Genomic DNA, 115343 nt, shown 5'->3' on the forward strand with positions numbered 1-115343 from the left:
TGACCATTTCCGGCGTTCCTTTCATGGGTCCGATCGGCGGCGCTCGCGTTGGTTATATCAACGGCGAATACGTACTGAACCCGAATATCGACGAAATGCCAGAATCCAAGCTCGATCTGGTTGTTGCCGGTACTGCTGATGCTGTTCTGATGGTTGAATCGGAAGCTCAGGAACTTTCTGAAGAAGTTATGCTCGGCGCCGTTGTTTTCGGTCAGAAGGGCTTCCAGCCAGTTATCGACGCGATCATCAAGCTTGCTGAAGTTGCTGCGAAGGAACCACGCGATTTCCAGCCGGAAGATCTGTCCGACGTCGAAGCCAAGATGCTCGCAGTTGTCGAAAACGATCTGCGCGACGCGTACAAAATCACCGAAAAGCAGGCTCGTTACGTTGCTGTTGACGCAGCGAAAGCCAAAGCGAAGGCTCACTTCTTCCCAGAGGGTGTTGAAGAGCCAGAATTCTCGGCTGAGAAGTTTGCGACCGTTTTCAAGCACCTGCAGGCGAAGATTGTTCGTTGGAACATTCTCGACACAGGCAACCGCATCGATGGTCGCGATCTGTCGACTGTTCGTGCAATCGTTTCAGAAGTCGGCCTTCTGCCACGTACCCACGGCTCGGCGCTGTTTACCCGCGGTGAAACGCAGGCAATCGTTGTTGCCACGCTCGGCACCGGCGAAGACGAACAGATGATCGATTCTCTGACCGGTACGTACAAAGAATCCTTCATGCTACATTACAACTTCCCGCCATACTCGGTTGGTGAAACCGGCCGTATGGGTTCGCCGGGTCGTCGTGAAGTTGGCCACGGCAAGCTTGCATGGCGTGCGATCCACCCAATGCTGCCAGCAGCTGAACAGTTCCCTTACACGATCCGTACCGTTTCCGAGATCACGGAATCCAACGGTTCTTCGTCGATGGCAACTGTTTGCGGCACGTCGCTGGCGCTGATGGATGCAGGCGTTCCAATCACCCGCCCGGTGGCTGGTATTGCTATGGGTCTGATCAAGGAAGGCGAGCGTTTCGCGGTTCTTTCCGACATCCTGGGTGATGAAGATCACCTTGGCGATATGGACTTCAAGGTAGCTGGTACTGAAAACGGTATCACTGCGCTTCAAATGGACATCAAGATCGACGGTATCACCGAAGAGATCATGAAGGTCGCTCTGGAACAGGCTAAGGGCGGTCGCGTTCACATCCTCGGCGAAATGAGCAAGGCTCTTTCGACGTCGCGTGAAGAACTCGGCGAATTCGCTCCACGCATCGAGGTCATGAACATTCCTACCGACAAGATCCGTGATGTTATCGGTTCGGGTGGTAAGGTTATTCGTGAAATCGTCGAAAAGACTGGCGCGAAGATCAACATCGAAGACGATGGTACGGTCAAGATCGCTTCGTCGAACGGCAAGGAAATCGAAGCCGCCAAGAAGTGGATTCATTCGATTGTTGCTGAGCCAGAAGTTGGCGAAATCTACGAAGGTACGGTTGTTAAGACCGCTGACTTCGGCGCGTTCGTAAACTTCTTCGGCCCACGTGACGGTCTGGTTCACATCTCGCAGCTCGCTTCCGATCGCGTTGCCAAGACCACTGACGTGGTTAAGGAAGGCCAGAAAGTCTGGGTCAAGCTCATGGGCTTTGACGAACGTGGCAAGGTTCGCCTGTCGATGAAGGTTGTCGATCAGGAAACCGGCAAGGAAGTTGTTGCAGAAAAGAAGGCAGAAGCTGACGCTGAATAACGCTTGATCCCAAAAAGTTACAGACTTTTTGGATAAGATCATGCGGTAAGCGAAACGCTGTCTCTATCAAACTATAAAAGCGCGCTTAAAAGGCGCGCTTTTTTGTTGCACGTGAATCAATTCAAGACCATGGATGAGCCATGATGACACCGGCACAAAAAACACTCTTTCTTCCCTTCGATCAGGGGATTCTGGACCTTCCCGAGGAAGGGCAAACCTATCTTGGCTGCGGTATCGCTGCAGACCGTCTGCTTGAGGACGAATGGAAGCGGGCTTTGACCTGCCTGCAACCTTGGCGACCTGATTGGCTGGCGCTGAAAAAGGAAGGCTTTCAGGTTGAGCCAAGGCTTGCCGCAGACACGCGTTATTCCGGTGGGCTGCTCCTGCTCGGAAAACACCGCGGACGCAACGAAGCGTGGTTTTCGGAGCTTCTGGCGCGTGTTGAGCCGGGCGGCTGGATCGTCGTCTCCGGCGACAAAAAGCTCGGCGTCGATAGTTTCCGCAAATGGGTCGGCAATATCGCAGAAATCAGTGACAGGCTTTCCAACAACCACGCAGTCTCATTCTGGCTTCAACGCCCTGCTGATCTCAGCGACAATTTCATTGCGGCCCTGCGTCCGCCGGAAAGTGTGATCGATGATGTATTCCGCACCGAACCCGGCATGTTCTCGCATGGCGCGATCGATAAGGGATCGGCACTGCTGGTCCCACATATGGAGAAGATCGTTTTCGGTAACGTTGCCGATCTTGGCGCAGGTTGGGGCTATCTCGCGGCACAGAGCCTCAAATATGCCGACCGCATCAAGAGTATTGATCTTTTTGAGGCTGATTACGAGGCGCTGGAAGCCGCACGCGGTAATCTGGAATGTCTTGGCGCATCCGTGCCGCTCTCGTTCAATTGGTTTGATGTGACGAGCGAAAAAATGGCGGGTATTTATGATACCGTGATCATGAACCCGCCCTTCCATGAAGGTCGTGCAACCGACATGTCGCTTGGGCAGACATTTATCGCTGCAGCTGCTTCGCGACTCAAGATCGGTGGTCGTCTATTGATGGTCGCAAACCGTCAGTTGCCCTACGAGGTGACGCTCAAGAGCCTGTTCAAGAATGTGACCGTTCTTGAAGATGCCAAGGGCTTCAAAATATTCGATGCTAAGAAATGAAATGAAAAAAGGCCGCCGATGAGGCGGCCTTTTCTTTAATTGTTTGGCTTATTCACCGCGTTCAGCGTCTGAGCTTTTCAGCTCTTCCAGCGTTGGCATCGAAACGATGTTGTAGCCGGAATCGACATAATGGATTTCACCGGTGACACCGCTCGAAAGATCAGACAGCAAATAGAGTGCCGATTTACCGACATCGTCAATATCGACGGTGCGGCGCAGCGGCGAATTGCGGCGCTGATAGCTGAAGATTGCGCGTGCATCACCAATACCAGCACCGGCCAGCGTGCGAACCGGACCAGCCGAGATCGCGTTTACGCGAATCCCTTGCGGACCGTAATCGGCAGCCAGATAACGAACCATTGCTTCGAGGGCTGCCTTGGCAACACCCATGACATTGTAGTTCGGGATCGTGCGGGTGGAACCGCCATAGGTCAGCGTCAGGATCGAGCCACCGTCCTTCATGAGCTTTTCTGCGCGCTGCGCCATTTCCGTGAAGGAGTAGGCGGAAATCACCATTGTACGGCTGAAATTTTCGCGCGTGGTGACGTCTGCATAGCGGCCCTTCAGTTCGGTCTTATCGGAGAAGCCGATGGCGTGAACGATGAAGTCGAGCTTTCCCCACTTCTTCTCGATTTCAGCGAAAACGGTATCGACCGATGTGATATCTTCAACATCGCAAGGCAGGACGAAATCCGAACCAACCTGTTCGGCCAGCGGCTTCACGCGCTTGCCGAGTGCATCACCCTGATAGGTGAATGCGAGTTCTGCGCCCTGTGCCGCGAGTTGCTTTGAAATTCCCCAAGCCAGCGAGTGGTTATTCGCGACCCCCATAATGAGGCCGCGTTTTCCTTGCATCAGACCTTCCATATTGTCCCTCTCCGTCAGCTCTGATAGCGCTGGAAGACCAGCGTTGCATTCGTGCCACCAAATCCAAACGAGTTGGAGAGCACGGTATTGAGCTGAGCATTATCGATGCGTTTGCGAACGATAGGCATGTCCGCGAATGCAGGATCCAGTTCTTCGATATGAGCGCTTTCGCAGATGAAATTGTTCTGCATCATCAAAAGCGAGTAGATGGCTTCCTGCACGCCTGTGGCACCCAGCGAGTGACCGGTCAGCGATTTGGTAGCCGCAATTGGCGGACAGGCATCGCCTGAGCCGAAAATCTGGCGAATCGCATCGATTTCCGGTGCATCACCTGCGGGCGTCGAGGTCGCATGTGGATTGATATAGTCGATCTTGCCTTTGACGGTCGAGAGCGCCATCTTCATGCAGCGCACGGCACCTTCGCCCGATGGGGCAACCATGTCGTAGCCGTCAGAAGTTGCGCCGTAACCGACGATCTCGCCATAAATCTTGGCACCACGCGCAAGCGCAGTTTCCAGATCTTCCAGCACGAGAACGCCAGCACCGCCGGCGATAACGAAGCCATCGCGGTTCTTGTCATAAGCGCGCGAAGCTTTGTCAGGCGTGTCGTTATATTTGGACGACATCGCACCCATGGCATCAAACAGCACTGAAAGGGTCCAGTCGAGGTCCTCACAGCCGCCCGCGAAAACGCGGTCCTGCTTACCATACTGGATCATTTCATAGGCATTGCCGATACAATGATTCGACGTCGCACAAGCAGACGAAATCGAATAATTCACGCCCTTGATCTTGAAGAAGGTTGCAAGCGTTGCCGATGCTGTCGAGCTCATGGCTTTCGGCACGGCAAACGGTCCAACGCGCTTCGGACCCTTTTCACGGGTGATGTCGGCACTATCGACAATCGTGCGTGTAGAAGGACCGCCCGAACCCATGATGATACCGGTACGATCATTGGAGACTTCGTCTTCCGAAAGTCCCGCATCGGCAATCGCCTGATCCATGGCGATATGATTCCATGCCGTGCCACGACCATGAAAACGCATGGCGCGGCGGTCGACGAGAGCCTCGACATCGATCTTGGGGGTGCCGTGAACCTGGCAACGGAAACCGAGTTCGGCATATTCCTCAGCGCGTGAGATGCCGGACTTGGCATCGCGCAGCGAGGCCGTGACCTCTTCGGTGTTATTTCCAATTGAGGATACAATCCCCATACCCGTTACGACCACACGCCGCATCGCGTTCTCCTTTACACCTGTTCCGTGAGATCAACCGGTGAAGGCTGACCGTTGTACCCGGTTACATAGGTGCGATCTTCGCATGTTTTGAGCGCGGCTGCATGAAAACTCGATATTTTTTGCAGTCGCGCCCGTGAATTGTAGATGATCAGGCGCTTTGGGCGTCGCCATCTTTTGACAAGCCGACTCGTAGGTCGCTGGCTTTGTAGATTGTTTCGCCATCGGCTTTCAGCCAGCCGTCAGCCGTTCCCAGCACCAGACGGCCACGCATGACGCGCTTGAAATCGATGCCATATTGCAGAAGCTTGGTGTGAGGGCGAACCATGCCCTTGAACTTCACTTCACCGGTGGACAGCGCCATGCCGCGGCCCGGCTCACCGAGCCAACCGAGGAAGAAGCCTGTCAGCTGCCACATGCCATCGAGGCCAAGGCAGCCCGGCATGATTGGATTGCCCTGAAAATGGCATGGGAAATACCAGTCGTCGGGGCTTACATCGTATTCGGCACGGATAAAGCCCTTGTCGAACTCCCCACCGGTTTCGGAAATTTCGGTGATGCGATGCACCATCAGCATTGGTGGCAGGGGGAGCTGTGCATTGCCGGGACCGAACAACTCGCCGCGTGCGCAGCTGAGGAGCTCTTCATACCCGTAGCTCGATTTCTGTTCTGCCATTACGCCTCCCTTGAGGATCATTCTGATGTGGTCATTCCTGTTGTCAGGACCGACCGGGTTGTCGTCGTTTCCGGAACATCCCTAACACAGTCTGTTTCCGGCAGTAAAATATTGCAGAGGGTTTTCCCAAAAAAGCAGGGAATTACCATGCCTATTGATACTTAATTCGCAACGGCATATATCAATGTCAGTAGGCAATGGGCAACAGCCCGTTCAATGTTTGACGAAATTGCTACAAGCTTGTGACGGATCCAAGGGTGAATATGCAGAATTATCATGCCCACCACTCGATGGTTTCAATGGAAGAACGACTTCGCGGCGCTGGTTTGCGCCCGACGCGTCAGCGTGTTTCGCTCGCCAACCTGATCTATGCTCAGGGCGATCGCCACCTGTCCGCTGAAGACCTTCATGAAGAAGCGGTGCTCGCCGATGTACCGGTTTCGCTTGCGACCGTCTACAACACGCTGCATCAGTTTACCGAAGCCGGTATGCTGCGCATTATCGCGGTTGAGGGGTCGAAAACCTATTTCGATACCAATATTTCCGATCACCAGCATTTCTTCCTCGAAGGGGAGAATGTGGTTTTCGATATTCCGCATGGTGAGCGCGGCCAGCCAACGGTTTCCAATATGCCTGAAGCACCTGAAGGTATGGAAATCGTCAATGTGGATATTATCGTCCGGCTGCGCCGTAAGACGCGCTAAGCGTTCCGATATCGGTTTTGAGAAAGCGGTCTTCTGGACCGCTTTTTTGTTGCGTATCGTGGTCTAAAGTGATTCATCCGCCCCATCACCTTTCACAGGCGCATTTAACGCTGACCTGCCAACCAAGCATAAATGCGTCGAAAACGATTTGACTGGAGACATCTATGCGTAAGTTGATCATTGCGGCCACCGCATTCGCGCTATTCTCAACCGGGAGTGCTTTCGCTGAGAAGATTCGCATTGGAGTGACACCCGGTCCGCACGCGCAGATCATGGAAAAGGTCAAGGAAGTCGCAGCCGCCAAGGGCGTCGAGATCGATATTCAGGAATTTTCTGATTATGTGATTCCCAACATGGCTTTGGCTGATGGTTCGCTTGAGGCAAATTCGTTCCAGCATCAGCCTTATCTCGATAATCAGGTAGCAGATCGCGGCTTTCCGATTGAAACGGTAGCGCCGACGGTCAACTTCCCGATGGGCATGTATTCCAAGAAACTGAAGAATGTTTCCGAACTGGCAGACGGTTCCACCATTGCTATTCCAAACGATCCGACCAATGGTGGCCGTGCACTTCTGGTGCTCGCCGATAATGGACTCATCAAGCTTGATGCTGCCAAGGGCCTGAAGGTTACGTCCATTGATGTAACGGAAAATCCGAAGAACTTGAAGTTTGTGGAACTGGATGCCGCACAGTTGCCTCGCTCGCTTGAAGATGTGGACGCTGCTGTCATCAACACCAACTACGCTTTGGAAGCTGGCCTGAACCCGGCAGGTGACGCACTTATCCGCGAAGGTGAAAAAGCACCTTACGTGAATGTGCTGGTCGTCCGTACGGCTGACAAGGATGCCGAATGGGTAAAGACGCTGATCAGCACCTATCATAGCCCGGAAGTGAAGCAGTTTATCGCTGAAACCTTCAAGGGCTCGGTAATCCCGGCCTGGTAATAGTTGGGTTAATCTGAAATGCCGGAGCGGGGCGAGTGATCGCCCCGCTTTTTTAATCTTTCAATTGCATCTCGATATTGGCAAAGGGAAAACCGTTATCGTCTTCAGCACGACGGCTGATTTCCTGAAAGCCGAGTTGCTTATAGAAGCGGTATGCTCTTTCATTATTGACATAAACTTCGAGCGAAAGTTCGCCCTTCATCGCCAAAGCGTAGGCAATCAACGTACGCCCTATGCCATGGCCTTGAGCGGCTGGATTGACGAACAAGCCGCCGATGAAACTGCCCAGTAGGCCGATAAAGCCGACAGGCTTGTTATCTATGATAGCAACCCAAGTCTCAGCCTTTTCGAGATAGACGTCTTCGATCAGCTTTTGTTGATCGCGAAGCAGGTCTGATCCCAGAAATGCATGAGCTTCAAGAGAAGCGCGATACCAGATTGACGATAAGGTTTCTTTGTCCGCAGCCTCATAGGCACGGATCGTAACCGACATATTTTTCATGATTATTCCAGAGTTTTGATATGCACAAATATCCCACCGCAACGGCGGGGTTCAAATCCGTTAAAACGGCAGCGATGAACTTCTGCGCATAAAACTCCTTCTTAATTTGTTTGAGAGAAGTACCGTCACTGGCACTTACTCGTCAAGCGTCGACGTTTGCTTTCGTGGATCAGTCGAAAACTTCGTCGGGGTAAACGCCCCAGAGATCGGATTGTTTGATCCAGCCGCGAGTGCCCTGCATGTCCATTCGACACCACTGGCCATTGCATTGGCGAACTGTGCCGATCACATTGGGTTCGATTTCTGCCGCAAGCCCCGAGGTTTCGGTTGGGTCGCGATGCATGGTGATCATCGAACCTTCATTATTCTTGAGCCATGGTGCGGTGATTGCTGTGCGCTTGCCCGACAGAAGTGACTGATAAACCCAGCCTTCGGTGCCATCAGCATCGCGAATGCGGCGCCAGTTGTCGTATTCCTGAATGATTTCGACAGGCAGACCCGACTTCATAAAGAGCCAGGACACGGCATAGTCACGGCCCGGCCCCACGCGCAAGTTGACGCGCGCAGGCTTGAGACTGACAAAGCGTGGCACGGGCAGGCCACTTGCGCCCAGTGTCGTGCCTGACGTCGCTTGAGCCATTGCGGCATGTTGGTGCGATGCGCCAAGCGGTCCAATGACCAGCAGCATTACGATGCTGCCAAGCACTGCCATAAAAAAGCGTTGCGAAAGTACTCGGTACAATTCTGACCTCTCGCCGTCCTGTCATGTCGAGCAGTTTCAGGGCAAGGGGGAGGGACCGACTGAAACTCTGAAAACGAATAACTACACGGGTTTCCCGCTTGTGATCGAAAAACAGGTACAAGAGTTTTGGCTTTTGCATGCCTGTGAGGAATGCTGAGACTGCTCTGTTGCCATTTTACGATTCTGTTTTTCTTTGTCTTTGCCGCGCCGCCTTGCTAGAGATGTGCAGCCGAAGCAATATCCCATATTGCACCTTCTTGGTTAAGGAGGTCTCAACGCGGGATATTGGTTAAAGGATTTTCAGGAATTGTGAACCGCGTTTTGCGCCTGAAAATGCTTGAAAGCGACTTTTAGAGCTTTGCTCAAAAAATGGGGTGGAGATGTCGAACAAAAAGAAGCCACTGGTGGTTCTTACCCGAAAACTGCCGGACCCGGTTGAAACCCGAATGCGGGAATTGTTCGACGCACGTTTAAATATAGACGACCATCGCATGTCACAGCCTGAAATCATCGCTGCGATGAAAGAGGCTGATGTTCTCGTACCCTGCATCACTGATGTGATCGATGCGGCTGCGATTGAGCAGGCGGGACCAAATCTCAAACTGATCGCTAATTTCGGCAATGGCGTTGATAATATTGACGTGGCTGCAGCTGCAAAACGAGGCATTACCGTCACCAACACACCCAACGTGCTGACTGAAGACACTGCCGATATGACTTTAGCGCTGCTACTGATGGTGCCTCGGAGGCTCGTTGAGGGCGCGAATGTACTGAACGAGCGCGATGGAGAATGGCCGGGCTGGTCGCCGACATGGATGCTGGGACGCCGCATCTGGGGCAAACGCCTCGGTATCGTCGGCATGGGCCGCATTGGTACTGCCGTCGCACGGCGCGCTAAGGCTTTTGGCCTCTCGATCCATTATCACAACCGCAAGCGTGTCAGCGCGCAGGTCGAGGAAGAGCTGGAGGCGACCTATTGGGACAGTCTCGACCAGATGCTAGCTCGCATGGACATCATTTCGGTCAATTGCCCATCGACACCGGCAACATTTCACCTGCTTTCAGCCCGCAGAATAGCGCTCATGCAGCCGACAGCCTATCTGGTCAATACGGCGCGTGGTCAGATTATCGATGAGAATGCGCTGGTCGAGCTGATCGAACAGGGCAAGATTGCGGGCGCGGGGCTCGATGTGTTCGAGCATGAACCGGCCGTCAATCCGCAGCTTCTTTCGCTTGCTGAAAAAGGCAAGGTCGTTTTGCTGCCGCATATGGGGTCGGCCACGATCGAAGGCCGTGTGGATATGGGCGACAAGGTGATTATCAATATCCGGGCTTTCGTCGATGGGCATCGCCCACCGGATCGTGTCCTGCCTAATCGTGTTTGAAGCTATTTGCTGGCCGTAACCGAACCGTCAAGACTATCGCCGGCAATGAATTTCAGCACTGTATGTGCGTAGAGCCGGGGATTTTCGGCCGGGACGCCGTGACCGGAGTCGGGCAGGATAACCAGCCGTGCACCGGGAATATGATCCGCAATAAACTCGGTATGCTCTCGCGTGACCGCTGTATCGTGATCACCGATTACAATGGCGGTTCGCACCGTTATCTTCGACAGGTCTTCAGCTGTATAGTTCGGCTCATTCGCCCATAAGGCATGGATTTCCTTGTCGATGCTTTCATAGTGGCGCAGTTCGGGAAGCGGCTTGCCTTCAGCGCGCGCCAGCATGTAGCCGGTCGAACCTTCTGGCGTGACATTGGCAGCTTGCGCAAACAGGCTTTTAAGCCGCTCGGGATAACGCATGGCAATATCAATGCCGATAATGCCACCATCGCTCCAGCCGACAAGATCGACCTTGCCGATGGTGAGATAATCCAGCAGTGCTACATAATCGTCGGCCATAAGCTCATAGGTGAGTGGATCGGTCGTGCGCGTTGAGCGTCCTTGACCACGGCTATCTGCGACAATCACCGTGTGATCACGTGCAAGAATTGGCAGCTGCGCGTCCCAGACATGCTGGTCTGATAAGCCGCCATGGATGAGAAGAATTGGCGGCCCTTTACCCACGACGCGGTAATACATCTCAATGCCATTGACGCTGGCAAAGCTGGCTGGCGAAGCGGTAATGGTCATGCGAGCAATTCTTTCAAAGGAGACGGCGGAAGGGAAAAAGGCGCCGAGGCCGAAAATCAGCCCCGCGATCCATATTGTTCCTTTGCCCGTCATCGTCGCACGCTTATGGCCTTCTGATCAGAGTTGGCAGGTCATAGAGATAGGCGATACGCTTGATTGCATCGTTCAGTGGCTCCATGGTCACTGTCATAGTGTGGCCGCTGGCATGGATGAGCATGTCAGGCGATGCGCAGATCGCGACATGACCTTTCCAGAACACCAGATCACCGCGCTTGAGATTGGAATAGTTAGCATCCGGTTCGATGATCTCGCCGAGGGTGTTCTGCTGCATATCCGAATCGCGCAAGACTTTGCGGCCCGAAACCCACATGGAAAGCTGAACGATACCGGAGCAATCAATACCAAAGCCCGATGTTCCGCCCCATAGATAGGGCGTGTGCAGCAGGGTCTCAGCAACGGCTACATAGTCAGGCGCATGCTGATCAAGGGACGCAAGGTGGCCTGCAATCAGGGCTTCGCCATTCTCAAGCAGTGCATATTGTGTGCCGCGTGTCTCAGCGGAACCGACAATACGAACGCGCGAGCCAAGCGAAAGAGCCTTGGTATGCGGGAAACGAAGATCAGAACCGGGGTAGATGAAAGTGCGCGGCACGATGACCATATGCGTCGCATCCGCGCCTGGTTTTTCCAGCGAGGCTGAGGATACGTAGCCTGTATAGCCGTCGCGCTCGGCCTGCGCCCAGCTCCAGCCATCCTGCTCTTCGAACACGCGTACCATATCGCCGAAAATGATCTGGGTTTGTGGGCCGCTGTCCGGTCGTGGTTCAGAACGAAGATCGACGACGGACGCAGAGACCTGCATCAAAGTGCCAGCAGTAAAACGGCTCGCTTCAACCTTCCCGCTCAACCGTTCATCAGCGAGATCGGGACGATAGGCGTTTAAGCGACGGTCGAGCATGCTCACAGTGGTAACTCCCTGGCCTTAGCGATCACCAGATCGCCCAATCTTTCGACATAAAGTGCGCCAGTAACTGTTCTCTTTACTAGCACATTTCGACGATCTTTTTCATCACGATGCCGGGATACAAGATTGAGCGTTCCCATCGTATCGAGAGCACGTGTAATCACCGGCTTGGTGACATTCAGTTTGGCTGCGAGCCCTCGCACGGTATGCGGCGGGGGCTCCAGATAAATGGTCAAAAGAATAGCCACCTGACGCGTGGTCAGATCGGGCATCTCGTCCCGCACCTGCTCCAGCGACAAGGTTCGCAGCAATGTTAGTGCCTGCAAAGGTTTCAGTTCAACGGGCATAAATCACAAGCCGCTTTCAATACGCGCATCTTGTCCCAAAACCGCTTCACGCTTTTCGCGATGCGTTCAATATCGTTTCGGACCCGTATCATTCAATGCTGTTTTTGCTTTGCAGGCAAGCGATTTCCTTTGGCGATCGTTGGGCCAGTCATCGGGCCGATTTCTGGGCAGGATATTTCTCTTTGAGAAGCTGGTAGAGGGAGCGGATTGCCTGTGCTTCACCACCAATCGGAGAGGCAGGTTTTTCCACCGGCACCCAGCCGTAGATGTCGAAATGTGCCCAACTTTTCGCCTTCTCGACAAAGCGGCTCAGGAACAATGCAGCCGTCACAGAGCCTGCAAAGCCATCGGTGGTGACATTATTGATGTCTGCTACGCGCGACGAAAGCTTCTGCGCATATGGCTGCCAGAGTGGCATACGCCAGAGTGGATCTGCTGTTTTAGCAGCCCTCTCTGCAATGCTTGCTGCAAGGGTGTCGTCATGCGTATAGAAAGGCGGTAAATCCGGACCGAGCGCTACGCGCGCGGCACCTGTGAGCGTTGCCATATCGATAATGAGTTCAGGTTCTTCTTCATCGGCCAGTGCCAGTGCGTCTGCCAGAACCAGTCGACCTTCGGCATCGGTATTGCCGATTTCAACCGTCAATCCCTTGCGGCTTTGCAGAACATCACTTGGGCGGAATGCATTACCCGCGATTGCGTTCTCGACAGCCGGTATCAGGACACGCAATCGAACAGGGAGCTTCGCGTCCATGATGATGGAGGCAAGGCCCAGCACATTGGCGGCACCGCCCATATCTTTCTTCATAAGCAACATGCCGCTTGCAGGTTTGATATCGAGGCCACCGGTATCAAAACACACGCCTTTGCCGACGAGCGTGATCTTTGGATCGCTGTCTTTGCCCCATTTGAGATCAATCAGGCGCGGTGCGATGCTGCCGGCACGACCTACTGCATGGATCATGGGCAAATTATGTTTCAGGAGAGCATCGCCTTCCACTGTGCTAATCGTTGCACCATTTTTGGAAGCAAGATCGCGTGCCGCTTGTTCCAGAGCATCAGGCCCCATGTCATTGGTCGGCGTGTTGATGAGATCACGGGCAAGCGTTACAGCATCGGCGATACGCTGTGTTTCAGCGGCATCCACGCCTTCGGGAACTGCCAGACGGATCGTCTTGCCATTGCCCTTGCGGTAGCGCGTGAAACTATAGCCGCCCATGAGAAATGCGAGTGCTGTCAGTTCGGCATGATCAGGATTGCCTTCAATATGCCAATCACCCTCTGGCAGACTGCGGGCAAGCTTACCAGCTAGAAGCTGCGATTGACCGCCCTGTTCGTCATCGCCTGTACCAAACAGAGCGCCAGCGATTGATCCGTCCTTGCCCGGTAGCACAAGAACGCGTCCGGCTTCGCCGTTGAAATCATTCGCCCCGGCCCAGGACTGAGCATCAGGTGTCAGAGCCGCCTGATCGACCTTGTTCTTTCCGATGAACCAGATGGGGCGGCTGTCTGCTGATTTTGCGGTAACGATCTTAACGGTCATGACATTCCTCGGCGGTGAAAACTTTTAGAGCGCCATGCGCCCTGTTGGGCCCACAAAGTACGATGCGCTAGATACGTTAATAAGCAAATAGCCATCCGGCGGGAACCGGGTGGCTATTCAATTCTGTATGAAGGCCAAACAACTTGGAGCACATCCCGAAAAGTGGGAACCGGTTTTCGGAATAAGATGTGCTCAAAAAAATAGAGCATTTCCAATGATTCAACTTAATCCAGAACTACTCTAGTTTCGTTCGACGAACTGAACCTGTGCGGCTGCGTTGTAATCGAAAGCAGAAGCGGGTTTTCCGGCGAAGAGCGCCATGCCACTGATGACAGCAATAATGGCAAGCGCACCGATGAGCGTGCATTCGATCATCGCTGCACCCGATCTGTTCTTGAAAAAGCGCGTCATCAAAGCCGGCATGTTACTTACCCTGAGCTGAAGTCTCGTTGGGGTTCCTTTTAATGCCCGCCAATTGTGATGAGTTTAAGAAACAAGGAAAATAAAGCGTTAATATTGCTTCAGGGAGGCTTAAGCGTGACTTCGATCCGGTTTGGGTTAACGGATGGCAAATGCAGTTGCTGGGGCTTATATGAGTCTGGCTGAACTATTTGCTGGGAAGAGTATCAATGCCGGAATTGCCAGAGGTCGAGACGGTTCGCCGTGGGTTGCAGCCCTTCATGGAAGGCGCAAATGTCGAGCGGGTGGAGCAAAACAGACCCGATCTGAGGTTTCCTTTTCCCGATCAATTCATAGAGCGCATATCAGGCCATCGTATCGAGGCGCTGGGACGCCGTGCGAAATATCTGACCATGCATCTGGATGACGGGCTGTCTATTATCAGCCATCTTGGCATGTCCGGTTCGTTTCGCATTGAAGCGGATGATGCAGAGGGCATGTCCGGCGGTTTTCACCATGAGCGATCCAAAATCGCCAAACATGACCATGTCGTCTTTCATATGTTGCGCCAGGATGGCTCAAAAGCGCGCATCATCTATAATGACCCCAGGCGCTTTGGTTTCATGCTCTTTGCTGAAAAAGGCGCGCTTGATGATCATCCTTTGCTCAAAGGGCTTGGCATTGAGCCGACAGGCAACCGGCTTTCCGGCGAATTACTGGGCGCACTCTTTGAAGGTCGCAAGACGCCATTAAAGGCGGCACTGCTCGATCAGCGACTGATCGCAGGGCTTGGCAATATATATGTTTGCGAGGCTTTGTGGCGTTCGCGGCTTTCGCCCATGCGTGCCGCAGGTTCTCTTGCGAAAGACAAGAAGACGCTTGATCGCCTTGCCGAGGATATCCGCACCGTAATTGCAGAAGCCATCGCCGCTGGTGGATCGAGTTTGAAAGACTATATTCAGGCCGATGGCGCCCTTGGTTATTTTCAGCACTCATTCTCGGTCTATGGGCGCGAGGCGCAACCTTGTCGTGCTCCGGGCTGCACAGGCATGATTGAGCGCGCAGTGCAGGCGGGTCGATCGACCTTTTTCTGCGCATCATGTCAAAGTTGATATTTGGCTGATCTTGCCAAACGGAAACCGGCAGTACACCTTGTCCAGCAAATTCTGATCTGATGAAGGAGGAGAACTATTCCATGGCCTATGAAACGATCGTTGTTGAGACGCGCGGTGGGGTTGGTCTTGTTCGTCTTAATAGACCGCAGGCGCTCAATGCGCTCAACAGTACAGTTCTTAAAGAGCTGACCGAAGCCCTGGCTGCTTTCGACACCGATGGCAAAATCGGAGCGATCGTGCTCACCGGTTCGGAAAAAGCTTTTGCGGCCGGCGCCGATATCAAGGAAATGCAGCCGATCAACTTCGTTGACGCCTATTTGCAGGACATGTTTGCCGATTGGCGCAAAGTGGATCGTGTGCGCAAGCCGATCATTGCAGCCGTGTCGGGCTATGCACTGGGCGGCGGTTGCGAGCTCGCTATGATGTGCGATTTCATTATTGCAGCCACTAATGCCAAATTCGGACAGCCGGAAATCACGCTTGGCGTTATGCCGGGCATGGGCGGCTCACAGCGCCTTGCGCGCTATGTCGGTAAATCCAAAGCCATGGATATGTGTCTGACCGGTCGCATGATGGATGCGGAAGAAGCCGAGCGTTGTGGTCTTGTCTCGCGCCTTGTGGCCCCTGAAGAACTGATCGAAGAAGCATTGAAAGCTGCCGAGCGCATTGCCTCCTTCTCGCAGCCTTCAGTGCAGATGGTGAAGGAATCGGTCAACCGTTCCTATGAGACCACACTTGATGAAGGACTGCGTTTTGAGCGCCGGCTGTTTCATTCGCTTTTTGCCACTGAGGACCAGAAAGAAGGCATGTCCGCTTTCATCGATAAGCGCACGCCATCCTTCAAGAATCGCTGATAGTCTGATCATAAGAGGCAATCAGACCGCGGCAGTTTAGCCGGGTGGGCTTTATTTGAGGCTCGAATTTAAGCCGGAAGGCCGCGTATCCGGCCTTTTGGCTTAGTTGCTCGTCAGAATCCTCGTTGACGCGGGAGCAAAGCTGATCTATAAGCCCGCCACGGATCGGCGGCCCTAGGCACTATGGCTGCCCTAGAGGTTTTGTGCCCGACGGTTATATCCAGTGGGCTGCTGACAGAAAAAGAGAGGCATTTATGGCCAATACTCCTTCGGCCAAGAAGGCAGTGCGCAAGATCACTGCCCGCACCGAAATCAACAAGTCGCGTCGCTCGCGCGTTCGTACCTTCCTCCGCAAGGTTGAAGATGCGCTCTTGAGTGGCGACAAGGAAGCAGCATCGGTTGCTTTCAAGGCTGCTGAGCCTGAACTGATGCGCGCTGCTTCAAAGGGCGTCGTTCACAAGAATACCGCTGCTCGTAAGGTTTCGCGCCTTGCTGCACGCGTTAAGGCATTGAACGCCTAATATAACCTAAAATTAAAACTAGGTTTTAGAAACCCGGCTCATTGTTAGCCGGGTTTTCTTTTTTGGAACTTTTTTAAAGAACAGCACCCATTAAACTAGGGGCATGTTTTTTAGAGATATTTTATATTATTTCAATAATTTCCAAGCTCTCGGAAAAATGAATGACTGAAATTCCTCTTTATTTTCAAAAACTTGCAAATCTTTATCCACAGTTATCCACAGGGCTCGCGAGGGACTCGGAAGACCGTCTGAGTCAAGCCATTTTTTTAAAATTTATTTTGTCGGAGAACATATCGTGGCCACCTAAAAAATCGGTTCGGGAAACGCATTGAATCCAAAGGTGTTATTTCTTTGACGCCCGATTCTCTGGCCCGCGACATCGACCATGCAAGTCTTAATTGAAGAAAAAACTGCAGATCTTAGGCTTGCTCTTTGCCGCGAGGCTTCGCTAAAGTCAGGACATCAGAGGGGTGGGCCCACGGCCCGGAGTTAGCATCACATTGAGTCTTCAATTGACGTGGGCAGTCTTGTCCGCGGGTGCTGAGTTCTGGTCTTTAAGGCCCTGTTCCTATTAAGTTTGTCTCTCATGGCTATTGCTTACCATTCATTAACCGGAATGCTGTTTTAGGCGCATCTTCGTTAATTGAATGGTTGTCGCAAGACCCGTTCCGGGCAATCAGCCTTGAGTAAGAATTGTATGAGTCGTAACGCGTAGCCGGAAAGGAGCATCCGGGCACCGATCCACGACAGCTGTTTGAAGCGTGGACTGTTTGAGTTTGTGTTTGGCCCTCTGAGTTAAGGGCCAGTGTGAAGTGAGTACCCGCGAGGCGACTGGATCATAAGGTCCGGCGGACCTAATGCAGGAAATAACGACAAGCGCCGCAAAAATGGCGCGTAAGAATGTGAAGGCAGGCGAGACGATGGCAATGATGACTGGTAAGTCGACGGCAACGATGGGTGATGATGCGCATGCGAACCGTATCCATGGATCTTCTGCTACTGGAAAAGAAAACAGCCTCATGGTGAGCGCTGGTAATGTCGTCGGTGATGACGTTTTCGAACGTCTGACAGCAAAGCTGAAAGCCCGCGTCGGCAGCGAGATCTATTCAAGCTGGTTTGGCCGTCTGAAGCTCGACGATCTGTCCAAAAGCGTGGTTCGCCTGTCGGTTCCGACAGCTTTCCTTCGCTCATGGATTAACAATCATTATTCTGAACTGCTGACCGAACTATGGCAGGAAGAACACCCGCAGATTCTCAAAGTTGAAGTGGTTGTGCGCGGAGTGAGCCGTGTCGTTCGCACTGCAGCACCTGCTGAAACCAACGAAGCCATTGACGCCAAGTCACCTTCCGCCATGCGTGAAAAGGTCGTTTTCCCAGTTGGTCAGCCAAGCGCTGAAAAGCGTGGCTCGGCTGTCGTGGCAGAATCGGCTTCCGGTTCGGTTCTCGGCTCCCCGCTCGATCCGCGTTACACGTTTGATTCTTTCATCGATGGTGCATCCAACCGCGTGGCTCTTGCTGCTGCCCGCACCATTGCAGAAGCAGGCTCAAGTGCCGTGCGCTTCAACCCGCTTTTCATCCATGCATCTGTCGGTCTTGGTAAGACTCACCTTTTGCAGGCGATTGCGGCGGCTGCCCTGCAGCGTCAGGAAAAGGCCCGCGTCGTTTACCTGACTGCCGAATATTTCATGTGGCGTTTTGCGACTGCGATTCGCGACAACAATGCGCTTTCTTTCAAGGAACAGCTGCGTGACATCGACCTGCTCGTCATCGACGACATGCAGTTTCTGCAGGGCAAGTCGATCCAGCATGAGTTCTGTCATCTTCTCAACACGCTGCTCGATAGCGCCAAGCAAGTTGTTGTTGCAGCAGACCGCCCGCCATCGGAGCTGGAATCACTTGATGTCCGCGTTCGCTCGCGCCTTCAGGGTGGCGTTGCTCTTGAAGTTGCAGCACCTGATTACGAAATGCGTGTTGAAATGCTGCGTCGTCGCCTCACGACCGCACAGCTTGAAGATTCAAGCCTCAACATTGACGATGAAATTCTCGCGCATGTTGCTCGCACCGTCACCGGGTCGGGTCGCGAGCTGGAAGGCGCTTTCAACCAGCTTCTGTTCCGCCAGTCATTCGAGCCAAACCTGTCCATTGACCGTGTCGATGAACTCCTCGGCCATCTGACCCGCGTTGGCGAACCTAAGCGTATTCGCATTGAAGAAATTCAGCGTATCGTGGCACGCCATTACAATGTGTCGAAGCAGGATCTGCTTTCGAATCGCCGCACACGCACCATTGTGAAGCCGCGTCAGGTTGCCATGTATCTGGCCAAGATGCTGACTCCGCGTTCGCTGCCAGAAATCGGTCGTCGTTTTGGTGGGCGCGATCACACCACTGTGCTTCATGCTGTGCGTAAGATCGAAGATCTGGTCGGTGCCGATGGCAAGCTGGCGCAGGAACTCGAGCTGCTGAAGCGCCTCATCAACGATCAGGCTGCTTGATCTGTAGAAATTCGTTAAAAAGCCTGCGCCGTGTCGTTTTGCGATGCGGCGTGGGCTTGCTTTTCGGCTCAAAAATCTGCCACTTTAGCAAACCTTCTGGCGCTAAGGCGCCTTATTGATGGGGGCATCTGCCCGTTACGCGGTTGCCCTGTCCTAGAGAGCGAGTGCGTTTCAATATGCGTGTTACCCTAGAGCGATCAAACCTTCTCAAGTCACTCAACCACGTCCACCGTGTCGTGGAGCGTCGCAACACGATTCCGATTCTGTCCAATGTGCTTTTGCAAGCCGAAGGCGCAAGCCTCGCGCTCAAGGCAACGGACCTTGATCTTGAAGTGAACGAAGCAACCGCTGCCATGGTCGAACAGGCCGGAGCAACAACGGTTCCAGCGCATCTTCTCTACGATATCGTGCGCAAGCTGCCTGATGGCGCAGAAGTCATGCTGTCGACCAACCCCGATGGCGGCTCGATGTCCGTCATTTCGGGCAAGTCATCGTTCCGCCTGCAGTGCCTGCCACAGTCTGATTTCCCGGAACTGACAGCCGGTTCGTTCTCGCATTCCTTCCGCATCGATGCGCAGGCTTTAAAGCGCCTCATCGACCGCACACAGTTTGCGATCTCGACGGAAGAAACCCGCTATTATCTCAACGGTATCTATTTCCATGCCATTGAAAGCGACGGTGCACTGAAGCTGCGCGCAGTTGCAACCGATGGTCATCGTCTTGCTCGCGCTGAGCTGGAAGCACCGTCGGGCACGGAAGGAATGCCAGGCATCATCATTCCGCGCAAAACTGTTGCTGAACTGCAGAAGCTCGTTGATGTGCCGGACACTGTTGTGTCGGTTGAACTGTCAGATGCGAAGATTCGCTTTACAGTCGGTTCCGTCGTTCTAACTTCCAAGTTGATCGACGGCACATTCCCGGATTATCAGCGCGTGATTCCTTCGGGCAATGACAAGAAGCTTACCATCAGCCGTCAGGATTTTGCGGCTTCTGTTGATCGCGTTTCCACCATTTCGAGCGAACGTGGCCGTGCGGTTAAGCTTTCTATTGCCGATGGCCAGCTGACACTGACGGTCAACAATCCCGATTCGGGTAGTGCTACTGACGAACTGGCTGCCGATTACGATGCTGATCCGATCGATATCGGCTTCAACTCAAAGTACCTGCTCGACATCACAAGCCAGCTTTCCGGTTCAGAAGCAGTTTTCATGCTGGCCGATGCCGGTTCGCCGACACTCGTGCGCGATACGGGTGACGAAGATGTGCTTTATGTCCTGATGCCGATGCGTGTTTAGGACCTTAAAGAAAACAGATCGTGAGCATCTCTGAACCAAATCTAAGCCGTCCGGATCGAGTCTCGGTCCGGCGGCTTAAACTTTCTGATTTCCGTAATTATTCGGAACTCACGTTGCCGCTTGGCTCCGGCCATGTTGTGCTGACTGGCGAAAACGGTTCAGGCAAAACCAATCTCATTGAGGCTTTGTCCTTCCTGTCTCCGGGCAGGGGATTGCGGCGCGCATCCTATGATGATGTCGCGCGAACGAATGGGCCCGAAATTAAGCATGATGGCTTTGCCATCCACGCATCACTCGATTGTATGATTTATGGCGATGTCGAAATCGGCACAGGTACTGCAGGTGGCGGCGAAGGTGGCCGCAAGGTCCGTATCAATGGTATTGCCGCATCGGGCGATGAACTCCTTGATTATGCGCGCGTTCTCTGGGTTGTTCCGTCGATGGACGGGCTGTTTACCGGCGGCGCATCGGATCGGCGACGGTTTCTCGATCGCATGGTGCTGGCAATCGATACCAGTCACGGCAAGCGCGTGCTTGATTATGAAAAGGCGATGCGTTCTCGCAATCGTCTGTTGAGCGACGGAAACAGCGATAATCAGTGGCTGGAAGCGATTGAAAGCCAAATGGCCGAACTTGGCATCGCGATCGCTGCTGCGCGCGCTGAAGCAATGCGTATGATTGCTGCGATGATTGAGCGGCTTCCCAGTGACGGTCCATTTCCCAAAGCGGATTGCTTTCTCGAAGGATCGCTTGAACAACGGATTAGTTTGGAAGCAGCCCTTGATCTTGAAGAGGATTTTCGGCGCACATTGCGCGACGGGCGTGCTCGGGATCGCGCTGCCGGACGCACTTTGGATGGCCCGCATCGTACTGATCTCATTGTTCAGCATCGGCCCAAATCCATGCCTGCAGCACTTTGCTCAACCGGCGAGCAGAAGGCGTTGCTGATCGGCCTTATTCTGGCGCATGCAAGGTTGACGGGCGAGCTTTCGGGCATGGCGCCGATTCTGCTGCTTGATGAAATTGCGGCTCACCTCGATATCGGGCGCCGTGCCGCTCTGTTCGGAATTCTGGATGATCTTGGTGGGCAGGCCTTCATGACTGGCACCGACCGGTCGCTGTTTGAAGCGCTAGAAGGTGACGCGCAGTTTTTCAACGTGGCGGCGGGCGAACTGACAAGAATCTAAAAATAATCGCTGACAGGTCATTTGAGCGGGCCTATGTTCAAGCATCATGAATGCATCATCAAAGCCCTTTTCATCCGAAGAACTGGAGCGCTATGCGCGCCATATTGTGCTGCCGGAAATCGGTGGCCCAGGTCAGCAAATGCTGAAGGCCGCTCGCGTCCTTGTTGTGGGCGCAGGCGGACTTGGCGCGCCTGTGCTGCAATATCTGGCCGCTGCCGGTATAGGCACGCTCGGTCTTGTTGATGACGATACGGTTTCATTGTCGAACCTGCAAAGGCAGGTGATCCACGATACGGAAAGTGTCGGCCAGGCAAAGGTGGAGAGCGCCAAGTCTTCGATTGCTCGCATTAATCCGCATGTGAAGGTTGAAGGCTATTCGTTGCGGTTAAATACCGAGAACGCACAAGCTCTCATCAGCGATTACGACGTTGTTGTCGATGGCTCTGACAATTTTGCTACCCGTTATGCGCTGGCTGACGCTGCAGCCTTGGCTGGGCGCCCTCTGGTGACGGGCGCTATGGGTCGCTTTGATGGAACAGTCACGGTGCTTATGCCTTATGCCAGTGGTGCTGACGGCAATCCCAATCCATCTTATCGCGATCTGTTTCCAGACATGCCGTCACCGGGCTCAGTGCCGACTTGTGCAGAAGCTGGCGTTTTAGGCGTTTTACCGGGGGTGATTGGCAGTTTGCAGGCCATGGAAGTGATCAAGCTGGTGACCGGTATTGGTGAGCCTCTTGTTGGTCGGCTTCTGCTCTACAATGCATTGAATGTGCGGTTCGAAATCATTCGCTATAAGGCACGTAAACCCAAATGACGGCTCTCCGCATTTGCCTCATCGGTTCGGATTTTGATCGCTGGAAAGATCTTCTCCGGCTCATTCAGGAGAGTTTTGCCTATATGGATGGCATTATTGATCCACCATCTTCCGCACGCCATCTGACGGCAGATAATCTGCAGGAGAAGGCGAAAGACGAAACGGGATTTGCAGCTTTCATTGGTGAAGAACTGGCAGGCTGTGTGTTCATCAAGGAAAAAGATGATCACTTCTATCTTGGCAAGCTCGCAGTCGCCCGTGGCTTTGAAGGTCAGGGGACTGGGCGCAACCTCGTGGAAAAGGTTGAGCAGCATGCAGTAACGTGTGGCAAACCCGTGATGGAGCTGCAGACCCGCATTGAGCTTACGCGCAACCATGCGGTCTTTGAGAAATTAGGCTATCGCAAGGTAGCGGAGACGGCTCATACTGGCTTTACGCGCACGACATCGATCACCATGCGCAAGGAGATCACACGTGGCACTGACATTAACGCATGAAGAGCAGTCGATAGCGTCCGGTGCTGAGGGCGAAGGTGCCGCGATGGCTATGCGTATAGTGGCTGATACAGCACGACTGATGGGCGCACCGCGTCTTATCCCAATTGCTTCAGCTCATATTGATGGTGCGCTCTATCATGGGGACAGCGGTACGCTGTTTGCCGAAAGGCTGGTTGATGGTGGTGCGAAAACCAAAGTGCGCGCAACGCTGAATGTTGGTTCCATCGATCTCACCGGTTGCTCGCACAATCTCCTGCCGCAGCATGAGGCGGAAATGGCCAAGCGCATGATGCGCGCCTATATCAAGCTTGGTTGCGAGCCGACTTGGACTTGTGCGCCTTATCAGGCGGGTCATCGCCCGGAAAAAGGAACCGATGTTGCCTGGGGCGAATCGAATGCCGTTGTTTTTTGTAATTCCGTGCTGGGCGCACGGACCAACCGTTATGGCGATTTCCTCGATATAGCTTGTGCTATCGCTGGTCGTGCGCCGGATTACGGGCTGCATCGAACTGAGAATCGTCGCGCGACGGTCGTTCTCGATATTTCGGCAATCAATCCTGCGTTTCTTGGTTCTGAGGTCGCATGGCCGATTCTAGGCAACCTGTTTGGGCGCAGTGTGGGCACAAATATTGGCGTGGTGGCAGGAGCCCGTGTGCACCCGGATGAAGATGCACTGAAAGCTTTTGGTGCTGCCGCAGCCTCGGTGGGTTCAGTCGGGCTTTTCCATGTTGCCGGTGTAACGCCGGAAGCACCCGATCTTGAAACCGCCCTGCAGCATCAGAGGCCTGAAGGCATCATCCATGTGACGCAGGAAATGATTGAGGCCACGCGCAAACGTTTGTCGACGGTCGACCATGTGGATGCGATTGATGCGGTCGCTATTGGCAGTCCGCATTTGTCGATTGCTGAGTTCGACCGTCTTGAAAGTGCCATTGCTGCCCGCAAGCTGGCCGTGCCGCTTTATGCCTGCACCGGACGACATGCTCTTGTGGAACTGGAAAAGAATGGGCGCAGACAACTGCTTGAAAAAGCAGGCGTTGTGATTGTCGCTGATACTTGCGTTGTTGTCACACCTATTTTGCCAGCTAAGGATAATGCCGTTCTGATGACCAATTCGGGTAAATTTGCCCATTATGCGCCGGGAAATACGGGCTATGGCGTGCTGTATGGGTCGCTTGAGGAATGCGTTGAGAGTGCTGTCGCTGGCCGCCCGATTTTTGCGAGGCAGGCAGCGTGAGTGAAATCACTTTCACATCGTCCGTCCTCGTCGCCGGAAAGGCTGCTCAAGCTCAGGCTTTGGTCCTCTCAGCCCCTATCAGTTTCTGGGGCGGTGTTGATCCCAAAACCGGCCGTATCGCCGATGTTCGTCATCCTGAACATGGTCAGAGCATTTCGGGTTATGTTTTATGCCTGCCGGGCACCATCGGGTCGTCTTCTGCGGCAGCCGTGTTGCTGGAACTGGTTCATGCTGGCCTGGCCCCGGCGGCGATTGTTCTGCACGAACCAGATGCCATTCTGCTTCTTGGTCTCATCGTTGCGCGCGAGATGGGACATGACGTGCCGATTGCCGTCGAGTATGATCGGGAGGCCCAAAAGAAACTCGCCGGCCATCACGTGATGGTCGGCGAGGACGGAAAGATTTCAATTAGGACTTAACTTAATATTGCGTGGTGCGATCCACCACATTTTCCAAAGTTCCGTCACGCTCGAAAGCTTCAATCTGACGGATGATCTGGGGAACAATGGCAGATGCTGACGAGCTTGCAGCCGAATGCGGGGTGATCGTCACTTTCGGATGTGTCCAGAGCGGGCTATCAACTGGCAGCGGTTCCTGATTGAAAACGTCAAGCGTTACAGCCGAAAGCAGACCGCGATCCAGGGCTGCCAGAATATCCGCTTCGTTCTGCAAGCCGCCACGACCTGCGTTGATCAGCACAGGCGCGCCCAGTGGGCCGTCGCTTTTCAATTGCGCAAACATGGTCATCGACAGAATGCCTTTGGTGTCAGGTGTCAAAGGCAGAAGACAGACGAAAATATCGGCCGTTTTGAGAAAGCGTACGAAGCCTTCCTTGCCGTTGAAGCTCTGAACGCCCTCGATTTCCTGGGGGCGACGGCTCCAGCCGGTGACATTGAAGCCGAGCGTCTTGAGCTTGGCTGCTGCATCGCGACCGAGAACCCCCAGCCCCATGATACCGACAGTCACTTCATGGGCCGCTGGCTGGCGCGGGTCTTCATGCCAGACCCGGTTCTTCTGCTGTTTGCGGTAATTTGCGCCAAGACGATGGTGATCAAGCACCTGCCAGACCACATATTCGGTCATGCGCATGGTGAGATCATCTGAGATAACACGCACGAGCGGCACGTCTGGAATGTGCGGATCGTGAAAGACATGATCAACGCCAGCACCGAGCGAGAAAATCACTTTGAGATTTGGAAGATTGGCCAGCGAGCCGGGCTTCTGCTTCCAGACGAGCGCATACTCGACGCTTGGATCGGTTTCGCCACGTTCAGTCACGACATTGCGCTCAGGCGCGTGTGCCTTAAAGCTGTCGACCCAAATAGCCGGATCCCAGTTGGTCAAAGACAGAAAGATTTTTTTGTCCGCTGTCGTCATTGTCTTATTCCTCCCTCGGTAGCCTCCATGTGGAAGGCCGCCGCCATCAACGCCTTGGTATAGTCGGTTTTTGGATTGGCAAAGACTTCCTTTGACGTTCCATATTCGACTGCCTTGCCATTGCGCATCACCAGCACATCATTGGCCAGCGCCCGCACCACTTTCAAGTCGTGGCTTATGAAAAGATAAGCCAGGTCATGCTTTTTCTGCAATGCGCGTAAAAGATCGACCACCTGAGCCTGAACACTCATGTCGAGCGCTGAGGTCGGCTCGTCCAGCATGACGAATTTCGGGTTGAGAACCATCGCCCGCGCAATCGCGACACGCTGGCGCTGACCGCCCGAGAACTCGTGCGGATAGCGGAAGCGGCTGTCGGGATCGAGGTTCACTTCCTTGAGTGCCGCCACCACACGTTCATCACGTGCGTCGGCCGACAGCTTCGGCTCATGCACCAGAAGCCCTTCGGCGATGATATCGGCAATGGTCATGCGTGGGCTCAGCGAGCCGAACGGGTCCTGAAACACAATCTGCATTTCGCGACGCAACGGGCGCATGTCCTTAAAGCTGTATTTCGCAATATCGCGTCCCTCAAAGCGGATTTCCCCCTGCGACGAAATCATGCGTGAAAGAGCGAGACCAAGTGTTGTCTTGCCGGACCCTGATTCTCCGACAACGCCGAGCGTCTGACCGGCACGCAATTCGATATTGATGCCGTCCACTGCCTTCACATGATCAACGGTCTTGCGCAGGAACCCTTTCTTAATCGGGAACCAGACGCGGACGTCCTTGCCTTCCATCACCTTCTTTGCGCTGAGATCAGCCAGCGGAGGCTCGCCCTTTGGTTCTGCCGCGAGAAGATGTTTTGTATATTCATGCTGCGGATTGTCGAAGATTTCCCTGGTCGGACCGGTTTCGACGATCTTCCCTTTGCTCATCACACAAACCCGATCGGCGATTTTGCGCACGATACCAAGATCATGGGTGATGAAGAGCATCGACATGCCCTGAGCGCTTTTAAGCTCTGCGAGAAGTTGTAATATCTGCGCCTGCACCGTCACATCGAGCGCGGTTGTAGGTTCATCGGCTATCAGCAGCTTTGGCTTATTGGCAAGTGCCATGGCGATCATCACGCGTTGACGCTGACCGCCTGAAAGTTGGTGCGGGAAGGCGCTCAGGCGCTTTTCCGGTTCACGAATGCCAACCTCGTGCAAAAGCTCCAGCGTTCGTGCACGTGCGGCCTGATCACCCATGCCCTGATGCATTTTCAGGATTTCGCTGATCTGCCGTTCCACTGAATGCAGCGGATTGAGCGAGGTCATAGGCTCCTGAAAAATCATGGTGACATCATTGCCGCGCACGCGGCGCAATTCAGGCTCTGATGCCGTCATCAAATCCTTGCCGTTGAAAAGAATTTCACCGGATGGATGACTTGCTGCCGGATAAGGCAGGAGCTTGAGAATAGACAGCGCAGAAACTGACTTGCCCGAACCGGATTCACCGACAAGTGCCACGGTTTCACCCTCTGCAATATCGAAGGAAACGTGGTCGACGGAAATTCGCTCCTCGCCGTTCTGACGGAAGGCCACCGAAAGATCACGGACGGAAAGTAGTATCTTTTTATTCATTGATCCGCTCGTTGGCCCACTCATTGAAATGCCTTTCGTGGATCGAATGCATCGCGTGTTGCTTCGCCAATAAAGATCAAAAGCGACAGCATCAATGAGATCACCACAAAGCCGGTAATACCAAGCCACGGCGCCTGAAGGTTGTTCTTGCCCTGCGCGAGCAACTCTCCAAGCGAAGCAGAGCCCGGAGGCAATCCGAACCCAAGGAAGTCAAGCGAAGTGAGTGTGGTGATGGAGCCATTGAGAATGAACGGTAAGAAGGTCAGTGTTGCAACCATGGCATTGGGCAAAAGGTGTCGCCACATGATTGTGCCGTTCTTCACACCAAGGGCGCGCGCCGCATTCACATATTCGAAGTTTCTGGCGCGCAGGAATTCCGCACGCACCACGCCAACGAAAGCGACCCATGAAAACAGCAACATGATGCCGAGCAACACCCAGAACCCCGGCGGTAAGATCGCAGCTATAATTAGCAGCAAATAAAGTACCGGAATCGATGACCAGATTTCAATGACGCGCTGGAAGATGAGATCAACCCAGCCGCCGAAATAACCCTGCACTGCACCTGCCGTCACACCAATGATTGCCGAGAAGAACGTCAGGATCAGGCCGAACATCACCGAAATGCGGAAGCCGTAAAGCGCACGCGCAAAGACATCACGTGCCTGATCATCAGTGCCGAGCCAGTTGAAATTGCCGACAATGCAATTGGGATCACTCACCCCTTGCGGATAACGCTGGCAGCGTTGCTCCTCGGTATAAAGCCAGAAAGGCTTTGAGGGAGCTGCTTCCGGAATATCGTTATTGACGGTGTTGTAGGAATAGCGGACCGGCGGCCAGATGGCCCAGCCATTCTGGTTGATTTCGTCCTGAATGACGGGATCACGATAATCGGTCACGGCATAAAAGCCGCCAAATTTCTCTTCCGGATAGTCGACAAAAACCGGCGCCAGCAATTCGCCCTTATAGGAAACGAGAATGGGGCGGTCATTGGCGATAAACTCGGAGCAGAGCGCTGCAACAAGCAGAAACAGGAAAATCCACAGTGACCAGTAACCGCGTTTATTGGCTTTGAAATTCTGCCAACGGCGGCGGGTGAGCGGCGAAAGGAATGGGCGCTTCACAGGTTTTGTGGCCGGGGTGAGAATGGTATCTGTCATCACACATCCCTCCGGTCAAAGTCGATGCGCGGATCAATCCATGTGTACATGAGATCGGATAGGAGTCCGACGAGAAGCCCGATCAGCGAGAAAATGAACAGATTGGCGAATACGACTGGATAATCGCGATTGATAATTGATTGATAGCCAAGCAGGCCCAACCCATCGAGTGAGAAGATGGTTTCAATCAGCAGCGAGCCAGTAAAGAAGGCCGAGATGAAAGCGCCCGGAAAACCGGCAATCACGATCAGCATTGCATTGCGGAAAACATGGCCGTAAAGCACCTGATTTTCGGTCAGGCCCTTGGCACGTGCAGTCGTGACATATTGCTTGCGGATTTCTTCCAGAAATGAATTCTTGGTCAGAAGCGTGGTGGTGGCGAAGGCCGAGAGCACCAAAGCAGTCACAGGCAGCACCATATGCCAAAGGTAATCGCCGATTTTGCCCCAGAATGACATTTGCGCGAAATCAGGTGAGGTCAGGCCGCGTAGCGGGAACCAGTCAAAGAACGAGCCGCCCGCAAAAAGCACGATCAGCAGGATCGCAAAGAGGAAGCTCGGAATTGCATAGCCGACGATGATGATAGCACTGGTCCAGGTATCGAAACGCGTTCCTTCCTTGATCGCCTTACGAATGCCAAGCGGGATCGAAATCAGATAGGACAGGAATGTGAGCCACAGACCGAGCGAAATCGACACTGGCATCTTTTCCTTGATGAGGTCGATCACGCTGATATCGCGGAAATAGCTATGCCCGAAATCGAAGCGCATATAGTTCCAGAGCATCAGACCGAAGCGTTCAAGCGGTGGTTTGTCGAAACCGAATTGCTTTTCAAGATCAGCGATGAATTGCGGGTCGAGGCCCTGCGCACCGCGATATTTGGAGTTGACGGAGCCGCTATCCATGCCACTCTGGCCGAAGTCGCCGCCACCGCCGGAAAGGCGGTCTAACGCATCGCCACCCTGACCGGAAAGCTGAGCAATGACGCGTTCAACTGGCCCACCGGGGGCAAACTGAACGACGGCAAAAGATATGGCCATAATGCCCAAGATGGTCGGGATCATCAGGAGAAGGCGGCGTAGAATATAAGCGCCCATCAGCCTTCAATGCTCCGGATGTTCATTTTGTTCTTATGGCTTGCCAACAATTTTTGCCTTCTTGTTTATTATGAGCATGATCCCGAAAACCGGTTTCCACTTTTCGGGCTCATGCTTTAATCCACCAAAGCGTCTCGACTGGAAAGCCGTAATCAGGCTTTGGCTCCTTGAAACCAAAACGATCCCAATAAGCTACCAGGTGATTCGCCACCGTCCAATTTGGAATCCACTCAAGCCTGATACACAAGTACCGATCAAGCACCCTGATCGTTGCGACCAGTTCGTCCCGCGTGGATGCTTTGCCCACATCCTCGATCAATGCGTCGATAATGGGGTCAGATGTGCCGGGAAGATTATAACTTCCGGGTGTTTTGGCTGATTCTGATCCGAACATGCCAGCCAGTGATTCTTTGGTGGGCGTTGCGCCAAACTGCATCGCAATGCCGACGAGATCGAAGTCGAAATCCTGCATGCGGGCCTGGTATTGGCTCGGATCCACCAATCGTACACTGGCATCGATGCCAATGGCGCGCATTTTCTGGACAAGAGGATTGTAGACCCGATTGAGAGATTCGGAATTGCTTAGAATTTCGAGCGTGAATTTTTCACCGTTTTTGCCGTGAAACTGGCCTTTGTTTCGCTCAAAGCCTGCAGCTTCCATCAACTCGATAGCGCGGGAAAACTGCTTGCGGTCGCGGCCTGTACCATCTGAAACAGGCATGACAGGGACTTCGCCAAAGGCCGCTTCGGGAATTTTGCCCCGAAATCGTTCAAGTACCTTCAGTTCATCAGCAGTCGGCATGCCCACGGCCTGAAAGTCGGAACCGTTGAAGTTAGATTGCGACCGTTGGTAGGTATCATAGAACAGGTTTGCATTGGTCCACTCGAAATCGAAGCACAGATTGATCGCTTCACGAACACGTGGGTCGCTGAAACGCTCGCGGCGCTGGTTGATCGCCCACGCCTGCATGAGTGGGCGCTTTTCCCTTGGAAATGTGCGCTTGATGATCTTATTCTGCTGAATGGCAGGGAAATCGTAAGCTGTGGCCCAGTTCTTTGCTACGTTTTCAGATCGAAAATCGATATTGCCTTTCTTGAAGGCTTCGAATTCTGGCTGTCTATCACGGTAGAACTCAATGCGGATGCGGCCAAAGTTGCTGGAGCCGCGCTGCACAGGTAAATCCTTGGCCCAATAATCATCAACCCGGTCATATTCAATCGCTTGCCCGGCAGAGACTTTGCCGACGCGATAAGCACCTGATCCAAGGATCGGTTCCAGGCCTGTCGCATCGAAATTTCGCTCCTTGAACCAGTCTTTGGAGAGAATTGGCAGTGTAACTGCGTCGAGAATGGCATTGGGGCCACTTTCAGCCGAAAAATGCATCTGCACTTCGCGTTCACTGATTTCTTTTACAGCTTCGAGCGCTGCAAGAATCTGCCTTAATTGCGGATGTCCCTTTTCCTTAAGCGTCTCGTAAGTGAACACAACATCCTTCGCTTCAATTGGCGAACCATCGTGAAAACGAGCTTCTTTGCGCAGCTTGAAGAGGCAGGTCTGATGGTCTTTGGATAGTGTTACATTTTCAGCGATCAGGCCATAAACAGCGTCGGGCTCATCAAGTGCTGACACCATCAATGTGTCGAAGGTCAGCTCCATGCGCGGCGGCGCATCACCCTTGAACGTCAGCGTGTTTAGCGTATTGAAAGTCTCCGTGTTCTGGTTCCACACCCATGTGGATGGCGCCAGCGTAAAGGTGCCACCCTTTGGCGCATCGGGGTTCACATAGTCGAAATGGGCGAAATCGGGCGGATACTTCAGTTCGCCGAAGGCAGATAGACCATGCAAGGGCTTGTCTGTGGGGAGCTTTGCAACAGCAATTTCCGGAAAGCAGGCTGCGAGAGCGGCACTGCCTGAAAGTCCAAGGAAATGGCGGCGATTGAGATGAAAGCCCGACATTGGAAAGGCGTCCTTAAAGCATTTTCAGCAAAAGTGCGAAGCGGTTTTGCGTAGGATAATGCGTAAAAACAAATAGATAGAACGGTTTCAACTATTCAATCTTAATTGAGGCCACTCTAGTCGGAACTGTTTTTAAGCTTGGCTTCTTTCGTCGGGTCGATCCACCACGAGAATGGGTCAATCCCAAGATAGTCGGGTTGCTGTTCCGGCATGCCGAATTTGTTCCAATAGGCGACGTTGATGTGGTCTGAATACCATTGTGGAATGACGTAATAGTTCCACAGCAATGCGCGGTCGAGCGCGTGGCTCGCCGCCACCAGCTCATCACGATCCTTGGCATAGATGATGCGGTCGATCAGCTTGTCGATGGCCGGGTTCTTGATACCCGCATAATTGCGGCTGCCTTTGAAGTCGGCGGCTTTCGAGCCCCACATATCGCGCTGCTCGTTGCCGGGAGAGGCAGTCTGTGCCGTGATCGAAGTGATTACGTCATAATCGAAATCATTGACGCGGGCCTGGTATTGAGCTGTATCGACAATGCGCACAGTCGCATTGATACCGATCTTGCGTAGGCTTGCGGCAAACGGGTTATAGATGCGCTCGTCGGTTGGATCTTTACCAAGAAATTCGATCGTGAACTGCTGACCATTGGCATCAACGAGCTTGTTACCTTGCAGTTTCCAGCCTGCCTCACCAAAAAGCTGAAGCGCTTTGCGCAGATTATCGCGCGTTGCCTGTGGAGTATCGTAGACTGGCAGCTTGAATTCTTCAGTCAGCGCTTCGGGCGGAAGCGAATCCTTCACAGTTTCAAGAATTGCTTTTTCTTCTGGCGTCGGTGCACCGCTCAGCTGTAGTTCGTTGCCCGCGAAATAGCTGTTGATGCGCGTGTACTGATTGAAGAACAGCAGGCGGTTCATGGTTTCAAAGTCGAACGCATAGGTCAGTGCCTGACGCACTTGCGGGTCTTTGAATTTCTCCTTGCGTGTATTCAGGAAATAGCCCTGCATTCGGCCAACAGCATTGAACGGAAAGGATTTCTTGACGACATCGCCACGCTGCACGGCTGGGAAGTTATACTGCTCCGCCCAGCGCTGAGCGCGATTCTCATTACGATAATCGTACTGGCCACCTTTTTTGAAGGCCTCCCACGTCGCATCTTCATTGAAGTAATATTCGTAGCGCACTTCATCAAAGTTGTTGCGCCCAACATTGACGCCAAGGTCCTTGCCCCAGTAATCGGCAACACGTCCCCACACGATGGAGCGGCCCGGCACCATGCTCTTGATCTTGTAGGCGGCCGATCCGAGTGGAATTTCCAGCGTCGGACGGCTGATGTCACGCTGCTTGCCTTGCGCATCCTTGCCTTCCCACCAATGCTTGGGCAGGATTGCGAGCTGCCCCACGATCTGTGGCAGTTCGCGGTTGCCTGACTGCGAGAAGGTGAACTTCACCTCATGGTCGCTGGTCTTTTCGGCTTTCTCCACGTCGCCATAATATTTGTTGTAGAGCGGCGACTGCTTCTTGAGAATATCAAACGACCAGATCACGTCATCGACGGTAATCGGTTCTCCATCATGCCATTTGGCATTGGGATTGAGCTTGAATTTCACCCATGAAAAATCATCAGGATACTGCAAAGCTTCAGCGATCAACGGATATTGCGTTGAGCCCTGATCAAGCGCATCGGTCATCAATGTATCGTAGAGCATCCCGCCGCCGAAATCGGCGAGGCCTGCGGCGGCAACACCCTGAACCACGAATGGATTGAGGCTGTCGAACGTGCCGACTGCAACCTGATTGAGGACGCCCCCTTTGGGTGCATCAGGGTTCACATAATCATAATGCTTGAAGTCAGCCGGATATTTGGGCTCGCCGATAAGGCTTGAAGCATATCGCCATTCTGGCGCGGCATCCGTTGCGTAACTAAACGATACCGTGCTCGCCAGCATGGTGACCGCGAACGCTCCCGCCCAAAAACCTCTCATCCAGCATCTCCGTTTCTGCTTCGGATATTGTCGAATTGATTTTTATGGGTTTTTGCGGAGGAAGAAAGGCACAAGTTGAAAAAACATGCCGGCAATAAAAAAGCCGGGTCGAAACCCGGCTTTTTCTTGAAATTTAATCAGCTTAGTTCGCTGGGGCAGGCTGTGCCGGAGCAGGTGCCTGTTCGGCAGGCTTCTGTTCTCCAGCTGGAGCTTCCGCAGGTTTTTCTGCTTCGCCTGCAGGGGCTGCACCTTCTGGCTTGGCTTCCGTGCCTTCAGCAGGAGTCGCGTCAGCGGTTGGAAGCGGCGCTGGGTTGTCAGATAATGTGCGCAGATAAGCGATCAGATCGGCGCGTTCATTGTCTTTCTTGTCCCCAGCAAAGCCCATAGCCGTGCCTTTGATGAAGCCCTTTGGCGAAGTGAGGAACTTGTTGAGATGTTCATAATCCCACTTGTTCCCGCCTGCGCCGAATTCCTTCATTGCAGCCGAATAGCCAAAGCCTTCAACAGAGGCAGCCGGACGGTCCAGAACATCCCAAAGATGTGGTCCGACCTTGTTGGCGCCACCCTTTTCGCCTGTATGGCATGCTGCGCAACGCTTGAAGACGGTTTCGCCGCGTGCCGGATCAGCGGATTGCATCAGTGTAGCAATCGACACTTCTTCCTTGGCTGGTGCAGCTTCCCCACCAGTCGAAGCCTCTGCCGCTTCGATTATGAAACCTGGCTTCTCAGGGGCTGGCGCATGAAACAGCGTGTCGGACAGAATGCCCGTCGTCATAACAACGAAAACCGTTGCCAGAAAAGCCATGATAAACTTATTAGTCCGGGTTGAATTCATCGCCGGTCAGCGCTCCCTCTACTCAACGCCCTCCAAAGCCGGCATGCAAAACCTGTGTTAAAAGGCTGGCAAGTCTCTCCCCGGCGTCGGGCGGAAACTAGGTCTTTTACAGGGGTGATGCAACACCTATAAGGGGTTCCAGACCCGTGACTTTTTGACACTTTTGCTGCATTTGCCGTGCAGATAAAGATTGCCAGAAGGCTTCGACAGACCTTTTACGGCCAAATTAAACACCAAGAGGCGATCATGCTTCAGACTTTGAAAACACTGACACTTATACCGGCGCGGATGGCTTCAACACGCCTGCCGAACAAGCCGCTGGCCGATATTTGCGGCAAGCCGATGATCGTGCATGTGGCAGATCGTGCGGTGGCGGCATCGCTTGGACGCACCGTGGTCGCGACCGACAGTGAAGAGATTTTTGCAGCTGTTCGGGCGCATGGTCATGAGGTCATTATGACGCGCGGCGATCATGAATCGGGTTCTGATCGCATTTATGAGGCTCTTCAGAAAGTTGATCCGCAGGGTGAAGTCGAGGCGATCATCAATGTGCAGGGCGATCTGCCGACGATCGATCCGGAAACCATCCGTCGTGCGCTCCGCCCTTTGGAAGATGGGCCTGCAGATATTGCGACACTTGGCGTCGAAATCACACTGGACGAAGAAAAGATCAATCCGAATGTGGTGAAGATTGTCGGTTCACCACAGCCCGGCGGTGAGCGTCTGCGTGCGCTTTATTTTACCCGCGCGACAGCTCCTTATGGCGACGGCCCGCTCTACCATCATATTGGGCTTTATGCTTATCGCCGTGCAGCACTTGAGCGCTTTGTGAAGATTGGACCGTCGCCGCTTGAAAAGCGCGAAAAGCTCGAACAGCTGCGTGCACTTGAAGATGGAATGCGCATTGACGCAGAGATCGTCAAAACAGTTCCGCTGGGCGTTGATACGCAGGCTGATCTTGACCGGGCACGTGAAATTATCGCAAAGGGTTTATAACCAAGAAAGCCCTCAGTTCTTCGAGGGCATTTGAGAAAGTACGAACACGATGAAGACCAACCGGATTTCCTTTCAGGGTGAAGCGGGCGCCAATTCCGACACGGCTTGCCGCAACATGTTTCCCGATATGGAGCCTTTACCGTGTCCGACTTTTGAAGATGCGTTTAACGCTGTAGAAAGCGGTGCTGCTGATCTTGCGATGATTCCGATCGAGAACACGCTTGCGGGTCGCGTTGCAGATATTCACTACCTGCTGCCGCTTGCCGATATGCACATTGTTGGCGAATATTTCTTGCCGATCCATTTCCAGCTCATGGTTCTTCCCGGTGTGAAGCGCGATGAGATCAAGACGGTTCACAGCCATATCCATGCGCTTGGTCAGTGCCGCAACATCATTCGGAGTAATGGCTGGAAGCCGGTGATTGCAGGCGATACCGCAGGCGCTGCTCGCCTTGTGGCTGATTTGCAGGATCGTTCGATGGCAGCTCTTGCACCTAGTCTCGCGGCTGAACTTTATGGTCTTGATATCATAGAGGAAAATGTTGAGGACGCGGAAGACAACGTGACCCGCTTCGTTGTTCTCTCGAAGACAAAGAAATGGGAACCGCGCCCGGAAAAAGACGAACGTATCATCACCACGTTTGTCTTCCGTGTGCGTAACGTGCCCGCCGCGCTATATAAGGCAATGGGTGGCTTTGCGACCAACGGCGTGAACATGACCAAGCTTGAAAGTTATCAGCTGGGCGGCCGGTTTATCGCGACACAATTCTACGCGGATATCGAAGGTCATCCGGAAGACCGCAATGTGCAGCTCGCTTTGGAAGAACTTGAATTCTTCTCCAAAGAAGTGCGCGTACTTGGTGTCTATAAGGGGAGCGACATTCGCGGTACGCAGCTGCTGGCAGCTGAATAATTCCAGCATCTCCCGCAAAACGGGGAACCGCTTTTTCGGAGGGAAAATGCGCAAACAAAGAACTAAAGCGGTTGAGCCGCTCTAGTTCTCGGCCCAGGCTCTGATCAGATGGGTTGCGATAGCTCCGGTTGCCGGGATACGCAGCCCATTTTCATGTGTGCCAGCAAGCATCTCACGCACTTCAGCTTTTTCGAACCAGCGGCCATCTTCGAGCTCCGCGCGGTCGATTGCGAAATCGTCTGACAGCACTTCGGCATGGCAACCGATCATCAGTGAATAAGGAAATGGCCATGGTTGGCTGGCATGATAGCCAACGCGCCCGATCGCCAACCCCATTTCCTCAAAACTTTCGCGGCGAACGGCGGCTTCAATCGTCTCGCCATGCTCGATAAAACCTGCAAGGCAAGAATAGGACCCGGCAGCGAAGTGCGCGCTGCGTGCCAGAATGCATTTTTCACCGCGAATGGGCAGCATGATCGCGACCGGATCGGTTCGTGGAAAATGTTCGGCTCCACAATTTGGGCAGACGCGTTTTGCACCACCGGCGCGCATTTCGCTTTTTGTGCCGCAACGTCCGCAAAATCGGTGATTGCTATGCCATGCAGTTAGGGCTGCAGCCTGTGCCAGCGCACCGATGATATCGGCGGGCACAAGACCTTCCATATAAATGCTGCGATAATCCTGCGCCTTATAGGGAGCCTCAAGCTGGTCGGGATCAAGTGGAGCCGTGAGTGCAACCATCGGTGCACCGTCCTGTAAACCCAGCAGCACCGGTTCATGCAGATCGGGCAAAAAAGCTTGAGCTTCTTTCAGTGTAAATAGCGCGCGAGGAGCGCTGTCTTTTGTGTAATCGAGAAGCAGTCGGCTTCCGCCCAGAATCATTATCCGCGTTTCGGGCAGTTCCAGTGCGGTGAAAGCCGAATCATCCTGTCGCTTTTCGGAAAGACGGTCGATGCGGTTGCCAGCGAAGCCGACGAGACGGCTCGGTTCAATTTCCGGCAGGTCGTAAAGGCGGAAAGCCATGATGATCTCGGGGGAATGTTTCAGGGAGGAATTAGAGGGCAGTTCGGATTTTTTCGATCAGCGTGTGCGCATCTGTGTCGCCATAGGTTTCGCGGGTGCCATAACCCCAGACAGGGCCGGGCCAACCAGCATCGCCTTCATTGCGCGCAATCACATGCATATGGAGCTGACGAACAATGTTGCCCAAAGCGCCGGTGTTGATCTTGTGGCAGTCAGTTGCCTTCTTGAGCGCTTGTGAAACAATGGCGGCTTCAAAAGTCAGCATGGTCTGATCCAGCGGCGTCATATCGTGAATTTCAGCCAGTTTTGCGCGGCGCGGCACGAGGATCAGCCATGGCCAGCGCTTGTCATTCATGAGACGCAGTTCGCACAAGCCGAGCTTGGCGACTGAAAAAGTATCGGCATCAAGCCGTTTATCGAGTTCAAACTGTTCCATAACTGATTTCTTATCATTTTTTTTGACCCTTCGCTTGCTTTTTGCTTCGCAATTGACGATATGCAGCGTGGGAGGTTGGTGGTGGACGAGCCACTCGCCAACCGGGTCAGGTCCGGAAGGAAGCAGCCCTAACGAGCCAGGCACGGGTCGCCGTGCCAGCCTCCCACCTTTTCTTTCACGACGATGATGGCTGTTGATTGGCAGTAAACCACTGTCGAAGGCACTTTCGTCTCCGATCCAAACTGTTTAGAGTTTCGAGATTGGAAAAAAGCGAACAGGGAACGGAAGGGTCGCAATGGACACGAAATCCGCAGACTTGGCCGCCGATGGCGCCTATCGCGTTCTCGCCCGCAAATATCGTCCTCAGAATTTTAATGATCTTATCGGTCAGGAGCCGATGGTTCGCACGCTGAAAAATGCGTTCGAGACTGGCCGCATTGCGCAGGCCTGGATGTTGACCGGTGTGCGCGGTGTGGGCAAGACCACGACGGCGCGCATTCTGGCGCGTGCTCTCAATTACAAGACTGATTCTATTGACCAGCCGACAATCGATCTGTCAGTGCTTGGCGAACATTGTCAGGCTATCATGGAAGGCCGCCATGTCGATGTGATCGAAATGGATGCGGCCTCCCATACGGGTATCGATGATATCCGCGAGATTATAGAGCAGGTGCGTTATCGCCCTGTTTCGGCACGCTACAAAGTCTACATCATTGACGAAGTGCACATGCTGTCCAATCAGGCCTTCAACGGCCTTTTGAAGACGCTGGAAGAGCCGCCGCCGCATGTGAAGTTCATCTTTGCTACCACCGAAATCCGAAAAGTTCCGATCACGGTCCTGTCGCGTTGTCAGCGTTTTGATCTGCGCCGCATCGAATCGGGCACTTTGGCCGCACATCTGCGGCGGATTGCGGAAGCCGAACAGATCCAGGTCGACGATACATCGCTTGCGATGATTGCGCGCGCGGGCGAAGGCTCGGCCCGCGATTCGCTCTCCATCTTCGATCAGGCGATTGCCCATGGCGCTGGTCATGTTTCGGCAGAGGCTGTGCGTTCCATGCTGGGTCTTGCCGACCGTGCGCGCATTATCGATCTCTTCGAGATGCTAATGTGTGGCGATGTGGCTGGCGCTCTGACCGAATTTCGTGCGCAATATGACGTCGGTGCTGATCCGTCGGTCGTGCTGACTGATCTCGCAGACTTCAATCATCTGGTGACGCGCCTGCGCTTCACGCCTGACGTTGCGGAAGATGTTTCGCTGTCGGAAGATGAGCGTGTGCGTGGCCGCGATTTTTCGCAAAAGCTTTCGGTCCGTGTGCTTTCGCGCACATGGCAGATGCTGCTCAAGGGCATTGCGGAAGTCGACACCGCAACCCGTCCTATTCAGGCAGCTGAAATGCTGTTGATCCGTCTGGCGCATGCTGCCGATTTGCCAACGCTCGATGAAGCGCTGAAGGGACTGGAGAACGGTTCGGTTTCGGCATCGCGCCCGCAGCCATCGGGTGGAGCAAAGCCTAATGGTGGCTTTCAGTCCGAGGCACGGGTAAATGCGGATGCAATTGCGTCGTCCATGATGCCCGTATCGGGTGGACCTGCGACTGCGATGCGCCTTGTGGAAACACAGCCGCAGCCAGTACAGCCTCCTGCGCCCCAGCAATTCGTCGATAATACGCCTCAGCCTTTGGTGCCGATCAACAGCCTTGCTGATATCGTTGCTCTGGCTGACAAGTATCGTGACATGCAGTTCAAGATTCTGGTCAAGAACTGCGTGCGATTGTCATCCATCGCCGCCGGGCGGCTTGAAATCGGCCTGACGGATGATGCACCGAAATCATTGCCGAGCGATATCTCGCAGCGCCTGCTTAACTGGACCGGCATTCGCTGGATTGTGACCGTAGCGCGTGATGTTTCAGGACAGACGGTTGCGGAAGCTGAAACCGAGCGTCGCGACAATCTTGTCACCGATGCGCGGGCAGACCCGGATGTTGCCGCCATTTTGGCTGCTTTTCCTGGCGCAAAGATTACGGATGTCCGTATTACCGTTGCAGAACAGAGTGACGATGACGATATTGATCTGGATACGATTGAAGACGTGCCCGGCGCGCCTTCTGACGACGACTGAATTTTAAAAGACTATGGAGTGAACCCATGCGTGACATGATGGGCATGATGAAGCAGGCGAAAGAATTGCAGGCCAAGATGAAGGCCATGCAAGACGAGATTGCCAATCTTGAAGCAACCGCATCTTCGGGTGGTGGTCTGGTCACGATCACGCTTTCAGGCAAAGGCACACTATCGGCTCTCAAGATCGATCCGTCGCTTGCCAAGGAAGAAGAGGTGGAAATCCTCGAAGATCTGATCATTGCGGCCCACAACGATGCCAAGGCGAAGCTCGAAGCCGAAATGGCCGAAAAGACGCAGTCACTGACCGCTGGGTTGCCGATCCCTCCGGGCTTCAAGTTGCCGTTTTGATAGAGTAAGGCAGCAGAGAGCATGATTGCTCCTCTGCTGCCGTTGCCTACATCCTTATTCCTCTACTCCCCGAAGCAGCCCTACGTCCCAAAGCAGCATGTCCAAACGTATAGCCGGTCCTGAAATCGAACGTCTTATCCAGCTTCTGGCCCGTGTGCCGGGGCTTGGCCCGCGTTCGGCACGCCGCGCGGCGCTGCACCTGATCAAGAAGAAAGAAGCGCTGCTGATCCCGCTGGGCGGGGCGATGCAGGATGCTGCCGAAAAAGTGCGCATCTGCTCATGCTGCGGCAATGTCGATACATCCGATCCTTGCACCATTTGTACTGATGATCGCCGCGATCCATCCATGCTGATCGTCGTGGAAGACGTGTCCGATCTTTGGGCCCTGGAACGGGCTGGCACGATGAATGTTCGCTATCATGTGCTTGGCGGGCGGCTGTCGCCGCTTGATGGCATTGGTCCGGATGATCTCAACATCAAGGGGCTGGTTGAACGCGTAGCATCTGGCGAAATCAAGGAAGTGATTCTTGCTGTTAACGCGACGGTGGAAGGGCAGACGACCGCCCATTACATTACCGATCAGCTAACCGATTTCGATGTGCGTGTCACACGACTTGCGCATGGTGTGCCAGTGGGTGGTGAGCTTGATTATCTGGACGAAGGAACGCTTGCAGCAGCTCTGCGAGCGCGAACCGCACTATAAACATTCTGAAATTTGGAGACAGGCGTGATGGCAGGAAGATGGACCCGAAGCTTGAAACTTGCTCTCGGCCTGTTCGCGGCTTCTGCCATTACTCCATCGATTGCAGCACCGTCCAAAGCGCAAATTGAAAGCCAGTATCGCAACTGGATAGAAAAAGATCTCTGGCCTGAAGCCAAAGCTGCCGGCGTTTCACGTGCAATTTTCGAACAAGCTTTTGCAGGCGTTACCATCAACTGGAAGCTGCCTGATCTGGTGATTCCCGGCGAAAAGCCAACGACGCCCAAAGAACAGAAGCAGGCCGAATTCGGTGCCCCTGGCAAATATTTCAACGCCAAGACGCTTGGTTCCGTCACCAGTGGTGGCAAGGCGCGTCTTGGCCAGAATGCAAGTCTGCTTAAAAAAATTGAGCAGCAATATGGCGTGCCGGGGCGCATCGTTGTCGCCATTTGGGGACGTGAGTCGGGCTTCGGTACGGTCAAGATTCCATACAATGCGTTTGAAGTGCTCGGCACCAAAGCATTCATGGCAACGCGCAAGGACATGTTCCGCAAGGAGCTGATCGCAGCACTTGAGATCACCTCACGCGGTTACATTGCCAATGGTTCGATGAAAAGTTCATGGGCCGGCGCACTCGGTCAGCCGCAATTCATGCCGACTTCTTATCTCAAACACGCCGTTGATTTTGATGGCGATGGCAAGCGCGATATCTGGAACTCAGTCCCGGATACGCTGGCATCGATTGCCAATTATCTCAAAATCCATGGCTGGCAGAGCGGGCGCGATTGGGGCTACGAGGTCAATGTGCCTCAGAGTGTTTCTTGTTCGCTGGAAGGGCCTGATCAGGGCAAGACGTTTGGCGAGTGGGCAAAGCTTGGCATCAGTCGTGCTAACGGCAAGGCATTTCCTGCCAATGAAATGAAGGGCGAAGGCTTTTTGCTTATGCCCGCTGGTCGCTATGGCCCAGCCTTCATCGTGACGCCTAATTTCTACGTGATTAAAGATTACAATATGAGCGATCTTTATGCGCTCTTCATCGGTCATGTTGGTGATCGCATTGCCTATGGCGCGGGCGATTTCCAAACACAATGGGGCAATGTCGGCACCATGTACCGTTCTGACATTCAGGCCATGCAAAAGCGCATGCAGGCACAGGGATATGATGTTGGCAAGGCTGATGGCCTGCCTGGCTTTAAAACCCGCCGCTCAATCGGTCTGTGGCAATCCAAGAATGGAATGGCCCCGACCTGCTTCACCCAGCCTGAACTGGTAAAATCAATTCGCTAACGTTGATGCCGGGAGCCAAAACTCCCGGCATCAGTATTTTAAGCGGCCTTTGTCAGCATCCCGTGCGGGTCGAGGACGAATTTCTTCGCCACGCCCTGATCGAAGCTTTCATAGCCTTGTGGTGCGTCATCCAACGAAATCACCTGCGCATTGACGATTTCGGCAATGTTCAGACGTCCGTGCAAAATGGCCTGCATCAGTTGGCGATTATATTTAACCACTGGCGTCTGTCCTGTATGGAAAGACTGCGCCTTTGCCCAGCCAAGACCAAAGCGTAAGGAAAGACTTCCCTGCTGGGCTGCCTTGTCGACAGCACCCGGATCTTCCGTCACATAAAGACCTGGAATGCCGATGGAACCGGCAGGGCGCGTGATTTCCATCATCTGGTTGAGCACGATTGCCGGCTGCTCACCGCCACTGTGACCACGTGCTTCAAAGCCTACCGCATCAATGGCGCTATCCACTTCATTGCTGCCGGTTACTTCGGCAATCATATCGCCGAGGCGATCGCTGGCGGACAGATCAATCGGCTCGAAGCCCACTTTCCGTGCGTGCTCAAGACGTTCCTTATTGAAGTCTCCAACCATGACGACTGCAGCGCCCAGGATGCGGGCGGATGCTGCTGCAGCAAGCCCAACAGGACCGGCACCTGCCACATAGACGATCGAGCCTACCCCAACGCCAGCCTTCACCGCACCATGGAAGCCGGTGGGCAGAATGTCGGAAAGCATGGTCAGGTCGCGAATTTTCTCGATGGCCTGTTCACGATCTGGAAATTTCAGCAGGTTGAAGTCTGCATAAGGCACCATGACATAGCGCGCTTGCCCGCCAATCCAGCCGCCCATATCGACATAGCCATAAGCGCCACCGGCGCGCGAGGGGTTGACTGTGAGGCAGACACCTGTGTCCTGCGATTTGCAGCAGCGGCAGCGCCCACAGGCGACGTTAAACGGTACCGAAACGATGTCGCCCACTTCAAGCATTTCGACATCGCTGCCTTTTTCAATCACTTCGCCTGTGATTTCGTGACCGAGCACAAGGCCGGGCATGGCAGTGGTACGACCACGCACCATGTGTTGGTCGGAGCCGCAAATATTGGTTGTGATGACTTTCAGGATGACGGCGTGATCAAGTTTGCGACCATCAGGTGCGCTCAATACCGGATCATCAATGTCACGAACTTCGACTTTACCCGGGCGCATATACACGACGCCTCTATTCCTGCTCATGTCTACCTCCTCCAGATCGACAGTGCGGATCAGTCCCGATCCGCATAATGGGGTCGAGATGTGCGGGGGACATCCCCGTGCTGGAAGCCTACAGCGCTTATCGGTCGGGGAGTTGTTCTGTGCGCGACATGTCTGGTTCTTTCATCAGCATGTCGGCGAAAGATTTGAGCGCCTTGGTCTGATAGCGATCATTGTGCGAAAGCATGAGAAACTGTCTCTGTGGCAACACGAAGTTGGCTTTTACCAGTGTGCCCGCGGCAAGATGTGGCGCTGCCACCAGTTCAGAAATCGCGGTGACATAGTTGCCAGACAATACGGCAGAGCAGATGGCCTCGTTGGATGGCAATTCCAGTGCGATGTTAAGACGTGAAGGATTGTAGCCTGCGACGCGCATTGCATCCTCGAATACGCTGCGGGTGCCTGAGCCATGTTCGCGCAGTATCCACTTTCCATGAAACAGCGTGTCCCATGCGAGCTTACCGGCATCGCACCATTCGTGATCAGGTCGTGTGACGACAATGAGCTGATCTGTGCCGACCTTGCGCAATGAAAGTGTGGGCGCCTGAACAGCGCCTTCAACCAGCCCGATATCGGCGAGCCCTGCTTCGGTAGCTTCAGTCACACTTTCTGTATTGCCAAGCGTAAGCCGAACATCGATGAGGGGTGAGGCGGCATGAAATTGTGCGAGATAGGGCGGTAGCCAGTAGCTGGCGATGGTCTGGCTCGCATGTATGGCAAGCGAGCCGCGTTTGCCGCCGCCAAGCTCCGAAAGCATACGCTCCGCCGATTGTGCTCGCGCAAGTGTCGCGCGGGCTTCATCGAGAAACATACGCCCATCACCGGTCAGCTCAATCCGACGCCCAATGCGATTGAAAAGCATCGCACCATAGCGGTCTTCCAGCGTTCGGATCGCTGAACTCACCGCCGATGGCGTCAGATGAAGCGCTTCGGAAGCACGGGTGAGATGCTCACGCTCGGCGACTTCAATGAAAATACGCAATTGTTCCAGTGTCATAGCGTCAATCGTTTGATTTTATCGAATGAATTGTGACATATAATGCGATGGAATGAACAGAAGAAATGCGGCATCTGATTGGAAAATATTTCTCAAGATGTGAATGCCAAACCAGATGACAGCCGCACCATCGAATAAATTCAAGAACATTCTCCCCGGCCTAGCACTTAGCCTCGCCGTCTCAGCAGTTGCTGTCGGGCTTGAAAAGGTCGAGGAGCACTATACGGGCAAAGCTTGGCTCGAAGCGCTGGTATTGGCGATCCTGATCGGGACTGCAGTCAGAAGCATTTTTCGCCCCGGCAGGCAATTTGCCAAAGGCATCAGCTTTTCAGCAAAGATGCTGCTGGAGATTGCCGTTGTCTTGCTCGGTGCTTCCATCAGCGCAAGTGCTGTGATTGATGCCGGACCAGGCTTAATACTCGGCATTGCCTGCGTTGTGATGATGGCGATTACCTTCAGCTATGGCATCGGGCGGCTGTTTAAATTGCCTCATCGCATGGCCGTTCTGGTTGCTTGTGGCAATTCAATCTGCGGCAACTCGGCCATCGCGGCCACAGCACCAGTCATTGGGGCAGACAGCGAAGATGTCGCGGCCTCAATCGCGTTTACTGCCATTCTCGGTGTTGTCGTCGTGCTGTGCCTGCCGCTGCTGGTGCCACTGCTGGGCCTGTCACATACACAATATGGCATTCTCGCGGGTTTAACGGTTTATGCCGTGCCGCAGGTTCTCGCAGCCACTGCGCCGATAGCCACCATCAGCGTGCAGCTTGGAACATTGGTCAAGCTGGTGCGCGTGCTGATGCTGGGTCCGGTCATTCTGACGCTATCGGTTCTGGCCGGTAACAAGGACGCAGAGGTAAAGCCCGGCTTCCTGCAACTCGTGCCTTGGTTCATCATTGGATTTCTCGGTATGATGGCGCTGCGCTCGCTGCATCTCATCCCGAACACCATTCTGCCAGGCATTCAATTCGCATCGACAGCCTTGACGATTATTTCCATGGCTGCACTGGGATTGGGTGTCGATATACGCTCCGTTGCCTCAGCGGGTGGACGCGTAACGCTCACCGCCATTCTTTCGCTGCTGGTTCTGGGGGCAATCAGCTTGGGTCTCATCCATCTGCTCGGCGTCGTGTGAGGATGGAATTTTAAAGCATAATTCCGAGCAGAATGAAACGAGGGTCGATAAGATCGTGCTTCAATTAAAAGGAGTTTAGAGCGTTGAATCTCACTCTTATCAGCTCAAATCGCGTCTGAGAACTAAGCGCCGAAGCTCTTATGGATATGCATATGCAGAAAAGAAAAAGCCCGCCGAATGGCGGGCTTTCTCATTTTTGGCAGAAGATCAGAACCTATTAGTTGGTTTCCGACTTCTTCATGGCTGCAGCAAGAATATCGCCGAGCGAAGCGCCTGAGTCGGACGAACCGTACTGAGCAACGGCTTCTTTTTCTTCAGCGATTTCGAGTGCCTTGATCGAGACCTGCAGCTTGCGGGTCTTCTTGTCGAAGGCGATGACGCGAGCGTCAACCTTCTGACCAACGGTGAAGCGTTCTGGACGCTGTTCATCGCGGTCACGAGACAGATCAGAGCGCTTGATGAAGCTGTCGAGGTCGTGGTCGACGAGACGAACTTCAAGACCACCATCGGTAACTGCTGTGACTTCACAGGTTACAACGGCGTTCTTGCGCAGTTCACCCGAAGCTGCTGCTTCGCCGACCTTGTCGCCGGAAAGCTGCTTGATGCCGAGCGAGATGCGTTCCTTCTCGATGTCAACATCGAGAACGACAGCCTTAACGACTTCACCCTTGTTGTACTCTTCGATAACCTGTTCGCCTGGACGGTTCCAGTCGAGGTCGGAGAGGTGAACCATGCCGTCAACGTCGCCGTCGAGACCAATAAACAGGCCGAATTCGGTCTTGTTCTTGACTTCGCCTTCAACGATCGTGCCCTGTGGGTACTTCTGAGCGAACGTGGTCCATGGGTTGTCGAGGGTCTGCTTGAGACCGAGGGAGATGCGGCGCTTGACCGGATCCACTTCGAGAACAACGACTTCGACTTCCTGAGTGGTCGAAAGAATTTTGCCCGGATGGACATTCTTCTTGGTCCACGACATTTCGGAAACGTGGATCAGGCCTTCGATGCCTGGCTCGATTTCGACGAATGCACCGTAGTCGGTGATGTTCGTGACAGTACCGGTGATCTTTTTGCCGATCGGGTACTTCGCGCCGATGCCATCCCAAGGATCGTTCTCGAGCTGCTTCATGCCGAGCGAGATACGATGAGTTTCCTGGTTGATACGGATAATCTGCACCTTGACCGTCTGGCCGATGGTGAGGATTTCCGAAGGATGGTTGACGCGGCGCCATGCCATGTCAGTAACGTGCAGGAGGCCGTCGATGCCGCCGAGGTCAACGAACGCACCGTAATCGGTGATGTTCTTGACAACGCCTTCAACAACCTGACCTTCTTCAAGGTTCTGAACGATTTCCGAACGCTGTTCCGCACGGCTTTCTTCAAGAACGGTACGACGCGAGACAACGATGTTGCCGCGACGCTTGTCCATCTTGAGAATTTCGAAAGGCTGTGGGACGTGCATGAGCGGGGTAACGTCGCGGATCGGACGAATGTCGACCTGCGAACGTGGAAGGAATGCAACTGCGCCATCGAGATCGACGGTGAAACCACCCTTGACCTGATTGAAGATAACGCCATCGACGCGCTCGCCATTGGCGAACTTCTGCTCGAGCTTGCCCCAGCTTTCTTCACGACGTGCTTTTTCGCGCGACAGAACAGCTTCGCCGAGTGCGTTTTCGATGCGCTCAACGTAAACTTCAACTTCGTCGCCCGGCTTCATCGAGCCGTCTTTGCCCTTCGCGCCGAATTCCTTCAGCGGTACGCGACCTTCGACCTTGAGGCCTGCATCGATGATTGCCATATCTTTTTCGATGGCAACGATGCGACCCTTTACAACATAACCTTCTGCAAGGTCATTGTTGGCAAAGGATTCGGCCAGCAGCGACTCGAAGTCTGCGAGAGAGGGATTGAATTCAGACATAAATACTCCTGATGCATCCGGTATGAAACAACATCGGATGCGGCGCCGGGGGTTAGCGTTGCGTTAGGCCTGTCCTTCGGTTCCGTCCCTTTGGGACAACCGGCGCGTGGAACGCGAAGTCAGGTTATAAATGCGGGTGAGACCTATATAGGAACAAACCCCGAATTATCCAGCATTTCTAGGGCATAATTATACCAGAAAGTCTCGCGACTATCCCGATATTATGCCTTGTGCTGCGCGAAAGCGTGATCAATCAGCTTTTTCGCCGCAAGAAATGCCGCTTCTATACTCATTTCGCTCGTATCTAGCAAGTGCGCGTCTTCCGCAGGCCGCAACGGCGAATCCGTGCGGTTCATGTCGCGCTCGTCGCGCGTCTTGAGATCGGCCAGAATTTTATCGAAATCGGCCGTGCCACCTTTTGCGACGATCTCTTCAAAGCGGCGCTGTGCACGCACTTCCGGCGAGGCAGTCACAAAGAGCTTGATTTCGGCCTGTGGACAGACGACCGTTCCGATATCGCGTCCGTCAAGCACGCTTGATGGCAATGCGGCTGCAAAATTACGCTGCGCTTCAACAAGTGCGCGTCGTACGGCAGGCATGACAGCCACTTTGGAGGCCGCCTCGCCAATGGCATGGGCAGAAAGCACGTTCTTGTCCATCTCGTGCAGATCGAGATGAAGGGCGACTTCCGCCGCAATCACCTCATTATCGAGCGGTAAGTCCTTATCGAGCAGCGCTTTCGCAACTGCACGATAGGTTAACCCGGTATCGAGATGAGGAATACCGTAATGAATGGCAATGCGTCGGGCAAGAGTTCCCTTGCCCGAAGCTGCTGGTCCGTCGATGGCAACGACGAAGCTTGTCATTGCTGCTCGCTTACTTTGATTTTCGCACCAATGTCCGGCATCATGGTCATGAATTCCGGAAATGAAGTGGCGATCATCGTGCTGTCATCGACAGTGACCGGCTTTTCTGAAGCCAGCCCCATGACGAGGAAGCTCATTGCGATGCGGTGATCAAGGTGTGTGGCAACTGTACCGCCGCCCAGGCCCTTGCCGTCTGGACGACCGCGAACGGTCAGGGACATTTCGCCTTCGGTGCAATCGACGCCATTGGCTTCGAGGCCGCGGGCGACCGCTGCAAGACGATCTGATTCTTTGACGCGCAGTTCGTCGAGACCATCCATGGTGGTTTCGCCTTCAGCAAAAGAAGCCGCAATCGCCAGAACCGGATATTCATCGATCATCGAAGGCGCACGTTCCGGAGGAACAGTAACGCCCTTGAGCTTCGAGGATTTCACGCGCAGATCGGCAACATCTTCACCGCCCGCAAGACGCGGATCGATGATTTCGATGTCCGCGCCCATTTCCTGTAAAGTGAGGATAAGGCCAGTGCGGGTCGGGTTCATCAGCACGTTGCGAATGGTGACATCCGAACCTTCAACAAGCAGCGCCGCCACAAGTGGGAAGGCTGTTGATGAAGGATCGCCCGGCACGTCGATGGTCTGGCCGATAAGCTTGCCTTGTCCGGTGATGCGGATATGGCGAACACCCTCGTTGTGGGTTTCGACCGAGAGGTCGGCACCAAAGCCCTGCAACATCTTTTCAGTGTGATCGCGCGTCATGACCGGTTCAATGACGGTGGTGACACCTGGCGTATTGAGGCCGGCAAGCAGAACTGCAGATTTCACCTGCGCAGAAGCCATAGGCACGCGATAGCTGATCGGATTGGCTGTCTTTGGGCCTGTCAATGTCAGCGGCAGGCGATCGCCTTCGGAAGCCTTTACCTGAACGCCCATTTCACGCAGCGGATTAAGCACACGGCCCATAGGGCGCGAGGTCAGCGATGCGTCACCGATAAAGGTCGTCGTCATATCGTAAGTGCCGACGAGGCCCATGGTGAGACGGGCACCGGTTCCGGCGTTACCGAAATCGAGCGGCGCTTCTGGTTGCAACAGGCAGCCATTGCCGACACCGTTGATGACCCAGACATTGCCATCTTTGCGGATCTTGGCGCCCATGGCCTGCATGGCACGGCCTGTATTGATGACGTCCTCGCCTTCCAGCAGACCTGTAATGCGGGTTTCACCTGATGCGAGACCACCGAACATGAAGGAGCGGTGGGAAATAGATTTGTCACCCGGAATGCGGATTTCACCCTTAAGTGCCTCAGAATGGCGGGCGATTGCAGGTTTCGGGGATGCAGAATGGGACATGGATTTTTCACTGTCTCATTTGGGCGTTATTCACGCGGGATTGATCAAAGCGGCAGCTTCCTAGCACAGGAACAGGGCGGGGTCATCCGCCAATGCGTGATTTGAGGCATTGTAAGAGAGCAGAATGAGTCTTTAGCTTTGACAAAAGCTGCAAATTGCGTTTATGCACCGAACAACACCGTAAGGCGCGCTTCACGCCTTCTCCTCACCAACTGAAGGTTTGGAGTATAATGGCGAGCTTAAAGCATGTAAGCGTAGCAGACGTGGTTTGAATGAATTTGTGACCCGGATGAACAAGCGGCCTAAAACGTCGCAGGCGCGACGGGGACAACAAGAGGCGTGGAGTGCCACAGGCACGACAGGGATAAAAACTCACGAGGCTAAACGTGGCAAAATCTGAACTTGGTACCAAGCGCATCGATCCGGAAACGGGCAAGAAGTTTTACGATCTCAATCGCGACCCGATTGTTTCGCCTTACACCGGCATTTCGTACCCACGGTCGTATTTTGAAGCGACTGTAGCGGAAAGCCGTGCGGCCGAACAGGAAGAAGAAGCCGAAGAGCTGGATACCGCACTGGAAAAGCCAGAATTCGTTTCTCTCGAGGATGCGGACGACGAAGCCAAGGGCGGCGAAGATCTGCCGGAAATCGACGACGACGTCGATCTTGGCGACGATGATGACGATACATTCCTCGAAGAAGAGGAAGACGAAGACGACGACGTATCCGGTATTCTGGGTGGCGGCGTCGGCGGTGACGACGAAGAAGTCTAATCCGGTCTTCACGGATCAGTTTCAACAAGGCGGCTCATTGGGCCGCCTTGTTGCGTTTTAATATTTCTTTTTGCGGCTTTGGCCTATCTTGAAGGCAGCTTGAGCATAATCGGCAAATTATTTTTGGCAGATACCAAAAGAGTTGTGATTTAGCTCTTGATCTTCTGTAGCGAGCCATTTAATAAGCCGCCACACCAGACAGTAATTCCTGTCTGGCCCACCTCGAAAGAGGCCGGATGGGGCCATAGCTCAGCTGGGAGAGCGCTTGCATGGCATGCAAGAGGTCAGCGGTTCGATCCCGCTTGGCTCCACCAAAATCCCCAGTGATGTTAGATTTACAAAAACATTCAGAAAAACCTGATTTGGTTTCATATTTACCAATATTAAGTTTCGCTCGACTTTTCACTCAATATTGCTACTGAAGTTTCATTGAAACAATTGTCAGTGATACGTTGAATGAAGAGGATTGCTGAATTCGACGGTTTGCGGTTTCTTCTGTGCTTGGGAATCGCAATCTTTCATTTTTCCTTCCGGCTTCCCGTGAAGAGCGATCACCTGCAAGAGCTTATATTAACATTCTCTTATTTTACCGATGTCTTTTTTATTGTTTCTGGATTGTTTCTTGCACGTCGAGATAATTATATATGGAATAGGCGCCATTATATTGGCTTTGTCGGAAAGCGTCTGGCGCGAATTTATCCGCTACACGCAATAACCTTTGCGTGCTTTGCGCTTCTGTCTGTCCTCACTGCCACCGGTCTGCTTCATCCTACTGCTGAACCCAATATGAGCCTGTCGGATGGGCTCACGCAATTGCTGCTTATTCACGATTGGGGGCTCGGAAGAACACTTTCTTATAATTACGTCAGCTGGTCGCTGAGCGCGCTCTTCTTAATGTATCTCTGTTTTCCGCTGTTCGACATTCTGTGCCACCGTCTTGGAGGCTTGATCCTCATCGTCATCATCGTTGCTGTGATGGGCGGGGAATATCTGGCGCAGAAGCTGAATGTATTGTCGATCACTCGTATTCAGTTTGCTGATATTGGCGTTTTACGCGCTCTGCCGTCGTTCCTCTTTGGAATGTGGCTTGCACGGCAAACGCACCATAAAGTTCCAGCAATCTTAATTAAGATTGCGCTCGCTGCTTGTCTGATGATCTTTCTATTTTATCATCCAGAAAGCGTTGCAGGCGAGCCGGCCACGCTGGAGGGTCCGTTGCGTTTGGCCTTTCTCTATTTTTGCCTTTACGTGCTTTATCTTGCCGCCATAGAGAATATCTATACGCCGCTGCGGCTTCGTCCACTGGTGACGCTGTCCCGATACAGCTTCGGCATTTTCATTCTGCATCCTCTCGTAGGGCTTGTCTTTTTCAATGCCATTCCGCAACATTGGGGAGAGACCACAATGGGGGCAATATTGCTGATCGGTGGTGGTGTTTCGGCAAGCCTTCTGGCAGCAGTTGTCGCTTGGCACCTTTTTGAAAACCCAATCAATCGCTGGCTCGTTATGCGTATTAATGCGTGGGTAAACCAAGAAGATGAATCTACGAAGTTGCCGCTTCCAGAGGGAACCGCCTGACCTTTGTAAAGAACATCGCATTGCATCAAGAAAATATGTTTCTCAGCAAAGGCATGGACGAGGCGGCAAGTCTCTTTTAGAAATTCGTGTTGGAGCTGACCGGAAGACGGTTTTCAGCTTCACATGATTCTGGGAGGAATGATGATTAAAGAGGCTATTTCCGTTGACATCCATCCGCTGTGGCAACCCGATGCTAGGCGCATCGCGGCAAGCGCGCTCGAGAAGTTTCGCGTGCAGGCAGAGGAGAGGACAGGTCGGAAACTTGCTGATTATCAGGCATTGCATTGCTGGTCCGTAGATGATCGTGCCGGTTTCTGGACGTCGCTCTGGGATTTCTGCGATGTAATTGGTGAACGTGGCGAGATAGCTCTTATCGACGAAGGCCATATGCGTACGGCGCAATTTTTCCCTCAAGCCATGCTCAATTTCGCAGAAAACCTCCTGCACAAGAAAGGCGAGACTGAAGCAATCGTCTTTCGTGGGGAGAACAAGGTCGAGCGCCGCCTGACATGGGATGACCTTCATGCACTCGTCTCTAAGCTCCAGCAATTTATGCTGGCAGAAGGGGTAAAGCCCGGTGATCGTATCGCGGGTATGATGCCCAATATGCCGGAAGCCGTGGCTCTCATGCTGGCGGCTTCGTCGATTGGTGCTGTCTGGTCATCCTGCTCGCCGGATTTTGGCGTTCAGGGTGTGCTGGACCGCTTCGGTCAGATTGAGCCAAAACTGTTCTTCGCTTGCGATGGTTACTGGTACAATGGCAAGCGCATAGACGTATCCGACAAGATTGCAGAAATGACGGCGAAGTTGCCGGGATTAAAGCGATCCGTCATCGTGACCTATCTTGGTGAGGCAGAAGCTGTTGCAAGCCGAGCCGAGAGGGGCATTGCGCTTGATGATGCACTTGCATCAATCAAGGCAAAAGAGGTCGAATTCACCCGCCAGCCATTCGATCATCCGCTTTATATCCTGTTTTCTTCGGGTACGACCGGAATTCCAAAATGCATCGTGCATCGTGCAGGTGGCGTGTTGTTGCAGCACCTGAAAGAGCTGCGGCTTCATGCTGATATACGGGATGGTGACCGCTTCTTCTATTTCACTACTTGCGGTTGGATGATGTGGAACTGGCTGGCGTCAGGCATCGCCACCGGCGCAACATTGTTGCTCTATGACGGCTCGCCCTTCTATCCTGATGGGAACGCATTGTTTGACTATGCGGCAGCCGAAGGCATGACCTATTTCGGCACGTCGGCCAAGTTCATCGATGCTGTAGCGAAGGCGGGATTGAAGCCCAGCGAGACGCATGATCTTTCCGCACTGCGGACAATCTCCTCCACCGGCTCGCCCTTGTCGCCGGAAGGCTTTGCCTTCGTCTATGAGGGGATCAAGAAGGACGTGCATCTGGCGTCAATCTCAGGCGGTACGGATATCGTTTCCTGCTTCGTACTCGGTGTGCCGACCGAGCCAGTGTGGCAAGGCGAGATTCAAGGCGCGGGTCTCGGCATGGCTGTCGATGTGTGGGACGACGATGGTAAGCCGGTACGTGAGCAAAAAGGCGAACTGGTCTGCACCAAAGCCTTCCCCTCTATGCCGTTACAATTCTGGAATGACCCGGGCGGCGAGAAATATAAGGCGGCTTATTTCGAGCGTTTCGACAATATCTGGTGTCATGGCGATTTCGCTGAATGGACCGCGCATGATGGCATCATCATTCATGGCCGTTCGGATGCGACGCTCAATCCAGGCGGTGTGCGGATCGGCACGGCGGAGATTTACAATCAGGTAGAGCAGATGCCGGAGATCGTGGAAGCGCTCTGCATCGGGCAGGATTGGGATCATGACGTGCGCGTGGTGCTGTTCGTGCGGTTGATTGAGGGTGTTGCGCTTGACGATGATCTGAAAGCACGCATCAAGACGAAAGTCCGCACAGGTGCTACGCCGCGCCATGTGCCAGCGAAGATCGTGGCGGTCAAAGATATTCCGCGTACTAAGTCTGGAAAAATCGTTGAACTTGCCGTACGTGACATTGTGCACGGACGCGATGTGAAAAACAGGGAAGCGCTGGCAAACCCGGAAGCACTGGAACTTTATCGCAATCTTGTCGATCTTGAGCAGGATTAGACAGCGAAAGATAATTTCGTTATAGGGTAATAAATAGCCACAGAACGCCGCGTAAACCCATTGCCTATTTGATCGCCACGGGACACTCTGACCGGAACATAGCTGTTCTTAAAAACAGCAGCCGGGCAGAACTTGTGGAGGACGAGTATGTTTGCATCGGGCATGAACTTCGGTCTTGGCGAGGAGATCGAAGCCCTTCGGGATACTGTGCGCCGTTTTGCGGAAAGCCGCATTGCGCCGCTTGCTGCCGACACCGACCGCAACAACGCATTTCCCATGCATCTCTGGCGTGAACTGGGTGAGCTTGGTGTGCTTGGGATCACCGCTCCTGAAGACTATGGCGGTGCTGGTATGGGCTATCTCGCTCATTGTATTGCCATGGAAGAAATCAGCCGCGCGTCGGCGTCAATTGGCCTGAGCTATGGCGCGCATTCCAATCTCTGTGTCAATCAGATCAAGCGTAACGGCTCTCCCGAACAACGCGCAAAATATCTGCCAAAACTCATTTCCGGTGAGCATGTCGGTGCGCTCGCCATGTCCGAACCGGGGGCTGGCTCTGACGTTGTTTCGATGAAGCTGCACGCTGAAAAGCGCGGCGAAAGTTACGTTCTCAACGGCAACAAAATGTGGATTACCAATGGTCCTGATGCCGATGTGCTGGTGGTGTATGCCAAGACCGATCTGGCGGCAGGTTCGCGCGGCATTAGCGCATTTCTCGTTGAGAAAGGTTTTAAGGGTTTTTCGACAGCGCAAAAACTCGACAAGCTTGGCATGCGCGGATCCAACACCTGCGAACTGGTGTTTGAGGATTGTGAAGTTCCGGCTGAAAATCTGCTTGGGCAGGTGGGCAAGGGCGTCAATGTGCTGATGTCCGGCCTGGATTATGAGCGCGTGGTGTTGGCGGGTGGACCGCTTGGCATCATGGCAGCCTGTCTCGACGTGGTTATGCCTTATGTTCATGAGCGTAAACAGTTCGACCACCCGATTGGCGAATTCCAGCTGATGCAGGGCAAGCTTGCCGATATGTATGTGCTGTTCAACGCTTCGCGCGCCTATGTCTATGCGGTGGCAGCTGCGTGTGATCGTGGCGAGACGACGCGTAAGGACGCGGCAGGCTGTATTCTTTACGCCGCAGAAAACGCTACGCAAACGGCTTTGCAGGCGATACAGGCCTTGGGCGGCAATGGGTATATCAATGATTATCCGACCGGGCGTCTGCTGCGGGATGCAAAACTATATGAAATCGGCGCAGGCACATCGGAAATCCGCCGCATGCTGATTGGACGGGAACTCTTTCAGGAGACCCGCTGATGCCGGTTCTGAAATCAGAAATCTCGACCCGCAGCACCACTTTTGAAGCCAATCGCAAGGCGATGCTGGCGGCGATCGATGTCGTAGCGGAAGCGTCTCAACTTGCCATCGATGGTGGCGGCGAGAAAGCGCGTGAACGCCATGTTTCGCGGGGGAAAATTCTGCCACGTGACCGCGTCGCGCAATTGCTTGATCCTGGTTCGCCTTTTCTGGAAGTAGGGCTGACAGCAGCTCACGGCATGTATGAGGGTGCAGCGCCTTCAGGCGGCATTATCACCGGCATCGGGCGTGTGTCGGGTCGCGAATGCATGATCGTCTGCAATGATGCGACGGTGAAGGGCGGCACCTATTATCCTATCACCGTGAAAAAGCATCTGCGGGCGCAGGAGATCGCTGGCGAAAACCGCCTTCCATGCATCTATCTGGTCGATTCAGGCGGTGCGAACTTACCTAATCAAGATGAGGTATTCCCGGATCGCGATCATTTCGGGCGCATCTTTTATAATCAGGCGCAAATGTCGGCGGCGGGCATTCCGCAAATCGCCGTGGTCATGGGTTCTTGCACGGCAGGCGGCGCGTACGTGCCTGCCATGAGCGACGAGACAGTGATCGTGCGCAATCAGGGCACCATCTTTCTGGCGGGTCCACCGTTGGTCAAAGCTGCAACCGGAGAGGTGGTGAGCGCGGAAGATCTCGGCGGTGGTGACACGCATACAAGGCTTTCCGGCGTTGCCGATCATCTGGCCAATGACGATGCGCATGCGCTGCAAATTGCGCGTGCGATTGCTGCTAATCTCAACCGCGAAAAGCGCGGGTTCATTCCAAGAGGCGACGGCGCTCCCCCGCTTTATGACCCGGAAGAAATCCTGGGCGTCGTTTCCGCCGATACGCGCATTCCCTATGATGTGCGCGAGGTGATCGCACGTCTGGTCGACGGTTCCGATTTCGATGAGTTCAAGGCGCGCTACGGCACCACGCTTGTGTGCGGTTTTGCCAGCGTCTACGGTATGCCGGTCGGCATTATCGCCAATAATGGTGTGCTGTTTTCTGAAGCAGCACTCAAGGGCGCGCATTTCATCGAGCTTTGCTGCCAGCGTAATATTCCGCTGGTTTTTCTGCAAAACATCACCGGCTTCATGGTCGGGCGAAAATATGAGGCCGAAGGCATAGCCAAGAACGGTGCCAAGCTGGTGACGGCAGTTGCGACCGCCAATGTGCCCAAAATCACCATGCTGATTGGCGCCTCCTATGGCGCGGGCAATTACGGCATGGCGGGGCGGGCTTATTCGCCGCGCTTTTTGTGGACATGGCCGAACAGCCGCATCGCGGTGATGGGCGGCGAACAGGCGGCAGGCGTGCTGGCAACAGTCAAGCGTGATGGGATTGAACGAACCGGCGGTAGCTGGTCGGCAGAGAAAGAAGCGGAGTTCAAGCGCCCAACACTGGAAATGTTCGAGCGCCAAAGCCACCCGCTTTATGCGTCGGCAAGGCTTTGGGATGACGGTATTGTCGATCCGCGCAAGAGCCGCGAAGTGCTCGGTCTTTCACTCTCTGCAACGCTGAATGCGCCGGTTGAGCTGACGCGTTTCGGCCTGTTTAGAATGTGAGGGCGATCAGATGTTCAAAAAGATACTGATTGCCAATCGCGGAGAAATTGCCTGCCGGGTTATCCGCACCGCACGCAAAATGGGCATTATCACTGTCGCAATTTATTCCGATGCAGACACGAATGCGCTGCATGTCGAAATGGCCGATGAGGCGGTGCATGTCGGCCCGGCACCGTCCGCGCAAAGCTATCTCAATATCCAAGCGATCATAAAAGCTGCCATGGATACCGGAGCAGAAGCCATCCATCCGGGTTATGGTTTCTTGTCTGAAAACGCAGGCTTTGTGGACGCAGTCGAGGCCGCGGGGCTTGTCTTCATCGGCCCTTCGGCCAAAGCCATCCGCGCCATGGGCTTAAAAGACGCCGCCAAGGCGCAGATGGAAAAAGCAGGTGTGCCTGTCGTGCCCGGCTATCACGGTGACAATCAGGACGGCGCTTTTCTTAAAAATAAGGCTGATGCAATCACCTATCCGGTGCTCATCAAGGCGCGGGCTGGTGGCGGCGGCAAGGGTATGAGGCGTGTCGATCAGGGCGCGGATTTCGCAACTGCACTTGAAAGCGCTCGGCGCGAGGCGCAAGCTTCGTTCGGTGATGATGCGGTGTTGGTCGAAAAATACATGACCAAGCCGCGCCATATCGAAGTACAGGTCTTTGGCGATAGTTTTGGCAATGCCGTGCATCTGTTTGAGCGCGATTGTTCGCTGCAACGCCGCCACCAAAAGGTGATCGAGGAAGCACCTGCCCCCTGTATGACGGAGGAGATGCGCGCTGCGATGGGCGAGGCTGCGGTCAAGGCCGCACAAGCTATTGGCTATAGTGGTGCGGGTACGGTGGAATTCATCGCCGATGTGTCGGAAGGACTTCGCGCCGACCGCTTCTTTTTCATGGAAATGAATACGCGGCTACAGGTTGAGCATCCTGTGACGGAAGCAATTACCGGACTTGATCTGGTCGAATGGCAGTTGCGTGTGGCATCAGGCGAAGCTTTGCCGAAACGTCAGGACGAGCTTACGATCAATGGCTGGGCTTTCGAGGCACGGCTTTATGCGGAAGATCCGGCGCGCGATTTTCTGCCCGCAACAGGCAAGCTTGCACTGTTTGCACCGCCGGAAAATGCACGTGTCGATTCAGGTGTGCGTACGGGTGATACGATCACGCCGTTCTACGATCCGATGATCGCAAAGATTATCACCCATGGAGCAACGCGCGACGAGGCGCTGAACCGGCTCGATATAGCGCTGGGCAAAACTCGTATCGCCGGACTTGTCACCAATCGGCAGTTCCTGTCCGATCTTTGCAAGCTTGAGGCTTTCCGTAAAGGCGATGTCGATACTGGCTTGATTGCACGTGAGACGGCCGTTCTGTTCAGGGACGAGAAGCCTTCCGAGATTGCTTTCGCACTGGCTGTACTCGGTGCGCTCGATCTTCTCAATGCACCGCAAGAAAGCGATCCCTGGGCGCGCCTGCCGGGCTTTCGTTTGTGGGGTGATGCATCGCATTCGGTTCTGCTCGATCATCACGGCGAGCGCCAGTTGGTGCGCTTCACCATCAAAGGCAGTAGGCATTTCGACTTCGTCTTTGGCGGTCTCGAAGTCTGCTCGTACGACAATGGTCTGGTTCGGTTTGCTATTGATGGCCGCGTTGCTGCGGCGTCTGTTCTGCGTATCGGTCACGATGTAACCGTGCAGTTTGAAGGCTACGACACCATATTTCATCATGTGCAGTCTGTCAGTGGGCAAGAGGAAGCTTCAGGCGAAAGCCGCATTCTATCGCCGATGCCCGGATTGATAAGGCTGGTTTCGGTTGTCGAAGGAGCCAACGTCGCCAAAGGCGATAGGATGGTCACGATGGAAGCCATGAAGATGGAGCTTTCACTGACAGCGCCGCGTGATGGCAAGGTCGCGTCTGTAAGCGTTGCTGCGGGCGATCAGGTCAACGAGGGTGCGTTGTTAATCGAACTGGAGGAAGAACATGGCTGAGCACGTGGAAATCGTCGAAATGGCAGCGCGTGACGGCCTGCAAAATGAAAAACGTTTTGTGCCGACTCGTGACAAGATCGCGCTGATCGACCGGCTTTCCGATTGCGGATTTTCCCGTATAGAGGCAACGAGTTTCGTCAGCCCCAAATGGGTGCCACAACTGGCAGATGCTTCGGACGTCATGGCTGGTATCCGCCGTGCCGACAGCGTTCGTTATTCGGCACTGGTGCCGAATATGAAGGGCTATGAAGCGGCAGCCGCTGCTGGTGTCGATGAAATTGCCGTTTTCATTTCGGCTTCCGAAGGTTTCTCCAAGGTCAATATCAACTGCACGATTGCGGAAAGCATCGAGCGGCTTGCACCGGTTATTGGGGCTGCCATCAATGACGGTCTGGCTATCCGCGGCTATGTAAGCTGCGTGGTGGAATGCCCCTATGATGGTCCAACAGCCCCGCAGGCAGTGGCTGATGTCACGGAACAGCTCTTTTCGCTTGGCTGTCATGAAGTGAGTCTCGGCGACACAATCGGTCGAGGAACACCGGAAACGGTTATACCAATGCTTGATGCAGTTTTGAACATCGCTCCTGCACACAGTCTTGCCGGTCATTACCATGACACCAATGGGCGGGCGCTTGATAATATTCGCGTCAGTCTGGAGAAAGGCTTGCGCGTGTTCGACGCTTCGGTCGGAGGCTTGGGCGGCTGTCCATTTGCACCAGGTGCCAAGGGCAACGTCGATACGCTATTGGTCGCCGAGATGTTGCATGGACTTGGTTTTGAAACCGGCCTTGATATCGACAGGCTCCGATCAGCCGCGTTGTTCGCACAGGCGCTACGGCAGGACAGGGCGGCATGACAGGCTTTGAGACGATCCGCATTGCTGTCGATGAGCGCGGCGTCGCGAAACTGACGCTGAACCGTCCTGAGCAGCATAATGCGCTTTCCGATCTGATGATCGATGAGCTGCTAAACGCAACGCTTCGACTGGCAAATGATGATGCTGTGCGTATCGTGGTACTGACGGGCAGTGGCGCAAGTTTTTGTGCTGGCGGCGATCTTGGCTGGATGCAGGCACAGGTGAATGCATCGCGCGCGGACCGTATTGAGGCGGCGCGCAAGCTGGCGCTGATGCTGAAAGCCTTGCGCGACCTGCCAAAGCCATTGATCGGGCGCGTCAACGGGCAAGCCTATGGCGGCGGTGTTGGCCTTATCAGCGTGTGCGATGCCGCGATTGGTTTGACCGGCGCACGCTTCGGGCTGACGGAAACCAAACTAGGACTTATTCCTGCAACCATCAGCCCCTATGTGGTGGCTCGCATCGGTCAGGCGCATGCGCTGCGCACATTCACCTCGGCACGGCTGTTTGATGCAGAAGCAGCAAGGCATATGGGCTTGCTGCACGAGGTGGTCGAATTCGAGAGTCTCGATGCAGCGATTGAAGCTGAGATAAAACCCTATTTCTCGACGGCCCCGGCAGCGGTCGCGGCCTCAAAACGGCTGGTGCATTCACTCGGCGCGCCGATTGATGAAGCAGTGATCGAAATGACGCTCACCAGCCTTGCCGATACATGGGAAACGCCAGAGGCCGCCGAGGGGATCGCGGCCTTTTTTGCGAAGCTTTCACCATCATGGAAAAGAGGAGGGTAGGCATTTATTGGGAGGCCGATTTTCGTTGTAGTTGCGGGCACTTGGCCCCTTGCAATCGGAAGCCGGAAATGCATTCTTATTACATCATGAAAGCTCGCTCCCATTCTGGAGCATGATTCCGAAAGAGCAGGTGCGATTTCGGATAATATTATGGCTCTGGCGCCTGAAAAGGGTGATGGTGCGGCGTGCTTTTGGATTGACCCTTTGAGATCGTACGATGAAAAAAAGGGAGGGCCCGGTAATTCGGCAGCGCAAGCGCGCTGAGATTTGACCGGCATGGGTTGTCTGAGGTCATCGGGAAAAAACGAGGCCTCACCAAAGGAGAAAAAGAATGAATCTGAAACTGCTTTCCAGCGTGGCTTTCGCCGCTACACTCGGCTTCGCCGGTGCCGCTTATGCAGATATCACGATTGGCGTTGTTGCGCCGCTTACCGGTCCGGTTGCTGCTTATGGCGATCAGGTCAAGAAGGGCGCGGAAACCGCCGTTGAAGTCATCAATGCGAAGGGTGGGATTAAGGGCGAAAAAATCGTTCTGAAGTTTGCTGACGACGCCGGTGAACCAAAGCAGGGCGTTTCGGCTGCCAACCAGATCGTTGGCGACGGCATCAAGTTCGTTGTGGGTCCGGTCACGACCGGCGTGGCAATTCCTGTTTCCGACGTTTTCTCGGAAAACGGCGTTCTGATGGTTACGCCAACCGCAACGGGTCCGGATCTGACCGCACGTGGTCTGGAAAACGTGTTCCGCACTTGCGGCCGCGATGACCAGCAGGCTGATGTCATGGCCGACTACTTCCTGAAGAACTTCAAAGACAAGAAGGTCGCAATCGTTCATGACAAGGGCGCTTACGGCAAGGGTCTCGCAGATTCCTTCAAGGCTGCAATCAACAAAGGCGGTATCACCGAAGTTCAATATGATTCGGTTACCCCAGGCGACAAGGACTTCAGCGCGCTCGTCTCCAAGCTGAAAGCCGCCGGAACCGAAATCGTTTACTTCGGCGGCTATCATGGTGAAGGCGGTCTTCTGTCCCGTCAGCTGCATGATGCGGGCCTCAAAGCTTTGATCCTCGGCGGCGAAGGCCTGTCCAATACCGAATATTGGGCCATCGGTGGCACCAATGCTGAAGGCACGCTCTTCACCAACGCCGTTGATGCGACCAAAAACCCGGCTTCGAAGGAAGCTGTTGATGCGCTGACAGCCAAGAACATTCCGGTCGAAGCATTCACAATGAATGCATATGCCGCTGTTCAGGTTCTTGCGAGCGGTATTGAACGCGCCGGTACGACTGACGATTCAGCAGCAGTTGCGAAGGCTCTTCGTGACGGTCAGCCAATCGAAACGGTTATCGGCAAGCTGACTTACGGCGAAACGGGCGATCTGTCTTCGCCAAGCTTCGACGTGTTCAAGTGGTCGGATGGCAAGATCGTCGGTCTCGACTGATCTCTGTCTGAAATAACAGAAAACGCCGGGGTTCATCCCCGGCGTTTTTGTTTTGGGCTCGCAGTGCGCTTCCCAATTTTCGTTCGATTTTCAGGAACCGGGAAAGCCAAGTTCAGCTTCGATAGCTTCAAAGCTCTGCTCCATTGCATAAGTCGGACTGAATGGAACGCCGAAATGACCGTAAACGATTGACATCTGGCCTTCGGCCTTGCGCTCGTTTCCTTTGGCGACGGCCGCTACATAGAGCGCTGCGGCGAGGCCGGTTCTGTCGGATCCCGCTTTGCAATGAATAAGGATCGGCTTTTCAGCTTTTTGCATGAGCGTGATGAGTTCGCGTGTTCGCTCGGCCGTCAATTGTCGGCTGGACGACATCGCGTAATCAGTGTGTTGAATGCCGAGGGCCTTGGAAGTTGCAACCTCTTCATCATACCATTTTGCGCCAGGCTCAGCGCCGCGCAGGTTTATGATCGTCTTGATGCCATAAAGTGCTTGCAGCTGAGTGATACGAGACGGATTTGGCTGATTGGAGCGATAGGCTTGTCCTGCGATGATTGTATGGACATTACCCTTATATTGAATCGTAACAAGATAGCCGCCCAGAAAACCTGCTCCGATTAGGATCAGGAGGCCGGGCAAGCGCATGCGGTTTAAAGACCATGATGCATGACTTTTGAAGAAGTTCATGGTTTTCATTTAAAAGCACATGATTAAATGAAGGGCGAAATTGTTTTTTGCTTGGATTCCTCAATCTATGTAGTAAGAATAAGGCGCAATATTGTTGTTATAAAAATATATTTTGATTTTATTTAATAGGGGCATTTTTAGGTTTGGTATCACTAATCAATACGAAAATGAACCAACAAGCGGGGGCCGATTTTTCCGGAATGGTTATCAAAAGGTAAGCTTCGGTTAACCATACTGGTTTAGTCTGTCTGTATCATAATGGGGCAATTAGCGGAGCAGGTTTTATGCAGCGCTATAGATTTGACGACAAAAGAGTTCTGACCGAGGCAATCGTTGAGCTTCTCAACAGAGGTGTGGAGCCTGATGAGCTGGATCTCGTACTAAGCCGGATTGGTCCGGTGGATCTTGATCTGATGCGGCAGTGTTTGATCGAGGTTTGGGAATACAACCATCAGGAACCGACGCACACGCCAATGGCAGCGTGATCGGAAGCAGTTTGATTTAAGCGCATCCGTAAAACTGTGAAACGGTTTTCGGAAAAGATGCGCGCAAAAGCGAACAATTGGAGCGTTGATCTCATTGATTGAGAGCGAACCCCGCTCCAAGGGCGAGCAATTTGTTAAGAGCTGAACTATCAGCCTGTTTGGTTTTGGCTGCAAATACCTTAGGCAATCAGGCGGAATGTTTGTGATTGTCACAATCTTGAAATGGTGGGGTGCTAAATCTCTCTATGTATCGGGAATTCATTCGGCAATGCGACCACGGATGTACTGGCGCAACCAGAATGAAAGCGGAAGGTCGGGTTCAGCCCGGCCTTTTTCGTTTTGGAAACGACACACTGGACTTTGACCGCATTTGCCCTTTCAGGGGGAGTGGTGCGGCTTTCGTTCGAAACTACCTAACGAAAAAGAGTGAGACGCAGCCCCAACGATTCACTCTTAACCGGAGCCGTTCGAAATCGGGAATGAAAACTTCCTCCTGCCTATGGCTTTTGATTTCATACATATCTTCCTGAAAATCGTTTCACAGTTTCCGCGATGCGTCATAATGTGGCGCGATATTTCATGGGGAGGTAACGAATGATACGCCACATCGTTCTTATTCGGTTCAGGTCTGATATCGGGTCTGGTGATATTGAGGATGCGCTTAATCAGGTTATCGCGCTGCGGGATAAGATTGATGGCATTGTTGCCGTCAGCACAGGCGGGAATGTCAGTCCTGAAGCTCTGGAGAAGGGTTTCCGGCATGGCTTTGTCGTCGATTTTGCGGATATAGCAGCGCGCAATGCCTATCTTCCTCACCCTGACCACGTGATTGTTGGAACAAGGCTTGTCGAACTTGCCGAAAATGGCATCGAAGGCATTCTTGTGTTCGACTACGACGCTTAAGCGTTTTCAGAAAGCTATTTCACGCTTTTCGGAGGGCAGCTTTAAAGCAGAAGCCCTCCAACGCCCATTTTCCCAAGATCATTTGCAGTAAGATCCATGTTTGCCATCAGGCGATCCAGAACCCAGTCGAGGCTGTTCTCGCGAGCACTGCGCGCTGATCCGGGGGCGACGACGATAGGTTTGGTGCGGCACTGTGCCAGAACGAGAAGATTGCCCGGATCAACCGGCATTCCTATGCGCAAAATCTCTCCGCCAGACGCCACGATTGAGCGCGGAACAATATCAGCTGCGTCTGCGATTGAAGCGGCGCTGAAGATCAGGACCACATCGCAGGACGAAAGAAGTTCGTCGATTGCCTTTGCTATTGCATCTTGTTCATGAGCAACACGACACTCCTTTATGACTGAGCCGTGATTGCGCTCCACGCGTTTGGCAATCAACTCCGTTGTTTTGTCGAGAACGGTGTCACGTATGGTGGGCAATTGAGATTGTATCATCCCAATCTTCGTCGCCTTGAATGATCTGACATCAAGAACGTTCTGCCCGCCTTGTAAGATGTGGAGGCTCTCGATCAGCATTGCCGGGACGGCAAAGGGAATGATTTTAACCGTAGCCACCATCTGGCCGCCTTTAACGCGGCAATCGTTGCGCAAGGTTGCGACCGAAATGCGTGAATCGAGCAGGTTGATTTTGTCGATGGCTGTCGCATCTGCGTGGAACAGTCCGTCGTGACGGGCGAAGAGATTTATACGACCAGTAACAGGTTTGCCCGGCTCTATATTGTCTGAAATCAGCAGTTTTCCGATAGCAAGAGCCGCTTCATCTTCGCCAATGTCGTATTCCTCAAGGCGCGCGGCAAAAACATGCGTGATGCCTTGCTGTCCTAGTATCTTGATCTGATCGCGTGTGAGCAGAGTGCCTTTTCGAAAGCTGTGGGAGCCTGCAGCAATTGCATAAGCAAGCATCGCTCCTTCAGTTTCTTCAATCGGCCAATTACCAAAAATCATAAGCGTTCCGTTAGATCATATTCCTGCAAGTGTAACCTATAACATCAAAACACGAACTGGAATCGATCTGAGCGCACCCCGAAAAGTGTGAAACAGTTTCGGAAAAGATGCGCGTTAAAATAAAACGTTAAAGCGCTGATCTGATTCAATCAGATTGAAGAGCCCTCTAGAGTCCAATGCGAAGCGAAATGCATAGAGTTATTTGCATCGCTATGTTATAGGCAATGTCGAAGCTGTTATATGTTGAACTTATTAACCTTCGCTAATTTGAATAAACTCTATTAGTATTATTTAATCTTCATGAATTCTATATATTTGATTTTCGAGTAAGGTTTAATCACTTTCAGTTTAACATTGAATATCGTCTTGAAAATTCAGAGATGAACTTGTAGGGAGCCACCGACGGGAATTGGTTTTATCCAATTTGATTCCGGGTGGGGCGATTATGACTCACATTGCATATGCAGCCGCGACATTTCGATCCAATACATTTTTGGTCTGACGCGTGACAAACGGAACTATTCGTTATAACGGTACGTTTGAAATTTTCAGAACTTACCGAAATCTAGGAAATGACGAATGCACCAGAGCAAAAGCTCTGCGCGCAGGATGGAAAGACAAATGAAACACGGCACCCCCCGGACGATCGTTTCGTTCGCCGTCTTGGCCCTCACGGCGTTCCTCGCCGGCTGCGAGAACCAGGTCCTGCTCTCTCCGAAGGGAGAGATCGGTGTGGCAGAACGCGATCTCATGCTTTTTGCGACTGGATTGATGCTTCTCGTCGTGCTGCCGGTCATCTTTATGACCCTTTACTTCGCCTGGAAGTATCGTGCCACCAACGACAAGGCAGAATACAAGCCAGATTGGCATCACTCGACGAAGATTGAAGCTGCAGTCTGGCTTATTCCATGCGCCATCATTGTGGTTCTTGGTACAGTGACATGGATCGCCACGCACAAGCTTGATCCTTATCGTCCGCTGGAATCCAATGTGAAGCCGATCAATGTCGAAGTTGTTGCACTCGACTGGAAGTGGCTGTTCATCTACCCGGATCAGGGTGTTGCATCGGTCAATGAAATGGCAATGCCAGTCGGTGTGCCGGTCAATTTCAAGCTAACCTCCAGCAATATCATGAACTCCTTCTTCATTCCGCAGCTCGGTAGTCAGGTCTATTCCATGCCAAGCATGCAGACCAAGCTGCACCTGATTGCCGATCATGAAGGTGTGTTTGACGGTATTTCCGCCAATTATAGCGGTCAGGGCTTTGCCCAGATGCGTTTCAAGGCTCATTCTGTTGATCAGGCAGGCTTTGACAAATGGATCGCCGATGCCAAGGCCTCGGGTCAGGAACTGTCGCGTGAGCGTTATGCTTCGCTCGTTCAGCCGAGCGAGAAGTCTCCGGTTCAGCACTTTGCCTATAATGACAAGGCACTGTTTCATAACATCGTGAACCGTTGCTGGGACGGCAAGTCCGTCTGCCTTGATGATCAGATGCATCAGGCCCAGATGGCTCAAGCCGCTCGCGCAAATCTACGCAAGTCATCGCCGGTCGATTTCAGCCTGTGGGCAAATGACATCATTTGCGCCATCCAGCCGCAGCGTCTTACGCAGCTTGAAAACTGATTTGCCGATGCAGCTTAGCCCCGATGTTCTGTCCGGGGCTAAGCTGCTGATCGCACTCCAATCGAAGTAAGAATAGAAATGTTCGGAAAACTTACGCTCGAAGCGATCCCCTATCACGAGCCTATCATCATGGTCACACTGACCGCGATAGCTGGTGGGGCGCTCGCTATTCTCGCAGCCATTACCTACTATAAAAAGTGGGGCGTTCTGTGGAACGACTGGCTGACCTCTGTCGATCACAAGCGCATCGGCATCATGTACATCATCCTGGCCTTCGTGATGCTGTTCCGCGGCTTCTCGGACGCTGTGATGATGCGTGCCCAGCAGGCTTTGGCTTCGGGCGCCAATGAAGGCTTCCTACCGCCGCACCATTACGATCAGATATTCACCGCTCACGGCGTGATCATGATCTTCTTCGTGGCAATGCCTTTCATTGTTGGTCTGATGAACTTTGCCGTACCGCTTCAGATCGGTGCGCGTGACGTGGCATTCCCATACCTCAACTCGTTGAGCTTCTGGCTGACGGTTGCTGGTGCGATCCTGATCAATCTTTCTCTCGGTATCGGTGAATTCGCGAAAACTGGCTGGCTGGCTTACCCGCCACTTTCCGGCAAGGAGTTCAGTCCAGATGTCGGGGTGGATTATTACATCTGGGCCCTGCAGATTTCCGGTATGGGTACGCTGCTTTCGGGCGTGAACCTCATCACCACCATCATTAAGATGCGTGCTCCCGGCATGGGTATGATGCAGGTTCCGGTTTTCACCTGGACCGCACTCTGCTCGAACGTCTTGATCGTGGCTGCGTTCCCGATCCTGACTGTGACACTGGCCCTGCTGTCACTTGACCGTTATCTGGATTTCCACTTCTTCACCAATGATGGTGGCGGTAATCCGATGATGTATGTCAACCTCATCTGGATCTGGGGACACCCGGAAGTCTATATTCTGGTTCTGCCTTGCTTCGGTGTTTTCTCCGAAATCATTGCGACCTTCTCGGGCAAGCGCCTGTTTGGCTATGCGTCGATGGTTTATGCGACCGTTGCCATCACCATTCTGTCGTTCCTCGTCTGGGTTCACCACTTCTTCACCATGGGTGGCGGTGCAAGCGTAAACGCTTTCTTCGGCGTTGCGACCATGATCATCTCGATCCCCACAGGTGCAAAAGTCTTCAACTGGCTCTTCACTATGTATAAGGGGCGCGTCCGCATGGAAACGCCGGTCATGTGGACCATCGGCTTCATGTGTACCTTCGTTGTTGGTGGTATGACGGGCGTTCTGCTTGCTGTTCCGCCTGCAGATTTCGTGCTGCACAATTCCGTATTCCTGATCGCCCACTTCCATAATGTGATCATCTCGGGCGTTCTGTTCGGTTGCTTTGCCGGTCTCATCTACTGGTGGCCAAAGGCTTTCGGCTTCAAGCTGCATGAAGGTCTCGGCAAGAAGGCGTTCTGGTGCTGGCTCGTTGGCTTCATCATGGCGTTCATGCCACTCTACGTGCTCGGCTTGATGGGTATGACCCGTCGTCTGAACCACACCGAAAATCCGGCATGGCACATCTACCTGATCATTGCCGCTATCGGCGTTGCAATCATCCTGCTTGGTATCGTCTTCCAGGTTCTCCAGATCATGATCTCTATTCGCGATCGTGAAAAACTGCGCGTCGTTGATGGCGACTCCTGGGGTACTGGACGTACGCTCGAGTGGTCGATTTCTTCGCCTCCACCATTCTACAACTTCGCTGAAGTTCCGCACGTGCGTGATCACGACAGCTGGTGGGATATGAAACAGAACGGTTATGTTCGTCGTACCGAAAAGTTCGCTCGCATTCATATGCCGAAGAACACCGGAACAGGCTTCATCATCGGTATCCTGTGCATTCCATTTGGCTTTGCAATGGTGTGGCATATCTGGTGGCTGGCAATTGCATCGTTTGTCGCGGTCTTCGCAGTTGCTATCGCCCACTCCTTCAACAATGACAGAGACTTCTATGTCTCGGCCGATGAAGTACAGCGCGTCGAAGACGCACATACTCGGCAACTGAATGCTCAGGAGGCCTGATCCATGAGCGCGACCGTTACGACTACCGGCCCTTTCAAGGGCGGAAACGAGCATCCCGCTCACGAAGATCATCATGATGCAGGGTCGACCACGCTGGTCGGCTTCTGGATCTATCTGATGAGCGACTGCGTTCTCTTCTCGGGATTGTTTGCAACCTATGCCGTTCTGGCGCATCAGTTCGCGGGCGGCCCAACCGGCCGTGAACTCTTCGACCTGCAGTTTGTGTTGACTGAAACCATGCTGCTGCTGGCGTCGTCCCTGACCTATGGTCTGGCGACGCTGTCGATGTACAGGAATAACCGTGCAGGTGTTCTGTTCTGGCTGGGCGTTACCTTCCTGCTCGGTGCAGCGTTCTTGGTCATGGAAATCTATGAATTCCATCACCTGATCGTTGAAGGTGCAGGTCCGGGCCGCTCGGCATTCCTTTCGGCATTCTTTGCGCTGGTCGGAACGCACGGTCTCCACATTACTTCAGGTCTGGTCTGGATTCTGGTGCTTTCGGCCCAGCTTCTGCGTGACGGCCTGACTGAAAAGAACCGGACGCGCGTGATGTGCTTGAGCCTCTTCTGGCACTTCCTGGACATCATCTGGATTGGCGTCTTTACCCTTGTCTATCTGCTGGGTGTATTGTGATGAGCTCTGGACACGAAACACACGATCAAGCCGCACATGGCAGCCTGAAGTCCTACCTGATAGGTTTGGCTCTTGCGATCATTCTCACCATCGTTCCGTTTATGCTGGCGATGAACGGTTACTTTACGCCAGCAACAACTGCAGCAATAGTCATCGGTATGGCTGCTGTTCAGATCGTGGTGCATTTGGTTTACTTCCTGCACCTTGACCCGAAGTCGGAAAATGGCTGGAACATCCTCGCGCTGATCTTCACGGTCATCATTCTGGCCATCGTGCTTGCTGGTTCTATCTGGGTCATGCATCACCTCGATACCAACATGATGCCGATGTATATGACGCCGGACGATGCGCGTAATCTGCCATAAACGCATTTCAAAAGGCCGGTTTTGGCCGGCCTTCTGATCATCTGATACCAGGCCTGACGGCCCGGTTCCGCGGCTTTTTTCCTCCCTCTCCCCCTTAAAAGCCGCGTGGCGCCCCGGTTCCCTCCGGGGCGCTTTCATTTTGGAAGCATATAACTCTTCTTATTTCATCGCTCCAATTGCGCCAGATCTTCCAGCAATCCGGGTCCGAGTGAATTCCAGCCGAGCCGCTCGCGTGTCAATGTGTTTGACGCCGACATATCTTTGCTGACAAATGCTGTAAGCCAGCCAAAGTGTTCAGCCGCTTCCTGCCCATTAAGTGATACCACCGGTAGATTGAGCGCTGCGCCGACGGCCTCAGCAATCGCGCGGAACGCAATGCCTTGCTCGGCTGTGGCATGATAACGCGCGCCCGGTTCCGCCCGCTCCACCGCAAGCCGGTAGAGGTGCGCAGTGTCATCAATATGGGCTGCCGACCACTGATTGGCGCCTTCGCCGATATAGGCTGAGACCCCGGACCCGACCGCAAGCGGGATGAGTTCGCTGACAAGGCCTTGCTTGCGTGTGTCATGGATTTGCGAAAGCCGCATAACGGATACATTGACGCCGCGTTGCAACTGCTCATATCCCGCTAGTTCTGAAGCCACACGTGGGTTGGGATGATGGGGATTGAAGTGACTTTCGACAGCAGGTTCACCAGGAACTGCCGCTCCCATGGCGGTGGCTGAGGTTATGACGAGCGGGCGCTCAGTCCCTTCAAGCGCAGAGCCAAGGGCTTCGATCACGCGACGATCCTTCGCGCAGTTGGCCTGAAAGTTCGCGAAGTTATGGTCGAACGCGGTGTGTATGACGGCATCGCATTGAGCAGCACCTCGACGCAGGCTTTCGAGGTCTTCGATATCACCGCGATGTGCTTCTGCTCCGGCCGCTATGAGCTTTTCAGCGCCAGCATCGGAGCGGGTGAGGCCGAGTACTTCATGGCCCTCCCAGATAAGTTCAGGCATGATATGCGAACCGATAAAGCCCGTCGCGCCTGTAAGAAAAATTCGCATGAAGATGGTCTCCTTGTTGTTCTGGCGACAATCTGCGATGCTTAATCATCCTATTAAAGTAGTGATATTATCATAGTATAATAACTAACAGGCAAACCATGTCGGAAATGACCAATTCCCTGCTTGGCTCATATCTCAAAGACCGTCGTGCGCGGCTTGATCCGACCGCCTTGGGCTTTGCTGCAGGTCGCCGCCGCACGCCCGGGTTAAGGCGTGAGGAGGTAGCGCAGCGCGCCAATATCAGCCCAACATGGTACACTTGGCTTGAGCAGGGGCGGGGTGGCTCACCCTCGACGGATGTCCTAAATCGGATTGCGGCCGGACTGATGATGACTGAACCGGAGCGCGAACATCTTTTCATGCTTGCCTTCGGTCATCCTCCCGAAGTGTTTTACAAACGGCCATCAGAAATCACTCCTCGGCTGCAACGTCTGATCGACGCAATGGTAACCAGCCCTGCGATCATCAAGACAGCCACATGGGATGTTGTGGCATGGAACCGGGCCGCCGCAATTGTGCTGACAGATTACAGCACTCTGCCGCCGGAAGATCGCAATATTCTCAAACGGATCTTTTGCAATTCCGACATCAGGGCCAAACAGGATGGCTGGGGCGAGGTGGCCCGCTTTGTAGTGGGGGCATTTCGCGCCGATGCGACACGTGCTGGAGCGGCATCGGAGGTTGCTGAACTGGTCGAGGAACTGTGTCAACAAAGCGCGGAATTTGCAGCTCTTTGGCGTGACAATGACATCGGTATTTACAGCGAAGGAACCAAGCGACTTTTGCATCCAAAGCTTGGGCGTTTGGAACTTGAATATTCGGGATTCGCCGTCGACGGACGTCCAGACCTTGGGATGATCGTCTATAATCCCGTGTTGCCTTCGGACGCAGATAGGATACGGCGGCTGGTTTTCGCGGGCGCGCAAAGTTTGCCCCAAAATATCTGAAGAGCGACCCAATCGGTAGTTCGAATTATATAAGTAAATAAATGTAAAATTTTAATCAATTTATTGTAAACACAGCATATATATCGCAGATAACTAAGTATAGATTATTCTAATATAAGTCATGCATTTACCATTATTGTGTATGTTGTTTGCACTGTGAGCAATATTGTTATAGTGTGCATCGTGTTTTATAATGAATTCGTCTCTATTTGCTCTGTGTTTTGGAGAATTTGCGATGTCTTTATTTAAGAATATGCTTGTAAAAAACCACCTTGTTGGTATGGCAATTGTAGCCTCAGCACTCTTCACTCCCGCAATTGCTTCTGCGGCTACGGCTTATATATCCGCTTCAGTCAATGTTCGCTCCGGCCCAGGTGCAAATTACGGACGGCTTGCAACACTTCCTGCAGGTATTACGGTTAATGCCGGTTCCTGCCGCAACGGCTGGTGCCAGATTTATAATGGCAGCAGTGTTGGTTTCGTCTCGGCGCGTTATGTCCGCTTTGGTTCGTATAATGGCGCTTACGCTGCCCCATCCAACACGACCGTAATCGTCAGTAATGACGGATACGATAATGGTTGGGCTCCCGGCTTCGGACTCGGTCTCGGTTTAGGTTGGGCATCGGGCGGTGGCTATTGGGGACCAGGCTGGGGTGGTGGTCCCGGCTGGCGCGGTGGCCCGAATTACATCAATGGTTGTATCGGTCGCAACTGCCAGTCCAATCGTGGCGGTGGACGCAATGGCTGGAACCCACGTTGGGGGCATGGCCCGCAATGGGGCGGCAGAGGATGGCCGAACGGCGGACGTGGAAACTGGGGGCCTGGTCGGGGTGTAGGACCACGTTTCACGTCTGGCCCAGATCACTTCGGTGGTTTCGGCGGCGGTGGCATGCATTTTGGAAACATGAGGCCAATGCACGCCGGGCGTTAAAAATAACAGCGGCCTTTTAAATATCAGGTCGTTATCTTCCCCTCCTGATGACCTGATCCGCGGCTCGCTGGACTCCCCTCCCTCCAGCGGGCCGCAATCATTTTGTTATCTGAGCGGTTCCAACTTTAGAGCGCATCTTATCCGAAAAGTGTGAAGCGGTTTTCGGATAAGATGCGCGTAGAAAAATGATTAGCGAGCCGATTTGGTCCGGTCAGATCGAAACGCATTCTAGCAGTCTCAATATTAACGCTCTCCATTGACTCAATCTATTCAAAATAGGGAATAGTTGACCTTTGAGCTTTGGAAGCGCTTTGAGATTCTAATCGGACCGTCGCGTATATTCGGTTTTTCTTAGATTAAATCTCATCCGGGCTTGAAATGTCATAACGCATTTGGGTTGAAGCTTGGCCTTCCCACTACTCTATGTTAATCCCTGAATCGTCCTGGGATTGGGGGAGGACGAAGCGCTACCCAAGCGGTCGTGAAATAGAAACCGGACAGTAACGTGTATGACTTGGAGTAACAGGACGATACAGGGAAGAAGTCTCATTGTGCTCGCGCTCGCGGTGCAATTTGCTTCAATGACGGTGTCGCCTGCATTGGCGTTCGAAATTTTTGGCGTCCGTCTTTGGGGTAAAGAGAAGACGGAAGATGCCGATGCGGTCATCTCTGATCCGAAACACTATTCAGTGAACGTAGAAGCGACAGGCAGTCGAAAGAATGCCGACGGCAGCGATGCGGATTTGAAATCTGTTATTGAAGGCGCATCCGGTCTGGTTTCAGACGAGGATAAGCCCGCCTCAGGTTCCGCTGGACTGCTTGCCAAGGCACGCGGTGATTACCGCCGTATCCTGTCGTCGCTTTATGGCGAAGGGCGCTATGGCGGCACGATTTCCATCAAGGTTGATGGACGCGAAGCCAACGACATTCCCGTAGATGCGGATATTCCCGACAATGCCAAAATCGATATTTCAGTCGATCCCGGTCCGCAGTTTTTGTTCTCGCGTACGGCAATTTCCAATATCGCGCCACCACCTGTCGATAAGAAAGACAAGGTGCAATCGCCTGAAGAAGCAGGTTTCGCACCGGGCAAAGTTGCGCGTTCCGGTACAATCCTGAAAGCTGAACGTCTCGCGGTTGAAGCGTGGCGTCAGCAAGGCTATGCGAAAGCCAAGGTGACAGGCGAAGATATCGTCGCCGATCACGATGGAAACACGCTTGCAGCCGACGTATCACTCGATCCTGGTCGCAAGGCACATTATGGCCCTGTAAGCGTGGTGGGTACTGCGCGTATGGACCCGCAATTCATCGCCTGGATGACAGGATTGCAACCGGGGCAGGAATATGATCCAGACGATATTGAGAAGGCGAAGAAGCGTCTTGGACGCATGGAAGTCTTCCGTGCAATGAATTTTGAGGAAGCCGAGCAGATTGAACCGGATGGCAGTCTGCCGATGACGCTCAATGTTCAGGAGCGCAAACCACGCCGCTTTGGCTTTGGTGCTGAATATTCGACGCTCGATGGTTTTGGTGTGACTGGATATTGGATGCATCGCAACCTGTTTGGCAAAGGCGAGCGTCTGCGCTTTGATGCCAAGGTCAGCGGTGTCGGTGGCTCGCAGGACAACTCGTTCGATCCGGCCAACTTCACCTATATGGTTGGCACAAGCTTCACGAAGCCGGGCGTTTTCACACCGGATACGGATTTCGTGGCCGCACTTGATGCCAAGCGCGAAGTGCTCGACGTTTATACCGAAACCTCGATCAACGCGAAAACCGGGTTTACGCAGATTTTCAGCGATGAGCTTTCAGGTGCGCTTTATGCCAAGGCGAGCCATGGCCGCTTCGATGACGATTATTTCGGAACACGCGAATTCACGACCGGCGGGCTTGAAGGCAATCTCCTTTATGATGGCCGTAACAACAAGCCTGATCCAAGCTCCGGCGTTTATCTCGAAGGCAATGTTCAACCGTTCTACGAATTCCAGCGGGGCAATTTTGCGACCCGTTTCACCGCGGAAGGCCGTGCCTATTACGGTTTTGGCGCAACAAACCGCGTGATTCTTGCAGGCCGCGTGAAAGTTGGTTCTATCGTCGGTGCGGAGATTGAAGATCTCCCACCGAATCAGCTCTTCCTTGCCGGCGGCGGCGGTTCAATCCGTGGCTATTCCTATCGTGGCGTTGGTGTTGAAACATCGACTGGCGACGTTATCGGTGGTCGCTCTCTGGTCGAGGCATCGGGCGAAGTACGCACACGCGTAACCGATTCCATCGGTGTGGTCGGCTTTGTCGATGCGGGCTATGTGGGCGAGCAATCCTATCCAGATTTTTCGGAAGAAATGCGTATCGGCGCGGGCTTGGGTCTGCGCTACCTGACGGGGCTTGGACCTATCCGTCTTGACGTCGCACTTCCACTTAACCGCCGCTCGGGCGATCCGAGCTATGCGTTCTACGTAGGCATAGGACAGGCGTTTTGACCAGATTTCTCGCACTCTTAGCCTTCATTCTCTTTGCCATTCCTGTGGTCGCGCAGGAGCAGGCGGAAGAAGAGAAGTCGTATTTTATTTCTTTTGTGGAGAGCAAACTTTCCGCACCGAACCGTCGCATCCAGTTTTCGGGCTTGAGTGGCCTTCTGTCGTCTGAAGCAAGTGTTGGCGCTATAACCATTGCCGACCGTGAAGGCGTGTGGCTGCGTATCGAGAATGCCAAGCTCAACTGGAGCCGTACGGCACTCTTCACTGGTCGCCTGAGCATCCAGTCGTTGGTGGCCGAGCGTATCGATATCATCCGCAAGCCATTGCCGGACAACAGCCTGCCATCGCCGGAATCGTCAAGCTTCAGCCTGCCGGAGCTACCGCTCTCGGTCAATATCGATAGTCTCGATGTGGCGCGCTTGCATTTTGGGCAGGATATTTTTGGGCTTCAGTCGGAAGTATCACTCAACGGCAATCTGTCGCTCGCCGACGGATCGTTGAATTCAGCCTTTGATATCAAGCGTCTTGATGGGCCGGGCGGCAATTTTGCGCTCAGAGCGGCTTATGCCAATGCCGATCAGAAGCTTGATCTTGATCTCAAAGTCGCAGAGCCTGCCAATGGCATCGTCGCCAATCTGCTCAATATCGATGGACGCCCGCCGGTTGATCTCACTTTGACGGGTAAGGGAACGCTTGACGATCTCAAGATTGACCTGGCACTTGATACCAATCGCAATCGCACGCTGACAGGTGGCTTCACATTGGCGCGTCAGGCCGATGGCCGCGTCTTTGCAACTCGTGTGGATGGTCCGATCGCTGTTTTGGTTCCTCCGGCATTTCGCGACTTCTTTGGTGCTGAAACTGCCTTGTCTGCGAACGGTTTTCTGAAAGATGGTGGTGGTTTCCGCCTTGACGATCTGGCGTTGACGACGGCTGCATTGAAGGTGAAAGCCTCTGCGGAATCGGGCAGCGATGGCTTTCTGAACAAGCTGCGCGTTGATGCGAATATTCAGGATGATAGCAAGGGGCAGGTGCTCTTGCCGGTCAAGGGTGGTGAGACAACCATCAACAATGCAACGCTTCAGATTGCTTACGGCGACCGTCCGACCAATGACTGGACCGGAAAGCTTGCGATTGCTGGCTTCAAGAATGCGACTGTTTCCGCGTCGAGCATCGCGCTCGACATGGGTGGCGCTGCTGAAAACCTCAACGATGCCGCCAATCGCCGTGTAACCTTTGATGTTAAGGGCGGCGTGAGCGGTATCGATGCGGCAGACGCAAAAATTGCTGAGGCGCTTGGCGACAAAATTGATCTGGCGATCGCAGGTGGCTGGCGTGCCGGTACTGCTGTCGATCTTTACAAAGCAAGCATCGAAGGCAACGGCCTCAGCTTAGAGCTTCAGGGTAAGATCAATGATTTTGTTTTCAACGGCGATATTCTCGCTAAGGTCGCAAGCCTCGCGCCTTATGGTGCGCTGGCCGATCGCGATCTGGCGGGCAGCATTGATGTGAAGGCATCAGGCAATCTTAGCCCGATCAGCGGTGCGTTTGACTTTACGCTGGATGGCAACGCACAGAATATGCGCACCGGCACGGAAGCGGTCGACAATATTCTTGACGGCAATGTTCAGCTGAGCGGTGGAATCGCAAGAAGCGCACAAGGGTTTTCTGCGCGCAATTTTCGCATCGGCAACGAGCTGAGCGAAATTACCGCTAATGGCTCTTTCGCATCCGACAAAGCCGATTTCGATTTTGGCGTCGCGCTGTCTGATCTCAAGCTTCTGTCTGACAAAGCCTCCGGTCGCATGACGATCAAAGGCAGCGCGCGCGGCGAGGACAAGCTGATTGCACTGGCACTGCGCGCCGATGCTCCACAAGGGGCGCTTGCGGACCGCAAGCTTTCCGAAGGGGCTCTTGATTTCAACGCGCTTCTGGATGGCAATGCAACTACGGGTGCATCGCTTTCAGGCAAGCTTGCAGGCGGTGCATTCCTTAATGGAGAACGCGTCGATATCGGGTCGCTGATCGATATCGTCAATGACGAGAAGCGTCTGACGAACCTCGTCTTCAACGCAGGTGGCGCGCATCTTTCGGGCAATTTCACGCAGAACGCCAAGGGACTGCTGGCTGGTCAGTTAAATGTGGATGCGCCGGATATTTCGACGGCTGCCGCCCTTTTCCTTGTCGATGCAACAGGCGCTGCGAATGCCGACATCACGCTAGATGCAAATGGCGAGCGCCAGAATGCGACCGTCAATGCCAAGGCCAGTGGTCTGAAGATCAACGGCAATCACATTGCGTCTGCTGACATCGCGCTCACAGCACAGGACCTGTTCGGTGTTCCGGTTGTGGATGGTGCCGCGGGTGCCCGCGACATTCTGGTAGGCACTTTTGGGATCGATAATTTCGATGCCAAGGCCAATGCAACCGGCACAAAGACTGATTTTACGGCCAGCACCAAACTCAAAATTGGTACGGTTGCGAATGCTGCCGGCTCACTTGAACCCAAGGACGGCGGGTTTGAACTGGGGCTGACATCGGCCGACGTGAAGCAGGGCGCATTGTCAGCAACGCTTGCGGCACCTGCAACCATTGCCATGAAGGGAAGCGACATCTCGTTTGGCGATATCATCGTCAATACGGGTGACGGTCAGGTCAAGGTCAATGGTGCAATCGGAGAGCGTCTTGATCTTTCGGTTGCTCTTTCCAATCTGCCGCTTGCACTTGCCAATACATTCAAACCTGAGCTTGGCCTCGGCGGTACGATCAACGGTACGGCACGCGTCACAGGTACGCGTGAAAAGCCAAATGCGGCTTTCGATATTGCTGCGCGCGGCTTGACTGCGGCTGAGCTGAAAAATCAAGGCATCGCACCACTTAATGCGGATGCAAAGGGCAGCTCCGACAACAATCGTCTGAATGTTGATGCCCATGTCACGGGCGGAGGCGGCATCGATGTCACTGCGAAGGGCGGAGTACCGCTTGGGCAGGGCGACATGGCGGTCGATATCAATCTCGCCAATCTGCCGCTGACTGCTCTTAATGGTGCCGTTAAGGGGCAGGACCTTGCCGGCAATGTAACGGGCACGGCGCGCATTACAGGCCCTCTCACCAATCCAGCCGCAAGCTTTAATCTGCGTGGCACAGGTTTGGCGGCAAAACCTCTGCGCGATAATGGCCTGGCACCTTTGAGCCTTCAGGCTGCAGGAAATTACGCCGCTAAGGCCGTCGATATTTCCTCGCTGACAGTTGATGGCCCGCAGGGCCTCAATGTTACCGCAAACGGCAAGGTGCCGTTCTCGGGACAGGGGCTCGGTGTGAATGTTTCGGGCAGCTTGCCTCTGGCGCTCGCCAATCGCTTCCTCGCGGATCGCGGTGCGCAGGCAAGTGGTACGCTGTCGCTCACAGCAAGTGTTTCGGGTGGCTTTGATAAGCCGCAGCTGCGCGGTATGTTCTCGACGTCTGGCGCACAGTTCATTGATCCTGAAACTAATGTTCGCCTCAACAACATCAATGTCATGGGGGCGATGGAGGGTGAGACCATTACACTCCGTCAGGTCAATGCAGCTTTTGGCAGCGGTGGCGCAATTTCTGCGACCGGCACGATCTCGACCAATGCAGCGGCCAATTTCCCTGCCAATATCGACATCAAGCTTGACCGTGCTCGCTACGCGGACGGCAAGCTGGTAGTCGCGACCGTCAATGGCGGCATCTCGATCACCGGCCCGCTGATGCGCGATCCGCTGATTTCAGGCCGTATTGATGTTGATCGTGCCGAGATTACGGTTCCAGAAAATCTCGGCGGCGGAGCGGCTTACGTTCCTGTTCGCCATATAAATACGCCAAAGAATGTTCAGGCAACGCTCGATCGTGCCAAGGTAGAGACGCGCCGCAGCAGGGTGCCAACACCGACAGCACGTCCAACAGTGCCACGTCTCGATGTCACTGTGAACGCGCCAAACCAGATCTTTGTGCGGGGTCGCGGCCTCGATACGGAATTGGGTGGACGCGTTCGTTTGACCGGACCTGTGACGGATATCAAACCGGTGGGTTCGTTCGACCTGATCCGTGGCCGCATCGGCATTCTTGGTCAGCGCATTACCTTTGATGAAGGTCACGTAACGCTGGTGGGTGATCTTAATCCGCAGCTTAATTTCGTTGCGCGCAGCGAAGGTGATGATATTACGGCCATTGTGACAGTCACTGGCACGGTCGACAATCTCAATATCGTCTTCTCCTCCTCGCCGGAACTGCCGCAGGATGAAGTGCTTGCTCATCTCATCTTTAAGCGCTCGATTGGCGAATTGTCGGCCTTCCAGATTGCGCAGCTCGCAGCCGCAGCGGCCGAACTTGCTGGCGGTTCCAACAACTCGCTGATGGGCAAACTGCGCCAGGGAACGGGCCTGGACGATATTGATGTCGTAACCGACAGCAAGGGCGAAACCGCTGTACGCGCCGGTCGTTATATTCGCGATAATATCTATCTTGGCGTGGAAGCTGGTTCCGGCGGTTCGACCAAGGGCACCGTCAATCTCGACATTTCCAGAAACCTCAAGGTCAAGGGTGCTTTGGGATCGGAAGGCGATTCCAGCGGCGGTATTTTCTACGAAAAAGATTATTGATCGATCGGCAGAATTTGATCAAAAAGGCCGGGCTCATGCCTGGCCTTTTTTATTAATCAACAATTGGCGGCAACCATTTTTCTTAACGTTTACGCGAGTGGATTAACGCTTCCTCAACCATAAGGACGCAAATTGTCGAAATGATAAGAAGGCATTTTGCCGATTGTTTCGAGTTGGGCGATTTGTATGTCTAAGTTGAATGAGAAATTAAGCCGTCGTCATTTTCTGCTCGGTACGGGTGCTGTCTTGCTGGGTGGCGTTACGGGCTGTTCACAAACGATGGACATGTCTGCATTCCAGATGAACGTCGATCCGATGTCCACCGGCGGCATTACACCGATGCGTCCGCAAATTAGCGTGGACAAGGCGATCACTACGCCTGACGTGATGTATGCGGCGGTGCAGGAAGGGCAATATGCGCTTCCAGCGATTCCTTATGCCAAAGTGCCGAAAGAATTCCGTCGCCAGATAGTGCCGGATCCGACAGGCGAAGCGCCGGGAACGATTGTGGTCAGCACCAAGGACCACTTCCTATACTACGTGCTCCCTGGTGGTGAAGCGCTCCGTTATGGCGTTGGCATCGGTAAGGCGGGCTTTGAATGGCAGGGCCGCGCCAATGTTCAGTACAAGAAGCAATGGCCGCGCTGGACGCCTCCGCCGGAAATGATCCAGCGCAGGCCAGACCTTGAAAAGTATCGCAACGGTCAGGAGCCGGGCCCGCAAAACCCGCTCGGCGCGCGTGCGCTTTATATCTTCCAGAATGGTCGCGACACGGGTTACCGCATCCACGGATCACCTGAATGGTGGTCGATTGGCCAGTCGATGTCGTCGGGCTGTATCCGCCTGATGAATCAGGACATCATTGATCTATATAATCGTGTTCAGGGAAAGGCACCGATCATCGTTGGATGATCGGTGTTTCATCTCGCAAAAGAATTAGAGCGCATCCGGAAAAATTTGAAGCGGTTTTCGGATAAGACGCGCAAAGAGAAAAGAGCGTGTGCATTCAGGAAATGCACACGCTCTAAAGTTTTCCGGGCTGACTGGAGGTCGTATTGCCCGGTTATTCGGATGCTTCGTTCGCGACGATTATTCGTAACGACCTGTCTTGGCTGCTGTGTCGGCAAAAGCGACGAGGCGTGAAAGCTCAATCTTCATGCTATCCACTGAAGCGTGGAGTGTCTGTGATTTCGGGGCGGTCATATCTTGCGCCATCTGGGTGGATATTGCCGGCATGGCAAAGGCTGCTGTCGTCAGAGCAATGGCTGCAACAAAGCCGAGGCGTCGTTCGGTTCTGGCTTGCATTTTGTTCTCCTCGCGCCGCAATGAGCGGTCTCAATCAAAGTGGTTTCCTACGCAGCGTTCCTGAAATTAGTGAAAGGTCGCGCGACGGGTAATGTTCAAAGCAATGTCGATGGCATGGATCGGTATTGGCAACAAAGTCTGTCCGAAATCGGCCAATGTGTCGGCAAAATTGCGGGCCGCATCTGCCACATCGTCGCAACGCCGTTTACAGGCGATTGCCTCAAGGCAGGTATCGAGCAGCAAGCCATCCTGATTTTGGATACCTGAAATCAGGCCCAGCGTCAGACATTCCTCTCGGCACACATGGTGCGAGTCGAATGGAAAAGCTCTCAACTGACAGCTTGCACAATGGCGCAGCACACGAATAAATTGGGAAAGCTCGGCGATTGCACGCTTTGCTTCAGAGGTCCCAAGCACTTCCGAATAGAGGCCCCAGGTCATTTCCCAGGGAATGATCGATCCGGTTTCAAAACCGGCAGTCCAGCGGCGATAACCTTCAAGCACCAGCTTTTCCGGCAGGCGATCATAATAGCCCACGCTGTTGGTGCCGTTCAGCTCCGAGATACGCATATTCATGTTCGCCTCCATTCAGAGGGCCGAACAAATGCGCAGCTTTGCTGCTTATGCTTCGCGAGGCGTTCTGTTTCCCCTCGCGCATTGCAATATCCGGTCGGCAAAAGATGAAGTTGCCATGGCAATCCATCCACATTTGCGGACCGGCATTCACTGAGACCGATCATCAGGTCCTCCAATCGAAAGGGTTCAAGGCCCAGACATCAAAGGTTGCACAAAATAACTCACATGCATAAAAGCCGTATTTTGATCTGGAGTCAATTACTCAGCTTTTAAAAAGATGAATTATTTCAATAGTGTAGAATTATTCTAGACTATTACATTCATGTTTATAGCAATAAACGAAGAACGCAACCGCTACAACGGGGTAGCGGTTGCGGCAAACGGGCGCATAAAGCACGGAGAGAAGCGCGTCATCGCCCTTTGCTCTCAATATTAAAGCGCATCCCGAAAAGTGTGAAACGGTTTTCGGACAAAGATGCGCGTTAAAACAGATAATTAGAGCGCCGATCTGATCCAATCAGATCGAAACGCGCTCTAAAGCGTGTCGCGCGTTAATCGTTTATCTTAACGCATTTCTTTATCCCAAAACCGGTTTCCACTTTTGGGAGACATGCTTTAATGATTTGAATGGTCGTCGGATTTACCGCTTTGCGGGGTCACTGGAAATTCGAGATCAATCTTGCCAGCCTTTTCGAATTCCAGTGTCGCGGAAACCTTGTCACCTTCCTTGTAAGGCGTTTCCGGCTGGATGAACATCAGATGATATCCGCCCGATTTCAGCTCCACGGATTCTCCCGCTGGAATATCCAGCCCGCCGTCGAGCTTGCGCATCTTCATGACTTGATTTTCCATGCTCATTTCATGGATTTCAACGCGCTTGACGCCTGTGGTGCTGACGCTAACCAGCTTGTCCGCGGCCTTGCCTTCATTTGCAATGGTCAGGAAACCACCAGCGACTTTCGCACCTGGAACCATGGCGCGGATCGAAGGGGCGGTGATTGTTAGATCTCCGACCTTGATTGGGGCCATGGCGTGATCGCCATGATTTGCCTGGTCGTTATGCGAACCATGCCCACCGTGGCCGACATGTTCATCGGAGTCGGTCGCTGCCAGCACTTGAAGCTGCGGAGCAGGATGCTCCAGATCGTGCGGATTCTGACCTTCTTTGGCAATCTCGGTCCAGGCAACGGAATCATCGGTTCCGCAGAACTGCGTTACGGGGAAGGAGAGTGTTGTGTCCTTGTCGAATTTTGCAAGCTGGCCAACCACGACGAACTCATCGTAAAAATCGCTTGGCAGATCGCCTTCGCTCCATGTCACCTGCTTGACGCCGGAGGTCAAATCCTTGCCGTGGACCTTATAGCTCTCAGCGTAATCGCCTTTGGCGGTTTCAACTTTCCAGCCCGCTTTTGGCTGCGGCTGTGCAGAGATAAAACCTTCTGGCAACTCGACCTTTACCGCCGTTGTAGCCTTGCCCTCGCAACCATGTGGAATACGAACGACCGCCTTATAGAAGCCACCTGCTTTAGCTTCGCTCTTTTCAAGCGATGAATGGGCAGTTGCTATCCCTGCGGAAGCAAAAAGAGCAATAATAGAAACGGCAGGTGCGAAAGAACGAAAATTTTTCATTGTGATAAACCTGAATAGTCATGTGTTCGGGCGCAGCTTAGCTCTAAGCACGCGTTGAAAGACTGGTTTCAGGCGAAGGGGGGCGCTTGTGGCGGCGCCGATGGCGGATAGATGTCACGCCAGAGAACAGGCTGGGATGGCACAACTGTAAGCGCCAAAGCCATTTGCGGTGCTGCCCCTGTCGATGGAGCAGGTTGCGGGCACAGGTATGCAGATGAAATTCGGCAGGCTTCGCAGACATTGCTGTTGTGCAGATGCTGATCGTGGCCATGGCCGCTTTTATCAACCGCATGATCAGTGATGCAGAGCACCGGATAAGTGCCATCGGGCAGAACATATTCTGCAAGCAGCAACTCTTCAGCAGATGCGATATTGATCGGCTTGTGTGCGAAAGCAACGAGCATCAGCGCCAGTACGCTTAGCAAACGTACTGCTAGCATCACCCGCAAATGTGTAGCACCGGCCTTCAACTCTCAGCTTCTCCTTTGTGCAGAGCTTTAACTAATTCATCATGGCCGTCTTTGCCAAGCGTCAAATAGCAGCGCTTTAAGGGAATAGGGCAGCATGTTTGGTTGTGTAAGGTTCTAACGGCAATACTGCCTTACTGCCTAATTACACATATCGCCCGCCGCGCTGAATGACCTCGATCTTGTAACCGTCCGGGTCTTCCACGAAAAAGAAGCGCGCGACCTGGACATCGCCATTCTTGAAGTCTACGAGCTTGCCGACTTTGAGCCCTAGCTCCATGAAGCGTGTGTATTCGGCATCAAGATCATCGACGACAACGGCGAGATGTCCATAACCATCGCCAAGATTGTAAGGTTCAGTACGGCCTTTGTTGACGGTCAGCTCGACCTCAAAATCAGTTTCCTCATTGCGCAGATAGATCAGCGTGAAAGTTTCAAAATCGATACGCTCCGCGATCTTCAACCCGAAGGCCTGATCGTAGAAGGAAACGGATCTTTCCTCATTGAGAACGCGTATCATTGAATGGACGGCTTTAGCCATGATGTCACCTGCCTGCTGGAAACTCTTTTATCGGATCTATTGGCCTTTTGGCTAAAACTGGATTATCTCAAGACATGCGAAGCGGGCAAGCTCAATGCGTGTTGCAGACGAGGACTTGCTGCAGACGAGGACTTGCTGCAGACGAGGTTTGAATAATGTCAGGCGTAACGCGTGAACAGGTTCTGGAACGGCTAAAGGCCGTGACAGGTCCAGATTTTGAAAGCGATGTCGTGTCGCTCGGTCTGGTGTCGGATATTTTTATTGCCGACGGCAAGGTCTTCTTTTCCATCACAGTCCCGGCGGATCGTGCGAATGCGCTTGAGCCGATGCGGCTTGCCGCTGAAAAAACAGTGAAGGAAATCCCGGGCGTGTCCGGTGCGCTGGTGACGCTGACTGCGGAAAAGAAAGGTGGTCGGACCAGCGATGATGCTCCACCACCACCGAAACCTCAACCACGACCGGCTCCAGCTCCTGCCGCCGCCCATAGTCATGCTTCCCCGCCACGTCCTGCTGGCAAACCCGGCGTTCCCGGTGTTGGGGCGATCATCGCTGTTGCATCAGGCAAGGGCGGCGTTGGTAAATCTACGACGGCGGTCAATCTCGCGCTCGGCATGTTGGCCAATGGGCTTAAGGTCGGCATTCTTGATGCAGATATTTACGGGCCCTCCATGCCGCGCCTGCTCGGTCTTTCGGGGCGACCCGAAACGATTGAAGGCCGTACGCTGAAGCCGATGGAAAATTATGGCCTTAAGGTCATGTCCATGGGCTTCATGGTGGAAGAAGACACGCCCATGATCTGGCGTGGGCCGATGGTCATTTCGGCGCTGACGCAGATGTTGCGTGAAGTGGCGTGGGGCGAACTGGATGTACTCGTCGTCGATATGCCTCCCGGCACTGGCGACGCACAGCTCACCATGGCGCAGCAGGTTCCGCTCGCGGGCGCAGTCATCGTGTCTACGCCACAGGATCTGGCTTTGATCGATGCGCGCAAGGGCCTTAACATGTTCCGTAAGGTGGATGTACCGCTTTTGGGCATTGTGGAGAATATGAGCTATTTCATCGCGCCTGATACCGGCACGCGTTACGATATTTTCGGCCATGGTGGTGCACGCAAGGAAGCTGAACGGCTGAACGTGCCTTTTCTGGGCGAAGTGCCGCTTCACATGGATGTACGCGCCCATTCCGATAATGGCACGCCAATTACAGTCGTGGAGCCGGAGAGCGAACATGCGGTGATCTATCGCGACATCGCTCGCAAAGTTTGGGAAAACATGAAGGCGGGCAAGGGAGCTGGAAAGCCCGCTCCGGCGATTGTTTTTGACTAAACTAGAAAAGGGCCCTTTCGGGCCCTTTTTATTATAGTTCGTCTCCGAAGAGTGGAAACTGGCTTTAGGTAACTACGCTCGGCTCGGTTCGTCCACTGCGTTTTTTCACTTCAGTGATTTGTTCGGCGGCGTCAATCAGAGTAGCCAAAGTTTCCTGCGTATCCAGATTGTGCTTGGCCTGATCTGCTTCGTAGCGCTCGATATAAATGCGGATAGTGGCTCCCGATGTGCCGGTGCCTGACAAACGCAAAACGACGCGCGACCCGCCTTCGAAATAGATGCGGATGCCCTGATGTTCGCTTACCGAATGATCGATCGGATCACGATAGGCGAAATCGTCGGTCTTCTCGATCTTGAGGCCATTGACGCTCGCGCCAGCCAGGCTTGCAAGCTTGCCGCGTAGATCAGAAACAAGCTTCTTTGCTATGTCGGAATCAACGGCTTCGTAATCATGGCGCGTATAATAGTTGCGTCCGAAACGCGCCCAATGCTCTGCCACGATGGCTTTTACGCTTTCCTTGCGCACGGCCAGAATGTTGAGCCAGAGGAGAACGGCCCATAGCCCGTCCTTCTCGCGCACATGATCTGAGCCGGTGCCGGAGCTTTCTTCGCCGCAGATCGTGACCTTGCCATGATCAAGCAGATTGCCGAAGAATTTCCAGCCAGTTGGTGTTTCATACATGCCGATGCCGAGCTTTTCCGCCACACGGTCAGCAGCGGCACTTGTCGGCATAGAGCGCGCAATGCCCTTGATGCCATCTTTGTAACCCGGCGCCAGATGCGCGTTGGCTGCAAGCATGGCGAGCGAATCGGATGGGGTCACGAAGACGCCACGACCGATAATGAGGTTGCGGTCGCCATCGCCATCCGATGCTGCACCGAAATCGGGCGCATTATCCGACATCAGCAGGTCGTAAAGCTCTTTGGCATAGACGAGGTTGGGGTCCGGATGATGGCCACCAAAATCCGGCAGCGGCACGAAATTCATCACGCTGCCTTCTGGTGCATCGAGGCGACGTTCGAAAATTTCTTTGGCGTAAGGGCCGGTGACGGCATGCATGGCATCGAATTTGATGCCAAAGCCGCCCTTGATCATGGCGCGGATTGCGTCAAAGTCGAACAGGCTCTCCATCAGTTCGGCATAATCCGTAACCGGATCGAAGATGACGATTTCAGTCTCGCCAATTTTGGCCGTGCCAATCGTGTCGATATCGATATCTGCAACTTCAGCGATTTTATACTGATCGATCACCTTGGAGCGGGCGAATATCGCCTCGGTGATTTTTTCCGGTGCCGGGCCACCATTCCCGATATTGTATTTGATACCGAAATCTTCGTTGGGCCCGCCGGGGTTATGGCTCGCAGAGAGAATCAAACCGCCGAAAGCCTTGTATTTGCGGATCATATTGGATGCGGCAGGGGTCGAAAGAATACCACCCTGACCGACCATGATGCGACCAAAGCCGTTCGCAGCAGCGCATTTCATGACTTTCTGGATCACTTCGCGATTGTAAAAGCGTCCATCGCCGCCGACCACAAGGGTTTTACCTTTGAAACCTTCCAGCACATCGAAAACTGACTGGATGAAGTTTTCAGCATAATTGGGCTGCTGGAAAACCGGGACTTTCTTGCGCAGTCCGGAGGTGCCGGGCTGCTGATCCTGAAAGGGCGTGGTGGCAACTGTTTTGACAGTCATAATTTTCCCATTCGATTCAATAATTTGAATTAGCAAGTGATCAGTCTTTGCGGTCATTGCAAGACAAGATAGATCAAACTTATTGTTTGAAAATAACAAACTGTGTGCTGTTTTACAGAAACTCTTCTAATTTTCGATTGAGGCTCCATCCTATGACACGTTGTCCAGCTGAAAGTCTGCCTGCGGAAATTCTTGCACGGCTTTCAAACAAGCAAGATCGTCTGATTGTCGCGATCGCTGGACCTCCCGGCGCGGGCAAGTCAACCCTGTCGGATTTTCTGCGGGACGCGATCAATAAAGACGGTGTTGGACCTGCCGTGGTCGTGCCCATGGACGGGTTTCATCTCGACAATGCAATCCTAGATGAGCGTGGATTGCGCAGCCGCAAAGGCTCGCCGCCGACCTTTGATTGCGCAGGCTTTGCAGTACTTCTGGAGCGCTTGAAAAAAGCCTCTGAAGACATCGTCATTCCAGCTTTTGACCGCACGCTGGATCTGGCGCGTGCTGGCGCATCAATCGTTAGGGGCGAGCATCAGGTTCTGCTGGTTGAGGGTAATTATCTGCTTCTAAACCAGGAGCCGTGGACGCGCCTTGCGCCGTTTTTCGATATGACTATTTTTCTGGACGTGCCTTTTGCGGAACTGGAGCGTCGTCTTATCCAGCGGTGGCTCGATTACGGGCATACTGAAGGTGCAGCCCGGGAGCGGGCGCTTTCCAATGATATTCCAAATGCCGAACTCGTGGTTTCGACTTCACGCGATGCGGAATACGTGGTCGCTTCGACATAAGACGTGACGGAAATTTGTATTATCGAGACTTGCAGCAGCCGATTCCTGCCTGCATGATGCAGGCAGGCGGCTCCAGTTAAGATAGAATCTTTGGAACTGCACTAACTCTTTTACGCATTATCCCACGCAAATAAGCTCAGGCACTTGTGCTGGAAATGCATCAGAATTCTCACGGGATCAGCCATTCATGACCAATTATGTTTTCGCGCCCTCACCGCAGACTTTTGTGCCTGTGAAGGGCACTGAAGAACGTTTTCCCGTGCATCGCATATATTGCGTGGGCCAGAATTATGCCGATCACGCCATCGAAATGGGCGGCGATCCAACCCGTAACCCGCCTTTTTTCTTCCAGAAAAACCCAGATAACCTTGTGATTGATGGTGGCGATTTCCCCTATCCGCCAAAGACCGAAGACGTGCATCACGAGATCGAGCTGGTTGTGGCGCTCAAGAAAGGCGGCAGCGATATCTTGGTCGAGACGGCACTTGATCATGTCTATGGCTATGCGGTCGGTATCGATATGACGCGGCGCGATTTGCAAGCTGTAGCTAAAAAGGCCGGTCGCCCGTGGGAAGTGGCGAAAGCCTTCGAACATTCAGCACCTTGCTCGGCCATCGTGCCGGTGTCTGAAGTCGGTCATCCGCAATCAGCCGCAATTACGCTGAAAATCAATGGCGAGCAGCGTCAGGCAGGTGATCTCAACCAGATGATCTGGAAAGTGCCCGAAACCATCGCGTATCTTTCGTCTCTCTTTGTCTTGCAACCGGGTGATCTGATATATACCGGCACACCGGCCGGTGTGGGTGCCGTGAAGCGGGGAGACATTCTGCAGGGAAATGTGGATGGTGTCGGCACGATTTCGGTGAAAGTTGTTTGACGAAATCCTGTCCTGAAATGGCTAGAAACAGCCAGAAATGATTGGCGTATCGAGAACCTTTCGAAGGAGGAATGATGAGCACCTATCTTCCCGTTGACATACATGACGCCCTTGAGCGCTTTATCAACGAAAAGCATCCCGGTCTGAACCAGACCGAGGCCATCATCCATATTTTGCGGAAATCGCTCGTGCAGCAAGGATACCTTGCAGCACCGTCAGAACATGGTACACCGCCCGAAGATTTGAACGCCACAAACGACGATTGAACATGAACAAGACACCACAGGACGGAGCCGGCCACAAAGCCGCCCTCGGTCGCCGCCTTCTGCTTTTGACGATATTGGCGATTTTGCTGACATGTGCGCTCGTCTGGATGAGCATTTATCTGTTCGATCCCGATGGTGGTCTCGGCCTGGATGACTTTGGAATTTTCGCGCATGAATTCAATGCGATAGATACGATGCTGCCGCGTATTTTGTAAGGTTTAAGAGCGTTCTGTTACCGATTGAAATATTCATTTTGACACGTCCGTGACGTTCTGGGCTTTCGCTTCACGTATTTTGCGTGGTAGATGACGGTTATCGATTGAAAGAATATTGACTGAACCGGGTCGCAAAACGGACCCGCTCAAGCCAAGAGGGTCTTATGGCATTCGAGGACATCAAGGCGGAAATTGCTCTGCTGTTTGAGCAGATGGTTAACCAGCCGCAGGACGTTCATGAGATTCGCGAGACAGTTCGCGAAAAGCTCAATGCGCTCAAAGCCACAGGCATGCCTCTACCAGCAGATCTGGTTGAACTCGAAAAACGTATCGAACAAGATTTCGATTCATAGGATCGGTCACTCATGCGTATAAAAGCTCAATCAAAACCGCTTTCTCTGACCTTTCTTAAAGGCGCTCTTCTCCTTGGTTGTGCAGTTGCTCTCAGCGCCTGTAACACGACAAGTGACGGAAAGCCTGCAAAGACCGCACTGATTTCGCCGGTTGAAAATTCAACGGCTACCGCATCTGCAACGGGCGACACGGCAACTCCAGCCGCAGGCGCAACCACAGTTGCGGATGCGGCTACTCCTGCTGATGGAATGCAGACAGTTGCATCGCTGGAAAACCCGGTTCTCCCGACCAATGTCCCTATTCCGGGCATTCGCGGCCAGTCCGAGCCAGTGATGGCCTATGCTGGTGCGCAGGCGGAAGCCTCTCCAGCTTCCATGGCTGCTAACATGGCGTTTGAGACACCCGATCACGCGCCGGAAGAACTTGACGCGCTGATTACCAAATATTCTGTTGCCTATGATGTGCCGGAGCGTCTGGTGCGCCGCGTTGTGCATCGCGAAAGCCGCTTCAATCCGGGCGCGCGCAATGGACCATATTGGGGACTGATGCAGATCAGCCATCCAACTGCGCGCGGCATGGGTTATAAGGGCAATGCCAAGGGCCTTCTCGACGCCGAAACAAATCTGAAATACGCGGTTCGTTACCTCTCGGGTGCGTATAAGGTTGCCGGTGGTGATGAAGGTCAGGCCGTTCGTTTCTATGCACGCGGCTACTATTACGATGCTAAGCGCAAGGGATTGTTGCAGGAAACCGGGCTTGATGGCAGCTGGAAGCGTACCGGTCCGACCCGCGATGCTGCCGCTGCGTCATCCGAAACGGCAACTCTGCCAGATGCGGCTGTTGCTCCGTTGCCAGGTGTCGCACCAATTCAGGCTTCCTATACGCCTTCCGCGCAATAGCCCCATCCGACAAACTGTCATCTTGACGCTGCAAAGCGATGGCAGTTTGCTGTCTTACAGCGGTTCCAGTTAATATTGAATCGTTGGAACCGCTGTAACTATTTGTTTTTACGCATTTCCGAACGCAAAACCGGTTCCAACTTTTGCTGGAAATGCTTTAACAAAAGAGTGTTGCGGTGTCTCCCAAAACTGATGCCCACTTTTGGGAGACATGCCTTAGAAGACGTGAGCGTGTGTGATGGATGTAAAACTGCCTTATCCAATTAAATGGAAATATGATCGGGCCGAGCTTTGGGCAGATGGTGTGGTCCATGTGCTGGGAGTGGCGCTTGCTTTTGCGGGTGCCATTGCAATGCTCATTTATTTCCTGCCGAACATGTCTGCAGCCACGTTAATCTCGTCCGGCGTCTATCTCGCGAGCTTGCTTGCAGCACTCGGAATTTCTGCGGTCTATAATATCTGGCCGGTTTCACCCACCAAATGGTTCCTGCGTCGCTTCGATCACTCGGCGATCTATCTGCTGATCGCTGGAACTTATACGCCCTTTGCTGTCCATATGGGTGATCGCGCCATACCACTTTTGCTCTTTGTGTGGAGCGTGGCTTTTGTTGGCATCATGCTTAAGCTGTTCATGCCGGGTCGCTTTGATCGGTTGTCGATCCTGCTTTATCTAGCATTGGGCTGGAGTGGTGTCATGGTCTATGACACCATGGTGCAATCATTGCCTTCGGCCGTGTTTTGGCTGATTGCGGCAGGCGGCATGGTTTATTCTCTGGGGGTGATCTTTCATGTGTGGGAACGCCTGCGGTTTCAGAATGCCATCTGGCACGGCTTCGTCGTGGTTGGCGCAGCACTGCATTATTGTGCGGTGTTCTTTGTAGGCACATGGAATTAGCTATTTTAGAGCACGTCCCGAAAAGTGGGAGCCGGTTTTCGAAACAAGATGTGCGTAAAAACAAATAGTTAGAGAATTTATCATGCTTCAACTTAATCCAGAAATGCTCTAGTGAAAATCGCGGGATTTCGGCATAATTCTTACGTTTCTCGGGTGATGCGCAGCCTGTGATGGCGCAATGAGCCGTTGCGGGTCGCGACCGCTTAAGTCGATCAGTGCGTTTGAATGGTCTTCGAGCTTTGCGGCCACCAGATGCACGACGCCTTCAGGGCTGCGCTGGACATGGCCTTCAATGCGGATGAGACGAGCGCCCATCACCTCACGGCGAAAAGCCTTCATGATTTTTGGCCAGACGACGATATTGGCAATGCCTGTTTCGTCTTCGATGGTGAGAAACACCACGCCCTTGGCGCTGCCGGGACGCTGGCGTACGGTGACAATACCGGCCACTTTCATGCGATGGCCATTGCCTCCCTCTTGCACGGCGTGACAGGTCGAGACTCCTGTCGCAGCCAGACCTTCGCGCAGATATTGTAGCGGATGTCCCTTGAGTGAAAGTCGCGTCGTCTCGTAGTCGGCAATCACATGTTCGGACGCTGCCATCGCTGGCAGGTGGGCTTTTGGCTCTTCCGCCAGTTCACTTGTTTCGGCGGCACGGAACAGTGGCAGTGTTTCATCATTGGGCAGACGACGTACGGCCCAGAGGGCTGCGCGCCGGTCAATGTCGAGTGAGCCGAAAGCATCGGCATCGGCAAGCAGCGTGAAGGCGCGCCTGTCAATCCGCAGGCGTCGATGCATGTCCTCAATGGTACGGTAAGACTCATGCCGACCGGCAATCAGAAGTTTTGCAGCATTTTCGGATAGTCCATCGATTTGGCGAAAGCCGAGCCGAAGCGCTGGTCGAATATCGAGCGTATCCTCCAGAATATTGTCCCACTGGCTTAAATTCACATCAACAGGCAACACCGTCACACCATGCTCGCGCGCATCGCGCACGATCTGGGCAGGCGCATAAAACCCCATGGGCTGGGAATTCAGAAGAGCTGCCGCGAACACCTCTGGATGATGGCATTTAAGCCATGCGGAAATATAGACGAGGTGCGCAAAGCTCGCCGCATGGCTTTCGGGAAAACCATATTCGCCAAATCCCTTGATCTGGTTGAAGCAGTTCTCGGAAAACGTCCGGTCGTAGCCACGGTTCACCATGCCGTCGATCATCTTCTCCTGCATGGTATGGATGGTGCCCATCTTGCGGAAGGTTGCCATGGCACGGCGCAACTGATTGGCTTCATCGGGCGTGAACTTTGCCGCCTCTATGGCAATACGCATGGCCTGCTCTTGAAACAGCGGCACGCCTTTGGTTTTCTCCAGAATATTGCGTAGTTCGTTGGGCTTCCCATGCTCTGGTGACGGAGAGGGGTATATCACCGGCTCCAAACCGTTCCGCCGCCGCAGATAGGGATGCACCATATCACCCTGAATAGGGCCTGGGCGCACGATGGCAACTTCAATCACCAGATCGTAGAATGTTCGTGGGCGCAGGCGTGGCAGCATGTTCATCTGTGCGCGGCTTTCCACCTGAAACACGCCGAGCGAATCGCCTTTGCAAAGCATGTCGTAGACGGCTTTGTCCTCGCGCGGCAGTGTGGCGAGCGTCAGCTTCTTGCCATCATAATGCTGAGGCTTATGCGTGTGAATGAGATCGAAGGCTTTGCGGATACAGGTAAGCATGCCAAGTGACAGCACATCGACCTTCATCAAGCCCACTTCGTCGATGTCGTCCTTGTCCCATTCGATGAAGGAACGTTTGTCCATCGCCGCAGGACCGATTGGCACAGTCTCGTCCAGGCGGTCACGGGTCAGCACAAAGCCGCCGACATGTTGCGAAAGATGGCGTGGAAAGCCGATCAGCTCCAGCGCCAGTTCTACTGCACGCCTTATGATCGGGTTGTCGGGGTCAAGCCCCGCCTGTCGGATATGCTGTTTGTCGATCCCACCGCCCGATATGCCCCAGACTGTATTTGCAAGCGCGCCTGTGACGTCTTCGGTCAGTCCCAGTGCCTTGCCGACATCACGAATGGCGCTGCGCGAACGATAACTGATAACAGTCGCTACAATGGCCGCACGATCAGTGGAATAACGTTCATAAACATATTGCATGACCTCTTCGCGCCGCTCATGCTCGAAGTCGACGTCGATATCCGGCGGTTCCTTGCGCTCGGCCGAAATGAACCGCTCAAACAGAAGATCCACTTCAGTCGGGTCCACGCCGGTAACGCCTAAACAGAAGCAGACCACGGAATTGGCTGCTGAGCCGCGCCCCTGACACAAAATTTTCTTGGAGCGCGCATATTGCACAATGTCATTGACGGTTAGAAAATAGGCCGCATAGTTGAGCTGCTCGATCAGCGCTAGTTCCTTGTTGATCAGCCCTTTGACCTTTTCCGGTATCGTATCCGCACCATAATGCCGGGCAGCGCCTGCCCATGCGAGATCATGCAGATGCTGTTGCGGTGTCTTGCCTGGTGGCACTGGCTCATCAGGATAATCATAGCTCAGTTCATCGAGCTGGAAGGTGATGGGGGCAGTGAAGTCGGACGTGGCATCGATTGCTTGCGGATAGTTTCGAAACAGCCGCACCATCTCATGGGTTGGTTTCAGGTGGCGCTCGGCATTTTTCTCAAGCAGCCGACCAGCGGCAAAAACGGATGTGTGATGACGTGTTGCGGTCAACACATCCTGTAAAGCGTGGCGGTCGGGATGATGATAAAGCACGTCATTGGTGGCGAGAAGAGGCACACCGGTTTCGGTTGCAATACGGGCAATCTGTTCTGCGCGTCGTCCGTCCTGCCCCTGATGCGGCATGGCAAGCGCCAGCCAGACGCAGCCGGGTGCTGCGGTAGCGATGCCTGCCAACCGGGTTGAAAACTCAGGTCCCGGATTTTCGGGATGAAACACAGCGATCTGGAATTGTCGTGCCCGAAACTGTAAGTCTGCCCAAAGAAGATGGCATTCGCCCTTGATTGCAGCGCGTGTCTTGCCCTCTGTGAGCAACCGACAAAGCTGGCCATAGGCTGGACGATCACGCGGATAAACCACCATCTCCGGCGTTCCGTCAACGAAGCTCAGTCGGCAACCGATGAAAAGCCGGAAGCTGCACGTGTCGCGAAAACTCTTCCAGGCAGCGTGCGCCCGTACCACCCCGGCCAGCGTGTTACGATCGGCTATTCCTATGCCGGATAGCCCAAGTGCATAGGCTTGCTCCACCAGTTCCTGCGGATGCGATGCACCACTGAGGAATGAAAAATTGGAGGCCGCAGCCATTTCATAATAGCGGTTTATCATGCGAATAACCCATGCAGGAACCAGCGTGGCAGGTTATCGCCCACATAAAGCCCCTCGCGAAAAATCCAGAATCGCTGGCCGTCTTCGTCTTCAACCCGATAATAATCGCGCAAGTCCCGGGCTATCTGACCGATAGAGAGCCACCATTCCTGTTCTATCCGCTCAGGTCCTTCGGCAAGACGCACATGATGACGGACCCGACGCCATATGAAGAACGAGGGTGGACTGTCGGGTACTTCGGCTGTTGTCTCAATCAGCTGTGGTGGATGAAACAGCTTTATAGGTCGTGCAGGCGGATCGCCTGGCAGGACGGCAGCACTTTGATAACTTGCCTCATTTTGACGCGTCGAATGAAGAGCAGCCCGCAGGCCAAAGGCACGCTCTGGCATATGGGTATCTCGTGGAAATGTGACCAGAACGCGCTGTGGACCCAGTCGTGCTGACAATCGATCAATGAGCTGGCTGAAGCCGGCATCGTCTTCTTCGTGCTGATCAAGTCCGGTCTGATGCTGCGCGAGTGTGATGCTGCGAAGGGCGGCAAGCCGGATCATGTCGAAGCCGAAACCCGCGTCGAGCGGATCTGTCAGCGCATTCAGCCGCTCGCGCGCAAGACGCCAGAAAATCCGGATGTCGCGCAAAGGCTGACCCGTTTCAATCCGAATATGGCGAACCTGACCATCCACCCGAAAAAAAGATGCTTCAATGAGGACTGCGCCCTTACCGTCTTTTTCAAGCCTCGCGAACAGTTCCTGTGCCAGTTCCTGTAATATCTGCTCAATAAGCTCCATGACGGTGATCGGCTCCGAAAGCCTGTGCTCGACAGTGGCAAGCGACATCATACGCAGTGGCGAAATCGGCGCGCGCGTCTGCCGTGCCAGTCGGTCAAGCTTGGCCGCAAGATCAGGACCGAAACGGGCCGTAAGGGCAGAGCGCGGAAGCTGCATGACGTCGCCAAGGCGCTTGAGGCCTGCACGTTTGAGACCCGTCTCACTGGCCTCTGCCAGTTCAAGGGAAGAAAGCGGCAGGCGAGGCAAAAGCGCATCGGCTTGTGCCAGGTCAAACACACCGCCTTTGGTTCCGCGCGCCAGAAGCCGTGCGGCAAAAGCATTATCGGCAATCGCTGCCTGTACGCACAAGCCTGCTCGTTCCATGCGCTTCGTCACATCAATACGCATGGCTGCAAGCCCACCGAAGAGGTGGGCACAACCCGTAATATCAAGCATCAAACCATGCGGCGGGTCGAACGCCACAAGTGGCGTGTAACGCTCGCACCAATGAGCAAGGTGATTGACGAGAGCTGCATCGCGCTCCGGCATGGCAGGTGCCACATCAAGCATCTCCACCCGTGCGCGTGCATCAGTCAGCGCCATGCCGGGAAAGATGCCGAGCGTGGCTGCAGCTGCATCCACTGCTGTCACTCGTAGCGCATTGGCGGTGCGTTCAGTGACGACAAGCGGCAGATTACGCACAGTTTCAGGCGATGCGACGCGGCGTAACCGATCCGTCGGCAGAAAGGGGAACCAGAGTGCGAGGAACGAACGCTCGGCCTGCTCTTTCTCTTGCACCAAATTCAAGGGTTTCATTGTTCCATTCCATGATCCACTGACCACATGTGCCGTGGCGATTCCGCTCCAGAACGGCTGCAAAGGCAGGTTTTCCTGGCGCATTTGCCCCACTGGTCTGCGACGGAGCAGGGGCTATACGCCAACGGCTGACAGCGGCACTTTGCACTGCACTCCGATGGCTACGCAGTAAAATCGCTGGAAGCTGGGCCGTCTCGGTCGCTAGAAGCAGACGGCGCGAGGCTGTGAGATCGAGACACTTCGGTTTGCCTGTCACTGAGGCAACGATGCCCGCAACGAGGTGCGCTGCCTTGCTGCCGTTGCCTGCTTCCAATACATCACCCGCCGCCTTCAACACGTCTTGTGCAGTGGGGCATCGCACAATCAAAAGACGCGACGGATCAATACCGAAGGCATGCAGGCCCGGCGGATAAAGTCCGCCATATTCGTTTGATGCGCTTTCTTCCTCGATCCATATGATCGGCCTTTGTGCCTGCGAAGCCCGCAACGCAAGCGCCAGTGCAAAGCCAGTTGCCGCCATATGTGCGCTGGGGTTTTCAGCAAAAACCTCATGCAGCGCATCGCCTGCAAGACCATGCGGAAAAGCATCATCTGTACCGGGAAAACCAAGTGTGAAGCTGCGCGCACGTCCGAAGCCCGTGAGTGCCTCATTTGCAAAACTGTCTTGTGGGTCGTTGCCTTCAATGGCCGTAACCATGCGCCGCAACGCCGCGATGTCGATGCCGCTCACGTTTAGATTCCATCATTTGTTCTCTATATGTTCTAGTATTGAATCGTGTGAAGCAAGAGTCAAGCGGCATCAGCTGTGAGGAAATGTGGATAAGAAAAATGCTCCGTTTTAGAGGGTATTTCGATCTGGTTTTATCAGATAGCCTCTCTAAGGCGGAGCATTTATAGCCGCGGATCTATCAGGTCAGGCTGCTTCTTTGAAAGGCACAGCTGCCAATTGCGCAAGATGGCCGGGAAGATCAGTGCCTGCGCCTGTTGCATTGATGGTGTCAAAATAATCGTGCCAGCCGGTAGCAGTGATTCCGGCAATCAACATATCGAGTGCTGCTTCGTCTGGAAAACGCCAGATCGCAAAGAAGCTCTGTTTCGGTGCATAAGGCTTTGTTGCATCAACGGGACCTAGAGCCAGGGCTTCGATACCAAGAGCTGCAAGACCACCCATACCTGCGCCGACTTTTTCAAAGAAGCCTTGCCTGTCTTCAGGGCTCAGTGCGTGCCAGCTCGATTTCGGAGAATAAAGCTCGGCGAGATAATAGTTCATGTCATTTCCCTTAAGGTGTCGTTGATCTTGAAAGAGCGTCCCGCATCGGTGCGGCTCCAGATGCGACGTAGCAATGTGCTCAGAAGTTGTTGTTCGCCGAGAGAAAGATCGCTCATCAGGCTTGCAATCCACGTCGTATGCTCATCGAAAAGCTGTTGCGCCAGTTGGGCGCCTTCGGGAGTCAGCTGGATAGTCAGCTTACGGCGATCTTGCATGTCGGAATGACGCTTGACGAAGCCATCCCGCTCCAGCCCATCCAGCAGGCCGGTGATCGTCGCGCGTGTTACACCCGCGCGCTCTGAAAGTGTGTGCGGAGAAAGGCCATCAGGTGCGTTCTGCAACAAAAACAACAGAACAAACTTACCTTCAGAAAGCTTGTGGGGCGCGAGCCTATTGGCGCAATCCCGGTCTATTGCCGCAGCTAGAGATAAGACCTCAAAACAGGTTTTGAGGTCGCCCATAGAAGGGCTGTTCCGACGTTTCAGTTCGCTCAACAGGGCGTGATGTTTTTGCTCTATAATATCCATACGGCACCATATAGTATGGTGCCATATTAAAAACAATTCATTTTATGATACAACGATGATTGAGAAAACCTGATAAACGCGTATATACGAAACATATATATTTCGCATACGGATCACTTAACTGGGTAGAGCTATGGGCATTGTGAAAATTGACGACGAACTGCATGAGGAAGTGCGCAAGGCGAGCGATGTCATGTGTCGCTCGATCAATGCACAAGCCGAATACTGGATGAAAATCGGCATGCTGGCGCAGGCCAATCCCGACATGTCATTCAATGAAATTGTTCAGATGCAATTGCGTGCAGCGCAGGTAGAGCTTTCCGTCATGGTGGTCAGGCCAACATGACCAAGACGCCTGCCGAAGTGGAAAAGATGGCAGTATCGGGAGCATTGCTGGCCTCGGTTTTTGCGCTCCTTGACCGCACGCCGCTTGCTGGCATGACAACGATGCAGGTGAATGATCTGGTCGAGGATTACATCACGCGGGATCTGAATGCGCGACCCGCCAGTAAAGGGCAGTATGATTATCCCTATGTGTTGAATGCCTCGAAGAACGAGGTCGTCTGCCACGGGATGCCATCGAATGATGACACAATAGAGAATGGCGAGATCATCAATTTCGATATCACGTTGGAGAAGGATGGCTATATCGCCGATTCCAGTAAGACTTACATGATTGGTGAAGTTGCTCCCTTTGCCTCGCGGTTGGTCCGTGTGACTTATGAGGCACTGTGGAAGGGGATTGCCGCTGTGCGTCCCGGTGCAACGCTGGGCGATATTGGCTATGCCATCGAGCGATACGCCAAGCGTCATGAGTACAGTGTGGTGCGCGAATATTGCGGGCATGGTATTGGACGCGAGATGCATGAGGAGCCGCAGGTTCTGCATTTTGGCAAGCCGGGCACAGGTGAGCGTTTGCGTGAAGGTATGGTGTTCACCATCGAGCCAATGCTCAATCAAGGCGCAGCCAAGGTGAAGACGAAACAGGACGGCTGGACGGTGGTAACGCGCGACGGAAAATTGTCGGCGCAGTTCGAGCATACCGTGGCTGTCACTGCCAATGGCGTTCGGGTGCTGACCTTGCGCCCCAGCGAGGAAAAAATGCTGGCGGGTATCAAGCACGCCAGCTGAATCTCAATCAATCCTGCCAGTCATCCAAAGTAGCGAAACAATCGTTCCACCTATGCTCATTCCTGCTGCAAGAATGGTTCCTAAAATGACTGGCGCGAGCTTCAGAAAGGAAACGTGAGGCGATACTTCCAGCTGGAAATCCACACGGATATTTTCAGGATTAAGACAGGTAATCTCGTAATCACCCGGCACGTTGCAATCAAAATAACCCAAGGCGTGAGCAGCATAGCCGCGCATATCTGTACGTCTGACGCTTAGCAGAGAACGGCTTGCGGAGTGATAGGGAACCCGTGTGCCAGACGCGTGTGCTTTGATAGTGAATTGGGCTGAGAAATAAGCCGTTCCAGTGAGAACAGTGAACGGCGGAAACACGATGCTGATCATATATCGCCCTACCTTTGGCAAATGAAAATTTTGCGTCTGGCTATCAGCTGGAAAACGGTAACGGACATTAGGCGCAATGATTTTCCATAGGATGGAAACGCAGCGGATCAGCAGATAAATGCCGAGTAAAATACAGGCAGGCAGGGCCAGATAGAGAAGCAAAATCTCATGCCTCATGTCTGTGTGTCTTTTAGGTATTCTTGAATTGAAAAGCCCGCCGGGAGGCGGGCTTTTTGTCGTGCTTTTAAAGGCCTAGCGACGGTCGCGCGCTGCGAGTGTACGCAGACGAAGTGCATTGAGCTTAATGAAGCCTGCTGCGTCCTTCTGGTCGTAAGCGCCCTGATCGTCTTCAAATGTGACGAGCTTGTCGGAATAAAGCGACTTATCGCTTTCACGGCCAGTCACGATCACATTGCCCTTATAGAGCTTGAGCGTGACTTCGCCTTCAACGTGGCGCTGGCTGAGGTCGATAGCGGCCTGCAGCATTTCGCGCTCTGGTGAGAACCAGAAGCCGTAATAGATCAGCTCTGCATAACGTGGCATCAGCTCATCCTTGAGGTGCGCAGCCCCTCGGTCGAGCGTGATCGATTCGATGGCACGGTGGGCAGCCAGCAGGATCGTTCCACCTGGGGTTTCGTAGACACCGCGCGACTTCATGCCGACGAAACGGTTTTCAACAAGGTCTAAACGACCGATGCCGTTGTCTCGGCCATAATCATTGAGCTTGGCAAGCAGTGTGGCAGGCGACAGACGTTCGCCATTGATCGAAACGGCATCACCCTTTTCAAAGCCAATCTTGATGATGGTTGGTGTATCAGGTGCTGATTCTGGCGAAATCGTACGCATGTGCACATATTCTGGCGCTTCGATTGCCGGATCTTCCAGAACCTTGCCTTCAGACGAAGAGTGCAGCAGGTTTGCGTCAACCGAGAACGGCGCTTCGCCCTTCTTGTCCTTGGCAACCGGGATCTGGTGCTGTTCAGCAAATTCGAGCAGATGCGTGCGGCTCTTGAATGTCCAGTCGCGCCATGGAGCGATGATCTTGATGTCCGGGTTCAGCGCATAAGCGGAAAGCTCAAAGCGAACCTGATCGTTACCCTTGCCGGTTGCGCCGTGCGCAATAGCGTCGGCGCCGGTCTTCTTGGCGATTTCAATGAGGTGCTTGGAGATCAGCGGGCGGGCAATCGATGTGCCGAGCAGGTAGACGCCTTCATAAACGGCATTGGCGCGGAACATCGGAAAGACGAAATCGCGCACGAATTCTTCGCGCACGTCCTCAACGAAGATTTCTTTGATGCCCAGCATTTCAGCTTTCTTGCGTGCTGGTTCAAGCTCTTCGCCCTGGCCAAGATCGGCGGTAAAGGTGACGACTTCTGCGTTAAGCTCAGTCTGCAACCATTTCAGGATGATCGAGGTGTCGAGACCGCCGGAATAGGCGAGAACGACCTTTTTAACGTCTTTCAGCTTGCTCATAGTTCACTTCCGTCTGAGATGCGATTGTAGCCCAAAGGGCTGTAGAACAGGATGTTGCAGTTCTTTTATCAGTTGCTAAGCCGCGCGCAAGCCGGATGGCGCTTTGTCGGCGAAAAGAAAGCTTCATCTGCCAATATGGACAGTCTTGACTGCCATCTTGATTTGTAACTATAAAAGTTACATGATTAAATCAAGCAATCCATTTACCGATCCGCAGGTTGTCGCGCATTATGTAGAAGGGCCGCCGAAGGCTGTGCCGGGTTTTCGGGATATGCAGCGCATGACTCGTTTGCTGCTTGCTGAACACGTCCCCGATACCGCACGTATTCTGGTGTTGGGCGCGGGTGGTGGTCTTGAACTCAAGCTATTTGCTGAAAATCATCCGCATTGGACCTTTGAAGGTGTCGATCCTTCCGCAGAAATGCTGGAATTGGCGCGGCAAAGTCTTGGCCCTAATACGGATCGCGTGAATTTCCAGAAAGGCTATATCGACAGCGCAGCTCTGGGACCGTTTGATGGAGCGGTCTGTTTGCTGACCATGCATTTTCTCGATGAGGAAACGCGCAGACAAACTCTTGCAGACGTTTATCGACGTCTGAAACTCGGCGCACCATTTATCATGGCGCATTTCAGTTTTGAGCAAGAGGATGCTGATGAGCGAGCATTGTGGCTGTCGCGCTATTCTGCCTTTTTGAATGATTCCGGTGTCGATCTGGCAAGTGCAGTGAAAGCCAGTGCTGCAATCAATCAGCGTTTGCATATTCTTACGCCGCAACAGGATGAGACGCTGATACATGATGCGGGCTTCAAAAATCTGAGCCTTTTTTATGCGTCTTTCACCTATCGCGGATGGGTCGCATACGCATAAATAAGAGTCTCCAAGAAGGCTTAAAAAATCCTATAGCGGCGGAAATGAATTCGCGTTAGCTTGCCGCGAATTCTCGGAGTGCCTCTCGATGTCTTTTCTGACAAATCTGACCTTCATTCCCGAATGGACCATCTTCGTCCAGTTCGTGATCGCCACTGCAATTTTATCCATAACGCCTGGCCCGGATATGACGCTTTTTGTCGGTCGTGCCTTGTCTGAAGGTAAGGCAGCCGGTTTTGCCTGTATGGCAGGCGCAAGCACCGGCATTGTTGTGCATACGAGCATGGTAGCGCTTGGGCTTTCAGCGCTCATCCTCGCTTCGCCTGCAGCCTTCACTGCATTGAAGGTGGTGGGTGCAGTTTATCTCGTCTGGCTTGCAGTGCAGGCGATCCGCAAAGGTTCGGCATTCTCGCCGGAAAAAAACGGCGGCAAGAAGCATACGCTGGTTCAGAATTGGGCGACGGGGCTTGGCATCAATCTGCTCAACCCGAAGATCATTCTGTTCAACATGACCTTCCTGCCGCAGTTCGTTTCGGCACATGATCCGCACGCCATGGGAAAACTGTTCTTCCTTGGCCTGTCGTTCATTCCGCTAGCGCTGCCTTTCACCATTCCTATGGTGGTTGCAGCAGACAGGTTTGCCGGTCTTCTCAAGAAAAACCCAACGGTCACACGGATTGTGGATTGGCTTTTCGCCGGTGTTTTCTCAGCGTTCGCGCTGAAAATCATCACCGCACAGGCTAAGTAAATCGCTATTCAGCCGGGCGGGCTAACAATCGTCCGGCTTTGCGACCGGCAATCAGCCAATAAACGAAGCCGCCGACAATGCCAGAGCAGGCGACGGTGGTGTAAAGCATGACAGAGAATGAATCGATCGGTTCCATCTGCCATGTGAAAAGGCCGATTGAGATCATGGCAAACAAGCTGATCAACAGTCCACCTACGCAATAGAAAAGCGAAGATGTTACAGGCTTGGTCTCACTATAGATGACCATTCCAAGTACTGGGAAAAAGCTGAATACGCCTGCAATACCTGCAAAGAAGAATCCACCCAAGTGCAATGCAGCCTGAAAACCTTCAGAGCCCCAATTTCCAACAAAAGGGTTGAAAGCGGCGTTACCGTCAACATCGTGCCGGAGCAACGCGTTGAGGTCAAACTGGCCGTAAAGAACCGCGGCAAGAAAATAGCCTGCGGCGAGAACCGCGCAGCAATAGCCGAAAACAATAACAACAAAACGCGTGATGTAATCGAATGTATCGGTCAAACGCGCTTAGTCTCCGTGTCCGGCAATCATCATGGCTTCGAGCGCCAGACGTTCGCTCTTGCGCATGCGTTCCGATTCCGACTTCAATTGACCGCAGGCAGCAAGGATATCACGGCCGCGCGGGGTACGGATCGGCGAGGCGTAGCCTGCAGCATTCACGTAATCAGCGAAGCGTTCAATGTGCTCCCAGTCGGAACACTGGTAGTTGGTGCCAGGCCATGGGTTGAATGGGATCAGGTTGATCTTGGCAGGAATCCCGCGCAAAAGCTTTACCAAAAGCTTGGCGTCTTCCATGCTGTCATTCACATCCTTGAGCATCACATATTCAAACGTAATGCGCTTGGCATTCGACAGACCCGGATATTCGCGGCAAGCCTTGAGGAGTTGTTCCAGCGGGTATTTTTTGTTGATCGGTACCAGAAGGTCACGCAATTCATCACGCACCGCATGAAGCGAAATTGCCAGCATCACGCCGATTTCTTCGCCGGTGCGGTAGATTTCTGGCACAACGCCTGAAGTTGAAAGCGTGATGCGGCGCTTGGAAAGCGCTAACCCATCGCCATCAGACGCAATCAGCAGAGCCTTTTTCACTTCCTCGAAGTTATAAAGCGGCTCGCCCATACCCATCATAACAATATTGGTAACTTTGCGTCCCTCGGCCGGAACGATGGCACCGTCTGGCGTGTTCGTGTCTGGAAAATCGCCAAGTCGGTCCCGGGCCGTCATCAACTGTGCCAGAATTTCTTCTGATGTCAGATTGCGCACCAGCTTCTGTGTGCCAGTATGGCAGAAAGTGCAGGTCAGTGTGCAGCCCACTTGCGAGGAAATGCAGAGCGTACCGCGACCTTCTTCAGGAATATAAACGCATTCGATTTCGACGGGGCGTCCAGCGCCACGAGGCGGAAAGCGGAACAGCCATTTGCGCGTGCCATCCTGCGAGATTTGTTCTTCAACGACTTCCGGACGCGCAATGGTGAAATGCTGGGCCAGAAGAACGCGCAGGTCCTTGGAGATATTGCGCATATCTGCAAAGTCGGACACGCCGCGCACATAGAGCCAATGCCAGAGCTGCGCGATGCGCATCTTGACCTGCTTTGGCGTTACGCCGACCTTGAGCAGCTCCTCGGCCATTTCTTCGCGCGACATGCCGATGAGCGACGGCTTTTGCTCCATATTTGCGCGCACATGGCGGGCAAGCTGGTCGCGCGTATCATCAATGGTTAAGTCGAATGAAATGGACATCTGTTTTCAACTGTTGAGGACGCCGCATAAAGCGCGCCGATAAACACTACCAATTACATGGATATATGGGCTCGTTCATTTGATTATGCGAGCCTGTTGCGCGCGGACATAGCACACAATATTCGCTCCGTCATCCCGCTCTATGTTTTAGCTGATATGCAGTATGATAGGTTCGGTATCGAAAAGAAAAGCCGGAGCGGAGCCCCGGCTTAGTAATTTAGCTTGAACCGACTGGCTTATTTGCACTTCTGAATGGCTGCGAGTGCTGCCGAAATGCCTTTGAGCGAATAGGTGTAATTGGTCTTGGTGCCGCGCTTGGACTGTGCCTGCACTTTCATATCTGAACCACCGCGCATCGCTGCAATCAGCTGTGGCTCTTCGGCGGCGTTTTCCATCCAGCCGGATTTGCCGTTGACGAACATTGTAAAATTGCGGTTTCCAATGGTGACGATGACCTTGGCATTCGCATTGGCGTTCAGCTCGTAGCCAGCCATGAACTGTGGCTCAAAGCTGATGTTCTGCCCTGGCTTCTGGCTCACGAGGAAGAAGTTGTCGCCGTGATCAACATTGGCTGGCGCTTTCTGCGTCGGAACGGACAGGACATAGCAAACCTTGCCATTGCCTGACTGATAGCTGTAGGCGCCCCAGGCGTCGAACTGCTTAATCTGGGTCGGTGTCTGGGCGAGAGCCGAGCCCGCCATTGCAATCGTGAACACCGAAGCCGCGACGATCGATTTTCCAAGCATGGTTTTTTACCGGTTCTCTTTCGTTTGCTTCAAAGTCGAATATCGGGATGTCGCCGTTCAACACGCCGTCCCGTTTGGTGACCCTTAATGTGCCTTAATCTGGGTTACCAAACGGTGAAGTTTTGAAAGAAAACTTGAGCAGTCAGGCCAAGGCCCCGCGATCCCGTTGCCAACTTCATCCAAAAGAAAGCGGCAAGAGTTTGTCATATCGCGTCAATGCATCATCATCGTGATGATGCCCCATAACAAAAATGTGAAGACTGGAGGTTGCTTTAAGCTGCCTCTTCCTCGTCGCGCAGGGCCTCACGGGCGGCAATTTTATGTGCCGGGGTAATATGCGTGCGAACTGCAGTCAGAGCCGCCATCAGCACTGCAATATCATCGGTAAAGCCGATGCCGACCAACATATCGGGGATGACATCGAAAGGCAGAACGAAATAGGCAAGCGCTGCCATCAGTGTCATACGCGCGCGCGTCGGTGTGTTCTGGTCGAGCGCACAATAATAGGCAGCCACGACCTCATCCATGAACGGGACCATGCGACCGGCACGGCGTGCGGTCTTCCAGAATCCTTTTTTCACCCGCTCGCTGCGATTGTTGAAGTCGCCCTCATCGCCGGGTTCGAGGATTTCATCAATTTTGACGCTATCCATCTTTCGTTCAAACTCCTGTCAGCCAGTTAACGCGCTTTTTACCGCACACTTCGTCCGAAAACTGTTTCACTTTTTCGGGATGCGCTTTTTAGCTAAGACATGACGATACTGCAGATGGGAATATTGCGACCACTTTTCAAGATTTGGGGTTGTGGTTCCCCTGAGAGAACCGTCAGCTACACCAACTCTCCCAAATCACAGGAATATAGCCTTAGCCAAAACGGAGCGGTTTCTCGATCTGCCCGATCTGATTAAGTGGAGATTTTCTATGCATCTAACCGGCTATGGCGAAAACTTTGTGCGCACCGACCGGTCAAGTCAGTTCTATCGCGGTCATCAACTGGCCGCGGCACAGGATATTGGCGATCAGGTAAATATCGATGTAATGGATGGCATTTGCTACGACATTACCGCCTATATGCGGTTCCTACTGGGCGCTGGTATTTCAGAGCATACATTACGCGGCACATCTGGACAAAACTGGATTCCGTTGCTGAATTTCAAAGCTGGAGAGCTGTGGAATGGCTATTCGGCGCTGCCCTATGGACGAGCAATCGGCTTCTATGATGTCAGAGCCGGGCACATATTTCATTCGGCCATTGCCATTGGTGACGTTTTTATCAGAAGCGTGAATGGCGGTGCGTTGGGGCAGAACTGGAACGAAAAGGTCGATCTGGCGAAGGTGCTGCCTTACTCATGCCGAAACCGTGATGGCAGCTTCAACTTCCAGAAAAAGATTATTATCGTTTATATTTCAAAGGTTTGAATAGATTCAGATAAATGTATTCATCTTGCGCGCTAATTTGATATCAAGTTCCGTGATACCATTTTCACTATGGGTCGAAAGCGTAACATCGACACGATTATAGACATTGAACCATTCTGGATGGTGGTCGAGCTTCTCGGCGTGAAGCGCTACGCGTGTCATGAAGCCGAAAGCCACATTGAAATCCTTGAACTTGAAAGTTTTTTGGATGGCTTCGCGGCCTTCGACTTTCTGCCAGCCTTCAAGGTCAGTGAGCGCTTCTTTCAGTTTGTCTTCTGTCAACCTGTTGCGTGCCATCGTCTTTTGCCTATGTTGGGTCCCTGATATCAACTTATCATAGCTGCGAGAGTTTCGTGACCCATTCAGCCCCGACCAGTATCCTTTTTGTCTGTGCAGGCAATATCTGCCGTTCGCCGCTTGCAGAAGGTGTGATGGGTGAAGTGCTGAAACAGCGCAGAATTGATCATGTGCTGATCGATTCTGCGGGTACAAATGGTTATCACACAGGCGAAGAACCTGACGATCGTTCGATCCGGGTTGCTGCACGTCATGGTCTTGATATCTCAGCCCAACGTTGCCGTCAGCTGATCGCCGCTGATTTCACGCGTTTTGATCTTATTTTGGGTATGGATCACTACAACATGCGGATGATCGGCCAGCGACAGCCAGCAAACGCGAGTGCCCGTGTCGGACTTCTCACCGACATCGCCGAAGGAAGGCCGGTTGAAATCCCCGATCCTTATTACGGTCAGATCGGGGATTTCGAAGAGGTTTACCGGATGATCCTGGCGTCTTCCAATGCGTTGGCTGACCAGTTCTGGCGTGATGCAGCGATCAAAGGCCAGGCTTCTTCAACAACGTAAGGTCCACCGCCCACAGAATCACGTGACGACATCAACACGAAGCGACCTACTTTGAAGGGCAGTGTCGAGAAGTTGCCGCGTGAAGAGAGATAATGCACCACATCATCAATGCGGGCATTTCTCAATCGCGCCAAAGTCACATGGGGTATGAATTTGCGCGGATCAGCAGGAATGCGAAGCCTCTGGCAGATGCGTTCGATTTCACCTTGCAATGCGTTGAGTTCAGATGAGGGGGATACGCCCGCATAGATGCTGTGCGGCTTTTTGGAGCCAAAAGCATCGACACCCGACAGGTTGAGCATGAATTCGGGACGCCTTACGCGATCAAGCGCATTGGCAATCTCATCGGCCACGTGGCCTTCCACATCTCCAATAAAACGCAGGGTTATGTGGTAGTTTTCGACATCAATCCAGCGCGCGCCGGGAAGACCGCCTCGTAATAACGAGAGCGAAAGCGCGGCGTCGCGCGGGATTTCGAGGGCAGTAAAGAGACGCGGCATAAGGCATCCTCCTCGAATCGTTCTACATCTTCTAGCGAATCATTCTTCGCTGTCGGAGGCAAGCTGTTTATCTCGCCCCACAATATCAACCGCCGGATGTCCCCGTCTTTTGTATATCCTTCAGGTTCTTCTCGATCATAGGCAAAAACTTCGCGACCATGGTTTCAATCCCTTTTTCATTGGGATGCATGCCATCTTCCAGCTGTAATTCCTTTTGTGCGGCAACGCCTTCCAGAAAGAAGGGATAGAGTGGCACGCCGTATTTCTGGGCGAGCTTGGGATAGATCGGATTGAATTTATCAGCGTAATCCTTGCCCATATTGGGCGGCGCCATCATGCCTGCGAGGATAACGGAGATGCCGCGTGTCTTAAGGCGCGACAACATTTCATCGAGATTTTTCTCGGTGATGTCAGGTGAAATTCCCCGCAATGCGTCATTAGCACCAAGTTCAAGGATCACCAGGTCGGTGCCATCGGGGATCGACCAGTCGATGCGAGCAAGGCCGCCGGTGGTTGTGTCGCCCGACACGCCCGCATTCTCAATGGTGACTTCGTAGCCCTTTTCATCAAGCACTTTTTCAAGCTGCTGCGGGAATGCCGCATTGGAAGGCAGAAGATATCCCGCCATTAAACTATCGCCGAAACCAACAATTTTCACCTGCGCCAGCTGCTCGGTAGGCAGTGCGTCTTCGAGTCCAGTCGGCTCTTCCTGAGCGTGTGCGATAGGCAAGCTTGTGGCAAGAAAAGATCCAACTATCGCAAAAATCGACAGCCATGCCGGGATCGAGAGTTTGAAACGCATTGTCAGCAACCCATATCTAGCAACAAGGTAGGAAAATCACCCGAAGAACTTCTCCTCGGACTTCTCTTCAATTTCTGGCGCAAAACAAGTTCAATTTTGTGGCGCGCTTTGGCTCTTCAATATTCATATAGGAAGAAAAACGCGTGACGGAACAGGTGACTCCCCCGATTTTTGGCCCGATTATTGAACTTGAGAACGTTCATCTCACACTTGGACATGCAGCTTCATCGGTCCATGTCCTCAAGGGCGTTTCACTTTCAATTGCCCAGGGACGGTCCGTCGGCATCGTAGGTCCATCGGGTTCGGGTAAGTCTACCCTTTTGATGGTTCTGGCTGGTCTTGAGCATGTCGATAACGGAAGTGTGAAGATTGCAGGCGAGACAATCAGCAAGATGACCGAGGATCAAGCCGCGGCATTCCGCGGTGCCAATATCGGGATCGTCTTCCAGTCCTTCCACCTCATTCCCAATATGACAGCGCTGGAAAATGTTGCCGTGCCTCTGGAACTTGCCGGACGCAAGGATGCATTTGAAGTGGCCGAACGAGAGCTTATTGCTGTCGGTCTTGGCGAGCGCCTCACGCATTATCCTTCAGAGCTTTCTGGTGGTGAGCAGCAACGCGTGGCGATTGCCCGTGCACTTGCGCCAAGCCCCAAAATCCTGATTGCGGATGAACCGACAGGTAATCTCGATACGGCGACGGGTCGCCAGATTACTGATTTGCTGTTTTCCAAGCAGCGCGAAAACGGTTTGACCATGGTGCTGGTCACACATGATCCGTCTCTGGCTGCACGCTGCGACCATGAGATCCCAGTGCGTTCAGGACGCATTGAGGTGTCCGCCGCGGATGCTGTTGTTTTCGAAAAAGCGGCGGCTGGCGTATGAGATTTACGAAGTCTTTTTCACTCGCGCTGCGTTTTGCATTACGGGAAATGCGCGGTGGTTTATCCGGGTTCTATATTTTTCTCGCCTGTATCGCGCTGGGCGTCGCAGCCATTGGCGGTGTGAACTCCGTCGCGCGTTCTGTTAGCACAGGCATTGCTTCGGAAGGTCAGAGCATTCTCGGCGGTGATATGAGCTTTTCGCTTAATCAACGTGAGGCAAGCACGAATGAGCGCGCCTTTATCGAACAGCAGGGCCGCTTTGCGGAAAGTGCCACCATGCGCTCCATGGCGCGCATACCGGACGGCACCGATCAGTCGCTCGTTGAGGTTAAGGCGGTGGATGCTGCCTATCCGCTCTATGGTGAGCTGAAAGTGCAGCCCCAGCAGTCGCTTGCGGATATGACCAAAGAGCAGGGTGGGACCTATGGTGCTGCGGTCAGTCAGGATTTCCTCAATCGAATGGGCCTGTCGCTTGGTGCGAAAGTGCTGCTCGGCTCCGAAACCTTTGAACTGCGTGCTTTGATTGAAAGCGAACCCGATCTCCTATCATCGGGATTTAATTTCGCGCCGCGCTTTCTGGTCTCAATGGATGGTTTACGTGCTTCAGGACTGATCCAGCCTGGAAGCCTTGTCGATCATATCTACAAGGTTGCATTGCTAGATGGCGCGCCGGACTCAGCAATCGCGCAATTGCGTGAGCGGGCAGGTACCGATTTTCCGGATGCAGGCTGGAATATCCGTTCGCGCGCCAACGCCGCACCGGCGCTGAGCGCCAATATCGAGCGCTTCTCACAGTTTCTCACACTGGTCGGACTGACCGCCCTCATCGTTGGTGGTGTCGGGGTTGCCAATGCCGTTCGTGCCTATCTCGACGGCAAGCGCGGTGTGATCGCGACCTTCAAATCATTGGGTGCGCCTGCGCGCTTTGCCGTGCTGGTCTATCTGGTACAGATCATGGTGATCGGTCTCATCGGCATTGCAATAGGACTGGTTCTGGCGACGATCATGCCCTTTGCGGCGGCGGCAGCGCTCGCCAATTATCTTCCCGTCGCAGGTGGAGGTGGCTTCTTCCCGGATGCGTTAGCACTTGCTGCAGTTTTCGGCCTCATCACGACTCTGGCCTTTGCAATCATACCGCTGGGCCGCGCGCGCAATATTCCGGCGACAGCACTTTTCCGCGAACAGGGTTTTGAGCAGCGTGGCTTCCCACCATTCCTTTATCTCAGCCTTGCTGTTTTGCTGATTGCGGCCTTGGCGGGGCTGGCGCTTTACGTCGCCTATGACCGCCGGATCGCGGCTATCTTTATCGTTTCGTCGATTGCAGCCTTCGGTGTTTTGCGACTGGTGGCTGACGCTATCCGCTGGCTTGCCCGCCGTGCACCGCGCATGCGTTCAACGGCCGTTCGCCTTGCGGTCGGCAATATTCATCGTCCAGGCGCGCTGACTCCTTCGGTGGTTTTGTCGCTCGGCCTCGGTCTTACACTCATGGTGGCGATTGCACTGATCGACGGCAATCTACGCCGTCAGGTGACGGAGAACATTCCTGCTCAGGCACCGGATTTCTTCTTTGTCGATATCCAGAACAACGACATCGGTGACTTCACCAAGCTTGTGAGCGGCATCGTGCCCGACGGCAAGCTTACCTCCGGTCCCATGCTGCGTGGACGTATTGTGGCCTTTAACGGCACGAATGTACGCGATATGACCATTCCGCCGGAAGCTGCTTGGGTATTGCGGGGCGATCGTGGCATCACCTTTGCCGACAAGGTTCCTGAAAATTCAACCCTCACAGAGGGGGCTTGGTGGCCAACAGATTATAGCGGCGAGCCACTCGTGTCTTTTGCAGAACGCGAAGGCAAGGAGCTTGGCCTGAAGCTGGGCGATACCGTCACGGTTAATGTGCTTGGTCGCAACATCAATGCAAAAATTGCAAGTTTCCGGCAGTTGCAATGGGAAACGCTGGCGATGAATTTCGTCATGGTGTTTTCGCCCAATACCTTTGCCGGGGCCCCCGCCACTTGGCTTGCAACCTTGACCATTCCTGATGATCAGAAGAACCTTGCGCCTGATGTGCTGCGACAGGTTACGAAAACATGGCCAGCGGTCACCACTGTCAGCGTGACGGATGCGCTTGATGTTGCCAATGATCTGATCAGTCAGCTTGCTACGGCAATCCGTGCGGCTGCATCGATTGCGCTTGCGGCCTCAGTGCTTGTGCTTGGCGGGGCCTTGGCTGCGGGCAATCGAGCCCGCGTTCACGATGCCGTTGTGCTTAAAACGCTGGGTGCCACGCGTGGCACGCTCATTGCCGCTTATATTGTCGAATACATGCTGCTCGGGCTTGCAACGGCGGTATTTGCACTGGTCGCAGGAAGTGCGGCCGGTTGGTATGTTGTGGTGGAAGTGATGAAGCTTAAAGCGCAGTTCCTGCCGGATGTGGCTCTGATGACAGTCGCGGTTGCACTGGTCCTCACCGTTGGTTTCGGCCTTGCTGGAACATGGCGAGTGTTGGGTCAGAAACCTGCAACCGTGCTGCGAACCATATGAACCATTTGTAATGTTTGGATCATAATTGGGCTAAATACCGGCTAAATGATTGGATAGCATGGAGAATGCGTTTGAGTTTTCAAGCTGCCTTATCACGATTTTTTACAGGTAGTACTTGTACGTAAGCTCTGAAATGCCCATAATAAACGCAGGCATGCTGGGGTCCCGCCAGCGGCGCCTGGGAGCGGCTCGAAATGAGCCAAGCCCCGACACCGGACGGGACAAGGCAAGAGGATTTAAGTCATGGCTGACTTTCGCAATATTCAGGCGCAGCAGAGGCCGGTAGGCGGCGCTCGCGCTGATGCAAGCATTGATCAGGGACTGCGCAGCTACATGCTGGGCGTCTACAACATGATGGCTATCGGCTTGGCCGTTACCGGCCTTGCTGCATTCGCCGTCGCATCTCTGGCAGTGACCAACGACCCGTCTGCCGCTGTCGCGCAGATGGCAAACGGCAAGATGCTTACTGCACTTGGTGCAGCACTTTACACGTCTCCTCTGCGCTGGGTGGTCATGCTTGCACCGCTCGCAGCAGTATTTTTCCTGAGCTTCCGTATCGAACGTCTGTCGGTTTCGACCGCTAACGCCGTATTCTGGGGCTATGCAGCCCTCGTTGGTCTGTCGCTGTCGTCGATCTTCCTGGTCTATACCGGACAGAGCGTCGTGCGCACTTTCTTCGTAACGGCTGCTTCCTTCGGAGCGCTCTCGCTTTACGGTTACACGACCAAGCGTGATCTTTCCGCAATGGGCTCGTTCCTGATGATGGGCCTGTTCGGCCTGATCATCGCCTCTGTCGTAAACATCTTCCTTGGCTCCACCGCGCTGCAGTTTGCAATCTCGGTGATCGGCGTTCTGATCTTCGCAGGCCTCACTGCCTACGACACGCAGTCGATCAAGGAAATGTACTACGAAGGCGATGCTTCGGACACGCAGGGCCGCAAGATCGTTATGGGCGCGCTGCGTCTGTATCTCGACTTCATCAACATGTTCATGTTCCTGCTGCAGTTCATGGGTAACCGTGACTAATAGAGCTGGAATTGAATTACGCACAAGGGCAGCGGAAACGCTGCCCTTTTTGCTTTTCAATTGAGCGTCTTCAAGGCATGTTGAAGGAGTAATCTGAATCTGACCTCTGGCTTAAGACATGCTCCATATCCGCGATTTTCAGCCCACCGATATTGATGCCATTACTGCGATCTACACCGAGGCAGTGTTGAACGGTTCTGGTTCTTATGAGATCGAAGCGCCCACTGTCGAAGCTATGAAAACTCGCTTCGACGTGTTTGCCGAGCAAGGCTTTCCAATTCTTGTTGCGCAAGAAAATGGGCTGGTGCTGGGCTATGCCTATATCAGCTATTTCCGTACCCGGCCTGCCTATCGCTGGCTTGCAGAAGACTCGATCTATATCGCCCCGGATGCGAAAGGGAAGGGTATCGGTAAGCTGCTGCTTGGCGAGCTTATTAAGCGCGCGACCGCCTTAGGCTTCAGACAGCTTCTGGCCGTGATTGGTGATGGCGAGCACAATATCGGATCGGTGAAGCTGCATGAGAGCCTCGGCTTTATCCATAGCGGACGTATTCAGGGTTCGGGCTTCAAGCATGGACGCTGGCTCGATACTGTTCTCATGCAATTGTCGCTCAACGGCGGCTGCACAGTTGATCCGGGTAAGGTTCCTCTTAGCTGATCAATTATCGACCAGCTTGAGGTTTTTATCGAAGACACGAAGCACGCGTTCGAGCTCGTGTCCGCGCTTCATGATGAGGCCACTTGCAGCGATGACCGAATAAGCACCCTGCTTCTGTGCTAGCTTGGGATTTTTCTCCACGCGAAACAGTGGAACCTCGCTTGCTCGTCGGAAGATCGAGAACACTGCCCTATCGGCCAGATGGTCAATCGCATAGTCGCGCCACGCACCTGTGGCGACCATGCGTCCATAAATATGTTCAGGATTTTACCAAGTTCGTGTCTGTCAAAGCTTACGGTGGGAGCAGGCGGACGTGATTGCGCTAAAGGGACAATTTTTGGCGTCGCCGATGGATGAGAGGGCGAATGCGAAGACTTATCTTCATTCGCAGCGCTTGGTATATCCATTTTCTTCCTTTCACCGTCAGGAGTGCCATGAGTGTGAGGAATGCCAAGGTGATCGTAAAGGGAATGCAGGAGCTCCGATCAAATCAGCTCATGACGGTAAGGTGATGCTTTTGTAAAATGATTGCAAGATCAAGCGCTGATACGGTCGGCTTTCTATGAGCTGATCGACAAAAACGGACCCCCAATTTGTTGTATATTAGCTGTTCACGAAAAGAGAAAAGCTGTTCTCAATGGTGATCGCCAGCCACATTTTGGCCTTGTCAACTTCGCATTCCGGCCTGATTATGACGTCAGCATCACCATGTTGCCTGAGACGGTTCGGTTCGGGTATGTCCGACCCCAAGCCCCCCGCCCAAAGGACTGCCCGAGCCGAACCAACCTTCATTGGCCTACAGCATAATTCCTTAAACTTGAATCAGTTTAAGGTAAAATTATGCTGTAAATATAGAGTGTTAGAGCGACCTTTGTGCGCCCAAGAAGGCGCACGGCGCTCTAGCCACTCAGACAGATGCAACATTCCCGCAAATGATAAAGTATCAGCCATAACGGGCTTAGATGTTGCTGTGTTTAAGGATCGCTTCCGAAACGGCTCCTAAAGCCCGAGCGGAACTTTCTGCTTGAATATTGCGGCACCCAGAATTGGACCGAGCGCTTTGTCACTGTTACTTTGCTGCAAAACCACAGCGCAGCCGGTCACATCCTTCCGGGTCAGCTCGGAAGCTGGCAGCTCGATTTTCAAAGCCTGGCCATCCCACATGCCAATCGTATTGATGTCCGACACCGTATTACGATAGGTAACGGACTGTCCGGCGTTCTCACCTTTGTCGATCGGAATGGTAACCGAATCGCGCAGGTAGAACATAACGACATGCACGGGTTTCTTTGGTTTTTCGCCGGCCGCAATCTCAATCGACAAGCGCCCATCATCCAGCTTTTTGATCGAAACAGGTACGTTGAGCTTGCTCGCATCGAGATGTTGCTTCACGATCTCAGCATCGCC

At 53.5% G+C, this 115343-nt stretch carries 108 protein-coding genes, 1 tRNA gene, 1 other RNA gene and 1 pseudogene (2 of these 111 running past the window's edge); 62 read left to right on the forward strand and 49 right to left on the reverse strand.

Features of this window, described 5'->3' with window-relative positions; translation table 11 throughout:
- Together pnp and OIV19_RS01400 are read left to right on the forward strand one after the other, a co-directional pair.
- Nucleotides 1-1730, forward strand: the 3' portion of a protein-coding gene (gene pnp, locus OIV19_RS01395; protein WP_095447799.1) for a polyribonucleotide nucleotidyltransferase. It extends 412 nt beyond the left edge of the window; the window shows 1730 of its 2142 coding nt (coding positions 413-2142); the start codon falls outside the window, past its left edge; its stop codon occupies nt 1728-1730.
- Nucleotides 1731-1870: 140 nt separating this feature from the next.
- Complete coding sequence (locus OIV19_RS01400) at nt 1871-2893, forward strand: class I SAM-dependent methyltransferase (RefSeq protein WP_264230473.1); 1023 nt, start codon at nt 1871-1873, stop codon at nt 2891-2893.
- 48 nt (nt 2894-2941) lie between these two features.
- On the opposite strand, the gene fabI is transcribed toward OIV19_RS01400, so the two are convergent.
- The 3 genes from fabI to fabA form a co-directional block, all read right to left on the reverse strand.
- Nucleotides 2942-3760 (reverse strand): enoyl-ACP reductase FabI, encoded by an 819-nt coding sequence (gene fabI / locus OIV19_RS01405; protein WP_095447801.1) that lies wholly within the window; start codon nt 3758-3760, stop codon nt 2942-2944.
- Nucleotides 3761-3774: 14 nt separating this feature from the next.
- Nucleotides 3775-4998, reverse strand: a complete 1224-nt coding sequence (fabB, locus tag OIV19_RS01410; RefSeq protein WP_095447802.1) for a beta-ketoacyl-ACP synthase I — start codon at nt 4996-4998, stop codon at nt 3775-3777.
- A 148-nt stretch (nt 4999-5146) separates the two neighbouring features.
- The gene (gene fabA, locus OIV19_RS01415; protein ID WP_151094821.1) at nt 5147-5671 is read right to left on the reverse strand and encodes a 3-hydroxyacyl-[acyl-carrier-protein] dehydratase FabA; all 525 of its coding nucleotides are present in this window, start codon (nt 5669-5671) and stop codon (nt 5147-5149) included.
- A 263-nt stretch (nt 5672-5934) separates the two neighbouring features.
- Between fabA and irrA the strand changes: the two genes are divergently transcribed.
- Complete coding sequence (gene irrA / locus OIV19_RS01420; RefSeq protein WP_095447804.1) at nt 5935-6375, forward strand: iron response transcriptional regulator IrrA; 441 nt, start codon at nt 5935-5937, stop codon at nt 6373-6375.
- A 164-nt stretch (nt 6376-6539) separates the two neighbouring features.
- Nucleotides 6540-7319 carry a MetQ/NlpA family ABC transporter substrate-binding protein gene (locus OIV19_RS01425; RefSeq protein WP_095447805.1) on the forward strand — a complete coding sequence of 260 codons (780 nt, stop codon included), beginning with the start codon at nt 6540-6542 and terminating at the stop codon, nt 7317-7319.
- A 52-nt stretch (nt 7320-7371) separates the two neighbouring features.
- Here the strand turns inward: OIV19_RS01425 and OIV19_RS01430 are convergent, their stop codons facing one another.
- On the reverse strand, nt 7372-7821 hold the full coding sequence (locus OIV19_RS01430) for a GNAT family N-acetyltransferase (protein ID WP_264230474.1): 450 nt from the start codon (nt 7819-7821) through the stop codon (nt 7372-7374).
- Nucleotides 7822-7990: 169 nt separating this feature from the next.
- Nucleotides 7991-8563, reverse strand: a complete 573-nt coding sequence (locus OIV19_RS01435) for an SH3 domain-containing protein (protein ID WP_095447807.1) — start codon at nt 8561-8563, stop codon at nt 7991-7993.
- A gap of 380 nt (nt 8564-8943) precedes the next feature.
- On the opposite strand from OIV19_RS01435, the gene OIV19_RS01440 reads away from it, so the two are divergent.
- Nucleotides 8944-9948 carry a 2-hydroxyacid dehydrogenase gene (locus OIV19_RS01440; RefSeq protein WP_024898326.1) on the forward strand — a complete coding sequence of 335 codons (1005 nt, stop codon included), beginning with the start codon at nt 8944-8946 and terminating at the stop codon, nt 9946-9948.
- 2 nt (nt 9949-9950) lie between these two features.
- Here the strand turns inward: OIV19_RS01440 and OIV19_RS01445 are convergent, their stop codons facing one another.
- From OIV19_RS01445 to OIV19_RS01465, 5 genes are all read right to left on the reverse strand, one after another.
- Nucleotides 9951-10787, reverse strand: coding sequence for an alpha/beta fold hydrolase (locus tag OIV19_RS01445; RefSeq protein ID WP_264230475.1), 837 nt, complete (start codon nt 10785-10787; stop codon nt 9951-9953).
- 10 nt (nt 10788-10797) lie between these two features.
- A complete protein-coding gene (locus OIV19_RS01450; RefSeq protein WP_264230651.1) occupies nt 10798-11652 on the reverse strand; it encodes a C40 family peptidase in 855 nt (284 codons plus the stop codon).
- 2 nt (nt 11653-11654) lie between these two features.
- Nucleotides 11655-12005, reverse strand: a complete 351-nt coding sequence (locus OIV19_RS01455) for a MarR family transcriptional regulator (RefSeq protein WP_095447810.1) — start codon at nt 12003-12005, stop codon at nt 11655-11657.
- A 148-nt stretch (nt 12006-12153) separates the two neighbouring features.
- Nucleotides 12154-13548 (reverse strand): M17 family metallopeptidase, encoded by a 1395-nt coding sequence (locus OIV19_RS01460; RefSeq protein ID WP_264230476.1) that lies wholly within the window; start codon nt 13546-13548, stop codon nt 12154-12156.
- Nucleotides 13549-13788: 240 nt separating this feature from the next.
- On the reverse strand, nt 13789-13971 hold the full coding sequence (locus tag OIV19_RS01465) for a Flp family type IVb pilin (RefSeq protein ID WP_095447812.1): 183 nt from the start codon (nt 13969-13971) through the stop codon (nt 13789-13791).
- Nucleotides 13972-14177: 206 nt separating this feature from the next.
- Here OIV19_RS01465 and mutM point away from each other — a divergent pair, with 206 nt between their 5' ends.
- The 10 genes from mutM (at nt 14178) to OIV19_RS01515 (ending at nt 24381) form a co-directional block, all read left to right on the forward strand.
- Entirely contained in the window at nt 14178-15059 is an 882-nt protein-coding gene (mutM, locus tag OIV19_RS01470; RefSeq protein ID WP_264230477.1) for a bifunctional DNA-formamidopyrimidine glycosylase/DNA-(apurinic or apyrimidinic site) lyase, read from the forward strand.
- An 83-nt stretch (nt 15060-15142) separates the two neighbouring features.
- Nucleotides 15143-15916, forward strand: a complete 774-nt coding sequence (locus OIV19_RS01475) for an enoyl-CoA hydratase (RefSeq protein ID WP_024898319.1) — start codon at nt 15143-15145, stop codon at nt 15914-15916.
- Nucleotides 15917-16170: 254 nt separating this feature from the next.
- On the forward strand, nt 16171-16437 hold the full coding sequence (rpsT, locus tag OIV19_RS01480) for a 30S ribosomal protein S20 (protein ID WP_095447814.1): 267 nt from the start codon (nt 16171-16173) through the stop codon (nt 16435-16437).
- A gap of 926 nt (nt 16438-17363) precedes the next feature.
- The gene (dnaA, locus tag OIV19_RS01485; protein WP_095445782.1) at nt 17364-18929 is read left to right on the forward strand and encodes a chromosomal replication initiator protein DnaA; all 1566 of its coding nucleotides are present in this window, start codon (nt 17364-17366) and stop codon (nt 18927-18929) included.
- Between the two features lie 176 nt (nt 18930-19105).
- A complete protein-coding gene (dnaN, locus tag OIV19_RS01490) occupies nt 19106-20224 on the forward strand; it encodes a DNA polymerase III subunit beta (RefSeq protein ID WP_095445783.1) in 1119 nt (372 codons plus the stop codon).
- A 20-nt stretch (nt 20225-20244) separates the two neighbouring features.
- The gene (gene recF / locus OIV19_RS01495) at nt 20245-21411 is read left to right on the forward strand and encodes a DNA replication/repair protein RecF (RefSeq protein WP_264230478.1); all 1167 of its coding nucleotides are present in this window, start codon (nt 20245-20247) and stop codon (nt 21409-21411) included.
- Nucleotides 21412-21457: 46 nt separating this feature from the next.
- Nucleotides 21458-22228, forward strand: coding sequence for a molybdopterin-synthase adenylyltransferase MoeB (locus tag OIV19_RS01500; RefSeq protein ID WP_264230479.1), 771 nt, complete (start codon nt 21458-21460; stop codon nt 22226-22228).
- Nucleotides 22225-22725, forward strand: a complete 501-nt coding sequence (locus OIV19_RS01505) for a GNAT family N-acetyltransferase (RefSeq protein WP_095445786.1) — start codon at nt 22225-22227, stop codon at nt 22723-22725. The genes OIV19_RS01500 and OIV19_RS01505 overlap by 4 nt, the downstream gene beginning before the upstream one ends.
- Nucleotides 22703-23962, forward strand: a complete 1260-nt coding sequence (locus OIV19_RS01510) for an aconitase X catalytic domain-containing protein (protein WP_264230480.1) — start codon at nt 22703-22705, stop codon at nt 23960-23962. Before OIV19_RS01505 ends, OIV19_RS01510 begins: the two co-directional genes overlap by 23 nt.
- 5 nt (nt 23963-23967) lie before the next feature.
- Entirely contained in the window at nt 23968-24381 is a 414-nt protein-coding gene (locus tag OIV19_RS01515; protein WP_095447816.1) for an aconitase X swivel domain-containing protein, read from the forward strand.
- Nucleotide 24382: 1 nt separating this feature from the next.
- Here the strand turns inward: OIV19_RS01515 and OIV19_RS01520 are convergent, their stop codons facing one another.
- From OIV19_RS01520 to OIV19_RS01550, 7 genes are all read right to left on the reverse strand, one after another.
- Nucleotides 24383-25339, reverse strand: coding sequence for a 2-hydroxyacid dehydrogenase (locus OIV19_RS01520; protein WP_264230481.1), 957 nt, complete (start codon nt 25337-25339; stop codon nt 24383-24385).
- Nucleotides 25336-26964, reverse strand: coding sequence for an ABC transporter ATP-binding protein (locus OIV19_RS01525; protein WP_264230482.1), 1629 nt, complete (start codon nt 26962-26964; stop codon nt 25336-25338). The genes OIV19_RS01520 and OIV19_RS01525 overlap by 4 nt, the downstream gene beginning before the upstream one ends.
- A gap of 20 nt (nt 26965-26984) precedes the next feature.
- A complete protein-coding gene (locus tag OIV19_RS01530; protein WP_264230483.1) occupies nt 26985-28124 on the reverse strand; it encodes an ABC transporter permease in 1140 nt (379 codons plus the stop codon).
- Nucleotides 28124-29221: a microcin C ABC transporter permease YejB gene (locus OIV19_RS01535; RefSeq protein ID WP_024898308.1), complete on the reverse strand. Its 1098-nt coding sequence runs from the start codon at nt 29219-29221 to the stop codon at nt 28124-28126. The genes OIV19_RS01530 and OIV19_RS01535 overlap by 1 nt, the downstream gene beginning before the upstream one ends.
- 109 nt (nt 29222-29330) lie before the next feature.
- Nucleotides 29331-31178, reverse strand: a complete 1848-nt coding sequence (locus OIV19_RS01540) for an extracellular solute-binding protein (RefSeq protein ID WP_264230484.1) — start codon at nt 31176-31178, stop codon at nt 29331-29333.
- Between the two features lie 116 nt (nt 31179-31294).
- Nucleotides 31295-33163, reverse strand: a complete 1869-nt coding sequence (locus tag OIV19_RS01545; RefSeq protein ID WP_264230485.1) for an extracellular solute-binding protein — start codon at nt 33161-33163, stop codon at nt 31295-31297.
- A 142-nt stretch (nt 33164-33305) separates the two neighbouring features.
- On the reverse strand, nt 33306-33998 hold the full coding sequence (locus tag OIV19_RS01550; RefSeq protein ID WP_095445792.1) for a c-type cytochrome: 693 nt from the start codon (nt 33996-33998) through the stop codon (nt 33306-33308).
- A 246-nt stretch (nt 33999-34244) separates the two neighbouring features.
- Here OIV19_RS01550 and OIV19_RS01555 point away from each other — a divergent pair, with 246 nt between their 5' ends.
- Nucleotides 34245-34994 carry a 3-deoxy-manno-octulosonate cytidylyltransferase gene (locus OIV19_RS01555; RefSeq protein WP_264230486.1) on the forward strand — a complete coding sequence of 250 codons (750 nt, stop codon included), beginning with the start codon at nt 34245-34247 and terminating at the stop codon, nt 34992-34994.
- A 49-nt stretch (nt 34995-35043) separates the two neighbouring features.
- The gene (locus OIV19_RS01560; RefSeq protein WP_264230487.1) at nt 35044-35907 is read left to right on the forward strand and encodes a prephenate dehydratase; all 864 of its coding nucleotides are present in this window, start codon (nt 35044-35046) and stop codon (nt 35905-35907) included.
- Between the two features lie 81 nt (nt 35908-35988).
- On the opposite strand, the gene nudC is transcribed toward OIV19_RS01560, so the two are convergent.
- Complete coding sequence (gene nudC, locus OIV19_RS01565; protein ID WP_264230488.1) at nt 35989-36930, reverse strand: NAD(+) diphosphatase; 942 nt, start codon at nt 36928-36930, stop codon at nt 35989-35991.
- Between the two features lie 31 nt (nt 36931-36961).
- On the reverse strand, nt 36962-37366 hold the full coding sequence (locus tag OIV19_RS01570; RefSeq protein ID WP_264230489.1) for an HIT family protein: 405 nt from the start codon (nt 37364-37366) through the stop codon (nt 36962-36964).
- A 70-nt stretch (nt 37367-37436) separates the two neighbouring features.
- On the opposite strand from OIV19_RS01570, the gene ffs reads away from it, so the two are divergent.
- The 5 genes from ffs to OIV19_RS01595 all read left to right on the forward strand — a co-directional run bounded on the left by ffs (nt 37437) and on the right by OIV19_RS01595 (nt 41825).
- An RNA gene (gene ffs / locus OIV19_RS01575) (signal recognition particle sRNA small type) lies at nt 37437-37533 on the forward strand.
- 128 nt (nt 37534-37661) lie between these two features.
- Complete coding sequence (locus OIV19_RS01580) at nt 37662-39488, forward strand: DNA polymerase III subunit gamma/tau (RefSeq protein WP_264230490.1); 1827 nt, start codon at nt 37662-37664, stop codon at nt 39486-39488.
- A gap of 26 nt (nt 39489-39514) precedes the next feature.
- Nucleotides 39515-39838 (forward strand): YbaB/EbfC family nucleoid-associated protein, encoded by a 324-nt coding sequence (locus OIV19_RS01585; RefSeq protein WP_094578639.1) that lies wholly within the window; start codon nt 39515-39517, stop codon nt 39836-39838.
- A gap of 97 nt (nt 39839-39935) precedes the next feature.
- Nucleotides 39936-40541, forward strand: coding sequence for a recombination mediator RecR (gene recR, locus OIV19_RS01590; protein ID WP_095445798.1), 606 nt, complete (start codon nt 39936-39938; stop codon nt 40539-40541).
- A 27-nt stretch (nt 40542-40568) separates the two neighbouring features.
- Nucleotides 40569-41825 (forward strand): lytic murein transglycosylase, encoded by a 1257-nt coding sequence (locus OIV19_RS01595; protein WP_498831021.1) that lies wholly within the window; start codon nt 40569-40571, stop codon nt 41823-41825.
- Nucleotides 41826-41863: 38 nt separating this feature from the next.
- Here the strand turns inward: OIV19_RS01595 and fdhA are convergent, their stop codons facing one another.
- Nucleotides 41864-43054 carry a formaldehyde dehydrogenase, glutathione-independent gene (fdhA, locus tag OIV19_RS01600; protein ID WP_095445800.1) on the reverse strand — a complete coding sequence of 397 codons (1191 nt, stop codon included), beginning with the start codon at nt 43052-43054 and terminating at the stop codon, nt 41864-41866.
- 97 nt (nt 43055-43151) lie between these two features.
- Nucleotides 43152-44069, reverse strand: coding sequence for a LysR family transcriptional regulator (locus OIV19_RS01605; protein WP_264230492.1), 918 nt, complete (start codon nt 44067-44069; stop codon nt 43152-43154).
- Nucleotides 44070-44184: 115 nt separating this feature from the next.
- Here OIV19_RS01605 and OIV19_RS01610 point away from each other — a divergent pair, with 115 nt between their 5' ends.
- Nucleotides 44185-45204 carry a YeiH family protein gene (locus OIV19_RS01610; protein ID WP_264230652.1) on the forward strand — a complete coding sequence of 340 codons (1020 nt, stop codon included), beginning with the start codon at nt 44185-44187 and terminating at the stop codon, nt 45202-45204.
- 217 nt (nt 45205-45421) lie between these two features.
- Here OIV19_RS01610 and rpsA read toward each other — a convergent pair whose 3' ends face one another.
- The 3 genes from rpsA to aroA form a co-directional block, all read right to left on the reverse strand.
- Complete coding sequence (gene rpsA / locus OIV19_RS01615; protein WP_095445802.1) at nt 45422-47122, reverse strand: 30S ribosomal protein S1; 1701 nt, start codon at nt 47120-47122, stop codon at nt 45422-45424.
- A gap of 221 nt (nt 47123-47343) precedes the next feature.
- Nucleotides 47344-47988, reverse strand: coding sequence for a (d)CMP kinase (gene cmk / locus OIV19_RS01620; protein WP_095445803.1), 645 nt, complete (start codon nt 47986-47988; stop codon nt 47344-47346).
- Nucleotides 47985-49337 (reverse strand): 3-phosphoshikimate 1-carboxyvinyltransferase, encoded by a 1353-nt coding sequence (aroA, locus tag OIV19_RS01625; protein ID WP_264230493.1) that lies wholly within the window; start codon nt 49335-49337, stop codon nt 47985-47987. Before aroA ends, cmk begins: the two co-directional genes overlap by 4 nt.
- A 386-nt stretch (nt 49338-49723) precedes the next feature.
- Between aroA and OIV19_RS01630 the strand changes: the two genes are divergently transcribed.
- The 10 genes from OIV19_RS01630 (at nt 49724) to OIV19_RS01675 (ending at nt 61790) form a co-directional block, all read left to right on the forward strand.
- Nucleotides 49724-50110 carry a TIGR02300 family protein gene (locus OIV19_RS01630; RefSeq protein WP_095445805.1) on the forward strand — a complete coding sequence of 129 codons (387 nt, stop codon included), beginning with the start codon at nt 49724-49726 and terminating at the stop codon, nt 50108-50110.
- Nucleotides 50111-50348: 238 nt separating this feature from the next.
- Nucleotides 50349-50424 (forward strand) — tRNA-Ala (locus tag OIV19_RS01635).
- Between the two features lie 142 nt (nt 50425-50566).
- Nucleotides 50567-51688, forward strand: a complete 1122-nt coding sequence (locus OIV19_RS01640) for an acyltransferase family protein (protein WP_095445806.1) — start codon at nt 50567-50569, stop codon at nt 51686-51688.
- Nucleotides 51689-51826: 138 nt separating this feature from the next.
- Nucleotides 51827-53809 (forward strand): acetoacetate--CoA ligase, encoded by a 1983-nt coding sequence (locus OIV19_RS01645; RefSeq protein ID WP_264230494.1) that lies wholly within the window; start codon nt 51827-51829, stop codon nt 53807-53809.
- A gap of 162 nt (nt 53810-53971) precedes the next feature.
- Nucleotides 53972-55120 (forward strand): isovaleryl-CoA dehydrogenase, encoded by a 1149-nt coding sequence (locus OIV19_RS01650; RefSeq protein ID WP_264230653.1) that lies wholly within the window; start codon nt 53972-53974, stop codon nt 55118-55120.
- Nucleotides 55120-56727, forward strand: a complete 1608-nt coding sequence (locus OIV19_RS01655; protein WP_264230495.1) for a carboxyl transferase domain-containing protein — start codon at nt 55120-55122, stop codon at nt 56725-56727. Before OIV19_RS01650 ends, OIV19_RS01655 begins: the two co-directional genes overlap by 1 nt.
- Nucleotides 56728-56737: 10 nt before the next feature.
- Complete coding sequence (locus tag OIV19_RS01660; RefSeq protein WP_264230496.1) at nt 56738-58705, forward strand: acetyl-CoA carboxylase biotin carboxylase subunit; 1968 nt, start codon at nt 56738-56740, stop codon at nt 58703-58705.
- On the forward strand, nt 58698-59561 hold the full coding sequence (locus tag OIV19_RS01665) for a hydroxymethylglutaryl-CoA lyase (RefSeq protein WP_264230497.1): 864 nt from the start codon (nt 58698-58700) through the stop codon (nt 59559-59561). Before OIV19_RS01660 ends, OIV19_RS01665 begins: the two co-directional genes overlap by 8 nt.
- Nucleotides 59558-60352 (forward strand): crotonase/enoyl-CoA hydratase family protein, encoded by a 795-nt coding sequence (locus OIV19_RS01670; RefSeq protein ID WP_264230498.1) that lies wholly within the window; start codon nt 59558-59560, stop codon nt 60350-60352. The genes OIV19_RS01665 and OIV19_RS01670 overlap by 4 nt, the downstream gene beginning before the upstream one ends.
- Nucleotides 60353-60683: 331 nt before the next feature.
- Entirely contained in the window at nt 60684-61790 is a 1107-nt protein-coding gene (locus OIV19_RS01675) for an ABC transporter substrate-binding protein (protein ID WP_095445812.1), read from the forward strand.
- Between the two features lie 90 nt (nt 61791-61880).
- On the opposite strand, the gene OIV19_RS01680 is transcribed toward OIV19_RS01675, so the two are convergent.
- Nucleotides 61881-62474: a tyrosine-protein phosphatase gene (locus OIV19_RS01680; RefSeq protein ID WP_498831025.1), complete on the reverse strand. Its 594-nt coding sequence runs from the start codon at nt 62472-62474 to the stop codon at nt 61881-61883.
- A gap of 284 nt (nt 62475-62758) precedes the next feature.
- Here OIV19_RS01680 and OIV19_RS01685 point away from each other — a divergent pair, with 284 nt between their 5' ends.
- Both OIV19_RS01685 and OIV19_RS01690 read left to right on the forward strand, forming a co-directional pair.
- Nucleotides 62759-62959, forward strand: a complete 201-nt coding sequence (locus tag OIV19_RS01685; RefSeq protein WP_095445814.1) for a hypothetical protein — start codon at nt 62759-62761, stop codon at nt 62957-62959.
- Nucleotides 62960-63553: 594 nt separating this feature from the next.
- Entirely contained in the window at nt 63554-63862 is a 309-nt protein-coding gene (locus tag OIV19_RS01690) for a Dabb family protein (RefSeq protein ID WP_095445815.1), read from the forward strand.
- 41 nt (nt 63863-63903) lie between these two features.
- Here the strand turns inward: OIV19_RS01690 and OIV19_RS01695 are convergent, their stop codons facing one another.
- The gene (locus tag OIV19_RS01695; RefSeq protein WP_095445816.1) at nt 63904-64869 is read right to left on the reverse strand and encodes a molybdopterin-binding protein; all 966 of its coding nucleotides are present in this window, start codon (nt 64867-64869) and stop codon (nt 63904-63906) included.
- Between the two features lie 621 nt (nt 64870-65490).
- Here OIV19_RS01695 and cyoA point away from each other — a divergent pair.
- The 4 genes from cyoA (at nt 65491) to cyoD (ending at nt 69548) form a co-directional block, all read left to right on the forward strand.
- Nucleotides 65491-66492, forward strand: coding sequence for a ubiquinol oxidase subunit II (gene cyoA, locus OIV19_RS01700; RefSeq protein WP_095445817.1), 1002 nt, complete (start codon nt 65491-65493; stop codon nt 66490-66492).
- Between the two features lie 78 nt (nt 66493-66570).
- Nucleotides 66571-68550: a cytochrome o ubiquinol oxidase subunit I gene (gene cyoB / locus OIV19_RS01705; protein ID WP_264230500.1), complete on the forward strand. Its 1980-nt coding sequence runs from the start codon at nt 66571-66573 to the stop codon at nt 68548-68550.
- Nucleotides 68551-68553: 3 nt separating this feature from the next.
- On the forward strand, nt 68554-69183 hold the full coding sequence (gene cyoC, locus OIV19_RS01710; RefSeq protein WP_095445818.1) for a cytochrome o ubiquinol oxidase subunit III: 630 nt from the start codon (nt 68554-68556) through the stop codon (nt 69181-69183).
- Complete coding sequence (cyoD, locus tag OIV19_RS01715) at nt 69183-69548, forward strand: cytochrome o ubiquinol oxidase subunit IV (protein WP_095445819.1); 366 nt, start codon at nt 69183-69185, stop codon at nt 69546-69548. The genes cyoC and cyoD overlap by 1 nt, the downstream gene beginning before the upstream one ends.
- A gap of 164 nt (nt 69549-69712) precedes the next feature.
- On the opposite strand, the gene OIV19_RS01720 is transcribed toward cyoD, so the two are convergent.
- Nucleotides 69713-70597, reverse strand: a complete 885-nt coding sequence (locus OIV19_RS01720; RefSeq protein ID WP_264230501.1) for an SDR family oxidoreductase — start codon at nt 70595-70597, stop codon at nt 69713-69715.
- Nucleotides 70598-70695: 98 nt separating this feature from the next.
- Between OIV19_RS01720 and OIV19_RS01725 the strand changes: the two genes are divergently transcribed.
- From OIV19_RS01725 to OIV19_RS01745, 5 genes are all read left to right on the forward strand, one after another.
- Nucleotides 70696-71544: a helix-turn-helix transcriptional regulator gene (locus OIV19_RS01725; protein WP_264230502.1), complete on the forward strand. Its 849-nt coding sequence runs from the start codon at nt 70696-70698 to the stop codon at nt 71542-71544.
- 235 nt (nt 71545-71779) lie between these two features.
- Nucleotides 71780-72475 (forward strand): SH3 domain-containing protein, encoded by a 696-nt coding sequence (locus OIV19_RS01730; protein WP_095445822.1) that lies wholly within the window; start codon nt 71780-71782, stop codon nt 72473-72475.
- A gap of 509 nt (nt 72476-72984) precedes the next feature.
- A complete protein-coding gene (locus tag OIV19_RS01735) occupies nt 72985-74952 on the forward strand; it encodes an autotransporter assembly complex protein TamA (protein ID WP_498831022.1) in 1968 nt (655 codons plus the stop codon).
- Complete coding sequence (locus OIV19_RS01740) at nt 74949-79571, forward strand: translocation/assembly module TamB domain-containing protein (protein ID WP_264230504.1); 4623 nt, start codon at nt 74949-74951, stop codon at nt 79569-79571. The genes OIV19_RS01735 and OIV19_RS01740 overlap by 4 nt, the downstream gene beginning before the upstream one ends.
- A gap of 186 nt (nt 79572-79757) precedes the next feature.
- The gene (locus tag OIV19_RS01745) at nt 79758-80483 is read left to right on the forward strand and encodes a L,D-transpeptidase (protein WP_095445825.1); all 726 of its coding nucleotides are present in this window, start codon (nt 79758-79760) and stop codon (nt 80481-80483) included.
- A 177-nt stretch (nt 80484-80660) separates the two neighbouring features.
- On the opposite strand, the gene OIV19_RS01750 is transcribed toward OIV19_RS01745, so the two are convergent.
- The 5 genes from OIV19_RS01750 to OIV19_RS01770 form a co-directional block, all read right to left on the reverse strand.
- On the reverse strand, nt 80661-80876 hold the full coding sequence (locus tag OIV19_RS01750) for a hypothetical protein (RefSeq protein ID WP_024898268.1): 216 nt from the start codon (nt 80874-80876) through the stop codon (nt 80661-80663).
- Nucleotides 80877-80942: 66 nt separating this feature from the next.
- Nucleotides 80943-81452: a hypothetical protein gene (locus OIV19_RS01755; RefSeq protein WP_191793747.1), complete on the reverse strand. Its 510-nt coding sequence runs from the start codon at nt 81450-81452 to the stop codon at nt 80943-80945.
- A gap of 615 nt (nt 81453-82067) precedes the next feature.
- Complete coding sequence (locus OIV19_RS01760) at nt 82068-83081, reverse strand: DUF1775 domain-containing protein (protein ID WP_264230505.1); 1014 nt, start codon at nt 83079-83081, stop codon at nt 82068-82070.
- Nucleotides 83082-83149: 68 nt separating this feature from the next.
- Nucleotides 83150-83551, reverse strand: coding sequence for a hypothetical protein (locus OIV19_RS01765; protein ID WP_421522210.1), 402 nt, complete (start codon nt 83549-83551; stop codon nt 83150-83152).
- A gap of 142 nt (nt 83552-83693) precedes the next feature.
- A complete protein-coding gene (locus OIV19_RS01770) occupies nt 83694-84089 on the reverse strand; it encodes a VOC family protein (RefSeq protein WP_264230506.1) in 396 nt (131 codons plus the stop codon).
- Nucleotides 84090-84244: 155 nt separating this feature from the next.
- On the opposite strand from OIV19_RS01770, the gene OIV19_RS01775 reads away from it, so the two are divergent.
- A complete protein-coding gene (locus OIV19_RS01775) occupies nt 84245-85414 on the forward strand; it encodes an Mrp/NBP35 family ATP-binding protein (protein ID WP_095445829.1) in 1170 nt (389 codons plus the stop codon).
- A gap of 64 nt (nt 85415-85478) precedes the next feature.
- Here OIV19_RS01775 and OIV19_RS01780 read toward each other — a convergent pair whose 3' ends face one another.
- The gene (locus OIV19_RS01780; protein ID WP_264230507.1) at nt 85479-87110 is read right to left on the reverse strand and encodes an alpha-D-glucose phosphate-specific phosphoglucomutase; all 1632 of its coding nucleotides are present in this window, start codon (nt 87108-87110) and stop codon (nt 85479-85481) included.
- 152 nt (nt 87111-87262) lie between these two features.
- Between OIV19_RS01780 and OIV19_RS01785 the strand changes: the two genes are divergently transcribed.
- From OIV19_RS01785 to trhA, 7 genes are all read left to right on the forward strand, one after another.
- The gene (locus tag OIV19_RS01785; RefSeq protein WP_095445831.1) at nt 87263-87898 is read left to right on the forward strand and encodes a nucleoside/nucleotide kinase family protein; all 636 of its coding nucleotides are present in this window, start codon (nt 87263-87265) and stop codon (nt 87896-87898) included.
- A gap of 187 nt (nt 87899-88085) precedes the next feature.
- Complete coding sequence (locus OIV19_RS01790; protein WP_095445832.1) at nt 88086-88775, forward strand: fumarylacetoacetate hydrolase family protein; 690 nt, start codon at nt 88086-88088, stop codon at nt 88773-88775.
- A 74-nt stretch (nt 88776-88849) separates the two neighbouring features.
- Nucleotides 88850-89041: a hypothetical protein gene (locus OIV19_RS01795; RefSeq protein ID WP_024898259.1), complete on the forward strand. Its 192-nt coding sequence runs from the start codon at nt 88850-88852 to the stop codon at nt 89039-89041.
- Between the two features lie 2 nt (nt 89042-89043).
- Nucleotides 89044-89256 (forward strand): hypothetical protein, encoded by a 213-nt coding sequence (locus OIV19_RS01800; protein WP_095445833.1) that lies wholly within the window; start codon nt 89044-89046, stop codon nt 89254-89256.
- A 164-nt stretch (nt 89257-89420) separates the two neighbouring features.
- Complete coding sequence (locus tag OIV19_RS01805) at nt 89421-89609, forward strand: hypothetical protein (protein ID WP_024898257.1); 189 nt, start codon at nt 89421-89423, stop codon at nt 89607-89609.
- A 12-nt stretch (nt 89610-89621) separates the two neighbouring features.
- Nucleotides 89622-90509, forward strand: a complete 888-nt coding sequence (locus OIV19_RS01810) for a transglycosylase SLT domain-containing protein (RefSeq protein WP_264230508.1) — start codon at nt 89622-89624, stop codon at nt 90507-90509.
- A gap of 238 nt (nt 90510-90747) precedes the next feature.
- The gene (trhA, locus tag OIV19_RS01815) at nt 90748-91404 is read left to right on the forward strand and encodes a PAQR family membrane homeostasis protein TrhA (protein ID WP_095445835.1); all 657 of its coding nucleotides are present in this window, start codon (nt 90748-90750) and stop codon (nt 91402-91404) included.
- A 108-nt stretch (nt 91405-91512) separates the two neighbouring features.
- Here trhA and OIV19_RS01820 read toward each other — a convergent pair whose 3' ends face one another.
- The 5 genes from OIV19_RS01820 to OIV19_RS01840 all read right to left on the reverse strand — a co-directional run bounded on the left by OIV19_RS01820 (nt 91513) and on the right by OIV19_RS01840 (nt 98129).
- Complete coding sequence (locus OIV19_RS01820) at nt 91513-94749, reverse strand: error-prone DNA polymerase (protein ID WP_498831023.1); 3237 nt, start codon at nt 94747-94749, stop codon at nt 91513-91515.
- Nucleotides 94746-96332, reverse strand: a complete 1587-nt coding sequence (locus OIV19_RS01825; protein ID WP_264230509.1) for a Y-family DNA polymerase — start codon at nt 96330-96332, stop codon at nt 94746-94748. Before OIV19_RS01825 ends, OIV19_RS01820 begins: the two co-directional genes overlap by 4 nt.
- Complete coding sequence (locus OIV19_RS01830) at nt 96223-97062, reverse strand: hypothetical protein (protein WP_264230510.1); 840 nt, start codon at nt 97060-97062, stop codon at nt 96223-96225. Before OIV19_RS01830 ends, OIV19_RS01825 begins: the two co-directional genes overlap by 110 nt.
- A gap of 183 nt (nt 97063-97245) precedes the next feature.
- Nucleotides 97246-97602: a DUF6616 family protein gene (locus OIV19_RS01835; RefSeq protein ID WP_264230511.1), complete on the reverse strand. Its 357-nt coding sequence runs from the start codon at nt 97600-97602 to the stop codon at nt 97246-97248.
- A complete protein-coding gene (locus OIV19_RS01840) occupies nt 97599-98129 on the reverse strand; it encodes a MarR family winged helix-turn-helix transcriptional regulator (protein WP_095445840.1) in 531 nt (176 codons plus the stop codon). Before OIV19_RS01840 ends, OIV19_RS01835 begins: the two co-directional genes overlap by 4 nt.
- A gap of 133 nt (nt 98130-98262) precedes the next feature.
- Between OIV19_RS01840 and OIV19_RS01845 the strand changes: the two genes are divergently transcribed.
- Nucleotides 98263-98475 carry a ParD-like family protein gene (locus OIV19_RS01845; protein ID WP_095445841.1) on the forward strand — a complete coding sequence of 71 codons (213 nt, stop codon included), beginning with the start codon at nt 98263-98265 and terminating at the stop codon, nt 98473-98475.
- Entirely contained in the window at nt 98472-99260 is a 789-nt protein-coding gene (gene map, locus OIV19_RS01850) for a type I methionyl aminopeptidase (RefSeq protein ID WP_264230512.1), read from the forward strand. Before OIV19_RS01845 ends, map begins: the two co-directional genes overlap by 4 nt.
- A 3-nt stretch (nt 99261-99263) precedes the next feature.
- Here map and OIV19_RS01855 read toward each other — a convergent pair whose 3' ends face one another.
- Together OIV19_RS01855 and OIV19_RS01860 are read right to left on the reverse strand one after the other, a co-directional pair.
- The gene (locus OIV19_RS01855) at nt 99264-99821 is read right to left on the reverse strand and encodes a hypothetical protein (RefSeq protein WP_264230513.1); all 558 of its coding nucleotides are present in this window, start codon (nt 99819-99821) and stop codon (nt 99264-99266) included.
- Between the two features lie 75 nt (nt 99822-99896).
- Complete coding sequence (locus tag OIV19_RS01860) at nt 99897-101117, reverse strand: argininosuccinate synthase (RefSeq protein ID WP_095445843.1); 1221 nt, start codon at nt 101115-101117, stop codon at nt 99897-99899.
- Nucleotides 101118-101298: 181 nt separating this feature from the next.
- On the opposite strand from OIV19_RS01860, the gene OIV19_RS01865 reads away from it, so the two are divergent.
- Nucleotides 101299-101985 (forward strand): class I SAM-dependent methyltransferase, encoded by a 687-nt coding sequence (locus OIV19_RS01865; RefSeq protein WP_264230514.1) that lies wholly within the window; start codon nt 101299-101301, stop codon nt 101983-101985.
- A gap of 88 nt (nt 101986-102073) precedes the next feature.
- The gene (locus OIV19_RS01870) at nt 102074-102733 is read left to right on the forward strand and encodes a LysE family translocator (RefSeq protein WP_095445845.1); all 660 of its coding nucleotides are present in this window, start codon (nt 102074-102076) and stop codon (nt 102731-102733) included.
- A 4-nt stretch (nt 102734-102737) separates the two neighbouring features.
- On the opposite strand, the gene OIV19_RS01875 is transcribed toward OIV19_RS01870, so the two are convergent.
- The 4 genes from OIV19_RS01875 to OIV19_RS01890 all read right to left on the reverse strand — a co-directional run bounded on the left by OIV19_RS01875 (nt 102738) and on the right by OIV19_RS01890 (nt 105891).
- Nucleotides 102738-103250: a hypothetical protein gene (locus OIV19_RS01875; protein WP_095445846.1), complete on the reverse strand. Its 513-nt coding sequence runs from the start codon at nt 103248-103250 to the stop codon at nt 102738-102740.
- Nucleotides 103251-103256: 6 nt separating this feature from the next.
- A complete protein-coding gene (gene rlmN / locus OIV19_RS01880; RefSeq protein ID WP_095445847.1) occupies nt 103257-104492 on the reverse strand; it encodes a dual-specificity RNA methyltransferase RlmN in 1236 nt (411 codons plus the stop codon).
- A gap of 236 nt (nt 104493-104728) precedes the next feature.
- On the reverse strand, nt 104729-105238 hold the full coding sequence (locus tag OIV19_RS01885; protein ID WP_024898243.1) for an invasion associated locus B family protein: 510 nt from the start codon (nt 105236-105238) through the stop codon (nt 104729-104731).
- Nucleotides 105239-105510: 272 nt separating this feature from the next.
- Nucleotides 105511-105891, reverse strand: coding sequence for a YkvA family protein (locus OIV19_RS01890; RefSeq protein ID WP_264230515.1), 381 nt, complete (start codon nt 105889-105891; stop codon nt 105511-105513).
- A 268-nt stretch (nt 105892-106159) separates the two neighbouring features.
- Here OIV19_RS01890 and OIV19_RS01895 point away from each other — a divergent pair, with 268 nt between their 5' ends.
- Nucleotides 106160-106657, forward strand: coding sequence for a hypothetical protein (locus tag OIV19_RS01895; RefSeq protein ID WP_095445849.1), 498 nt, complete (start codon nt 106160-106162; stop codon nt 106655-106657).
- Between the two features lie 6 nt (nt 106658-106663).
- On the opposite strand, the gene OIV19_RS01900 is transcribed toward OIV19_RS01895, so the two are convergent.
- Nucleotides 106664-106954 (reverse strand): 4a-hydroxytetrahydrobiopterin dehydratase, encoded by a 291-nt coding sequence (locus tag OIV19_RS01900; RefSeq protein ID WP_264230516.1) that lies wholly within the window; start codon nt 106952-106954, stop codon nt 106664-106666.
- A gap of 56 nt (nt 106955-107010) precedes the next feature.
- Here OIV19_RS01900 and OIV19_RS01905 point away from each other — a divergent pair, with 56 nt between their 5' ends.
- Nucleotides 107011-107520, forward strand: coding sequence for a low molecular weight protein-tyrosine-phosphatase (locus OIV19_RS01905; RefSeq protein ID WP_244923272.1), 510 nt, complete (start codon nt 107011-107013; stop codon nt 107518-107520).
- Here OIV19_RS01905 and thpR read toward each other — a convergent pair.
- Together thpR and OIV19_RS01915 are read right to left on the reverse strand one after the other, a co-directional pair.
- A complete protein-coding gene (gene thpR, locus OIV19_RS01910) occupies nt 107430-108020 on the reverse strand; it encodes an RNA 2',3'-cyclic phosphodiesterase (RefSeq protein WP_095445852.1) in 591 nt (196 codons plus the stop codon). The genes OIV19_RS01905 and thpR overlap by 91 nt on opposite strands.
- Before the next feature lie 85 nt (nt 108021-108105).
- On the reverse strand, nt 108106-108822 hold the full coding sequence (locus tag OIV19_RS01915) for an arylesterase (protein ID WP_151095606.1): 717 nt from the start codon (nt 108820-108822) through the stop codon (nt 108106-108108).
- Nucleotides 108823-108977: 155 nt separating this feature from the next.
- On the opposite strand from OIV19_RS01915, the gene OIV19_RS01920 reads away from it, so the two are divergent.
- From OIV19_RS01920 to OIV19_RS01935, 4 genes are all read left to right on the forward strand, one after another.
- Nucleotides 108978-109706 (forward strand): ABC transporter ATP-binding protein, encoded by a 729-nt coding sequence (locus OIV19_RS01920; RefSeq protein WP_095447822.1) that lies wholly within the window; start codon nt 108978-108980, stop codon nt 109704-109706.
- Nucleotides 109703-112252 (forward strand): ABC transporter permease, encoded by a 2550-nt coding sequence (locus tag OIV19_RS01925; protein WP_264230517.1) that lies wholly within the window; start codon nt 109703-109705, stop codon nt 112250-112252. Before OIV19_RS01920 ends, OIV19_RS01925 begins: the two co-directional genes overlap by 4 nt.
- 243 nt (nt 112253-112495) lie before the next feature.
- Nucleotides 112496-113278, forward strand: coding sequence for a Bax inhibitor-1/YccA family protein (locus OIV19_RS01930; RefSeq protein WP_095445855.1), 783 nt, complete (start codon nt 112496-112498; stop codon nt 113276-113278).
- 118 nt (nt 113279-113396) lie between these two features.
- The gene (locus OIV19_RS01935; RefSeq protein ID WP_095445856.1) at nt 113397-113936 is read left to right on the forward strand and encodes a GNAT family N-acetyltransferase; all 540 of its coding nucleotides are present in this window, start codon (nt 113397-113399) and stop codon (nt 113934-113936) included.
- On the opposite strand, the pseudogene OIV19_RS01940 reads toward OIV19_RS01935, so the two are convergent.
- Nucleotides 113937-114343: pseudogene (locus OIV19_RS01940) on the reverse strand (DUF2794 domain-containing protein).
- Between the two features lie 592 nt (nt 114344-114935).
- Nucleotides 114936-115343, reverse strand: the 3' portion of a protein-coding gene (locus OIV19_RS01945; RefSeq protein WP_095447823.1) for a DUF1223 domain-containing protein. The gene runs 327 nt beyond the window's last position; only the last 408 of its 735 coding nucleotides appear in the window; the start codon falls outside the window, past its right edge; its stop codon occupies nt 114936-114938.

The sequence above is a fragment of the Brucella sp. HL-2 genome (assembly GCF_025846885.2).
In the GTDB taxonomy this organism is placed as follows: Bacteria; Pseudomonadota; Alphaproteobacteria; order Rhizobiales; family Rhizobiaceae; genus Brucella; species Brucella quorumnocens.

Excerpts from the sequence above, each read along its gene's own strand:
- OIV19_RS01560 (WP_264230487.1), top strand. The coding sequence starts at position 35,044 with ATGAAGACCAACCGGATTTCCTTTCAGGGTGAAGCGGGCGCCAATTCC.
- OIV19_RS01730 (WP_095445822.1), top strand. The coding sequence starts at position 71,780 with ATGTCTTTATTTAAGAATATGCTTGTAAAAAACCACCTTGTTGGTATG.
- OIV19_RS01800 (WP_095445833.1), top strand. The coding sequence starts at position 89,044 with ATGAACAAGACACCACAGGACGGAGCCGGCCACAAAGCCGCCCTCGGT.
- OIV19_RS01660 (WP_264230496.1), top strand. The coding sequence starts at position 56,738 with ATGTTCAAAAAGATACTGATTGCCAATCGCGGAGAAATTGCCTGCCGG.
- aroA (WP_264230493.1), bottom strand. The coding sequence starts at position 49,337 with ATGTCCCATTCTGCATCCCCGAAACCTGCAATCGCCCGCCATTCTGAG.
- OIV19_RS01675 (WP_095445812.1), top strand. The coding sequence starts at position 60,684 with ATGAATCTGAAACTGCTTTCCAGCGTGGCTTTCGCCGCTACACTCGGC.
- trhA (WP_095445835.1), top strand. The coding sequence starts at position 90,748 with ATGGATGTAAAACTGCCTTATCCAATTAAATGGAAATATGATCGGGCC.
- map (WP_264230512.1), top strand. The coding sequence starts at position 98,472 with ATGACCAAGACGCCTGCCGAAGTGGAAAAGATGGCAGTATCGGGAGCA.
- cyoB (WP_264230500.1), top strand. The coding sequence starts at position 66,571 with ATGTTCGGAAAACTTACGCTCGAAGCGATCCCCTATCACGAGCCTATC.
- cyoA (WP_095445817.1), top strand. The coding sequence starts at position 65,491 with ATGAAACACGGCACCCCCCGGACGATCGTTTCGTTCGCCGTCTTGGCC.
- OIV19_RS01845 (WP_095445841.1), top strand. The coding sequence starts at position 98,263 with ATGGGCATTGTGAAAATTGACGACGAACTGCATGAGGAAGTGCGCAAG.
- OIV19_RS01825 (WP_264230509.1), bottom strand. The coding sequence starts at position 96,332 with ATGAAACCCTTGAATTTGGTGCAAGAGAAAGAGCAGGCCGAGCGTTCG.
- OIV19_RS01885 (WP_024898243.1), bottom strand. The coding sequence starts at position 105,238 with ATGCTTGGAAAATCGATCGTCGCGGCTTCGGTGTTCACGATTGCAATG.
- OIV19_RS01535 (WP_024898308.1), bottom strand. The coding sequence starts at position 29,221 with ATGGGCGCTTATATTCTACGCCGCCTTCTCCTGATGATCCCGACCATC.
- irrA (WP_095447804.1), top strand. The coding sequence starts at position 5,935 with ATGCAGAATTATCATGCCCACCACTCGATGGTTTCAATGGAAGAACGA.
- thpR (WP_095445852.1), bottom strand. The coding sequence starts at position 108,020 with ATGCCGCGTCTCTTTACTGCCCTCGAAATCCCGCGCGACGCCGCGCTT.
- OIV19_RS01925 (WP_264230517.1), top strand. The coding sequence starts at position 109,703 with ATGAGATTTACGAAGTCTTTTTCACTCGCGCTGCGTTTTGCATTACGG.
- OIV19_RS01835 (WP_264230511.1), bottom strand. The coding sequence starts at position 97,602 with ATGAACTATTATCTCGCCGAGCTTTATTCTCCGAAATCGAGCTGGCAC.
- OIV19_RS01725 (WP_264230502.1), top strand. The coding sequence starts at position 70,696 with ATGTCGGAAATGACCAATTCCCTGCTTGGCTCATATCTCAAAGACCGT.
- OIV19_RS01450 (WP_264230651.1), bottom strand. The coding sequence starts at position 11,652 with ATGCTCGACCGTCGCTTAAACGCCTATCGTCCCGATCTCGCTGATGAA.
- OIV19_RS01520 (WP_264230481.1), bottom strand. The coding sequence starts at position 25,339 with ATGACGACAGCGGACAAAAAAATCTTTCTGTCTTTGACCAACTGGGAT.
- OIV19_RS01870 (WP_095445845.1), top strand. The coding sequence starts at position 102,074 with ATGTCTTTTCTGACAAATCTGACCTTCATTCCCGAATGGACCATCTTC.
- OIV19_RS01720 (WP_264230501.1), bottom strand. The coding sequence starts at position 70,597 with ATGCGAATTTTTCTTACAGGCGCGACGGGCTTTATCGGTTCGCATATC.
- OIV19_RS01500 (WP_264230479.1), top strand. The coding sequence starts at position 21,458 with ATGAATGCATCATCAAAGCCCTTTTCATCCGAAGAACTGGAGCGCTAT.
- OIV19_RS01680 (WP_498831025.1), bottom strand. The coding sequence starts at position 62,474 with ATGAACTTCTTCAAAAGTCATGCATCATGGTCTTTAAACCGCATGCGC.
- OIV19_RS01695 (WP_095445816.1), bottom strand. The coding sequence starts at position 64,869 with ATGATTTTTGGTAATTGGCCGATTGAAGAAACTGAAGGAGCGATGCTT.
- OIV19_RS01865 (WP_264230514.1), top strand. The coding sequence starts at position 101,299 with ATGATTAAATCAAGCAATCCATTTACCGATCCGCAGGTTGTCGCGCAT.
- OIV19_RS01430 (WP_264230474.1), bottom strand. The coding sequence starts at position 7,821 with ATGAAAAATATGTCGGTTACGATCCGTGCCTATGAGGCTGCGGACAAA.
- OIV19_RS01790 (WP_095445832.1), top strand. The coding sequence starts at position 88,086 with ATGACCAATTATGTTTTCGCGCCCTCACCGCAGACTTTTGTGCCTGTG.
- OIV19_RS01770 (WP_264230506.1), bottom strand. The coding sequence starts at position 84,089 with ATGGCTAAAGCCGTCCATTCAATGATACGCGTTCTCAATGAGGAAAGA.
- OIV19_RS01890 (WP_264230515.1), bottom strand. The coding sequence starts at position 105,891 with ATGGATAGCGTCAAAATTGATGAAATCCTCGAACCCGGCGATGAGGGC.
- OIV19_RS01900 (WP_264230516.1), bottom strand. The coding sequence starts at position 106,954 with ATGGCACGCAACAGGTTGACAGAAGACAAACTGAAAGAAGCGCTCACT.
- rlmN (WP_095445847.1), bottom strand. The coding sequence starts at position 104,492 with ATGTCCATTTCATTCGACTTAACCATTGATGATACGCGCGACCAGCTT.
- OIV19_RS01465 (WP_095447812.1), bottom strand. The coding sequence starts at position 13,971 with ATGCCGGCTTTGATGACGCGCTTTTTCAAGAACAGATCGGGTGCAGCG.
- OIV19_RS01785 (WP_095445831.1), top strand. The coding sequence starts at position 87,263 with ATGACACGTTGTCCAGCTGAAAGTCTGCCTGCGGAAATTCTTGCACGG.
- OIV19_RS01685 (WP_095445814.1), top strand. The coding sequence starts at position 62,759 with ATGCAGCGCTATAGATTTGACGACAAAAGAGTTCTGACCGAGGCAATC.
- dnaA (WP_095445782.1), top strand. The coding sequence starts at position 17,364 with ATGATGACTGGTAAGTCGACGGCAACGATGGGTGATGATGCGCATGCG.
- OIV19_RS01915 (WP_151095606.1), bottom strand. The coding sequence starts at position 108,822 with ATGCGTTTCAAACTCTCGATCCCGGCATGGCTGTCGATTTTTGCGATA.
- OIV19_RS01655 (WP_264230495.1), top strand. The coding sequence starts at position 55,120 with ATGCCGGTTCTGAAATCAGAAATCTCGACCCGCAGCACCACTTTTGAA.
- OIV19_RS01755 (WP_191793747.1), bottom strand. The coding sequence starts at position 81,452 with ATGAATATGCGTATCTCGGAGCTGAACGGCACCAACAGCGTGGGCTAT.
- fabI (WP_095447801.1), bottom strand. The coding sequence starts at position 3,760 with ATGGAAGGTCTGATGCAAGGAAAACGCGGCCTCATTATGGGGGTCGCG.
- OIV19_RS01840 (WP_095445840.1), bottom strand. The coding sequence starts at position 98,129 with ATGGATATTATAGAGCAAAAACATCACGCCCTGTTGAGCGAACTGAAA.
- OIV19_RS01550 (WP_095445792.1), bottom strand. The coding sequence starts at position 33,998 with ATGAATTCAACCCGGACTAATAAGTTTATCATGGCTTTTCTGGCAACG.
- OIV19_RS01690 (WP_095445815.1), top strand. The coding sequence starts at position 63,554 with ATGATACGCCACATCGTTCTTATTCGGTTCAGGTCTGATATCGGGTCT.
- OIV19_RS01440 (WP_024898326.1), top strand. The coding sequence starts at position 8,944 with ATGTCGAACAAAAAGAAGCCACTGGTGGTTCTTACCCGAAAACTGCCG.
- OIV19_RS01505 (WP_095445786.1), top strand. The coding sequence starts at position 22,225 with ATGACGGCTCTCCGCATTTGCCTCATCGGTTCGGATTTTGATCGCTGG.
- recR (WP_095445798.1), top strand. The coding sequence starts at position 39,936 with ATGTCCAAACGTATAGCCGGTCCTGAAATCGAACGTCTTATCCAGCTT.
- nudC (WP_264230488.1), bottom strand. The coding sequence starts at position 36,930 with ATGGCTTTCCGCCTTTACGACCTGCCGGAAATTGAACCGAGCCGTCTC.
- OIV19_RS01555 (WP_264230486.1), top strand. The coding sequence starts at position 34,245 with ATGCTTCAGACTTTGAAAACACTGACACTTATACCGGCGCGGATGGCT.
- OIV19_RS01540 (WP_264230484.1), bottom strand. The coding sequence starts at position 31,178 with ATGTCGGGCTTTCATCTCAATCGCCGCCATTTCCTTGGACTTTCAGGC.
- OIV19_RS01735 (WP_498831022.1), top strand. The coding sequence starts at position 72,985 with ATGACTTGGAGTAACAGGACGATACAGGGAAGAAGTCTCATTGTGCTC.
- OIV19_RS01530 (WP_264230483.1), bottom strand. The coding sequence starts at position 28,124 with ATGACAGATACCATTCTCACCCCGGCCACAAAACCTGTGAAGCGCCCA.
- cmk (WP_095445803.1), bottom strand. The coding sequence starts at position 47,988 with ATGACAAGCTTCGTCGTTGCCATCGACGGACCAGCAGCTTCGGGCAAG.
- OIV19_RS01650 (WP_264230653.1), top strand. The coding sequence starts at position 53,972 with ATGAACTTCGGTCTTGGCGAGGAGATCGAAGCCCTTCGGGATACTGTG.
- OIV19_RS01455 (WP_095447810.1), bottom strand. The coding sequence starts at position 12,005 with ATGCCCGTTGAACTGAAACCTTTGCAGGCACTAACATTGCTGCGAACC.
- OIV19_RS01585 (WP_094578639.1), top strand. The coding sequence starts at position 39,515 with ATGCGTGACATGATGGGCATGATGAAGCAGGCGAAAGAATTGCAGGCC.
- OIV19_RS01795 (WP_024898259.1), top strand. The coding sequence starts at position 88,850 with ATGAGCACCTATCTTCCCGTTGACATACATGACGCCCTTGAGCGCTTT.
- OIV19_RS01570 (WP_264230489.1), bottom strand. The coding sequence starts at position 37,366 with ATGGAACAGTTTGAACTCGATAAACGGCTTGATGCCGATACTTTTTCA.
- mutM (WP_264230477.1), top strand. The coding sequence starts at position 14,178 with ATGCCGGAATTGCCAGAGGTCGAGACGGTTCGCCGTGGGTTGCAGCCC.
- OIV19_RS01665 (WP_264230497.1), top strand. The coding sequence starts at position 58,698 with ATGGCTGAGCACGTGGAAATCGTCGAAATGGCAGCGCGTGACGGCCTG.
- rpsA (WP_095445802.1), bottom strand. The coding sequence starts at position 47,122 with ATGTCTGAATTCAATCCCTCTCTCGCAGACTTCGAGTCGCTGCTGGCC.
- rpsT (WP_095447814.1), top strand. The coding sequence starts at position 16,171 with ATGGCCAATACTCCTTCGGCCAAGAAGGCAGTGCGCAAGATCACTGCC.
- cyoD (WP_095445819.1), top strand. The coding sequence starts at position 69,183 with ATGAGCTCTGGACACGAAACACACGATCAAGCCGCACATGGCAGCCTG.
- fdhA (WP_095445800.1), bottom strand. The coding sequence starts at position 43,054 with ATGAGCAGGAATAGAGGCGTCGTGTATATGCGCCCGGGTAAAGTCGAA.
- OIV19_RS01580 (WP_264230490.1), top strand. The coding sequence starts at position 37,662 with ATGGACACGAAATCCGCAGACTTGGCCGCCGATGGCGCCTATCGCGTT.
- OIV19_RS01745 (WP_095445825.1), top strand. The coding sequence starts at position 79,758 with ATGTCTAAGTTGAATGAGAAATTAAGCCGTCGTCATTTTCTGCTCGGT.
- dnaN (WP_095445783.1), top strand. The coding sequence starts at position 19,106 with ATGCGTGTTACCCTAGAGCGATCAAACCTTCTCAAGTCACTCAACCAC.
- OIV19_RS01475 (WP_024898319.1), top strand. The coding sequence starts at position 15,143 with ATGGCCTATGAAACGATCGTTGTTGAGACGCGCGGTGGGGTTGGTCTT.
- OIV19_RS01820 (WP_498831023.1), bottom strand. The coding sequence starts at position 94,749 with ATGATAAACCGCTATTATGAAATGGCTGCGGCCTCCAATTTTTCATTC.
- OIV19_RS01605 (WP_264230492.1), bottom strand. The coding sequence starts at position 44,069 with ATGACACTGGAACAATTGCGTATTTTCATTGAAGTCGCCGAGCGTGAG.
- OIV19_RS01460 (WP_264230476.1), bottom strand. The coding sequence starts at position 13,548 with ATGACCGTTAAGATCGTTACCGCAAAATCAGCAGACAGCCGCCCCATC.
- OIV19_RS01760 (WP_264230505.1), bottom strand. The coding sequence starts at position 83,081 with ATGAAAAATTTTCGTTCTTTCGCACCTGCCGTTTCTATTATTGCTCTT.
- fabB (WP_095447802.1), bottom strand. The coding sequence starts at position 4,998 with ATGCGGCGTGTGGTCGTAACGGGTATGGGGATTGTATCCTCAATTGGA.
- OIV19_RS01930 (WP_095445855.1), top strand. The coding sequence starts at position 112,496 with ATGGCTGACTTTCGCAATATTCAGGCGCAGCAGAGGCCGGTAGGCGGC.
- OIV19_RS01810 (WP_264230508.1), top strand. The coding sequence starts at position 89,622 with ATGCGTATAAAAGCTCAATCAAAACCGCTTTCTCTGACCTTTCTTAAA.
- OIV19_RS01775 (WP_095445829.1), top strand. The coding sequence starts at position 84,245 with ATGTCAGGCGTAACGCGTGAACAGGTTCTGGAACGGCTAAAGGCCGTG.
- OIV19_RS01750 (WP_024898268.1), bottom strand. The coding sequence starts at position 80,876 with ATGCAAGCCAGAACCGAACGACGCCTCGGCTTTGTTGCAGCCATTGCT.
- cyoC (WP_095445818.1), top strand. The coding sequence starts at position 68,554 with ATGAGCGCGACCGTTACGACTACCGGCCCTTTCAAGGGCGGAAACGAG.
- OIV19_RS01610 (WP_264230652.1), top strand. The coding sequence starts at position 44,185 with ATGACAGCCGCACCATCGAATAAATTCAAGAACATTCTCCCCGGCCTA.
- OIV19_RS01935 (WP_095445856.1), top strand. The coding sequence starts at position 113,397 with ATGCTCCATATCCGCGATTTTCAGCCCACCGATATTGATGCCATTACT.
- OIV19_RS01895 (WP_095445849.1), top strand. The coding sequence starts at position 106,160 with ATGCATCTAACCGGCTATGGCGAAAACTTTGTGCGCACCGACCGGTCA.
- OIV19_RS01860 (WP_095445843.1), bottom strand. The coding sequence starts at position 101,117 with ATGAGCAAGCTGAAAGACGTTAAAAAGGTCGTTCTCGCCTATTCCGGC.
- OIV19_RS01595 (WP_498831021.1), top strand. The coding sequence starts at position 40,569 with ATGGCAGGAAGATGGACCCGAAGCTTGAAACTTGCTCTCGGCCTGTTC.
- OIV19_RS01670 (WP_264230498.1), top strand. The coding sequence starts at position 59,558 with ATGACAGGCTTTGAGACGATCCGCATTGCTGTCGATGAGCGCGGCGTC.
- fabA (WP_151094821.1), bottom strand. The coding sequence starts at position 5,671 with ATGGCAGAACAGAAATCGAGCTACGGGTATGAAGAGCTCCTCAGCTGC.
- OIV19_RS01425 (WP_095447805.1), top strand. The coding sequence starts at position 6,540 with ATGCGTAAGTTGATCATTGCGGCCACCGCATTCGCGCTATTCTCAACC.
- OIV19_RS01525 (WP_264230482.1), bottom strand. The coding sequence starts at position 26,964 with ATGAATAAAAAGATACTACTTTCCGTCCGTGATCTTTCGGTGGCCTTC.
- OIV19_RS01445 (WP_264230475.1), bottom strand. The coding sequence starts at position 10,787 with ATGACGGGCAAAGGAACAATATGGATCGCGGGGCTGATTTTCGGCCTC.
- OIV19_RS01805 (WP_024898257.1), top strand. The coding sequence starts at position 89,421 with ATGGCATTCGAGGACATCAAGGCGGAAATTGCTCTGCTGTTTGAGCAG.
- OIV19_RS01400 (WP_264230473.1), top strand. The coding sequence starts at position 1,871 with ATGATGACACCGGCACAAAAAACACTCTTTCTTCCCTTCGATCAGGGG.
- OIV19_RS01640 (WP_095445806.1), top strand. The coding sequence starts at position 50,567 with ATGAAGAGGATTGCTGAATTCGACGGTTTGCGGTTTCTTCTGTGCTTG.
- OIV19_RS01545 (WP_264230485.1), bottom strand. The coding sequence starts at position 33,163 with ATGAGAGGTTTTTGGGCGGGAGCGTTCGCGGTCACCATGCTGGCGAGC.
- OIV19_RS01780 (WP_264230507.1), bottom strand. The coding sequence starts at position 87,110 with ATGACTGTCAAAACAGTTGCCACCACGCCCTTTCAGGATCAGCAGCCC.
- OIV19_RS01645 (WP_264230494.1), top strand. The coding sequence starts at position 51,827 with ATGATGATTAAAGAGGCTATTTCCGTTGACATCCATCCGCTGTGGCAA.
- OIV19_RS01855 (WP_264230513.1), bottom strand. The coding sequence starts at position 99,821 with ATGAGGCATGAGATTTTGCTTCTCTATCTGGCCCTGCCTGCCTGTATT.